Genomic DNA, 112,861 nt, shown 5'->3' with positions numbered 1-112,861 from the left:
TATGGAGCGCCTTCGGGGTCGCGCCGCAGCCTGTCCTTGGCGCGATGCCGCTTGGTATCCCAACGCCTTGCCGTGAGGTCGATGCCACCGATGAAGGCGACGGAGTCGTCGATGCAGACAAGCTTCTGATGGTGACAGCCGCGCAGCACACTCTGAAGATCGAAACGCAGATCGATCCGGGCATTCCTTGGGAAGTTTTTCCTCCGGAGCAGATCTATCGACTTGTCCGAATAGATCGGCCCAAGCGTCCAGACAAGGATGCGTATTTCTAGGTTGGGGTTTGCCGCGGCCAGAGCATGCAGCAGGTCGGCCAAGGTTTCATCGGACTTTTCCGGCTCCATCCGAATGTCGGGATGGAAATCCCATCCAACGATCCAGACGGTACGTCGTGCCAGCCGCAGCGCCCGCGAGATTTCGGTGAAATATTTGTTGCCGTTGATCAGAAAGGCTGCTTTTTCCGCATGTCCCTGGAGCCGCAATGCCGTACATCCCTCTTTTTCGCCGCTCGGATGTTGCGCTTTTGTTCGGGTGAGGTAGGTTTGATCGGACATGCTTTCGAAAGCGGTCATGTTTGCCTCGGGCGATTTGACTGAAAACAAACGCCTGAAATTTCGCGCGGTTCCGATCAGGACGCTGCAGCCGGGGCGGACGGGCATAGAAGATGTAGGAAAAGAAATGTCACGACGAGCAGGCAGTGCCGACCTTCCCCTTCACGGGGGACGCGTGCCGCATTGGCTTGGCGACCGAATGACGCGGCTGGGAACGCTGATCACAGAAGCGATCGTTCATCATTATGGCCGCGATGAATTCCTGCGCCGGCTCGCCCACCCTTTCTGGTTCCAGTCCTTCGGCGCGGTCATGGGCATGGATTGGCATTCCTCCGGCATTACGACAAGCGTTCTCGGTGCATTGAAGCGCGGGCTGAAGCCGCGCGCCGGCGAGCTCGGCCTGCATGTCTGCGGCGGACGCGGGGCGCATTCGCGCAGAACCCCGCAGGAGCTCGTCTCGATCGGCGAGCGCGTCGGTCTCGACGGCGAGGGGCTTGCGACGACGAGCCGCCTCATCGCCAAGGTCGACAGCGCCGCGCTTCAGGACGGCTTCGACCTTTATCTTCACGGCTTCATCGTCGCCGATGACGGCCATTGGGTGGTGGTGCAGCAGGGCATGAACGGTGACAGACGGCAGGCGCGGCGTTATCACTGGCTCTCCGAAGGGCTCGAAAGTTTCGTCGACTCGCCGCATGCAGCAATTGAAGGCAGAAGTCAGGGCGAAATCGTCAATCTCGCCGACAAACGCGCAGAGCGCTCGCGGCGCGGCCAGCTGGATCTGCTCGCGACCCTCGGCCCCGACAGAATCATCCGCGAGGCGGCCGCGCTGATGCGTGTGGAGGAGCCGGCGCCCGAACCCGCTGCACAGCCGATGCTGCCGCATCTCATCATGCCCGCTCATCACGACGTGCGCGAGAGCGATGTCCACATGCGCCGCCTGCATGGAAATCTGGCGGCAGCGGCCGACCGCGGGCCGGTGGATTTTCAGGAGTTGCTCCTCGTACCAGGCGTCGGCGCCCGCACGGTAAAGGCGCTGGCGATGGTGGCGGAAGTGGTACACGGCGCGCCCTGCCGTTTTTCCGACCCGGCGCGCTTCTCGATCGCCCATGGCGGCAAGGATCGCCATCCCTTCCCGGTACCGCTCAAGGTCTATGACGAAACGATCGGCGTGATGAAATCGGCGGTGCTGAAGGGCAGGCTCGGGCGTGAAGAGGAGCTGCAGGCGCTGAAGCGCCTGGACGAGCAATCGCGGCAGATGGAACGCTATGTCACGGGTCCCGATCTCAAAGAGATCATCGCCGGCGAATTCCGCCAATCCGCCGATTTCGGCGGCCGCAGCGTCTTCGGCTGGGAGCCTCCCGGGGGTGAGGATTAGGCGGTGACGGCGAATGTCTCAGCGATTTCGGGCGGCATCATGCCATCGATTCGGATTTTCAGGCCGATGCGCTGTTCAATCGCCCGGTGAAGGCACACCCTCACGGATCACTTTCGAAAAATCGTCGGCGGCGCCGGCACCTTTTGCCCGTGCGGCGATATGCGCCGCCGCTTTCAACTCCTCAAAAGGTAGCCTCATGTCGAGTGCTTTCCGGTCATAGGCGAATTCCGGAAGGTAACCGTTCACGATCAGCCGCCAATCGAACGGAAATGCAGCGCCGACGGCCCGCATCATTTTGGCGGCAGTCGTGGTGCAGTTGGTGGTGAGCGAGTTGTAGAAGCGCGGGTGTTCGGCGAGCGTGTTCGCATCGCTCACATATTGCAGGAGAAGGCGAGTGGCATTGGCCGGCGGAACGCCCATGCGAAAAAGCTGAACGTCCTCGCCGCGTATGTTGGATCGAACAAGAATGACGTCGCTTTCGGTGGCCGCGATGATGACGAGGGGATTGCTTTTGAAGAGGTCGCCGATCGGAGAGAATTTACCCCCAGCCGTCCTCCGCACTTCGATCGACCACGCCAGGTATTGGTCGTCGTCGAACCCGAAACTCAGGATCATGTGTGCCATCTCAGGCCCTGCCCAATATGACATGAACAGATCGAGGCTCCTGAGCGTGTTCAGGTCGTAGGTGCGCGACTCCCATTTCTCCACAAAACCGCCATCCGTTTTCCAGGTGAAATTTCTGACATTGGTCAGCGTGAGGATGTTGCCGTTGACCGTGCCTGTCACCTGCCTGGCGACGTCTCCCGCCCAGTCGGCCGTCACCGGCGGCTTGATTGAGTTCCACCACACGGCGATGCCTGCAAAGCATAGGACGAAAGGAAGGATAACCAAGGGGCGTGGCTTCCAGATTATGGAAACTGCCGCGGCTACACCGACCAATGCGAGGACTCCTGCTGCGACCTGTCGGATCGGCAGGGAAACAGGCAGACGATAGAATAGCGCGAGAGATGCCCATATGGTCGCCAGCAGAAACGCTATCGAGAAAACAGCCTTTGCAGCCCAGAACATTATCCGAACGAGCAGGGGCGCCTGCCGCCGTACGCGGCCTGCAGATCTTGACGCACTTTGGCTGTTGTTGAAACGCATGACGCCTTCCTAGCCCTGGTTGAAGGTCAATCGATGAATTCGATGTCCCGGGCATGTGACGAGGGCCGAGAAGGCGTATTTATCCGGAGACGCGGCTCTCGTGACGGGCAGAACAATCTGTCTTGAACCGAGGACGCTTGTCCAGTCCGTATCGGACAAAACAAAAGGGTGTTACGTGCTGAGGACAGTCGAATATATCCGGGCGATATGTCCGTGCCCGTCGGAACGGCGCCGGCAAGAGATGATCCTTCCCGGCAAGACGCCGATCCGGTTCGTCAGTGCCCGTCCGGGGGGATGGCTTCCGCCGGCACCGTCTCCTTCAGGTTCTTCCGGTGGAAGATGAACAGGCCGGCAAAGACGATGATTGCGGCGCCGACGACGATCTGCATATCGGGAATATCGTTGAAGAAGATGTAGCCCAGTACGATCGCCCAGAGCAGCAGCGTATATTGGAGCGGCGCCAGCAGTGATGCCGGGGCGAGCTTCAGCGAACGCGTGATCAGCAGATGCGCGCAGGTGGCGACGATGCCGAGCAGCAGCATGCCGGCCCAATCGATCGACGCCGCCGGCTGCCAGTTGCCGATGCTGAGCACGATGCCGGTGGCAAGGGCGGCGACCGTCTGCCATGTCACCAACGTCGTGTCGCTGGTCGAACGCAGGTAGCGGCTCATCACCAATGACAGCGCGAAGGAAAGACTGCCGGCAAGGCCGAAGAGCGACGGAAGCGACAGCATCGCCGTCGAAGGGCGCAGTGCGATAACGACGCCGGCGAAACCGACCAAAACGGCGAGCCAACGGCGCCAACCGATCTTTTCCCCGAGAAAGAAATGCGAGAGCGCCGCAATATAGATCGGCCCGGCCATATAGAAGGTCATGACATCGGCGAGCGGCAGATAGGCGACGGCCGCATAAAACAGCGCGACATCGCCGGTCGCCAGGACGACCCGCATGAACTGCAAGCCTTTCTGCTCGACGCGGAGGAGGGCCATCGGCCCTTGCCGCAGGATCATCGGCCCGAGGACGATGAATGCCCCGACCGAGCGGATCACCAGCACCTGGCCGACGGCAAAGCTCGCCACCAGCCATTTGCCCATCGCATCGTTTAGCGCAAACAGCAGATCGCCGAGCAGCATCAACACGACGCCCGTCGTGATCAGGTTTCCGGCATTGGCGACGGGCGCCTTCGTCTTCATTCCTCGAATCCTCGCAAAGACGGCCGCGAATGCGCGGCCAGGTGCGGATTCGACCCTAACGCCGCCGGTGTCAACCGTCAGTTTGAAACGCTTGCATTGAATTTCACATAAGTGGCAGGGTGAGCGACTGTGCGCTGGCGCATGCCCGACACGCGCTGTACTTTTTAGACTTTGCCACGTCCAGTCGAATTGAGCGGAAACCGCGGAGGTCGACCCCCTCAGTATCTCCAGCTTGTATAGTCGTCGGCAAGGCATCCGAACGGAGCGCGATCCTGGCCGAACCGCTTGCGCAATTGAATGCATCCCCATTTGTTCAATGGTGTCGGCATGAGATTGTTGATATCCATCCCCGGCGACTGGAAAGGTGTGCTGGCACTCGTCACATACCAAAGCCAGAAACCGATGAAGCCAGCCAGGATCAAAAGGAGGGTGCCGAAAAACAGCCGCAGCCGGCCCGCGACTGACATCGTTTTTCCGCGCTTCCCGATCAAGACCGGCACAGTCTGGCCACCGCCGTGCTGGGAGAATTGCGCAAGCGCAACCTTTCGCTCGTCATCCGTCAGCCCAATACGCTGCAGACGATCATCCAGAAGCACTGGCAGCGCTGTCCTGCCATGCCGGACCGCCAAGCCCACGGCTTTGCCGTTTGCCTCCCCCACAATTAAAGGCTCCTGACCTCCCTTCATCTGGGTGTAGGCTGATCGACCAGTCCGACCGTTGGCGATCTTGTCATTGTAGGTGACGGAAAGAATGTTGCGCTTGCGATGAAACGCAGCAATTTCCACCGGTATGGTATCCAAGAACGCCGGCTGGCGCAGATGCCGCTTGACCCTCCATATCCGCAGGGCCTGGAACAGTGTTCCAAGGCTCATGCTGCCAAGAAACAGGGCAAATACGGTGAGGGTTATGATCCGGTTCCAGAGCTTGTCCAGACCGAGGCTCATTGTCGCCAATTCCGGATGATCGGCCGAGATCACCACGCCGGTTTCATAGTCGCCGGTATGAAAATCGACGAACATCACTTCGACTTCCGTGTCGTATTTGCGGCCGTCGTAATTGTAGACGAGGCGCGCCTCACAGTCGGTAAAGAAGAGCTTGCGTGTCGTGCATCTCCCGCTTTGGACGTCACCATTCTCAAGGGCCAACGGATTTTGGCTGATCTGAAAATCCCTGATGACGCCGGGCGCTTGCCAGGTGACTATAAACACCGCCAGTGCCGCGATGACGGGAGTGGCCCAGAAGTAAGCCCGCGGCGTGGAGATCACATCAGGTGCAAGCGATAAAGGGCGGCTGGGAAGAACGAGGGCAGGCACGAGAATGACGCCTTTCGAATATTGGGGCTGAGAATACGCCCGATAAGAATTTTGATCGAAGCGGGTGACAGCTTCGCGGTAATGATCGCATTGATACATTGTGCGCGGGTCAAGTGTCACTCTGGTTGTCTCTCGAGGCCGGCACCTCTTCACAAAAAAACTGAGGGCACTATGGAGCTACGCGGGCGGTCACCATTAGGGACTGTGCACTGAGGCTGAAGTGGACTGCCAGCTTTTCTCTGGAAGAGGAGGAGAGCTAGACCCGACCATACATACGGCTCGCCCGCAGCAAGCGTTGCAAATAGGGATGTTCGACCGCGCCTTTCACAAGGCTTCAATATCGACCTGTTCGACGATCTCACCCGTTTCCATGATGGCGACGCGGCTCCACTGCGAAATCGGGATCGCGCTTCAGGATCGGCAGCCGGGCCGGCGGATACTCGATCTTCGGCAGGGAAGCTGGCAGCCCTTGCGTATAGGGGTGCGGGAATGATGTGGGAATTCAGCCCGCTGCCTTGACGTCCCGCTGGTCTGTTTGGATATTGCCTTCGGCCTCCCAGCCTCGAAGCAGCCGATGCAGTTCGTCGCGATCCTGCGCGTCGAGCCGCGTCAATCCCGGCACGCGCACCGGGCCAGCATCGAGGCCGGAATAGATGACGGCCTCTTTGACGACGGTGACGTTCGCGCCGTTGCGGAATTTGGTACGCATCCGCTCGAAGGGTTCAAGCTTGTTGACGATCGCTCTCGCCGCGGCGAAATCGCCTTTTTCAAGCGCTTCGTGGACGGCGAGCGAAAGCCTCGGGGCGACGTTGACGAGGCCTGAGGTGAAGCCGCGCGCGCCGGCTGCGGTGAATGTCGGCGCCCAGCTCTCCGCCAGGCCGCAGACGAACAGCGCGCCATTCGGATCGGCGGCGGGGATCGCCCGCGACAGCAGCATCAGATCAGTCGTGGCGAACTTGATGCCGGCAATATTGCCGTGGTTGGCGAGGCGGACGATCTCGGCGACGCTGAAACCCTCGGCCCTGACGTAAGCGACGAGCGGCAGGGCGGATGCATCGGCGAGATTGCAGAAATAATCGATCTGGGCCGATGGTGCCGCGAAAGGATCGACGGGCTGATGCGACATGACGGCCGATGCGCCGATCGCGGCGGCATCCCTGGCCATCCCGATCGCTTCTCGCAGTGAGCGGCCAACCGCCGCCGTCACCGGCGCCTGGCCGTCAACGCCCGCGACCGCCGCCTCGTGGACGATCCGGATTTCCTGCGGCGTCAGGGCATAGAATTCCCCGGTATTGCCGGCTGCGACGATGTTGTGAATGCCGGCCGCGGCTACCCGTTCATAAACCTTCGCGGTAATCCGGGGCTCGACTTCGCCCCCGGCGTCATAAGCCGTGACGGGAACGCCCGACACGCCCCTAAGCGCTTTGCGCATGATCGCGATGCTCATTTTGCTCCCCGTCGCTTTCCATCAGGATGATTGTTTGGCGAAGCGGAAAGGCGGCAGGCCCTCCGCATCCACGTCTAAGGCGATGACCGTGCCAGCCTCAAAACGTCCGGTGCGGTCTGTCGACAGGCTCGTGACGTAGAGGGTCCTGAAATCAGGCCCTCCGAAACACGGCATTGTCGGCGCTGCGACCGGCAGAATGTAGATTTCGACGATTTCGCCTTCGGGCGATATCCGGTTGAGACGGCCGGCAGAGACGCCGGCACTCCAATAGAACCCGTCGCGATCGGTGGTCGCCCCGTCGGGACGGCCTTGCTCTTCGGTGAAACTGCGCAGCTGCCGAGCCTCGCCGAGTTCGCCCGTCTCGGGATCGAAATCGAAGACTTGGAGGAAGCACTGCCGGCTGTCGGAGTGATACATCCGCCGGCCGTCCGGCGACCAGGCAAGGCCGTTGGAACTCGTCAGCCCCGTTGCCGCGGTCCGCGTGCTGCCATCGGGCCCGACACGGAAGAGCGCCGCGTCATTCACCTGCGGCTTGGCCTCGCTGATCGAGCCGACCCAGAAGTGGCCGTCCGGCCCGACCTTGCCGTCGTTGAGGCGGCCGATCATCTCGCGTCCGACCGGATCGCACAAAAATTGGAGATCACGGGACACGGGATCGAAGAGATGGACGCCGGTCCGGAGGCCGACAACGATCCGGCCGTCGCGGCAAAGTCCAAGACTACCGACCGCGGAAGGCATGTCGAAGCGCTCCACCTTGCCGTCTGCCGAGCACCGGACCACCGCCGGCGCGAGGATATCGACGAGCCAGAGCGCGCCGGTCTCCTCGTCCCACACGGGCGATTCACCGACCGTCAGCGGTTGCTGCAGGACCGAACGAGCCTTCGGCTCGATGAGCCGGGGCGCCGTCACGAGATTTTCTCCAGGTCTTTGACGAGGCCCTCGGCATCGCGCATGCGGATGTTGCCGTCGTGATTGAATTCGCAGAAACCGCCGCCCTGGAATGCAAGGGCGACCCGCCCCTCCGCTCGGTCCTCGATACGGGCGTGATCACGCGGCCGATCCTGCGGCTGGTAACCAAGCCGTGTCGCCAGATCATTGTCCCACCATTTCGTGTCGGTATCGGAAACGCCGTAAACAACCGTTGCGGCGATCTGCGGGTTGGTGAGGCCGATCAGCACCAGTTGCGCCAGGTCGCGGGCGCTGATCCAGATCGCGATCGAGCGCTCGCTGTTCGGGTAGGTGCTGGCGTTGCCGATACGGATGGAAAGGGAGCGGATGCCCGATGTGTCGTAATAGAGACCCGCCACCAGTTCGCCCCAGCATTTGGAAAGTCCGTAGGGGCTGTCCGGCCGCATGGGATCGAGCGGCGAGATGACTTGGCCGCGCGGGTAAAAACCCGTGGCATGGTTGCTCGAGGCGTATACCATCCTCTCGACCTTGTTGATCCGAGCTGCCTCGTAGAGATTGTACGTCCCGAGCACATTGGCCTGCAAAATGGCATTCATGTCGACACCGCTGGCGATGCCGGCAAGATGAACGGCCCCGTCTACACCGCGCAAAGCGGCCGTGGCCTCGTCGAGCTTCGACAGATCGGCACGGACGAAGCGCTCATTCTCGGCCAGTTCCTCGGGCTCATGAATGTCGATGAGGCTGAGATGCTCGAAATGCTGCCGGAGAAACGGGCGCAGCAGCGTCCCGACACGTCCAGCGGCGCCCGTCATCGCGATCCGTCTCATCGTCCTTCCTCCCATTGTCGCTCAAACCCCCTGGAACATGCGGGCGCGCGCATTCAGTATGTGTCTCTTCATCGCGTCGTGCGCTTCGGTTTCCCGCCGTGCGAAGATCGCCTCGACGATCACCGCATGCTCGTCCTGGACGCTGCGGATCTGCTCCGGGGTCCGTTTCAGGCTCAGGCTTCGCGTTACGGAATGGCCGATGGCGAAATGCGGCTTGAACCATTCGCGCACGGTGATGTGAAACTGATTGCCCGTCGCCATCGCAATCGCATCGTGCAGGGCCTGGTCTTCGTCGGCGCCGAGTTCGCCGTTCTTCAGACATTGCTCGATGGCAAGAAGCGCCTCGGTGATCCGCTCCTTGTCGGCCGGCTGCCAGTTTCGCGCGGCAAGCTCTGCAGCTTCGGCCTCGAGGCCGGCGCGGAATTCGAAGAACCGCTGGACATCGGCGAGCGAGCCGACCGGAACCATTTTCAGCATCGACGAATCCGGCCGTTGCCGGACATAGGAACCGGAGCCCTTGCGTGAAACGACGAGACCATCGGCCCTCAGGCGTTCGAGCGCTTCACGCACGACGGGTCTTGATGCGCCGAAATCGGCGGCTAGCCTTGTTTCCGACGGCAGCCGCTCGTTAACCGGAAAATGGCCGTCCGCGATCATCTCCACGATCTTCTCGTAGATGATATCGCTGAAGCGTGTTGCGCCCCGGTTCGAAACGGCATCGACTGCAAACGACATTATCGCTCTTTTCTCTCCCGCCAAGTGGCAAACTCACCCCCATCGGCTCTTCCGGCGAATAGAAGCCGGATATGCCTTCCTAGACCATGCGCCGGCATGGCGTCGCCCCGTCGCCGGCCGTGATAAAACCTGTTTACAGCATCTAACAGCTTGAGCTTCATCTGCCAGTCACGGTAGAAGTTCCAATGGCTTGGCGCCTGGTTCGATATTACATCGCTATATAATCTGTAATTATCTGTCAACTCTTGTAATCATTTGAGAACGTGTCTATGGTTTCGTCCTAGCGCCGAGGAGGGCGCAAAATGGCGGTCGGGAGCCCGCCGCACCAGCCGGGAATAGCCTGTACCGGCATAAAGGGGAGGAATCGATGCCCAATGAATTTCTGTCTCGCGGTGTCACCCGCCGCGCCGTTCTCGGCGGCATGGCTGGTGCTGCAGCATTGTCCATCGCCGGTCGCGCCTTCGCGGCTGGCGGCGAAGCGCCTGCGCTGGCTCAGCTGGTCAAAGACGGCAAACTGCCGCCTCTTACCGAGCGCCTGCCGAAGAAGCCGATGGTCGTCACGCCGTTCGAGAAGGTCGGCACCTATGGCGGCACGCTGCGCCGCGGCCTGCGCGGCTCATCCGACCACAACGGCATCCTGCGCATGGTCGGCAACCAGAGCCTCGTGCGCTGGAATCTGGAGTTCACCGCCGTGCAGCCGAACCTTGCCGAGCGCTGGGAGGTCAGCGACGACGCGACGCAATTCACCTTCCATCTGATCGAAGGTGTGCGCTGGTCCGACGGCCAACCGTTCACAGCCGACGACATCGTTTTTGCGATCGAAGACTGCGTCAAGAACACCGAACTTTACAGCGCGACACCGTCGCAGCTCTCCGTTGCCGGCAAGCCGGTTACTGTCGAGAAGATCGACGATTATACGGTGAAGTTCACCTTCGCGGCGCCGAACGCGCTTTATCTCGAAAATCTCGCCACGCCGCTCGGCCAGCATCCGACGCTCTTCCCGAAGCATTACTGCAGCCAGTTCTTGCCGAAGTACAATCCCAACATCGAGGCCGATGCGAAGAAGGCTGGCGTTACCAGCTGGACGGAGCTCTTCCGCAGCCGCTGCGGCGATATCGAGATCCCGACGCGCTGGGGCAATGTCGACAAGCCGACGCTCGATCCCTGGGTCGTCAAGGAGCCCTATGTCGGCGGCGCCACGCGCGTCGTCATGGCCCGGAACCCCTATTTCTGGCAGGTCGATACAGCAGGCAACCAGCTTCCCTACATCGACGAGATCAACTTCGGCATCTCGCAGGATGTCGAATCGCTGATGCTGAACGTCATCTCCGGAAAGATCGATATCCAGGAACGTCACATCAGCGTGCTGGCGAACAAGCCGACGCTGTCCCAGAACATGCAGAAGGGCGATTATCGACTGCTGACGCTCGTTCCTTCCGCCTCGCAGCAGTGCCAGATCTACTTCAACATCACCCATAAAGATCCTGCCCTGCGCAAGATGTTTGCCGACAAATCGTTCCGGCAGGCGCTCTCGATCGGCATCAATCGCCAGGAACTGATCGACATCGTCTATTTCGGCCAAAGCGAGCCTTATCAGGCGGGGCCGCGTCCCACCCATCCCTGGTATCACGAGAAATACGCTCGGCAATTCACCGAATACGACGTCGATAAAGCCGGCGCGATGCTAGATCAGGCTGGCTACAAAAAGGGACCTGACGGTTTCCGCCTTCGGCCCGACGGACAGAAGGTATTCTTCTCGGTCGACGTCATTCCGACGCTTTATCCCGATCTCGTCGATGCCCTGGAGCTGGTCAAGACGCATTGGTCGCAGATTGGCATCGATATGAAGGTCAATACGATCGAGCGGGCTCTCTATTATACCCGCGGCGACGACAATGCCCATGATGCGCAGGTGTGGCCGGGGCCGGGTGGTCTCGATCCGATGCTCGACCCGCGTGATTTCTTCGCCTTCCATCCGCAGGGGTCGCGTTACGCAATTCCGTGGACGCTCTGGTACACATCCAACGGTGCGCGTGGCGAGGAGCCGCCGGAAAGCCAAAAGAAGCGCATGAAGCTGTTCGACGAAGCGCGTTCGACGGCCGATCTCGACAAGCGCGGCGCGATCATGAAGCAGATCTTCGACATCGCGGCGGAGGAATTCGAGACTGTCGGACTTTGCCTCGCCGTCGGCGGCTTCGGCATCATCCGCAATAATCTGCGCAATGTTCCCGAGAAGCAGCCGGATAGCTGGTCCTGGCCCAATCCGGGACCTGCGATGCCGCAGCAGTTCACCTTCACGAGCTGATTTTGATCGAGCGCCGTACCGACGGTACGGCGCTTTCTTCGGTTCGCCTTCCGAGATGCCTTGCCAGCGATGAGAGCCGGTAAGGCCCGGAGGGCGGTACTCAATGCAAGAGGCGCCCATGCTGGTCTTTATCGCCAAACGTTTGTTGTGGATGATTCCATCGCTCTTTGCCGTCAGCTTCCTCGCATTCGTGCTGATCCAGCTGCCGCCGGGTGACTACGTCACGACCTACATTGCGACGTTGGCGGCCTCCAACGAAATCGTCGATCAGAACACCGCGGCACAATTGCGCGAACGCTTCGGACTCGATGACCCGATGCTCATCCAATATTTCAAGTGGATCTGGGGCATCCTCTCGCGCGGCGATTTCGGCATTTCCTTCGAATGGCAGCAGCCGGTGTCTGACCTGATCTGGGAGCGTATGGCGCTGACCCTGGTTCTCGCTCTTTCGACATTGATCGCCACCTGGGCAATCGCCCTGCCGATCGGCGTCTTTTCCGCCGTCCGCAAATATTCGATTGGGGACTATTTCTTCACCGCCTTCACCTTCTTCGGCCTGGCCGTTCCGTCCTTCCTGCTGGCGCTAGTGCTGATGTATATCGCGGCGGTCGAATTCGGCCAGGACGTCGGGGGATTGTTTTCGCCGCAATATGAGAATGCGCCCTGGAGTTTTGCAAAGATGGGCGATCTCTTCTCGCATCTCTGGCTTCCCGTCATCATTCTTGCCGTGTCCTCGACGGCGAGCCTCATCCGCGTGATGCGCGCCAACATGCTTGACGAACTGCCGAAGCCCTACGTGACGACGGCGCGGGCAAAGGGGCTCTCGGAGTTCCGACTGCTGATGAAATATCCTTTGATGATCGCCCTCAACCCGTTCATCTCGACGATTGCCTGGTTGCTGCCCAATCTCATCTCCGGGTCGGTTGTCGTCGCCATCGTTCTCAATTTGCCGACGGCGGCGCCCTTGCTGCTGCAGGCGCTGATGGCCCAGGACATGTATCTGGCGGGCGCCTTCGTTCTGCTGATCTGCGCGCTGACGCTGATAGGCTCTCTGATCAGCGACATCCTGCTTGCGCTGGTCGATCCCCGCATCCGGTTGGAATAGGAGCCCGATATGGCCGACATCGCCGTCACAAATATTCAGCCGGACCGCGCCGCCGTCGCATCGCAGTGGCAGCTGATCTGGTGGGCTTTTCGCCGCCACAAACTGGCCATGGTGGCGCTCGTCGTTATCGTGCTGATGTACATCGTTGCCCTGGTTCCGGGCTTCTTCGCCATCAACGATCCCAACTTGCAAAATGCGCGGGCGACCTTTCACCCGCCACAGAAAGTGCATCTGATCGATACCGAGAACGGGTTTTCCTTCGGCCTGCATTATTATCCGATGAAGCTGACCCGCGATCCGGAAACGCTCGCCGCCATCTTCAAGGAAGACACGACCAAGCGAATCGACATCCAGTTCTTCGGGCGCGGCTATGAATATTCCGTGTTCGGTCTGTTCAACACCAACATCCATCTGATCGCCTCGCCGGACAAGACCACGCCGCTGCTTCTCTTCGGTGCCGATCGTCTTGGGCGCGATGTCTTCAGCCGGACGGTGCAGGGGTCCCAGGTTTCGCTGTCGATCGGCCTCGTCGGCGTCTTCCTGTCGTTGATGCTCGGCATCGTGATCGGCGGTATCTCCGGATATTACGGTGGCCGCATCGATTTCTTCATGCAACGTGCGATCGATTTCGTGCTGTCGCTGCCGACGATACCGATCTGGCTTGCCATGGCTGCGGCGCTGCCGCAGGATTGGCCGGCGACGCTGCAATATATGATGATCACGATCATCCTGTCGCTGACCGGCTGGGCCCAGCTTGCCCGCGTCGTTCGTGGTCGTTTCCTGTCGTTGCGCACCGAGGAATTCGTCGCTGCCGCCAGACTGGATGGCGTTCGCGAAGGCCGCATCATCTTTCGCCACATGCTGCCGAGCTTTGCCAGCCACATTATCGCGTCGATTACCCTCGCAGTGCCGGCGATGATTCTGGCCGAAACCTCTCTTTCCTTCCTGGGGCTCGGGCTGCAGCCGCCGACCATTTCCTGGGGCGTGCTGCTGCGCGAGGCCCAGAACATTCGTTCGATCGCCACGGCGCCCTGGCTGTTCCTGCCGGGCTGCGCCGTCGTGGTCGCCGTCATGGCGCTCAATCTCCTCGGCGACGGTCTGCGCGACGCGGCCGACCCCTACAACAAATGAGGCCGGCATGATCGACATCGTTCCCATTGCCGGCAGACCGCTGCTCGAAGTGAAGAACCTCACCGTCGAGTTCCCGCTGCGCACCGGCGTCTTTCGCGCCGTCAACGACCTGTCCTTTACAATAGAGCCGGGCAAGACGCTCTGCGTGGTCGGTGAAAGCGGATCCGGAAAGTCGGTGACGGCGCGCTCGATCCTGCAGATCGTCGATGCGCCCGGTCGCATCGCCGGCGGCTCGATCACGCTGAACCATCCGAAGGGCGGCTCGATCAATCTGACCAGCCTCAATCCGCGCGGGCGCCAAATCCGCGCAATCCGCGGCCGCGATATCGCCATGATCTTCCAGGAGCCGATGTCGTCGCTGTCGCCCATCCATACTGTCGGCAACCAGATTATCGAGGCGCTTCGACTTCACACCAGGATGAGCAAGGCCGAAGCGCGAGCGGAAGCCATATCGCTGCTCAAACAGGTTGAAATTCCCGCGCCTGAGAAAGCGCTGGATCGATATGCCTTCCAATATTCCGGCGGCATGCGCCAGCGCGCGATGATAGCCATGGCGCTCGCTTGCAAGCCGCAGCTGCTGATCGCCGACGAGCCGACCACGGCCCTCGACGTGACGACGCAGGCCGAAATTCTCGACCTGATCGCCCGGCTGCAGAAGGCCAACGGCATGGCCGTTCTCTTCATCACGCATGATATGGGCGTCGTGGCGCAGATCGCCGACGATGTGCTTGTGATGCACAATGGCGTTGCCAAGGAATATGCACCGGTCGAGCAGATCTTTCACGCCCCGAAAGACGACTATACCCGCATGTTGATCGGCTCCGTGCTGAAGCTTGAGCAGAAGGCCGAGATTCGCCTGGCGCGGGCGCCGCTCGATCGGACGGCGGCGCCGATCCTGCAATTGCGTAATCTTTCGATGGATTTCGGCGAGGTAAAAGCACTCGACGACGTCTCCATTTCGCTGCTGCCGGGCGAAACCCTTGGCATTGTCGGGGAGAGCGGATCCGGTAAGACGACCATGGGTCGCTCGATTATGCGGCTGCTCGATCCAACCGCCGGGGAAATCCTCTATCGCCGGGCTGATGGCAGCATCATTGACCTTGCAACGGCAAAAGGCCAGATCCTTGCCGCCGCGCGCCGCGAGTTGCGCATGGTGTTCCAGGATCCCTTCGGCTCCCTCAATCCACGAATGACCGTCTCCCAGATCATCGGCGAACCGCTGCTGGTCAACGGCATCGCCAAGGGACGGGCGCTGGACGAGCGGGTCTGCCACCTGATGGAGCAGGTCGGCCTTGATCCGAGGGCGCGCGAGCGGTATCCGCACGCCTTCTCCGGCGGCCAGCGCCAGCGCATCGGCATTGCCCGCGCTATTACGCTCAACCCCCGCGTCATCGTCGCCGACGAGGCAACCTCGGCGCTCGACGTCTCCGTGCGCTCGCAGGTGCTCGATCTGCTGATGCGTCTGCAGGATCAGCTCGGGCTTGCCTATATCTTCATTAGTCATGACATCGGCGTCATCCGCTACATGTGCGACCGCGTCGGCGTCATGTACAAGGGCCAGCTCGTCGAAATCGGCGAAGCGGAAAAGGTTTGCCGCACGCCCGAGCACGCCTACACGCAAGCGCTCATATCAGCCATTCCGCGCCCCGATCCACGGGACCGCGATCATTCGCGGCGCTTCCGCTATGTCGCTCCAGACAGTCTGAGGAACGGGAGCTCGCAGCGATGAAGATCACCGGCATCAGAACTTTTCTCATGCATGTCGGTCGGCCGAGCGGCGGCAATGTCTCCGTGCCGGTGCCGGAGACCTCGGGTTCCTACAATCCAGAAACCTATAACGAGCAGGTCTACGTGCAGACACGCGTGGCGCGCTACTGCTATTTCAATCGCTAGAAGGACAGACTGATGAAGATCGACCGGATGCGGGTGTTCATGACCCGCGACAAGGACCGTCCCCGCGTAATCGTCGCACTCGACACGGACGACGGGTTGACGGGCTGGGGCGAATGCTACAACCACGGTCCTGATAAGGCGCTGCCGCCGCTGCTCGACTATCTCTATGGCTTTCTCTCCGGCCAGGATCCGACACGCGTCGATTATCTCGTCAACCTGCTGATCCAGCAAAGCCGCTTCCCGCCGGGCGCACTCGGCCTTGCCGCGATTTCCGCGCTCGACCATTGCCTGTGGGATCTGGCGGCCAAGGCCGCGAATGTTCCCGTATACAAACTGCTGGGTGGCGAGGTGCGCGACCGCATCAAGGTCTATGCCGGGGTCTATACCGCCCCCGACGCGCCCGCTGCTCGCGACGAGTTCGATCGCCTGAAAGAGGAATGGGGGTTCACGGCCTTCAAACTCAGCCCCTGGCGTATCGACATGCATTCCCATCGTTGGGGGAATGTCGTGAAAGCCTCGGCCGATTATTTCCGCTCACTTCGCGAGACGGTCAATGACGAATATGAGATCGCGTTCGACGCTCATGCCAAGATTTTCGAACCGATCGCCGCAAGGCAGCTCGGCAATGCACTGGCGCCCTATGATCCGCTGTTCTTCGAAGAGCCGCTGCGTCCAGAGAATATCGAGGCCTGGGGCGATTTGAAACAGGGCCTCAACTGCGTGCTGGCCACCGGCGAGTCGCTTTATAACAGGAACGAATTCCTGCGGCTGCTGCAGGTCAAGGGCGCCGACCTGATCCAGCCTGACATCTGCGTGGTCGGCGGCATCAGCGAAATGCGCCGCATCGCCACGCTTGCCGAAGCCTATTTCGTCGGTGTCGCTCCGCACAACCCGATGGGACCGCTGGCGACGGCGGTCAATGTTCATTTTTCGGCCGCGGCCCAGAACTTCCGCATCCTCGAATACCGGCTGCCAAAGGGCCAAGCCTATGTCTACGGCGGCCTCGATATCGAGAAGCGGCAGGGGGAAACCCGCTATGTAGTCGATCCCTATCTACCGAACAACGGCTATCTCGAGCTGCGCCCCGACCGGCCCGGCTGGGGCGTCGAGATGGACGAGAAGGCAATGGAGGAGGAAGGCTATATCCACTGGCAGCGGCGTGTGCCGAAGCGGCCGGATGGCTCTTACGCCTTCGCTTAGAGACGCCGCTCGAAAGAACCGGGACAGGCTGCTGCCGCATGGCAGCAGCCTTTTCCTTGGTTATCAGGCGAGACCGACCTTATGCCTGATGATGGTATTCTCCAACATCTCGCATGTTAGAGGACCCAGTCATCCCGATTTTGGACTTCGGCAGCTCTGTCTTCGCGGCAAATCGTTTCCAGCGCCAACGAGGCACGGCTGGAGTGTCTTTGTTTGTGCCGCAGGATTGCGAACTGGCGGGACGGCAAGGGAAAACGCGCCTTTACCAACAGACCTTGCGTCAAGAGCGGCGCGGCCACGGCTCCGGAAACGACCGTTGCGCAGAGGCCTTCTCTTGCTGCCGATATGACGGCTTCGTTCGATGGGAGCTCAAGCGCGACAGTCAGATCTCCGGAGCCAATGCCAAGATTGGAAATCGCCGCCTCGAAAGCCGACCGGGTTCCGGACCCCTTTTCCCGCATGACCCATTTTGTGCCCGAAACCAGCTCCGCCGGGGCGATTGGTTTGCCACGCGCCCAGGGATGGCGCGGACCGACAACGACAAGGAGTTCGTCCTTGGCAAGCGGCTGAACATTCAGTGCCGGCTCATCAACGCTGCCTTCGACGAAACCGACTTCCGCCAATCCATCGAGAACCGCTTTTGCCGCCGTGGTCGTATTGCCGATCACCAGCTTCAGGTCGATGCCCGGATAGCGGGTCTTGAAACGCATCAGCATCGCTGGAAGCCAATAGCTCGCGATCGTCTGACTGGCAAAAACAACGAGCTCACCCTTTTGCAGGCCGCCGAGATCGGACAAGACGAGCGCTGCGGCTCTTGCGCGCGCGAGTGTGGCTCTTGCCTCCCCCAGAAACACCCGCCCTTCATATGTCAGCTCTATGCGCCGTCCGACACGGTGAAAAAGCTGGACCCCATAGGATGCCTCGAGATTGCGGATGGCCGAACTGACGGCTGATGGCGTGAGGCCGATCGCCGAGGCGCCGTTGGTCAGGTGCTCGCGTTCGGCAACCGCTATGAAAATGGAGAGCTGTTCGAAGGTCATGACGCAATCGTTCGATTTCACCGAATGAACTATATTAAACTATTCAATGGAAGGCGACAATCGAGTATGGGACAGTGAAGCATTCCGCAAGGTCTTGCCCATGCTCGTTTCCGTCTCACGTTCCCCGTCGCTTCCTGCTGTCCTGCCGGGACTTTTCTTTTGCGCGGCAGTCGCGATCATTGCGCAGTTAGTCGAGCGGTTGCAGATGATGATGTTCGGCGCGCACTGGATCGAGAGCCTCGTGCTGGCCATTCTGACCGGCATTGCCGTGCGCTCCTCGATCCGTCTTCCGCAGACTTTCACTCCAGGCATTAACTTCGCCGCCAAGACGCTGCTCGAGATTGCCGTCGTGTTGCTGGGCGCCTCGCTCAGCACGGCTGCCATCCGGCAGGCCGGATTGCCGCTTGTCGGCGGAATTGCCGTCCTGGTTGCTCTGTCCCTGGCCGGCAGCTTTCTGCTCGCGCGGCTATTGGGGCTGTCGACCGGCCTGGCGACCTTGGTTGCCTGCGGCAACTCGATCTGCGGCAATTCAGCGATTGCCGCTGCAGCACCTGTCATCGGCGCGAAACCGGAGGATATCGCTGCCTCGATAGCCTTTACCGCGCTGCTCGGCGTTGGTGCGGTGCTGGCGCTGCCGCTTCTGCATCTGGTCCTGGGGCTCAGCGCCGTACAATATGGCGTCTTCGCAGGGCTGACAGCCTATGCCGTGCCGCAGGTGTTGGCAGCCACAGCCTCTGCCGGAGCCGTCAGCACCCAGGTAGGCACGCTCGTCAAGCTGATCCGCGTGATGATGCTCGGACCCGTCATTCTTGTGCTCGGCGCAGTTCATCGCCGCCGTCCCGGTGGCTCCGCAGTCAATCTCCGCCATCTTGTGCCATGGTTCATCCTCGGCTTTGCAGCCATGGCGGCGCTTCGCTCCTTCGACGCAATCCCGGCGCCGCTGCTGGCCGGGATGTCGGCTGTCTCCGCTGCCTTCACCGTCACCGCCATGGCCGCGCTAGGTCTCTCCGTCAATGTGAGATCCATCACCCGTGCCGGCGGCCGGGTCCTTGCAGCGGCGGCGCTGTCACTTCTGGCTCTGGCGGCTCTTGGGTTTTGCTTGATGGGGCTGCTTGACATCGGCTGATCGAGGCGATCTGCCTAAAATACCGGCAAAGATTCCGGTTGCCTTCCAAACGATCGGCCGTTAGCCTGTATATACAGGTCGGTTGGAAACAAAGATCGTCATGCGGGTCATCTCTTCACAGCAGGCTGCGGATCTCCTCGAAGACGGGATGACGGTCGCTGCTTCGGGTTTTGGAGGATTCTGCCACCCCGAGGCCATCACGGCTGCGGTGGAGGAGCGTTTCGTCGCCTCTGGAAAACCCCGCAATCTCACGCTCTTGTTTGCTGCCAGCACGGGCGATCGTCAGACGCGCGGCATGGGGCATTTTGGCTATGAAGGGCTCGTCGCCTGCGTGATCGCCGGGGGCTGGCGAGGAACGCCGCGCCTTGGCAGGCTGGCGATCGAGGAAAAGATCGAAGCGCATTGCTGGCCGCAAGGCGTTATCGCCCAGCTCTATCGAGCGATTGCCGCCGGTCAGCCTGGGGTGATCACCCATATCGGGCTCGGTTCTTTCATGGATCCGCTGCATGGCGGCGGCCGTATGAATGCGACGACGCCGCGCGCGCTTGTCGAGCGTGTGTCGTTGCGCGGCAAGGAATGGCTGCTCTATCCCTCGATGCCGCTCGACTGCGTGCTTTTGCGCGGTACGACGGCCGACGAAGACGGCAACATCACCCTCGAGGACGAAGCCTTTCCCCTCGACGTGCTTGCCATGGCACAAGCAGGCCGAAATTCCGGCGGTATCGTCATCGTGCAGGTCAAGCGGATTGCGGAGCGTGGCTCGCTGCCGCCGGGCGATGTTCGCATCCCGGCGGCGCTGGTCGATTATGTTGTCGTCTGCGAAAATCCGGCCCAGCACGGCGTCAGTTTCGCCGAGACGGACAATATCGCCTATACCGGGCGCGTCCGGATGGCGGCGAGCCGTCTGCAGCCGGCGCCGCTGTCGGCCGATAAGATTATTCAGCGCCGCGCCTTCCTGGAGCTGGCGCCGCTCCATCGCCCGACGATCAACCTCGGCATTGGCATTGCCGCCGGGATCGGCCGTATCGCCAGCGAAGAGGGATTTGACGATTATACGGTGACGATCGAATCCGGCGTCATCGGTGGCGTGCCGGCCGAGGAACTATCCTTCGGCGCTGCCGTCAATCCGACCGCGATCGTCCCGCAGGCTTCGCAGTTCGACTTTTACGACGGCGGCGGCCTCGATATCGCCTTTCTCGGCATGGCCGAGGTGGATAGGTACGGTGCGGTCAATGTCAGCCGCTTCAACAATTCCATCGTTGGGGTCGGTGGCTTCACCAACATCTCGCAGACGGCGAGGCGTGTTGTCTATCTCGGCGCGTTTTCGGCTGGCGGCGCGGAAATTGCGGTTGCCGACAGCAGGCTCGACATCATCCGGGACGGCAGAGTTTGCAAGATCGTCGACCATGTCGACCAGATCAGTTCGAGCCCGGCCTTTGCGCCGGAAGGGCAGACGCAGCTCGTCGTCACCGAGCGGGCGGTCTTTCGGGTGATCGACGGCTGCCTGACGCTGACGGAGTTTGCCCCCGGCATAGATCTCGCCGCCCACGTTCTCGACCGCCTGCCGAAGGGCGTCGCGGTGTCGGACCAGCTGAAACAGATGGATGCGCGCCTGTTTTCCACCCATGCAATGAAGGACTCTGCCCCATGAAAATCGATGGAGCCGTCATCATCGTCACGGGCTCGGCAACAGGCGTCGGGGCCGCATGCGTGAAGCAGTTCGCCGAGGGCGGTGCCCGGGTGGTGGTCAATTACAGCCGCAGCAAGAAAGAGGCCGATGAAACGGCCGATATCTGCCGCAGCCTGGGCGCGCAGGTCGAGATCGTCCAGGCCGATGTTGCCGACGATGCGGCCTGCCGCCGAATGGTTGCGACGGCCGTTAAACGGTGGGGGCGGCTCGACGCCCTGGTGAACAATGCCGCAACGACGGTCAAATCGGATCCTTTCGATCTCGAGACATTGTCGGCAGAGGATTTTCAGAGTGTTTTCGGCGTCAATGTCATCGGCGTCTATCAGATGTGCCGGGCGGCGGTGCCTGCGATGCGTGACAGCGGCGGCGGTGCGATCGTCAATGTCTCATCCAACGTTGCCTTTACCGGCGGCGGCAGTTCGCTTGCCTATACGGCCTCCAAGGGCGCGCTCAATGCGCTGACCCTGGCGCTGGCGCGCACCTGCGGTCCCGATATCCGGGTGAACGCGGTTTGCCCCGGCATCATCGATACGCGTTGGATGCGCGATACGCTCGGGCCGGATGCCTATGACGCCATTGCCAAGCGATTTTCGGAAACGGCGCCACTCGGCCGGGTCGCAACACCGGAAGACGTTGCCGGCGCGATTGTCTGGCTTGTTCAGGGGGCAGACTTCGTCACTGGCGAATTGCTTTCCGTCGACGGCGGCATCCGCCTGTCCGGTGGCATTCGCAAACCCGTGGCATCCAGCGGAGCCGCATCGTGACGCTGTCGGCCCAATCCATTCTCGATTTCCCGGTGCCGCAAGCGACGCATGTGGTCACCGCAAGGGATGCCATCCTCTACGCCCTGTCGGTCGGCTACGGCAGCAACCCGCTCGACGAAAACGCGTTGAACTACGTCTACGAACGCGATCTGGTCACTGCGCCGACGCTTGCCAATATCGTGGCGCATCCGGGCCCGTGGATGCAGCAGACGGGTGTCGACTGGGCGCGTCTGGTGCATTCCGAACATCGCCTGGCGATCCACCGGCCGGTCCCTCTCGATGTGCCGCTGATCTCCCGGTCGCGCGTCTTGTCAGTGGTCGATCGCGGCGTTGAGAAAGGCATGTTCGTCAGCTTCGAGCGCATGATCGTAACCGTGGACGGTGATGAGCCGATCGCGAGGATCGTGCAGACGAACGCCTGCCGCGGCGACGGTGGCTGCGGTTCGGCGGGATCGGCGCCTGAACCTCTGTCCAAAGTCCCGGACAGAGAGCCGGACGTCGAATTCAATGTCGACATCCCTGGTAACGCCGCGCTGCTTTATCGCCTGAACGGCGATCGCAATCCGCTGCATGTGGACCCACGGGCAGCGGGCAGCAGCGGCTTCGATCGGCCGATCCTGCATGGGCTATGCAGCTTCGGTTATGCGGGCTACGCCATCATCGCCGCGATCGATCCAGGGATGGCTACCGGTTTGAGTGCGATCGCGGCGCGGTTCAGCGCACCGATCTTTCCCGGAGAAACGATCACCCTGCAGATGTGGCGCAACGACGCTGAAATTCGCTTCCGGGGGATCGTTGCTTCCCGGGGCGTGACTATCCTCGACAATGGCATGGCGAGGCTGTCATGACGAAAGCGGTCAAGCCGGCCGCCAGCGAGGCGCGCCAATATATCAGGATCAAGGAGCAGATCCTGGCCGAGATCGCCGAGGGCAAGCTGCAGCCGGGAGACCGGGTATCTTCCGAAAGCGAACTGGTGGCGGCATTCGGCGTCAGCCGCATGACGGCGAACCGGGCGCTGCGGGAGTTGATGTTCGAGGGTGTCCTCAAGCGATCCGCCGGCATCGGAACCTTCGTGTCGCCAAAGCACCTTGACGTCGATCTGCTTCAAATCCGCAACATAGCCGACGAAATACTGGAGCGGGGTCACATGCACAAGGCGGCGGTTGTCCAGGCCGGTTTGATGAAGGCGGATGCCAACGTTGCCGACGCGCTCGAACTGACCCTCGGCGCTGAGGTGATGCATTCGCTGATCGTGCACCTGGAAAACGACCAGCCGATTCAGGTCGAGGAGCGCTACGTCAATCCGCTGGTCGCGCCAGACTATCTGTCGACCGATTTCAGCAGCATGACGCCGAATGAATATCTGACGAAGGTGGCGCCGATAACGGCGTTCGAACATATCGTCCAGGCCGTCAAGCCAGACACGACGATCCGCAAATATCTTGGCCTGAAGAATGATCACCCTTGCCTGCGCGTCTTTCGAAGGACCTGGTCGGGCGAGGCCGTCGTGACCTGTGCGCTGTTATACTATCCCGGCGCGCAATATCGGCTGGAAGCACGGTCCACCAAGGGTCCTTCGAAGCCCGTCGCCATTCTCGGAGAGAAGCAGTGAGCGCCACCCATTCTCCATCGATCACCTTCAGCGCGTCGCCGCCGACGATCGAGGACATCGCGGCAATTGCCCGTCGTCACGCCAGGATCGAAATCTCCGCCGAGGTCGAGGCCCGGATTATGGCGGCGCGCGCCGTCGTCGATCGCTATACGGAGAGGGATCTGCCGGTTTACGGCCTGACGACGGGACTGGGAGCGGGGGTCGATACACGACTTGCAACGGAAGATCTGGTGGCGTTTCAGATGCGTGTGCCGCAAGCCCGCGCGGTCGGCGTCGGAAAGCCGCTTGCCCAGGAATCCGTGCGGGCGATGATGGCCGTCAGGGCAGTCGGCATGGCGGCGGGCGGTTCCGGCATTTCGCTGAACGTGTTCCGTGGTCTGATCGCCGCCATCAATGCAGGTGTCCATCCTGTCGTCCCGTCATTGGGCTCGATCGGTGCTGCGGATTTGGCTCCGCTTGCCCATATGAGCCGGGCGCTTCTCGGCTTCGGCGAGATCGAGCTTGGCGGCGAAGTGCTGCCGGCCGGCATCGCCCTGGAAAGGGCCGGCCTGAAACCTCTCGAATTGGCGCCGAAGGACGGGCATGCGCTTGTCGTGGCCAACAGCCTCTCCATCGGCCTCGCCTGCTTGGCGCTTGAGGATATCGAGCGGCTTTTCGATTGGTCTCTGAAGGCGATTGCCGTTAATTTCGAAGCGTTCAGGGCCAATGTCAGCGTCTTCGACGACCGCGCTCTGGCTGCGAGACCGGCCTTCGGGCAGGGCCGCGTCGCCGCTCAGCTGATGGAGTTGCTTTCGGGAAGCTCCTTGCTCGCCGCCGATGCCGCAAGACGTCTCCAGGATCCATTGAGCTACCGCTGCACGCCGCAGGTCTGGGGTGCGTTGAGGCATGCGATCGATGAGGCAAGGCAGGCGACGGAGATAGATCTCGTCAGCTCCAGCGACAATCCTGTCGTCATCGCCTCAGAAGGCGTCATTCTTGCACACGGCAATTTCGACATGACCGCTTTTGTCCTCGCCTGGGAACGGCTGGGGCAGGCGATGGCGCATTGTGCGGCAGGCACCGCCTATCGGATCATGAAGATCATGTCGCCTGGCATGTCCGACCTCCCACGCTTCCTGACCCCGATGGGCCAGAGCCGGACCGGTTTTGCAACCGTGCAAAAGACCGTCTCGGCCATGGAAGCCGAAATCCGTCATCTCGCCATGCCGGTTTCGCTTTCGCCCTTTCCCGTTGCGGATGGCGTCGAAGATCAGGCGTCGATGGCGCCGAGCGTTTTGGCAAAGACGCAAGCGATCGTCGAACGCCTGCGTTATCTCGTAGCCATCGAACTGATTGCCTCGGCACAGGCCGTCGAGCTGCGCGGCGTCTCAGGCGAATTGGGCAAGGGATCGGCTGAGGCCTATGCATTCGTCCGCAGCCACGTCCCGGCGCTTGAAGAGGACCGTGCACAGGGGCCGGATTTTGCGACGATCGCCGTATTGATCGGGCTTGACCCGCCATAAGCCCGGTTCGCCACTGCCCCACCAAGAAGGGCAGGGCGCCGACCGGTCATGCCGACGGTTATTCTGGGGAATGCCGCCGGTTCGTTCATTGAAAAGTCAACAAGAGGGAATGATTATGAAAAATTGGACAAAGGGCATATTTGCAGCCGGCATCATGGCAGCCGCCATGTTCCAGTCTGCATCCGCAGAGACCATCAAGGTCGGCAGCAAGAATTTCACCGAGCAGTTCATCCTCGCTGAAATGTATTCAGCCGTTCTGGAAAACGCCGGCTTCACCGTCGAGCGCAAGATCAACCTCGGCGGCACGCTGATTGCGCATCAGGCATTGGTGGCCGGCGAGATCGATCTCTATCCGGAATATACCGGGACGGCGCTCGCGTCCGTCGTCAAGGGCGAGATGTCGACCGATGCCGACAAGGTCTACACCCAGGTCAAGGACTTCTACGCCAAGCAGTTCAACCTCACATGGCTGAAGCCGAGCGGCATCAACAACGGCTACGTCATCGTCGTCCGGCAGGAAACGGCGCAGGCCAACAATCTGAAGAGCCTGTCGGATCTCGCCAAGGTCTCCAAGACACTGGTCTTCGGCGGCGGTGCTGAATTTCCGGATCGCGCCGACGGCCTGCCCGGTCTGAAGCGCGTCTACGACGCCGAGTTCAAGGAGTTCAAGCAGTTCGCCAAGCTTGGTCTTCGTTACGACGCGCTGGAACAAAAGGACATCGACGTTGCCAACGGTGCAGCGACCGACTGGCAGATCGGCTCGAAGAACCTCGTGCCGCTGGCAGACGACAAAGGTCTGTTTCCGCCCTACTACGTGGCGCCCGTTGTCCGCCAGGACGTGCTCAAGGCCAACCCGAAGGTTGCCGAACTGCTGGAAGCGGTTGGCTCCCATCTCGACAATGAGAAAATGCGGGTCCTCAATGCCAAGGTCGAGACCGATCACGAGGAAGCCAAGGACGTGGCGGTCGACTTCTTGAAGGAAAACGGCCTGCTGCCGAAATGATTGTCATGCCCCCGCGGCCGGATATCCATCCGGCCGCGGTCTGGGGCGGCGATCCTTTCAAGGGTTTGTTCGAAAATCCGTCCGGTCGGCAGCGGGTAGGAATGTGGAGAAGCGGGAAATGCAGGAAATCTGGATCGATTATCTCAACGCACTCGATGCCAAGGCGCTGGGGCTGACCAATGACGAGATTCTCGATGCGGTGTCGAAGGCGCTGGATGCGCAGGGCAGGGGTGAAACCGTCATCGAGCCGCGGGTTCATCTTGTGCCGGAGAGCTCCGGCAAAGGCCATTTCAATGTGCTTCGCGGCTATGTGAAAGCGCTGAATTATGCCGGCGTCAAAGTCGTCGGCGACTTCGTCGACAACTACAAGGTGGACCTGCCTTCGGAGCTTGCGGTCCTCAACCTGTTCGACCCGAATACGGGTGTGCCGAAGGCCATCATCGACGCGACTGCCATCACCGACATGCGCACCGGCGCCGTCACCGCTCTTGGCGCGAAATATCTCGCTCGCGAGGACAGCAGGGTGCTCGGTCATATCGGTGCGCGCGGAACCTCTTACTGGAATGTCCGACTTCTCGACCATCTCTTCGACTTCGAGGAAATCCGCGTGCATTCGCGCCGCCCGGAAAGCCGCAATGCCTTCGCCAAGCGTCTTGAGGCCGATCTCGGCAAGAAGATCGTCGTTACCGACAATTGGGAGGATTGCCTCAAGGACGCCGACATCATGGTCGAGGCCAGCCGCCTGCCGGAACCGGCGCCGCTGTTCAAGACCGAATGGGTCAAGAAGGGAGCATTCGTTGTGCCCTATGGCACGATGAGCGCACTCGAATTCGATCTCACGGACATCATGGACAAGGTCGTCGTCGACGATTGGGGACAATGCGGCCCCGGCAAGCCTTTCGGGGCGCTTCGCCGTCACGTCGACGAGGGCAAGGTGACGGCCGAGAACCTGCACGCCGAAATCGGCCAGATCATTTGCGGCAGGAAGCCCGGCCGCGAGAGCGATGAGGAGACTATCCTGTTCTGGCACCGCGGCCTCAGCACCACCGATGTGGCGCTCGGCGCCGCCATGGTCGACAAGGCAAGAGAGATGAACATCGGCCAACGGCTGCGGTTCGCATAATTGCCATGGTGTTGTCCAAGCCGATCGCCTGTTCGAGAATGTATAATCTCAGTCCGCGCATTCGCGGCCTGTGGGATGCGCTGTTTGCGCAGGTCAGTCTGCAGTCCGGCATCGAACTCGAGATCATCGCTCACGCAGCACCGGCACCGTTGTCGGAGCTGTGGGCGAGGCCGGACATGGGAGCGGTCTTCATGTGCGGCTATCCGTTTTCGCACATGCCCGAGGCTGCGCGACCGACGGTGCTTGCCGCACCCGTCTCGAGCGAGGCATGGTCTTTGGACCAGCCGCTCTATGCCAGCCACATTCTCGTCGCCTCCACCGGGCCGGTAAACGCTGTGGAGGATCTCGCAGCGGCACGCTGGGGCTGGACTGTGCGCGATTCCCAATCGGGCTATCACGCAGCGCGTTCTTTCCTTGCCGACCGGTTTGCCGGGAAAATGAAGCAGAGCATGACGGTCGGACCGCTGCTCAACCCGTCGGGCATCGTCGCCGCCCTCAAGGACGGCAGGATCGATGCGGGTGCGATCGACGCTTACGCCTTCCAATTGTTGCGGATGCACGAACCCGATGCGATCGATGGTCTCCGTATTGTGGCGACGACCGATCCGCTTCCGGCGCCGCTGCTGGTTGCCGCGCAGACATTGCCGTCGGACATCGCCGCAGCGTTGCAGCAAAGCCTCGTGACATTGCATAAAACGGCTGAGGGAGCGGCGGTTCTGGTGCAGCACGGCCTCAGGCGGTTCTCAACGGTCGTTCCCTCGACCTACGATATTCTGCCGCAGAGAGCAGACGACGCCGATCGCAGATTGGGGATCTCATGGTAGACAGGCGAAAGAGCGCCCCGATGCGGAGGTCTCGACGATGAAATGGGTCCCTAAACATCTCGACCGGCTATTCGAAGCACTGTTGGAGCACCTCAATCTTGTTTTTTCCTCGGTCGGCATTGCCCTGGTGATCTCGCTGATCGTCGGGATATGGGCTGCAAGGCGGCCGCGGAGCTTTGCCGTGATCGTCATCTTCACTGGTATCCTGTTTGCGGTGCCGAGCCTGGCGCTGTTTGCGCTTCTCATTCCCATCATGGGCATCGGTGCGGCACCCGCCATAACCGGTCTTGCCGCCTATTCGCTGATGATCCTGATCCGCAATATCGGCATGGGATTTCAGGCTATTCCGCGTGACATATTGGAGGCCGCCGATGGCATGGGCTACGGCACGGCGCGGCGGATCTGGGAAGTCGAACTGCCGCTGGCAGTGCCCTATATCGTCGGCGGGCTCCGCATCGCCATGGTGACGGTCATCGGCATTGCGACTGTTGCCGCCTATATCAATGCCGGCGGGCTCGGCGTCATCATTTTCGAAGGCATCGACCAGCGCTTTCCTGAAAAGATCATCGCAGGCGGGCTGCTGACGTCGTTTCTGGCGCTCTTTGCCGACTACTGTTTTGCCTCCCTCGAAAAGCTGCTGCGAAGGCGCAGCGGAGGGAAGGTAGCATGATCGTTATCGATGCATTCAGCTGGATCTTCAACAATTCCGGCACTTTCTTCAATGCGTTCAATCGCCATCTGCTGATGTGCGTCCTATCGCTCGGCATCGCCTTCGTCATTGCGGTGCCGCTCGGATTTGTCGTCGCGCGGGCGCCGCGCGCCGCTTTTGCGGTGGTCAATATTGCCGGCGCCTTGCGCTCCATCCCCAGCCTTGCGATCCTGTCGGCGACGATGCCCTTTCTCGGCATCGGATTGCTGCCGTCGGTGATCGCCCTCATCGTCCTGGCCGTGCCGCCGCTATTGTTGAACACGATCATCGGCATCCGCGAGATCGACGCCTCGGTGATCGATGCGGCGGATGGAATGGGCATGAGCGCAGGGCAGATGCTGTGGGAGATCGAACTTCCCCTGGCCGTTCCCGCGATTCTGTCGGGCGTCAGGACGAGCGCCATCCAGGTCATCGGTGGGGCGGCGCTAGCCTCCTTCATCGGCGGCGGCGGACTTGGCGATTTCATCAATGCCGGCATTGCGATCATGAACATGCCGCGCCTTCTCGTCGGAGCGGTGCCGATAGCCCTGCTCGCAATCTTTGCGGAATTGGCCTTCGGCGCCCTGGAGCGCCTCTTCACTCAACGGCGCTGAGCGGCCGAAAGCGGATATCAGGATGATTCATCTCGATCATGTTACCAAGAAATACGACGGAGGTGGCCCGCATGCGGTCGACAATCTCGATCTGCTGATCGAGACCGGCACGACGGTTGCCCTGATTGGTCCTTCTGGCTGCGGCAAGACCACGACCATGCGGATGATCAATCAGTTGGAGACGCCGACAACGGGACGCGTGCTGGTCGACGGAAGAGATATAGCCCGGGTCGATCAGAAGGAGCTCCGCCGCAGCATCGGCTATGTCATCCAGCAGGTCGGTCTGTTTCCGCATATGTCGATCGCACGCAACGTGGCGACCGTCCCGCGGCTTCTCGGTTGGGAAAAGGCGCGCAGCGATCGCCGCGTCGACGAACTCCTGGATCTCGTCGGTCTTGATCCGGCCGTCATGCGGCAGCGCCTGCCGCACGAATTGTCGGGCGGGCAGCGTCAGCGCGTCGGTTTCGCGCGTGCGCTCGCAGCAGACCCCGCAATCATGCTGATGGACGAACCGTTCGGCGCGATCGACCCGATCACCCGCGTTAGGCTTCAGGACGAATTCCGCGACATTCTGAGGAAGGTGAAGAAGACCGTCGTCATCGTCACGCATGACCTCGACGAGGCCATCAAGATGGGCGATCGCATTGCGATCATGCGGGATGGCCGCCTTCTGCAATATGATAGCCCGCAGGAAATTCTTGCGCATCCCGTCAACGACTTCGTCGAGAACTTCCTTGGCCCTGACCGAGCCATAAAGAGGCTGAGCTTGATTGCCGTATCGACGATCATGACAGCGCCGGAACCGTCCAACGGCGATGCCGAGATCGCCGCTGACGCCACGGTTCACGATGCCTTGGCGCTCATCCTCTCCGGCGAGATGCCGGGTCTCCATGTCAGGTCAGCCGATGGGTCGCTTGCGGGATATCTGTCGCGAGCCACCTTGTTGCGCGCCAATCGGCTGTAGAACAATTCCGGCTAAGTCCGCAGCTGTTTTGCTCGACGTGAACAAGTCCACCTGCCTTGCCGAAGGCTTAATACGCCAATGCTACCCACGCGTGCTGAAAGGATTTGCCGATCGCCCGTTTCGGACTGTCGATGGGTTTAACACAATGGATTGTGTAAGGCCGGCAGGATTGACGCCAATTCCGCTCGTTCATTCTCTGCGTTGTCTGAAGCTTTCCCAGCGCACTGCTGTCACATGAGGGGACCTGCACCATTGTCTTTTCTAGGCATCTTTCGGCAGCACTGAGCGAACCCTTGCGACGAAGGCATGGAAGTCCCCCATGAACGTGCGCAGGAAATCGGCGGTGCTCTCGTTCGTGACCTCGCCGTCATCGGTAATCAGCCCCGGAGTGAATTGAATGTAGGCTTCCGGAGCATTCATCTGCGGAGAGTTGCAAAAACTAAGCACGCTGCGCAGATTCTGCTGGGCGACGGCTGTGCCTATCGCGCCCGGCGAGGTGCCGATCACCGCAGACGGCTTGCGTGTGAACGAGTTGGTGCCGTAGGGGCGGCTCGCCCAGTCGATTGCGTTTTTCAGCCCGCCGGGGATGGATCGATTGTATTCGGGCGTCACGAACAGCACGGCGTCGACGGCCGCGATCGCCGCCTTGAATGCCCTGCCGGCCGGAGGGTAATCGGCGTCGTAATCGTAACTGTAGAGTGGCAGGTCCTTGAAGGATATCTCTGACATTTCAAGTTCCGGCGGGGCGACGCGCACCAACGCCTTGGCGAGCTTGCGGTTGATCGAACCCTTGGCGAGGCTGCCGATAAGATAGCCTACTTTATGCGTGGTCATGGCGTTCTCCAGTATCCCGCATGATAAAGGACATATCATACGCGGAATTCTCGACGGGGTCTCTGTCCTTTGGGTTCAAGCAACTATTCGCCGATAAACGTGACCGTCTCGGCCAGTGGGGCGCGGCCCGTACGGGCGTAACTTACCGCAGGGTCTTCGTAGCCGATCGACATGCCGCAGAAGAGGATCAGCCCATCGGGCGGCGACAGTACCTCGGCGACCGTCTCGCGAACCTGCGACCATGCCATCTGCGGGCAACTGTGCAGTCCTTCGGCGCGAAGCAGCAACATGACGGTCTGCAGATACATGCCGACGTCGGCCCATTGAGGTAGGCCAAGATCGCGGTCGATGTAGCAAAACAGAGCGGCTGGCGCGCCGAAGCAGTTCCAGTTGGCGATTGCTGCCCGCTGGCGTGCCTCCCAGTCCTCGCGCGCAATGCCGAGCGCGCTGTAGCGTTCCTTGCCGAAGGCGGAGCGGCGCTCGCCGTAGGGGGGCTTCAGCACGGAGGGGTACATCTCATACTGCCGCTTGTCCCAGGCGTCGCCATGCGCCACGCGCTCGACGGCTGATGTCTTGAGTTCGGCCAGCGGCGCGCCGGTCATCACGTAGGTATTCCACGGCTGGATGTTCGATCCTGACGGGGACCATGCCGCGGCAGCCAGCACCCGCTCAAGTATTTCCATCGCCACAGGCTGGTCTTTAAATCCGCGCACCGACCGTCGGCTTGTGACTGCCTCATATACGTCCATGATCGCCTCCATGCGCCGGGCCGTTCGTTCCGTTCCCGATGTGGTTCATTATCTCCATTCGCAATGGAGGCGTAATCACACCGTGGTCTAGGAGGCGTATATCAAACGTACATCAGCGATCGATGCGGTCGAAGGGCATGTCAGCAGAATTGGAGACCAATCATGAGCGGCAAGATCAGCGTTCCGCCATTGGCGTCAGGTGCCGACGGCTCGGGCACGTTCTGCCGCCGTACGGCGATGCGATCCGAAGATGTCCGCGAGAGTATCGAGCATTGCCCTGACCCCGTCAGATTGAAGTGAATAGTAGATCGTCTGCGCAGCCCTTCGTGTTTGCACGAGTTCCTGGTCTCGAAGAATTGCCAGATGCTGAGACGTCGAAGATTGGCTCAATCCCACTTCGTCAGCCAGGACGGTTACGGACATTTCTCCTTCGCTCAACAGATGCAGAATGTGAAGCCGTTTGGAATTCCCGATGGCCGACAGGAAGATTGCTTCGGTGTCGAAGGCATTGGTTTTAGGGGAAGGCGCGACTGACGATTGATTGTGCAAGGCGAGATCTCCTTTGGGGAACCAAAGCCGGGTACGGTGTCATATCCCCGAACTTTAATTTAGAGATAACGCAAGCGTGCGGGGCCGAAACCCATTGCCAGCGCCGAATCGTCTTTTTTGGCGTGAATCGGATACGGCGTGCATCAAATGGACAGCCGGCGTTCTTGGCGCCTTGATTAAAAGCTAACGCGCCCCCGCCTGACGCATCTGCACCGGCAATGTTTCCCAGGCCCGGATCAGTTCGCCGATAGAGGCGGCCTCCATCTTGTGCATGACGTTGCTGCGATGCAGCTTGACCGTCACTTCGCTGATGCCAAGGTCGAAGGCGATCTGCTTGTTGAGGCGCCCGCGTGCCACTTCGTGCAGAACCTCCCGCTCGCGCTGCGTCAGCGTCTCCAACCGTTCGATATTGCGATTGGCGATCGCCGCTTCCGCTCGTCGTTCGCTGTCCATTGAAATGGCGGCGGTTACGGCATCAAGCAGCGTCTGATCCCGCGCCGGCTTGGTGAGGAAATCCACGGCGCCGGCTTTCATCGCCTGGACGGTCATCGGGATATCTCCATGGCCGGTCAGGAAGATGATCGGCTTGGCAATGCCGTTCTCGGCCAGATGGCTCTGCAGATGGAGACCGCTTACCCCCGGCATGCGCACATCGAGGATCAGGCAGCCGGGTCTGTTCAATATATCCGCGTCGAGCAGTTCGCGCGTCGAAGCAAAGCTGACCGGCTGAAAACCGGCCGACAGGATCAGCTCCGACAGCGCCTCGCGAATGGATGCGTCGTCGTCCACGATCATGACGAGCGGCTGATCCTCTTCACGTTCACGCTGCGCTGACAAAGGCGCCGATCTACGAACAAACGGCTGGTCAACCCTCATGTCACCCTCCATCTCTCGATTTGTGTAAGGCATTGGCGATCGCCGCGATCAGGGCCTGGGCATCGAATGGCTTGCGGAAGAATCCTCCGGCGCCTTGAGCGCGGCCCTGATCTGCGATCTCGTGGCGGCCCGTAATCAGGAAAACCGGCAGCTCCGGGCGTGACTTCCTGACGAGATCGCGGAGTTCGAAGCCGTCGATGCCGGGCATTCCGATATCGGTGATGAGCAGATCGAGGTCCGACAGCCCGTTGACGAGCAGCGAGCCTGCCGACGAGAAGCCGCGGGCGACATAGCCCGCCGATTCCAGAAGGTCGCTCATCGATTCAAGGAGTCTTGGATCGTCATCGACAATTGCCACGACATGTCTTGTCTTGTTCATGTTCAATTCCCTCCCACCCGGCGCGAGTGGGTTATCGGTATTTCCAGTTTCTCCGCGATGCGCACGAGGTCGGCGAGCGATGCCGCCGCCATCTTCTGCATCACGTTTCTTCTGTGGATCTGCAGCGTGACTTCGCTGATCCCCAGTTCTGCCGCCGCCTGCTTGTTGAGAAGGCCGCTGACGACGAGCGGCAACACCTCGCGTTCACGCGGTGTCAGGTCGAGATAGTGTTGCCTCAGCATGCCGAGTTCGGCGCGCTCGGTCCTCTTTTCCCGATCCTGGGCGAGCGCCGCCTGGATTGCCGTCATCAGGTGCTCGTCGCTGAACGGCTTCGTCAGGAAATCCACTGCGCCGCGCTTGATGGCGCGCACGGAGGAGGGGATATCGCCATGTCCGGTGATGAAAACGATCGGCGGATGATCGCCGTCGGCTATCTGCTTCTGCAGGTCGAGGCCGTTGATATCGGGAAGTTCGATATCGAGGATGAGGCAGGCGGGAACATCCGGCTTGTCCGCTTTCACATAGTTGCAGGCCGACTCGAAGGCGATGGCGCGTATGCCATGCGAGTCCAGCAGCTCGCCGAGCGCCTCGCGAATGCGCTCATCGTCATCGACGATGAAGACAATATGGTCGTCCGCCGTCATGACGCCACCTGTGTTTCAATGGGCAATGTGAAGATCAACGTTGCTCCGCGCGGATTGTTCTGCTCCGCCCACAACCGTCCACCATGCAGTTCGACAATCGAGCGGCAGATCGCCAGGCCCATGCCCATGCCGTCTTCCTTGGTCGTGAAGAACGGCTCGAACATTTTTTCGGGAAACTCAATCCCCTGGCCATGATCGCTGACTTCCGTCTGTACGGCATTGCCGATGTGACGCACGCGCACCTCGATCACCCTGTCGCCGGCAATGGCCTCCATTGCCTCCATGCCATTACGGATGAGATTGATCAGAACCTGTTGGATCTGGGTGCGATCGACGGAGATCGGCGGGAGGTTGCCGTCGATCTGCAAAACCATGCGGGCGTGACGGCGCGCCATCTCGTCAGCCATGAGGTTGCGCCCTTCGTTGACGATGTCTGGCATCGTCGTATGAACCCTCCTGTCTGCGGATTGTTTGAACAGGGCGCGGATGCGGCTGACGACATCCGCGGCCGAGTTGGCGTCCCGGATGATGCGCTCGATTGTCCTTTGGGCACGCTCCATGTTCGGCGGTTCGGCCATGAGCCATCGTTGGCAGGCGTGTGAGTTTGCGACGACGGCAGCGAGCGGCTGGTTCACCTCGTGGGCGATGGAGGCCGAAAGCTCGGCAAGGCTCGCGACCTGGCTCGCTCGCGCGAGACCCTCTCGCGCCTGACGCAGATCTTCCTCCGCCCGAACCTCGCCGTCGATATCAAGGCAGATGACATTCCATTGGACGATGGCGCCTTCGGCATTGCGCATCGGCGCAGCGCGCGTCTCGACCCAGCGATATTCGCCATCGAACCGCCGCAGGCGATGCCTGCGCGCATAGGGCTCACCGGTGCGCAATGAATGGGCGTAGTTCTCCTTGACCCCTGCCACGTCGTCGGGATGAACGCCGGCATCGAGCGTGCCGTCCAGCCGGCTTTTTCCCGTTCCATCAAGCGCTTCGAGCCTGTATCCGAGGAAGTCGCGCAGCTGAGGATTGCGATAGACCGGCTCCCCATCCGGCGCCGCGCAATCGATCATTGCCGGCAGCGTTTCAACGATCTGCCAAAGCGAACGCTCTCTCTCGCGCAACTCTTGCTCGATGCGCAATTGATCGTCGATGTCATGCGTCAGGCCATACCACTGAATGATCTGCCCGCTCTCGTCCCTGAGCGGCTCGGCGCTGCCTCTGACCCAGCGATAGACGCCGTCAGCGCGCCGCAGGCGATATTGCTTCGAGAAACGCTCGCCGGTGGCGAAGGAATGCTTCAGCGCCTCGGAAAGGCTCTCCGCATCGTCGGGATGGATGGCGGCTTCTATTATGGCGGACAGCCGGTTCATGCCGGGCTTTTCTGGGTTTGCAATGTCCGGGCCGAGAAAATTGATCAGCCGCTTATTGAAGAAAGTTGGCTCGCCATCCGCATTCAAGCGCCAGAGAAGGCTCGGGACGATGTCGACGAGCTGCGACAGCTCCCGTTCCCGCTCGCGCAGTGCCTGTTGCGCTCGCACCTCGTCATCGATATCGACCGCAGCGGCATACCATTGCACGATCGTTCCATTTTGATCCCGCAACGGCTCTGCGCGCCCCTCCATCCACCGATACGCACCGTCGGCGTGGCGCCGGCGGTACTTTATCGTATAGGGCTCGCCGGTCGCGAGCGCACGACCGAGCACCTCGCGCATGCGAGGTCCATCGTCGGGATGCACGGTTGCTCCGATGAGCACCGCCAAACGGCTGAGATCGGGTTTGTCCCAGGCTGCGACATCATCCATCCCGATGGATTGCAGGGTGCGCCTGCTGAAGAAGGTTGGCTCGCCATTCGGCGCCATGCGGGCAATGTGAACCGGAACCATATCGACGAGCTGTGACAGTTCGCGCTCGCGGTCACGTAGTGCCTCGAGCGCACGCACTTCTTCGTCGACATCGAGGGAAACGCCGTACCATTGCACGACCTTGCCGTCGTCGTCCCGCCGCGGCTCCACCCTGCATTCCGCCCAGCGATAGACGCCGTCCTTTTCAAGCCAGCGAAACCGCATCGCGGTGCCGCTGCCGCTTTCGAAGCATTTGCGCAGCGTGCGCTGAACGTCGCGCGCCTCATCGGGATGGATCAGTTGCTGCAGCAACTCGTCAATGCGGGGTTCGCCGTCGGCGTCGAAATCGGCGATGACGGCGCGGAAGTGATCCTGATAGCGTTTGTTGAAGTAGATTGATCCGCCCGCCGGCTCCACGCTCCAGATGCGGACAGGAACGGCGTCGAACATCTGCTGCAACTGCTGTTCGCTCCGGCGCAGCGTCTCTTCGGCATGGACTTGATCGTCGATATCGTGACAAAGCCCGTACCACTGAACGATGCTTCCCGCCTGATCGCGCATCGGCTCGGCGCGACTCGACATCCAGCGATAGACGCCGTCGGCGCGGCGCAGCCGATACCGCATGGCGAAATTCTCCCCCGTGACGAGGCAATGGCTGAGCGACTCTCTGAACGCCGCGGTGTCATCGGGATGAATGATGGCTTGAAGGACTGCTTCCAGCCGGCTCATATCCGGCTTGTCGGCATCGGCCACGTCAAGGCCGAGGAAATCAACCATGCGCTTGTTGAAGAAGGTCGGCTCGCCCGCGGGCGTCAGACGCCAGACGTGGCTCGGAACCATGTCCACCAGTTGCGATAGCTCGCGCTCCCGTTCGCGCAATGCGTCAACGCTTTGTCGCAACGAAAGCGACGCCAGTTGATGCTGGCGGGATATGGCCGCGACGATGAGCGCCGAAAGCGCCGAGATGGCCAGAAAAAGCTGCAGCATGATCTGCTTGTGTTTCTGAGACTCCGGATCGCCCGCGAATTGACCGGCGCCGGTTATCGTGAAGACCGCCGTAATCAGTGCCAGCAGCACGAGCGATATTGCCGCGCCCTTGAACTCGAAGCGGACCGCCGCCCACAGAAGAGGCGGCATGATGATATAGGCGAACGGAAGATAGCCGCTCAGGGAAAGCGCGGCGATGGCGAGGAAGATGAGGCCGAGAACGCAAGCCTCCATCCATTGCGTGGTCGACAGCTGCGGTCTGCCCCGCCAGCTGTGGAGCACGACGAGCGCCAGCGGCGCCACGATGAGAACGCCGGTCGCATCGCCGATCCACCAGAGAGGCCATGCCGTCACGAAGGATTGCGAGAGGATGCTAAACCACGCCAGCGTTGCGCTTCCAATGGTGGCGCTGACGATCGGAGCAATCCCGGCGCCGAGCGCGACGAAAGCGAGCACTTCCTGCAGGCTTTCCAGCCGCACCGGCCGCTGCAGTGCGCGGTTCACGAGCCAGGCGCCCGCCACCGCTTCCAGAGCGTTGCCGAGATAGATCAGGAAGGCGGCAAGCGGTGGACTGTGAAACCACAGGCCATTGCTGAACATCTCCGCCAGGCAGCCGCCCAGCACCCACCAGGGCCAGCTGTATCCGGAACTGAGAATAAGCGTCGCGATGAAAAGCCCGCTCGCCGGCCAGATGGAAATGCCGGTTCCAGGCACGATCGCCAGAGATTGGGCGAAGCCGCAGGCGAGCACATAGGCGAGAAAGAAAAGCCCCAGACGCGGGAATGGCGGGCGGTGCAACCAGACCCTCTCCATCAACCGCTCCGGCCGGACAGGTAAAGCCTGGGGATCGTCAGTGTTTCCTACAGCAGGTGTTTTCCATTTCGGGGCCGGCGCGCTCATATTGAAACCGTAATCTTGCCGCACCACAACCGCAACTCATGGAAATCCATGCATTGCGCGGGAATAAAGCCGATTTTTCGGACCCTGGCGTAGTCTTTGGTGTTTCCGATGAGGCATCCTAAACTTTGGGCTGGCTTCACTATGCCTTGCGTCTCGGACGTTCGACCTCAGGCATGATGGAATGCGCTCGGCGGTCAGGTCATTCTCCGTCGGTGCAAGCACGAGGATGACGCAAAGAGGAGGCCGACATGAAGATCGTGGTAGCGGGAGCAAGCGGCCTTATCGGAACGCAACTTGCGGCGGATCTGCGGCGCTCGGGCCACGACGTCACGGCCGCATCTCCGTCGCTCGGCATCGATACAGTGACTGGCAAGGGCCTGGAAGCGGCAATGACATGTGCCGACGTCGTTGTCGATGTGACCAATGCCGCCTCCTTCGGCGACAGTTCGGCGCTGGATTTTTTCAGGTCGTCGACGAAGAACCTGCTCGCGGCAGCGGCGGAAGCCCGCGTCCGGCACTATCTCGCGCTCTCCGTCGTCGGCACGCCGCGCCTCGTCGAAAGCGATTATTTCCGCGCGAAGGCGGTGCAGGAAAATCTCATTCGGGCTTCAACTCGCCCCCACACGATCCTCCGCTCGACCCAGTTCTACGAGTTCATCAACGGCGTGATCGACATCGGCGCCGAGGGCAACGTTGTTCGTTTGCCTCCGGCCTCCGCGAGGCCGGTCGCGGCTCGGGAAGTCGCGGCATTCCTGGCGGAACTGGCAACAGGAGATCCCTTGGGCAACATCATCGAGATCGGCGGCCCCGAACAGTTCGGCATCGATGACATCGCCCGGATCTATCTCGCCGCGAATGAAGACCAGCGACAGGTGATAACCGATCCTTCCACCTCGTATTTCGGGGTCGAACTGACGGGTGACGTGTTGCTGCCTCATGTCGGCGCGCGCGTGGCGACCCAGAAGCTCTCCGAGTGGCTCTACCAGTCGATGGCGGCTTAGCGGCGTTCTTGAATTTTGCTGAATGAAGTAATACCTGCTTCTTGGAGAGTATTACAGAAGGCGTTCGCTATGACCACCACCGTTACTGCGAAAGGGCAGGTGACCATTCCGAAGCCTGTACGGGACATGCTTGGCATCGTTCCTGGCAGCCAGGTCGATTTTCATCGTGCTGCCGACGGCAGTGTGGTCCTGATGCGTGCCGACAAGAAACGGCCGGCGAGCCGCTTCGACATGCTGCGCGGCCATGCCGGCAAGGGCCTCGATACCGACGCTATCATGGCTTTAACGCGCGGCGAAACGTGACCCTTGTTGATACCAATGTGCTCCTGGACCTCGTAACCGACGACCGGGAATGGTCGGACTGGTCTATTGCGCAGCTCGAAGCCGCGAGTATCGAGGGCCCCCTGCTCATTAACGATGTAGTCTATGCCGAACTTGCGGTTCGATACGATAGGATCGAGGCGCTGGAGGCCTTTGTTGAACAGGCCGCCCTCGAGATGACGCCGATGCCGAGATCCGCTTTGTGTCTCGCCGGCAAGGTTTTCACGCAATATCGCAAAGCAGGCGGTACGCGTACCGGCGTGCTTGCCGATTTCTTCATCGGCGCTCATGCCGCCGTGCAGCAGCTGCCGCTCCTGACGCGAGATGGCGGCCGCTATCGCAGCTATTTCCCCTCCTTGAAATTGAAAGCGCCCGGTTCGTGAGGCGAAGACCTGCGTGACGGCAGATTTCAACAAATCTCCTGCAGCGGCGGCTCAAGCTTTTGCGACGGCTCCAACACTGTCGGCCGGTTTGGTCTTCGCACCAAAGGTGAATCCTGTTCTATTGAATAACTAGGGAGTGATGCCGACCGAGACGGGGATCATGCTCCAGCCGTGCAGTGCCCCGCCGGCTCGGACTCAAGTCTATCGCGGCCCATGCGCCCCATCGAAGATATGCCGCGCCTTGGCCCTCGGCGCAGCGACGGAATGACGGTTGACCAGCGAACATTCAAGCTTCGTAATTGGATAGCGCTTGCCGGGCATGGTCTGCAGGTTGAGATGTTCAATCGCCCACTGACCCATGGCGAGGTGCGGAAGGACCGAAGTGGTCAACGCCGGTACCAGATGTCTCGAAATTTCTTCGTCGTCGTACCCGACCACCGACATGTCCTGGGGAATGCGAAGCCCGGCATCTTTGAGCGCTTCATAGCATCCCACTGCAGTGCGGTCGTTCTGGCAGAAAATCGCGGTCGGGGGTTCCTGCAAAGCAAGCAATTGCATCGTAGCGGCGTAGCCGGCACCGGCCGACCAGTCGCCTTCAACGACCAATTCTGGATCGAAGGGTATATCGGCGGTCGCTAGTGCACGGCGGTATCCCGTCAGCCGGTCTTGTGCAGCCTGCATCCAGATTTCACCGGTGATCGTCCCTATGCGATGGTGGCCGTGCGTGATCAGATGCCGGGTGGAGCTCTGGCCTCCGGCGATTTCACTTGGCACTACGGCTGGAAAGGCATGATCCGCCGTGTAGCAGTTCAACAATACCGTCGGGATGTTGAGTTCACAGACATAAGAGGGGAGTTGGATCTCTCTGGTATAGATTGTCATGTATATGAGTGCGGATATGCCCCCGTTCGTCAGGGCCCTGATTGCTTTTGGCTCCATGACGGGATCACCCAGCGTTTGGGTAACCAGCAGCACGTTGCCCGTATTCCACGATGCTTGCCGGGCGCCCTCGATCGCGACGATCGCTTCCGGGCTGGTAGCGAGCTGATCCACGGCGAAACCGATCACGTTGTCCAGGCCCGAATAAGAGGCCTTCATGGTATAGCTTGTCCCCATGTAGCCGAGGGCGCGCGCCGCCTCCAATACGCGGTCGCGAGTCTGCTGTGAGATGCGGGTGCCGGGCGTGTCGTTGAGCACGAAGGAAACAGCAGCCTGTGAGCAGCCGGCCGCCGCGGCAATGTCCATCATGGTCACGCGGGCGGGCTTATCCATTTCAGGATTCTTTTGGGTCTTAGGCTTTCGCATTCGGGGGAACGATCTCCGGATCTTGGAAGAAGTTACGTTTTAGGTAATTAATATTAGCACTTATCCGAAAGTGCTGGCAATCGCGCGAGCACCTGCAACGCTTGGCATTCCTCACTTTGTAATTTCATTCTCGCTATCCCGCGATGAAATGTTTTGATGCGCATTGATAATACTATTTACTAATTAAGATTCTTGTATACCGTCAGAGAGCGATCGGACCATATGCCACTCGTCGCTTTTGCGGCGGCCCTAGGAGGGGGCGCGCATTCGGCCGGCCGCAATTCGCAAACGGGCCGATGCGACTGCGGCCCCTCGGGAGGTATATTATGAAACAGCTGAAACGGAATGCAGCCTTGTTCCTTGCCGGGCTGATGCTGAGCGCGGTGCCGATTGCAGTATCCGATGCCGCCGACAAACCGACTCTTGCTTTCGTCGTCAACGGAGCGTCTGACTTCTGGAAAGCCGCGGAAGCGGGCGTGAAGAAGGCCCAGGCCGAATTGCCAGATTACCAACTGGAGCTGAAGTACCCTGAGCAGGCATCGGTAGCCATCCAGCAGCGCCTGATGGAAGACCTGGTCAGTGCTGGCGTCAAGGGGATCATGGTTTCCGCAGTCGATCCCAAGACTCAGACCGAGGGCTTGAACAAGATCGGCTCACAAACAGCTCTCTTTACGACCGACAGCGACGCGCCGCAGACCAACCGCGTCGCTTATATCGGCTCATCCAATATCGACGCAGGTCTGCAGGCAGCCGAAATCGCGAAGAAGGCGATGCCGGACGGCGGCAAGTGCATCGGATTTGTCGGGCTCCTCGGCGCCGATAACGCCAAGGAACGTATCCAGGGCATGAAGGATGGGCTTAAGGGTACCAAGATCGAGCTGACAGATGTGCGCGGCGACGATATCGACCAGACACGCGCAAAAAAGAATGTCGAAGATGCGCTGGTGGCCAGCCCGGACGTGACCTGCATGGTCGGCTTCTACTCTTATAACACGCCACGCATCTATGAGGCGCTGCGCGACGCCGGAAAGCTTGGTCAGATCACTGTCGTCGGCTTTGACGACGATCCGATCACGCTCGGCGGCGTCAAAGAAGGCACGGTCGCGGCAACCGTCGTGCAGCAGCCATTCGAATGGGCTTATCAGGGGATGAAGCTGATGGCCGCCTACCTCAAGGGCGACAAATCAGGTATTCCTAGCAACGGCTTGATCATCATTCCGACAGTGATCATCGGCAAGGATGACGTCGATAAATATGCCGCTAACCTGAAGGCCATGGCTGGAAAGTAATTCTCTCTCGCGGCGGGAGTACTCCCCGCCGCGAGAGACGTTTCATGCCGCAGCACCCGCAGTCATGGACAGGCAATGAATCATAGCTCAGACATCCCGTCACCGAACGCGTCTGCAACGCCGTTCCTTTCGCTTTCCGGCGTTGGCAAGACTTTTCCAGGTGTCGTAGCGCTTGACGGGTTGTCGCTCGACATCGTGCCGGGAGAGGTCATCGGCTTGGTCGGCGAGAACGGGGCCGGAAAATCGACGCTGATGAATATTCTCGGCGGCGTGATCGCTCCGGATCGGGGCACGATCCTGCTCGATGGCGCAGAGCTTCGCCACCTCACCGTGGAGACGAGCATCGCATCCGGCATCGCTTTTGTGCATCAAGAACTCAACCTTTTTGACAATCTCGACGTCGCCGCCAATATCTTCCTGGGCCGTGAGCCGTTGAAAGCGGGACCTTTCAAGTTTGTCGATCGCGCTCGGCTTCGCGAGATGGTGACCCCGCTCTTGAAGCGTGTAGGGGCACATTTTTCCGCCGATACACCCGTTGCGGCGCTTTCCCTTGCCGAACAGCAGATGGTGGAAATCGCCAAGGCACTGTCGATCAAGGCCAGGCTTGTCATCTTCGACGAACCCACGTCCAGCCTGCCCCTGGCCGAAACCGAGCGGCTCCTGAACATCATCAAATCGCTGAAAGCGGATGGTATCAGTGTGATCTTCATCTCGCACCGTCTCCACGAGGTTGAGCGTGTAGCAGACCGGGTGGTCGTATTGCGCGATGGCACGCTCGTCGGTACGCTCGCCAAGAAGGACATTGGCCATGATCAGATGGTCAAGCTGATGATCGGCCGGTTGCTCGCGGCCCGGACGGCAAAACCGCAGCGTTCGCCAGGCCCGGTCGCATTGAAGGTAAATGGTGTGCGCACCGAGGCCTATCCCAGCCGCCCCGTTGACCTGGAAATCAGGTACGGAGAAATCCTGGGGCTTGCAGGTCTCGTCGGGTCTGGCCGCACCGAGCTTGCAAGGGTCCTCTTCGGCATCGACCGGAGTTACGGCGGAGCCATTCTGCAGGACGGACGCCAAATTGCGATCGGTTCTGCTCGGGACGCTGTCGCCCGCGGCATCTTTCTGGTGCCGGAGGATCGCAAGCGCAACGGCATTCTTCTTGATCTTCCGATCGCCCAGAACATCACTCTTGCCGATCTTCCCAGGATTTCTAGCCGCTTCATGGTCTCCGCTGAACGGGAGATCGAGGCCGCTGAAAAGCAGCGTGTTCGTCTCGGTATCAAAGCGCCCTCCGTTTCGACGCGAACCGGCACTCTGTCCGGCGGCAACCAGCAGAAGGTTGTTCTAGCCAAGTGGTTGTCGATGAGCCCGAGGGTAATGATCTTCGATGAGCCGACACGGGGCATCGATATCGGCGCGAAAAACGAAATCTACGGCCTGATGCGAGCGCTTGCCGATGCCGGTGTCGCGATCCTGATGATCTCCAGCGACATGGAAGAGGTGATTGGCGTTTCTGACCGCATCGCGGTCATGCACGAGGGCCAGATTGCCGGCATTCTCGAAGAGGACGAATTCAGCCAGGAAAGCGTCCTTTTGCTTGCTGTCGGCAAAAGCGTAAAATAGCGGCTGCGGCCATTATGAATGAACGGGTATCGGAGATGGGTCTCGAATGATCAAGAAAGATCTTGGACTTCTGCTTTTGATCGTCGTTGTCGGCGTCGTCGTCGCCATCATCAACCCGCGATTCTTGCTGCCGATCAACCTTGCGAACACCGCCAACCTGATCGGCCTGTTCGGCATCCTGTCGATGGGCCAGGCCTTTGTCATCATTACGGGCGGTATCGAGCTTTCGGTGGGCTCGCTCGTAGCGCTTCTTGGCGTACTGTTCGTCGATTTCATTGCGGTACAAGATATGCCCTGGACTCTGGCACTGCCGCTCATTCTCCTGCTCGGCGCAGTCGTAGGCGCGGTCCACGGTTGGCTCATCACCCGGCTCAACTTGCAGCCCTTCGTCGTCACCCTATGCGGCCTCCTGATCTATCGCGGGGCAGCACGCTTCTATACGGCCGACGGAACGGCGGGATTTGCATTCGGCCAGAATTTCCCGGAGCTTGAGTTTCTGACCGCCGGGCGGCTCTATGGCATTCCGAGCACCTTCATTGCTATGGTCGTCATTGCCGTGGCCATGTGGCTGGTGCTTCATCGCTCTGTCTTCGGACGTTATCTTTACGCGATTGGAAAAAACGAAGAGGCTGCTCGCTATTCAGGTATCCGGACTGACCGTTTGGTTATGACGGCCTATGTCATCTGCGGACTGCTTACGGCGCTTTCGGCAATCTATTTCGCCATGTATACGCGCTCGATCTCGCCGGCGAGCCATGGCCAGTTCTACGAGCTATACGCGATTGCCGCCGCCGTGCTCGGCGGCTTTTCACTCCGCGGCGGTGAGGGATCGATCGTCGGGGTCGTGCTGGGCACAGTCCTACTGCAGGAGTTGCAAAACCTTGTGAACCTGCTCGGCATTCCCTCGTCGCTGAACTTCGCCGTCATGGGTGGCGTGATCCTCATCGGCGTCCTGATCGACCAACAATGGCATTCGATCCGCGCGAAGCGACGCCTCGTCTCCGCCGCACGGCAGACTGAATCCCGTCTTCCAAACGAAGGAACCTTGCCGGTGGTTGCTAACCGGGACTAAGAAGCAGCCAGGCGGCCTGTCGGCTGCCCATCAAGGACATAGTGCCATGACCATCGGCATGTCACCGAAAGGTCGCAATGGCTAACACTATCCGGACGAAACCGATCGCGCATCGCCGCGTGAATTGCAGGTTGCCGTACGACGGCAAGCCGGAAGCCCAAGCATTCTCGAACCGGACAAGGCTTTGACGGGTCGTGGTGATCAACGGCAACAAAACCGGAGGATGATCGGCAACGGTCGCCTTGAGCCTGTCTGTTCCGCCGGCCGTTCCGCGAAAACGCAATGAATTTCACATGCATACCGAGAATGGAGGCCTTGCCCTTCGGCATCGCGGCGGTGCCAATCGCCGCCGTCCAATCCGTCAAACCTCCGGTTTTTGGACACCGTTTTGCTGGCTCTGATGCGTGTTTTGGTTAAGCATTTGTAATTCAGCCACGAATCGCGGCATATAGTAACTGCGCAACTGAGGCGCTTTCGTTCAAAATTGCGCAGTTATTTGGGAAAACCAATATGCAGCCGAGGCTTGCTCTCCAAGACGATCAAGAACATCTCCCGTCACTTCTGGCAACAGATGCGCAGGAGTTGTCCTATCAACTTCAACAGCATCAGGCGAAAATCTTTCCCCCTTTGTCGCAAAAGACGATCAGGACATTTTCTCCGGCGGAGGCTGCGGCCTTCATCGGCATCGGCGAAGGTTATCTCCGGCAGGTGGCCGCTGATGGCCACGGTCCGGATCCGCTGGCAAACGGTCGACGGCTCTATAGCGCAACCGACATGGACCGGATCCGCCGGGTCCTCGACGAGCGAAATGGAACGCCGAAATATGTGCCGGCCCGCAGGCCGGGCGAAAAGCTCCAGATCGTCTCCGTGATGAATTTCAAGGGCGGCTCGGGCAAGACCACGACCGCGGCCCACTTCGCGCAATTCATGGCGCTCCGGGGCTACCGCGTCCTTGCCGTTGACCTCGACCCGCAGGCGTCCCTGTCTGCTTTGTTCGGCCATCAGCCGGAATTCGACGTCGGTGAGGGCGAAACGATCTACGGCGCGATCCGCTATGACGATCCGCGCCCGATCGCCGACATCGTGCGCGCCACCTATACGCCGAACCTGCATCTCATTCCCGGCAATCTCGAATTGATGGAATTCGAGCACGAGACACCGAAGGCCATGACGTCGGGTAGGGCCGAGACGATGTTCTTTGCCCGCATCGGCGAGGTGCTGACCGATATCGAGAGCCTTTACGACATCGTCGTCGTCGACTGCCCGCCGCAGCTCGGTTTCCTGACAATGTCGGCGCTCTGCGCCGCGACCTCGGTGCTGATCACGGTTCATCCGCAAATGCTCGACGTCATGTCGATGTCGCAGTTCCTGACGATGACCAGTGAACTCATGTCTGTCGTCGAGAAGGCGGGCGGGCGCACCAGCTATGACTGGATGCGCTATCTTGTGACGCGGTTTGAACCGAATGACGGGCCGCAAAGCCAGATGACCGGCTTCATGCGGGCGATCTTCGGCAATCGCATGCTCCACAACGCCATGGTGAAATCGACGGCCGTTTCCGATGCCGGCGTCACCAAGCAGACACTCTACGAAGTCGAGCGCTCGCAATTCACACGCGGAACCTATGATCGGGCGCTGGAGTCGCTGAACCTCGTGAATGGTGAGATCGAAGCGCATATTCGCTCCACCTGGGGAAGGAGATAGGATGGCGCGCAAGAACCTGATCGAATTTTCCGCACCGAGCCCGGCAAGGGCGGAAGCGGTCGCGCCGCGCGAAAATCGTCCGATTGCCGGCTTCGTGCCGCAGGAGCGCAGTGGCGGGCCGGTCGGCGGCATTACCAAGACACTCGGCAACATCACCGAGAAGATGGAGCGCGCCAGCGAGCTGGAGCGGCAGCTTGCCGCGGGCCAGATGATCGTCGAGCTAGATCCCGGCCTGATCGACGCGTCTTTCGTCAGCGATCGCCTGGCGATCGATGCTGGCGAACTCGCCGAGCTGGTCGAACAGATCCGCGAGCATGGGCAGCAGGTCCCGATCCTCGTGCGTCCGCATCCGGAAGCCAAAGGCCGCTATCAGGTCGCCTATGGCCATCGCCGCCTGGCAGCCACGAGAGAGATCGGCATCAGAGTCCGCGCGGTCGTCCGTGACCTGACCGACGGCCAGCTGGTCGTCAGCCAAGGCCAGGAAAACAGCGCCCGCACCAATCTCTCCTATATCGAGCGCGCGCTCTTCGCGTCGCGGCTGGAAGAACGCGGCTTTGCCCGCGACGTCATCATGGCGGCGCTGAGCGTCGACAAGGCGGCGCTGTCGAGGATGCTGATCGTAATACGGCAGGTGCCGTTGGCGCTCATCAACGCCATAGGTGCTGCGCCTGATATTGGCCGGCGGCGATGGCTGGAACTCGGCGAGCAGCTCGAAAATGCCGATGTCGAGAAGATCATCGCGGAGTTGTCCGCGGACGACGCGCGGAAGATGACGAGCGACGAGCGGTTTCACCGGGCATTCGTTCTGGCAAATAAAAAGGCCGCGGCACCGAAGCCGGCAGTCGTCAAATCCGAGGTCAGCGGCGTGCCGGTGACCGTTAAAAAAACAGCATCCGGCGCCACCTTTGTCTTCGACGGCAAGACTGCGCCCGGTTTCGACCAATTTGTCCAGGAACGGCTACAGGGCCTGTTCCAGGAGTTTAAAAAGCACAGAGGAGCGTAGCGCGCAAAAGAAAAAGGCCCCCAACGACGCCGTCGTGGAAGCCCTTCTCAGATCTTAAGCACATCGAGAATCGCATTTCCACGAATCACAGTCAAGCGTCTTAGGCACCAAAGTGGTGGACTGTTTTCTTTTGCCTGAACGAAGGTGAAGGCAAATGGAGAGTGGATATGTGACGACGCCCTTTGGGCGGCGGCCGATGTCGCTTGGCATGCTGGCAAGCCAGCAACTGGCCGAGAGCATCGAGCCCGGGATAAGACGTAGCAAGTGGAAACTGTTCAGGGCGATTTGCGAGGCGCGGCCGGCGCTTGGTGTGACCGATCGGGCGCTGACGGTGCTCGATGCGCTGCTCACCTTCTATCCCGATGACGAGATTTCCGAGGAGAAGGGCCTGATCGTCTTTCCCTCGAATGCGCAGCTTTCGCTTCGCGCCCGGGGTATGACGCCGGCGACGCTGCGGCGGCACCTTGCCGTGCTGGTCGAGGCTGGCCTGATCCTGCGCAAGGACAGCCCGAACGGAAAGCGCTATGCGCGTCGCGACAGGGAAGGGGAGATCGGTGAGGCGTTCGGCTTCAGCGTCGCGCCACTGCTGGCGCGCGCGGTCGAAATCGAAAACCTGGCCGCCGAGGTGGTTGCCGATCGAGAACTCATCCGGGCGACCAGGGAGCGCCTCACCGTGTGCCGGCGGGATATCTCGAAGCTGATCGCAGCAGCGATCGAGGAAGGTGTGCCTGGCGACTGGGAGCAGATGTCGCTGATGTTTAGCGGTCTCGTAGGCAGGATTCCACGCGTCGCGGGGGCCGAGGAATTGGCTTTACTGCTCAACGAGATGGGGCTGCTGCGCGACCAAGCCGTCAACTTGCTGGAAAGACATATAAAATTACAAAAATTAGACGCCAATGAGTCTCAAACTGAGCGCCACAAACAGAATTCAAACCCCAGCTCCAATTTTGAACTTGAACCAAGCTTCGACACGAAGCAGGGCGCGAAGCCGGCGACCGATAACGACCCGGTCGCCGGACCGCAGGACGAGCGAAGATTGAAACATCCGGCATCGGCCGGCGCAATAAGCGGCAGGAAATCCGGCGCGACTGAACCAGCGGCGGGACATACGCTGAAATCCTTCCCGCTTGGTCTGGTTCTTCAGGCCTGCCCGCAAATTCTCGACTATGGGCCGGGCGGAACGATCGGCAATTGGCGCGACCTGATGTCGGCTGCCGTCGTCGTCCGCTCGATGCTCGGCGTCAGCCCTTCGGCCTATGAGGAAGCCTGCGCCGGCATGGGGCCGGAAAACGCCGCGACGGTGATCGCCTGCATTCTGGAAAGGGGCGGACACATCAATTCGCCCGGCGGTTATCTCCGCGATCTCACCCGCAGGACCGAGAGAGGCGAATTTGCGATCGGCCCGATGCTGATGGCGCTGGTGCGGGCAAATGGTGGAGTGCGGCGCGATGCCGGCTGATGGACTTCGGCTGCAGCACAGTCGTGCATCGAGTGATTGCTCGGTCAGCGCGGCGGCGTGGTACTTTCCCGCAGGATCAATTCGACGGGCCACAATTCATGGATCTCGTCTGCGGGGCGGCCAGCGATGAGCTGTAGTGTCAGCTCTGCGCAGCGTGTGCCCGCGGCACGCATGGAAGATCGTGTGGTCGAAAGCGACGGGACCATATTCTCGGCCGTCAGATAGGGGAAGACGTCGTCATGGGCGATGACGGAAACATCCTGTCCGACCGTCATCCCAAGCGAACGGACGGCACGGTAGACACCAAGAGCTGTCATGGTGGAACCGGCAACGATGGCGGTCGGGGCATTGGCGCTCTCCAGAAAAGAACGGGCGTGGCGAAAGCCGCTCTCGTCGGAAAATTTATCGCAGACCATCAGGCTGGGATCTGCGGTGAGCCCACGCTCCTGATGGGCTATCCGAAAACCCTGTTCGCGATGGATTGAATAGGTCTTGCCACGCAGGCCATTGATCATGCCGATGCGCCGGTGCCCGAGATCGAGCAGGTGTTCGGTCACTCTGCGCACGGCATTTTCATTGTCGATATCGAGCCAGGCATGAACGTGCTCGGTCTCCGAGCGGCCGTGGACCAGAAAAGGCACGCCGAGGCTGTTCAGCATCTCGATCCGTGGGTCCCTGGGACGGGGCGAATGAATAATCACGGCGTCTACCCGGCGGCTTTCGACCAGGCGCCGGTAGGCCTGTATCTCGTCGTCGTCATTATGCGCGGTAATAGGTGTGATGAGAATATCCGTATCGGTCGTTTCCAGGCGCTGCGCCATCCCCGACACGAATTCGGAAAAATGAATTTCTCCTGAACGCCCCATCATGACGCCGATCGCTCCGGCTCTTCCAGTCTTCAGGCGCACGGCATTGACATCGGGGCGATAGCCTAGCCGCATTGCTTCGCTCGCAACCCGGGCGCGCGTGGCTTCGCTCACCTCCGGATAGCCGCTGAGTGCGCGGCTGACCGTGGTCGGAGAAAGCCCAAGCTGCTTTGCAAATTCACGAAGTTTCATCGATGTCTTCTTTGTCCGGGAAATCAATGGACGATGCGTTGATGATGCGCAACGGGCAAGTGCTGATTCAGTTCAAATTGAAAACGGTTTCAATTATGTCACGTTGAAATGTCGGCTGCGGATGCCGAATGTACGCCCTTATCCGCGCAGCATGGCTATTATTATCATACAAATACAACCTCCAGAAGCTGGTTTTGGTGTCTTGACGTCATCAAAGCCTTCTGCGATGTTCCGTTTGCCAAATCGATTTCAATTTCTGGGAGGAGATTATGAAAAACTTTGCTCTGGCCTTATCCGCGATTGGACTTGCTCTCGCGGCCGGCCCCATCCACGCCGCAGAAATTTCGTTTGCCGCGAACACCACCGGGAAAAACGTCGAATTCCTGAACAAGCAGCTCGCGATTTTTGAGAAGGAGACCGGCAATCAGGTGAAGCTCGTCACCATGCCATCGTCGAGCAGCGAACAGTTCTCGCAATATCGCTTGTGGCTTGCCGCGGGGAACAAGGACATCGACGTCTATCAGACCGATGTCATCTGGGCGCCGCAGCTTGCCGAGCAGTTCATTGATCTGAAGGAGGCCACCAAAGATGTGGCTGGCCAGTTCTTCCCGTCGATCATCGCTTCGCAGACCGTCAATGGCCGGCTGGTGGCGCTGCCGTTGTTTACCGATGCTCCGGCGCTGTTTTACCGAAAGGACCTGCTCGAGAAATATGACAAGCTGCCGCCGAAGACCTGGGACGAGATGGCCGCAACCGCCAAGGAGATCCAGGATAAAGAACGGCAGGCCGGCCAGAAGGATCTTTGGGGCTACGTCTTCCAGGGCAATTCCTATGAGGGGCTGACCTGTAACGCTCTGGAATGGGTGAAGTCGTCGGGGGGCGGCCAGATCGTCGAGCCGGACGGGACGATCTCGATCAATAATGAGAAGGCGGCATCGGCGCTCGAACGCGCCAAGGGTTGGATCGGCACGATTTCGCCGCCCGGCGTGCTCGCCTATCAGGAAGAGGAATCGCGTGGTGTCTGGCAGACCGGTAACGCTGTCTTCATGCGCAACTGGCCATATGCCTATTCCCTCGGCAACGGCGCCGACAGCGCCGTGAAGGGCAAGTTCGACGTGATGACGCTGCCGGTTGCGGCCGCCGGCGACAAGCCATCCTCGACACTCGGCGGCTGGAACCTGGCGGTGTCGAGATATTCGGAAAAGCAGGAAGCAGCCATCGCGCTCGTGAAATTCCTGGCGTCGAAGGACGTGCAAAAGGCTCGCGCCATCGAGCTGTCCAATCTGCCGACACTGACCGATCTTTATGACGACAAGGATATTGCCGCCGCGCAGCCCTTCATGCCCAACTGGAAACCCATCTTCCAGGATGCGGTGCCGCGTCCTTCGGCGACAGCCAAGGTGAAATACAACGAAGTGTCCTCGAAGTTCTGGACGGCAGTGCGGCGGCCGAGAGGGCGTCGGTCCAGTCTCCGGAGGGCTAAACGGGAAAGGCGTTTCATGACTGAAATCGTAGTTCCACAAGCAATTGAACCCAAGGTTTCCAAGCTCAGAGCCTCTACCGAGCTGCGATCCGAGCGCGTCCGGTCCGCCTGGATTTTTCTGGCGCCGACGCTGTTGATCCTGGCAGTTGTCGCGGGCTGGCCGCTGTTCAGAACCATCTATTTCAGCTTTACGAATGCGTCGCTCAACAACCTTGGCAATGCTGAGTTTGTCGGCTTTGCCAATTATTTGTCGTGGGTGACGCTGAAGAGCGGAAAGATCATCTATCGCGGCCTGTTGGCCGATCCGATCTGGTGGACTGCCGTCTGGAACACTGCCAAATTCACCCTGCTTTCGGTCGCGATCGAGACCATACTCGGATTGATCGTCGCGCTGGTGCTGAACGCGCAGTTCGTCGGGCGTGGAATCGTTCGCGCCGCAATCCTCATTCCCTGGGCGATCCCGACCATCGTTTCGGCCAAGATGTGGGCCTGGATGCTCAATGATCAGTTCGGCATTCTCAATGATATTTTGCTCGGCTTCGGCCTGATCAGCGAGAAGATCGCCTGGACCGCAAATCCGGAAACGGCGATGATCGCCGTGCTGATCGTCGACGTCTGGAAGACGACGCCCTTCATGGCGCTTCTGATCCTTGCCGGACTGCAGATGGTGCCGGGAGATATTTATGAAGCGGCCAAGATCGATGGCGTCAACCCGATCAAGGTTTTCTGGCGTCTGACGCTGCCGCTGATCCGGCCTGCCATCATGGTTGCCATGATCTTCCGGATGCTGGATGCAATGCGCATCTTCGACCTGATCTATGTTCTGACGCCCAACAATGCGCAGACGAAGACCATGTCGGTCATGGCGCGCGAGAACCTGTTCGACTTCGACAAGTTCGCCTATGGCGCCACCGCCTCGACGGTGCTTTTCCTCATCATCGCCTCTGTCACCGTCCTCTATATCTGGTTCGGCCGCGTTAAGCTCGGCGGGGAGGAACGCTGATGCTGCTTTCGATCACCAAGAACATGCTTTTCTACCTGCTCGTTACGATCATCGTCATCATTGCGGTTTTCCCGTTCTACTATGCGATCCTCACCAGCCTGAAGACCGGCACGGCCCTTTTCCAAGTCGATTATTGGCCGACCTCGATCTCCTTCAGCAACTATGCTTCCGTCATGGGGCAGGGCAGTTTCGTTCGCAGCCTTGCGAATTCCGCGATGATTGCCTGCGTCGTGGTTTCAGCATCGCTGCTGCTCTCGATCACCGCTTCGTTCGCTTTGGCCAGGGTTCACTTCCGCGGACGGGCACTCTTGATGCTGACCATCCTGTCGGTGTCGATGTTTCCTCAGATTGCCGTGCTTGCGGGCCTCTTCGAACTGATCCGCTGGATCGGCATCTTCAACACGCCCTTCGCGCTGATCTTTTCCTACGTGATTTTCACGCTGCCATTCACTGTCTGGGTGCTGACGACCTTCATGCGGGAATTGCCGATCGAGATCGAGGAGGCGGCGATCGTCGACGGCGCCTCGCCATGGGTCATCGTCACTCAGGTCTTCATGCCGCTGATGTGGCCGGCGCTGGTGACAACAGGGCTGCTCGCTTTCATCGCCGCCTGGAACGAGTTTCTTTTCGCGCTGACGTTCACATCGTCCGATACGCAACGGACGGTGCCGGTCGCCATCGCCCTGCTTTCGGGCAACAGCGCGTTCGAAATTCCCTGGGGCAACATCATGGCGGCTTCGGTGATCGTCACCGTGCCGGTTGTCGTGCTTGTTTTGATATTCCAGCGCCGGATCATTTCGGGGCTGACTGCCGGCGGCGTCAAGGGTTGAGGGAGAAGGACATGGCAGAGATCCGACTGGAGAACATCCGCAAGAGCTTTGGCGCTTTCGAGGTGATCAAGGGCGTGACGATGGAGATCCGCAGAGGCGAGTTCATGGTGTTCGTGGGGCCGTCCGGATGTGGCAAGTCTACGCTGCTCAGGCTTATCTCCGGGCTCGAGGACATCACCTCGGGAACCCTCGCCTTCGACAATGAGACGGTAAATCGGCACGCGCCGTCGAAGAGAGGGATCGCCATGGTCTTCCAGTCCTACGCGCTCTACCCGCATATGACGGTCTTCGACAACATGGCGTTCGGCATGAAGCTTTCCGGGGGCAACAGAGACGAATGCCGCCGGCGCGTCGAGCAGGCGGCCGGCATGCTGCAGCTCTCATCCTATCTGGACCGCTTGCCGCGACAGCTTTCCGGCGGGCAGCGTCAGCGTGTCGCAATCGGCCGGGCGATCGTGCGCGATCCCAAGGTCTTTCTCTTCGACGAGCCGCTGTCCAATCTCGACGCGGCGCTTCGCGTCGCGACGAGGCTTGAGATCGCCAAGCTTCATCGCAGCATGCACGGTACGACGATGATCTATGTGACGCATGATCAGGTCGAGGCCATGACGCTGGCGGATCGAATCTGCGTGCTGAGGGACGGCGTCGTCGAGCAGATCGGCACGCCGCTGGAACTTTACGAAAGCCCGAACTCGGTCTTCGTCGCCGGCTTCATCGGTTCGCCGAAAATGAATTTCCTGTCGGGCGGGCTGGCACAGCCCTATGACAGCCATACGATCGGCGTGCGCGCAGAGCATGTTCGCATCTCGCCCGAGTCTCCGGTTTGGAGAGGCACGGTCATCCATTCCGAAATCCTCGGCTCCGATAGCTTTGTCTATCTGGATATTGGGGCGGATGAGCCGCTTGTCGTGCGGGAGGCCGGCGTCGCCCGTCATGAGCCGGGCCATACGCTTGGCCTCGCGCCACTTGACGGTCACATCCACCGTTTCGACCGGTCGGGCCGGGCGCTCGAACGTGAATCCATGCGGGCAGCCTGATCTTCCAGGCATCGATGTCTTTCCCGAAGCTCGATCCGCGTCAACTACAAGGAGAAAACGACGTGACCATACGCACCGTTGTGTGGGGTGAAAACATTCACGAGAATACCAATGCGATCGTCCGGGGCATCTATCCGGAAGGCATGCATATGACGATCGCCAATGCACTGAATACCGATCCCACCATCTCCGCCACCACGGCGACGCTGCAGGAGCCGGAGCACGGGCTGAGCGAAGCCCGGCTTGCCGAAACCGATGTCTTGACCTGGTGGGGCCACAAGGATCACGGCGCGGTGTCAGACGTCGTCGTCGAGCGCGTCGCCAAACGCGTCTGGGAAGGCATGGGCCTTCTCGTGCTGCATTCCGGCCATTTCTCGAAGATCTTCAAGCGGCTGATGGGAACACCCTGCGCGCTGAAATGGCGCGAGGCGGGTGAGCGCGAGCGGCTGTGGACGATCAACCCGCGCCATCCGATCGCCGCCGGCATCGGCGAGCATTTCGAACTGGAGAACGAGGAAATGTATGGCGAGCAGTTTTCGGTGCCGGAGCCGCTCGAAACCGTGTTCATCTCCTGGTTCCAGGGCGGCGAAGTGTTCCGCTCGGGCCTGACCTGGCGCCGCGGCGCCGGCAACATCTTCTATTTCCGCCCGGGCCATGAGACCTATCCGACCTATCACGACGCCACCGTCCAGAAGGTGCTGATCAACGGCGTCAAGTGGGCCTACAACCCTGAAGGCGCGTTGACTGGCATTACCGACGCTCCAAATGTGCCGGTGGAAAAGGCATTGGAGCCGATCGTCGAACGCGGCCCGAAACTGCACCAGGCCGGCGAAGCCGGTTATCGCTGAATTCGATAGAGGACCATGAGGACAAAAATGCGCTTGATCATTCTCGGAACCGGAGGATGGGCAAATACCCATGCCATGAATTTTTCGGAAATCGCCGGCGTCAAAATTGTTGCTGCCGTCGATACAGACGAGGTCCGGCTGCGGGCCTTCGCGCTCAGGCATGGCATCCCGCTTACTTTCACATCGCTCGATGACGCCCTTGCCTGGGGGGAGTTCGACGCCGTGACCAATGTCACGCCGGATCGAGCGCATTATTCCACGACGATGAAGATACTCGGCGCCGGCAAGCATGTGCTCTGCGAGAAGCCCCTGGCGGTCAACTACCGCGAGGCCAAGGAGATGGCCGACGCCGCGGCGGCGTCCGGAAAGGTCACGATGGTAAACCTTACCTATCGTAATGTGGCGCCGCTGCAGGCGGCGCGAAAGATGGTGCTGGATGGCCGTCTCGGCGCGATCCGCCACTTCGAAGCGTCCTATCTCCAAAGTTGGTTGGTGTCCAAGGCTTGGGGCGACTGGACCAAAGAGTCGCAGTGGCTTTGGCGGCTGTCGACAAAGCACGGCTCCAACGGTGTGCTGGGCGATGTTGGTATCCACATTCTCGACTTCGCGGTTTTTGCCGCCGGCAGCGACGTCAAGGCGGCGGCATCGCATCTCAAGGTTTTCGACAAGAGCCCCGGGAACCGGATCGGCGAATACGAGCTCGATGCGAATGACAGTTTCCTGATGATGGCCGAGCTCGAAAACGGCGCGGCCGGCGTCATCCATGCAACGCGCTGGGCGACCGGCCATCTGAACGAATTGCGCCTGCGCCTGCATGGAGACAAGGGGGCCCTGGAGGTGGTGCATACGCCTGAAGGTTCGACCCTCAGGGCCTGCGAAGGCGCCGATGCCGACAAGGCGATCTGGCGCAAGATCGAGGTCGAACCGGTCATCACCAATTTCCAGCGATTTGCAAACGCCGTGGAAAAAGGGAAGCCGGATGAGCCGGGTTTCGGCCATGCCGCCAAGCTGCAATTTGTTCTTGATCACGCAGTCAAGACGGCCGGCGCCCTGACTGAGCTTTAGACAGGTTCCTCGGAGGGGCCGAGCATCGTCAGATGCGCTGGTTCAGCTCGTCTTCGCTGATGCCGAAATGCTCGAGGATGATGCCGACGTTCCGGCGGTGAGATTTGAAATAGACGTCGAAGAGATCGCCGACCAGCGGAACCGTGCCGCAGGCGGCGTCGACGCCGAGATTGACCGCCATGCGGGCGAGCTTATGGGCAGGAAGGCCGAGACGCCTTGCTTCATCGATGATGAAGAGACCGATGAGGGATCCGGCAACGTCGCCGACGGCTGGGATGAGGCCGAGAACCGAGTCTGCGCCGATCCGTACGCCGAAAGGCAATCTTACTGCGGTGTCCATGAGCCGAGCGATCGCGGCAGCGCGTCGAATTCTTTCGCGTGCGAGCGCCGTGAGGCGTTCCCTGTGGACAGAGGCTGGCATCAAAACCCTTGCGGCATTGGGATCGCAGCGCGCGATCCTGATCCAACGAAGGTGCGGCGTCGCGATCGAGATGTTCCATTGCCGTGAAACGCCGAAAGTCTTAATAGGTTCGCCGGCCGCGTGAGGATTTACGCCTGAGCCGCGTCAGGCGGCTCTCTGCGATCTTGACCCGCCGGCCGGTGCATTGATCTGAAAACGGCCGACCACGCCCTCCAGCGTCTGCGTCTGCCCGCCGAGCGCACGGCAGGCTGAGACCGTTTCCGCGGCCATCGCGGCATTGCGCTGCGTGACCTCATCGAGCGCATTGACGGAGGCATTGATTTCCCCGATCGCCACCGCCTGCTCGGAGGAAACCGAAACGATGCGGGCGATCAGGCCGGCGACCTGCTCGACCTGGCCTTCGATTTCCATTAGCGCCTTGCCGGTGCGGTTGACGAGCTCTACGCCGGTGGAAACCTGAGACGATGACGTGGAAATCAGAGATCTGATCTCCTTGGCGGCATTGGCCGAACGGAGGGCGAGCTCACGTACTTCCTGCGCTACAACGGCGAAGCCTTTGCCCGCTTCGCCTGCTCGGGCAGCTTCCACACCGGCGTTGAGCGCCAGAAGGTTGGTCTGGAAGGCGATCTCGTCGATGACGTTGACGATATCGCCGATCTGGGCGGACGAACCCTCGATCTTCTGCATGGCGGCGATCGCATCGCGAACGATGGCTGCCGAATGTTCGGCGCTGCTGCGCGTCTCGGCCATCATACCGGTCGCCTTGCCGGCATGGTGGGAGGCGTCATTGGTTTTAGCGTTCATCTCCTTGAGCGCGGCGGTGGCCTCTTCTAGCATAGCCGCCTGCTGCTCCGTGCGCGATGCGAGGCTGTCTGCGGCATTGGTGATGCCGGTCGAGGAACTGCCCACCTGCCGGGAGGTCTGGGCGACCTCCGCCATTGAGGCGGAAAGAGCATCCAGGCTGTCGTTGAACTTGGCGCGCAAGCTCTCATAGGCGGCGGCAAAGGTTGTCGTGATACGGCAATCAAGATTGCCGTGCGACAGCTGGTCCAGGCCATATGTCAACTCGTTGATAACCGTTTCGCGTGTCCGCTCCTCGGCCGCCTTTTCGGCCATCTGGCTGCGCTCGCGCTCGAATTCGGCATCGCGAAGCGCCGTTTCCCGCTTCTGCGCGTCCTGCCGTTCCAGCGCATTATGGCGGAACACCGCGACCGCCTTGGACATGGCGCCGATCTCGTCGGAACGGTTCGCATAGGGAACTTCGGTCGAAAAATCGCCTTCGGCAAGATTGCCCATATAGGCCTTCATGCCATCGAGCGGCACGATTGCCCGGCGGCGCAGAAGATAGAGTCCCGCCAGCAGCAGAGCGAAGGAGCCGAAGCCTGCAGCTCCCGCATAGATCGTCCAGGTCACGATTTCCGAAGCTGCGTTCTTTTCCTCGCCCTTCAGGAAAGCGTCGGAATTCGCGACGAGCTTCTCCACAGCATCCTGGTGAGTATGGAAGGCGACGCGCAACTGCTCGATCGCGCCGTGCGCCTTGTCTTCGTCCTTTGCTTTCAGCGCCGGAATGATCTCGCGGTTCATCACGTCCCAGAATGCATCGCCCTTGGTCAGCACATCGTTTTCGAGCTCGTCCTTCAAAGCCTGCGGCAGCCGGGTGGACTTCCAATAGGCGCGGCGGTCGTCGTAAGCGGCCTTCAGATTGGCGATCTTCGCCAGATTGGTCTCGGTGAGTTCGGGAAATTTGCTCGCCTCGAAGGAGAGCATGTAGGATTCGACCACGAAGAGCGGCGGCGGCAATATGTCGGCGATGAGATCCTTGCCGTAGACCACCTGCTCGTAAACCGGCCCGTTGACTTTCAGCCTTTCAAGCGCCGATTGCTGCAATCCAATCGACATGAAAAGACCGGCTGAAACGGCGATGCCAAACGCCACCAGGCTGCGCGCAATGGTAAATGCCAAGACTCTCTCCAAATAACTTTGCAGCTCTCTTCTTCAATTCGCCGGATTTATACGGAGCATTATTTCTCAAGAACCCTGACATATGGTTAATTCTTTAGAATGTGTGAGGCTCCAAAGATCTTCCCAGACTGCCCAAAATTGGGGTGGTTCATGAAACGTGAGCTATTTCAGGTATCAAGCCATCAATTGCCATCTTGATGGCTTATGGAGAGCGCACTATATCTGTCGTAAAGGAAATTAAGATGGCCGGACCCCAGCTTTCCGTACGAAGTGCAAGGGCACGTGACCTTGCTCATCGACTCGCCCGCCGCGAAAACCGCTCGATAGCCGATATCGTCGAGCGGGCGCTCGAATCCTATGAAATACGCGAGGCCGGCCGTGAGCCGGCATCGTCTTTCTACAGCAGGCTGTCGCAACAAAGTGGGACGGATATTGACCTTGAGGCCGTCCTGAAGGAAGACCGGCGGGCGCATAAAGGCATCGAGCTTTGATTTTTCTCGATACCAACGTCGTTTCGGAGACGTTGAGAAAATCGCCTGATGAAGCGGTAATCGCATGGCTGGTTCGTCATGATGCTGAACTGGCACTGCCCACGGTGACGATTGCCGAGATCGCTTTCGGTATCCAGAAGATCCGGCCCGACCAACGAGCCGAACGCCTCGAACAGGGACTTTCCGACTGGCGGCGCCGCTTCGCGGACCGGATTTTTGGCCTGACCGAAGAAGCCGCTCTTGCCTATGGCGAGATCATGGGGACCGCAGCTCATCAGGGGCGCGGCATGTCAGCGCCGGACGGCATGATCGCAGCTATTGCGAGGGTTAATGGCGGTCGGCTCGCGACGCGAAACCCGAGCGATTTCGTGACCGCCAACCTTGAATTGATTTCCCCGTGGGAGTTTTGATCTGAGAAGCACCGCAGCCACGAACCTGAAGCCAAGCCGACCAGTTTTGTAAATTGCCGAGAGACGATTGCGATCGTCGCAATACTTCATTGACAACGGCGCCACTCAAGCCAATCGCATCAGCATGTCGTTGAGGTTGCCGATCTCTCGCAGCAGTTCGATCAGCCTGTCCGTGTCGTCCTGGCTGAGCCGGCCGCTGCCGCCGCTTTTATCCCTGATGTCGGAGCCGGCCTGGAACACTTTCGAATTGGCGGTGTAGCTGCGCTGCCTCGATCATGTCATCGGGATGTTCCGACGGCTGGGCGGACATCGTCTCGGCGAGTGCATCGACCGACAGCGAGCCTGCGCCTTCGCTGTCGAACAGCGTTCCGGCCTGATCCTCGCTGACATCGGACGGCCGGGCCGAGACGAACTCGGCCTTGCTCACATAGCCGTCGCCGTCGGTATGCAGGTCAGCAACATCCATGCCTGTGCCGCCGTCCCCTTCGCCGGTGGAGCCGGACTGGTCCCCATCAGTTTGTCGGCGCTGCTCGACGTGTCTTCGTCGAGCTGCCCTCTTGCGGTTGATCTTTTCGCAAACCATACTAGAGGATAGGATGTCCTGGGATGCGGATGTCGAGCTCTTGTTATAGGGATAAGAAGAGACTGACGTGGCGGCAGAAATGGTCGTCATAAGCGCTCCATCACTAGAGGGTGGGGATGCAGCGCATTGCAGAACTTGTTAGTTCTCTAAACCGAAATTGCTAAATGCAACAACCGAAAAAACCATCCCTCAGAAATAACAGGCTGCTTTTCACGATCGTCGGCATGCGCGTCGGCAAAGCGGTCTGATCGTCATGGATATCGTCGACGAGCCCGCAGATGAGCCGCGCAAAAGAGGCCGGCCTAAAGTCTCCACCGATGAAGACAAGCGCACGCATATCGTCGAGGCCGCCCGCAGCGTTTTCGTAAAATACGGCTATGCCGGAAGCACGACCGCAGTCGTTGCCTCGGAGGCGGGTGTTTCCAAGCAGACGCTCTACAAGCTGTTTCAGAGCAAGGAAGAGCTGTTTGCGGCCGTCGTCGGCGCGCACCGGCGGCTGATGCTCGACCTGCCGCGGCCTGCTGAAGATATTCCGATCGCGGAAAGTCTCGAGCGGATCTTCATGATCGACATGGACGAGGATAAAGATGCGGAACGCGCCGGTTTCCTGCAGCTCGTCTTTCGCGAAGCCGCGCAGTTTCCCGAGCTTATCGACATTCTCCAGCGCGAAGGCATACTCGCCAGCCGGCAGCATCTCGCCGACTGGTTGAACGATCGCCGGGCGGAGGGCAGGCTGTCGCTGGATGATCCGGAGAGCGGCGCCCGCATGTTGATGGATATGATCTTTGGCGGCATGGGCCCGCCGGAAGGCCGCATGCAAGCCTGGCCCGACCGGGCCCTGATGCTTGCCCATCTTCACCGCTGCATTGCGATCTTCGCCGCCGGCGTCGGCGCCGCTTGAACTGGTGGTGGAGATTCCTCCATTTCGAGCTTCCGATCCGGACAAGGTCGACGATCTGATCAAGCGCTCTACCGCCATGTACGACATGGCCAACGGCACAGGCACCACGTCGACGGCACTTTCCATCTTGACCGGCTCGGCGACGATCAGCGCCGATACGCTGCTTGCGATGGCACAATTGAAAAGCGGCTGAGAAAGTCGCCTCTCCGTTAACACCCCTTCAAAAGAGACCGCGTGGTTAATCCCAGCAAGGCGCTGCACGCCGGCCTGGCGTGCGATGACGCTGATTGCGGTGCCTGAAAGGCTTCCGCGTCCTATATCCTGCCGCCTGGTGCTGTTGGGCGCCGCTGGTGAGGGTTACCGAAAAACCAACTGCAAAATGCTGCGCTGCCGAAAAAATCGCCAAGCACTCTGCTGCGCGTTTTTTCGGCATGCCCCATTGACAATTCACCGCCGATAGCACTTGATATCCAAATCCAATAAAATAGACAGATGTCCGGTATATTGGATCATCGAAACATCTACAAGGGGAACGCCATGATCATTTCCTTTCGCGCTGGCCTGATCTCGCTGGCCGTCGCCGCCCTGGTGTCGACGCCTGTGCTCGCCGAGGGCAGCAAGCTCGACGAAGTGCTGGCCCGCGGCCATCTCGTGCTCGGCACTGGCAGCACCAATGCGCCCTGGCACTTCAAGAGCGCGGACGACAAGCTTCAGGGCTTTGATGTCGACATGGGCCACATCGTCGCCAAGGCCCTGTTCGGCGATCCGGATAAGATTGAGTATGTCAACCAGTCTTCGGATGCCCGCATTCCGAACATCACCACCGATAAGGTCGACATCACCTGCCAGTTCATGACTGTTACGGGCGAACGCGCCCAGCAGGTTGCCTTCACCATTCCCTATTATCGTGAGGGCGTCGGCCTGATGCTCAAGGCGGACGGAAAATATGCCGATTATGCCGCCCTGAAGGCTGCCGGCTCGTCGGTCACCATCTCGGTTCTCCAGAACGTCTATGCCGAGGCTATGGTGCACGCGGCATTGCCGGAAGCGACCGTCGACCAATACGAATCTGTCGACCTGATCTATCAGGCGCTGGAGTCCGGGCGCGCCGATGCCGCCGCCACGGACCAGTCGTCGCTCGCCTGGTACATGACGCAGAACCCGGGACGCTACAAGGATGCTGGTTACGGCTGGAACCCACAGACCTATGCCTGCGCCGTCAAGCGCGGTGATCAGGACTGGCTGAACTTCGTCAACACCGCTCTTCACGAAGCAATGACCGGTGTCGAATTCGACTTCTATGCTAAATCCTTCAAGACCTGGTTCGGCAAGGATCTGGCGCCGCCGCAGATCGGCTTCCCCGTCGAGTTCAAGTGACCGCGATGCGGTGTGGGAGTTCGCTCCCGCTCCGCTGGAACAGAAAGATCTTGGTCCAGGTCGGGCCAAGATCCGAATCCGCTTCTGAATCGAATGGTTGGATTACAACGCCGTCCGGGCCGCTCGCAGGTTCGGCGGCATGCTCCGGTCTGAAAGGACCCGCATGGGTTACACGCTGAATTTCGCTGCCGTCTGGCGCAATTTCGACTTTCTCTTAAGCGGACTTGCCCTCAGCCTCGGCCTTGCCGTGATCTCGATCCTGATCGGGGCCGCAATCGGTCTTGTCGTGGCTTTCGCGCGGACGTCGAGGAGCCGCTTCGCGCTCGTGCCGGCGCGCATCTATGTCACTATCATTCGCAACCTGCCGATTCTCGTCCTGGTGCTTTTCGCCTTTTTCGCGCTGCCGCAGATGGGCTTGCGCCTCGACAAGATGAAAAGCTTCGTGCTGGTTCTCTCGCTCTATTCCGGCGCCTATCTGGCCGAGGTGTTCCGCGCCGGACTGCTGTCGATCCCAAGAGGACTGACGGAAGCCGGCCTCGCAATCGGCCTGACGGCAATGCAGATCCGAAGCTCGATCATCGCACCGCTGATGTTGCGCAACGTGCTGCCATCGCTCTCCTCGACCATCATCTCGCTCTTCAAGGACACCTCGCTCGCCGCCGCCATTGCCGTGCCCGAGCTGACCTTTGCCGCCCGCAAGATCAATGTCGAGAGCTTCCGGGTCATCGAAACATGGCTGGTTACATCAGCCCTCTATGTCGCCACCTGTTTCCTCATCGCAGCCTTGATGCGCCTCGTCGAGCGCCGTCTGGCCCTGCCGAGATAATTCCGATGTCTCACACCTTTCTCGAACAACTCTGGATCGCCCGTTACGTCATCATGAACGGCATCGCCATGACCGTGTCGATCTCGCTGCTGGCCATTCTCGCCGGCTCCGTTCTCGGGGTCTTTGTCGGACTGGCGCTGGTTTACGGCGGCATTGTCTTACGTCTCCTCGTGCGAGCCTATACGGATATCGTCCGCGGCACGCCGGTGCTCGTGCTCGTACTGGCAAGCTATTACGTCTCCGCTGCGGTCGGTCTTGATCTCGGACCGTTCTCCGCCGGCGTCCTCGCCCTTGCCGTCTTCTGCTCTTCCCATGTCGGCGAAATCGTGCGCGGAGCGCTTCAGGCGATCCCGAAGGGGCAGACCGAAGCCGCTAAGGCGATCGGTCTGACCTTTACCCAGACCTTCACCTCGGTGCTGTGGCCGCAGGCCATGCGCCAATGTCTGCCAGCCTGGGTGAATACGGCGGCCGAGATGGTGAAAGCCTCGACTCTGCTCTCCGTCATCGGCGTCGCCGAGCTTCTCCTGCGCACGCAGGAGATCATTTCCCGCAATTTCATGAGCCTGCAGTTCTATTTTCTGGCCGGCGGTCTCTATTTCATCGTCAACTACGGCATCGAGCACTTCGGCAAATATGTCGAGCGCAAGACCGCCCTGCCGTCCTGAGGAGCCTACCGATGGCCAAGACCATTCTCGACATCAAGGGTCTGCGTAAGACTTACGGTATCCACGAAGTTCTCAAGGGGGTCGATTGCGCCGTGCAGGAAGGCGAAGTCATCTCCATTATCGGCTCATCCGGCTCAGGCAAGACCACCTTGCTGCGCTGCGTCAACATGCTCGAGGAATTCCAGGGCGGCACGATCAGCCTCGACGGCGAGGAAATCGGCTATCACGTCGACGGCGCGTCGCGGCGGCGCAAGAGCGAGAAGGAGATTGCGCGCCAGCGCGCCCTGACCGGCATGGCTTTTCAGCAGTTCAATCTCTTCCCGCATATGAGCGCGGCCGAAAACGTCATGCTCGGCCTCGTCAAGGTGAAGAAGATGACGAAGCCGGACGCCCGCATCATCGCTGAAAAATGGCTGGACCGGGTCGGCCTCGCCGCCCGCGCCAACCATTATCCCGGTCAGCTCTCCGGCGGACAGCAGCAGCGTGTCGCAATTGCCCGCGCCATCGCCATGTCGCCGCGGCTGATGCTGTTCGACGAGGTGACCTCCGCGCTCGACCCGGAACTGGTGGGCGAAGTGCTGCAGGTGATCAAGGGACTTGCCGCCGACGGCATGACCATGCTGCTCGTCACCCATGAGATGCGTTTCGCCTACGAGGTTTCGTCCCGCGTGATCTTCATGAACCAGGGCGTCATCTGCGAGGAGGGCGATCCGAAGGAAATGTTCGTGCGCCCGAAAACCGAAAGGTTGGCGGAATTTCTCAAAACCTCGAGCTTCCATTAAAAAGACGCCAATGGCGATAGCCGGGGGAGGGCGGGCGCGCTCGCCCAAATTACGTTCAGTCTGCATCCCCGACAGGCATAATCTGCGCGAGAAACCCGCGACAGCTCGAAAGGCATGAGCGCGGTATCTTGGCACGCGCTTTGCTTGCTATCTTGTATGCAAGAGAGCCAGACATCCGAGACCACGCAGAAATCCATTGAGGCAACGATCGTCTCCGGGATCCTTTCGGCCAAGATCCGGCCGGGCACGCGTCTTGGCGAGAACCAGCTGGCACTACTCTTCGGCGTGTCCCGAACCCGCGTCCGTGAAGCCATGATGCGTCTGGAGACGCGCGGCATCGTGCATGTCAGCCCCCGGCGCGGCTGGTTCGTCGTCGAACCTTCGGCCGAGGATGCGATCGCCGTCTATGAGGCGCGGCGTGTCGTCGAGGCTGGATTGCTGCGCAGCATGGGCGTGCTTTCAGAGGCGGGACGAAAGGCTCTCGACGCCCACCTGAATGAGGAGAGGAATGCCATGGCGGCGGGCGACCGCCAGCGGCTGACTTATCTGATGGGCGATTTCCATATCCGCATCGCGGAACTGAGCGGCAACACGATCATCGTCGACATCCTGCGCGACCTGACCGCGAGGACCATCCTCATTTCGATGCTCTACCAGTCCGAATTTCATGCGGTGCAGTCCCACGAAGGGCACTGCCGCATATTCGAGGCAATGCAGGCGGGCGATTTCGTCAGAGCTGCGGAGCTCTCGGTCGAACATCTTGATGAAGTGGAAATGGGCCTCGACCTGACGGCGCGCCCAGATCCGCTTTCGGATCTGCGCAGTTCCCTGTCGCTTCCGCTAAAGGCCGCATCCTCCATCGCCCGGCAATCGGGCCCCAAAACCACAACTTCAAAGGAGCAATGAACACATGCTGACAAGACGGATCTTCTTCGCAATCGCGGCTCTCGCCGCGTCCTTCAGCTTCACCTCGCCGTCTCACGCCGATGCTCTCGCCGACATCACGGCGCGCGGTACGCTGCGCGTCGCAGTCCCGCAGGATTTCCCACCTTTCGGCAGCGTCGGCACCGATATGGCGCCGATGGGCTACGATATCGACATGGCCAACCTTATTGCCGAAAAGCTGGGCGTCAAAGCCGAGCTCGTTCCGGTTACGAGCGCCAACCGCGTCCCCTATCTGCAGACGAACAAGGTCGATCTTGTGATATCGAGCCTCGGCAAGAATCCGGAGCGCGAAAAGGTGATCGATTTCTCGGTCGCCTACGCGCCCTTCTTCAACGGCGTCTTCGGGCCGGCCGATCTTTCGGTCGCCAAGGCGGAGGATCTCGCGGGCAAGAGCATCGGCGTCACGCGCGGCGCCGTGGAGGATCTCGAGCTGACGAAGATCGCGCCGGCCGACGCAACGATCAAGCGTTACGAGGACAATAACGGCACCATCTCGGCCTTCCTCTCCGGCCAGGTCGACATCATTGCCACCGGCAATGTCGTGGCGGCTGCCATCCTCGCCAAAAATCCTCCCAAGCGCCCCGAGCTGAAGTTCCTCATCAAGAACTCGCCCTGCTACATCGGTCTCAACAAGGAACAGTCCGCGCTTCTGGAGAAGGTGAACGGCATCGTCGCCGCCGCCAAAGCCGATGGCAGCTTGAATGCCATTTCGCAAAAGTGGCTCGGCGCCGATCTGCCGTCCGATCTTTAAGGAAATCCGGGTCTCGCCCATGTCATCCCGCCTCCGCGGGATGACATGCGCTCCGTCACCGCAAGAGGGGACATTGCTTGAGTTACCATTTCGAATTCGGCTGGCTGCTTGAATATTACCCCCAGATCATTAAGGGCATACTGATCACCCTGGAGCTTATCGCGATTGGCGGTGTGCTCGGCATTTCGCTCGGCATCGTCTGCGCCTGGGTGCGGGCGCTCGGCCCGGTCTGGCTGAAGCCGGTCGTCGCGGCCTATGTCGAACTGATCCGCAACACCCCATTCCTGATCCAGCTTTTCTTCATCTTTTTCGGTCTGCCATCGCTCGGCCTCCAGCTCTCCGAATTGACGGCCGCTAATCTCGCAATGGTCGTCAACCTCGGCGCCTATAGCTGCGAGATCATTCGCGCGGGCATCCAAGCAACGCCGAAAGGCCAGTTCGAGGCGGGCGAGAGCCTCGCCATGACGCGCTTCGAGACCTTCCGCCATGTCGTGCTCGTGCCGTCGCTGCAGCGCATCTGGCCGGCACTATCGTCGCAAGTGGTCATCGTCATGCTCGGCTCAGCGGTCGTATCGCAGATCGCCGCCGAGGATCTGACTTTCGCCGCGAATTTCATCCAATCGCGAACCTTCCGAGCCTTCGAGGCTTACATCGTCTCGACATCAATCTATCTCGCGCTGGCAATCCTGCTCCGGCAGGTACTGGGCCTGGTTGGCTGGTTCATCTTCCCGAGGAGAGCAGTGCGATGATCACCTTCACGCTTTGGGACATCCTGCGCAACCTGCTGCTCGCCACTCGCTGGACCATTCTTCTATCGCTCGTCTCGTTCTTCGGCGGCAGCGTGGTCGGCCTCGGCCTGCTATTCCTGCGCATCAGCAGGCGCAAGGCCGGTCGGGCATTTGCGAAATATTATATCGAGCTCTTCCAGGGTACGCCGCTGCTGATGCAACTCTTCATCGCCTTTTTCGGTCTCGGGCTCTTCGGAATAGACGTCCCGGCCTGGCTGGCGGCAGGACTGGCGCTGATCCTATGGAGCGCCGCCTTTCTCACCGAGATCTGGCGAGGCTGCGTCGAAGCGGTTGCGAAGGGGCAATGGGAAGCCTCCGCCAGCCTCGGCATGGGGCGTCTGCAGCAGATGCGCTACGTCATCCTTCCGCAGGCGCTGAGGATCGCCATACCGCCGACCGTCGGTTTCTCCGTTCAGATCATCAAGGGCACGGCGCTGACCTCGATCATCGGTTTCGTCGAATTGTCGAAGGCCGGCACCGTGGTCACCAACGCCACCTTCGAGCCCTTCACCGTCTATGGGCTCGTCGCGCTCATCTATTTCGCCCTTTGCTGGCCCTTGTCGAAAAGCAGCCAGATCCTGGAGAGGAAGCTCAATGTCGCTCATCGAAATCACTGACGTCCGCAAGAGCTACGGATCCAACGAGGTGCTGAAAGGCATTAACCTGAATGTCGAACCTGGCGAGGTCATTGCCATTATCGGCAAGAGCGGTTCGGGCAAATCGACCCTGCTTCGCTGCATCAATGGTCTTGAGACCATTACCAGCGGTTCCATCTCAGTGGCCGGCGCACAGCTCATCGATGACGAAGTCCATTTAAAGGCGCTGCGCCTGAAGGTCGGCATGATCTTTCAGCAATTCAATCTCTTCCCGCATCTGACTGCCGGCGGCAACGTCGTGCTGTCGCAGGCGGTGGTCAAAAAGACACCCAAGGCCGAAGCCGAGGCCACCGCCCGCAAGATGCTGGAGCGTGTGGGGCTGGGTCACAGGTTCGACGCCTATCCTGACGAGCTCTCGGGCGGACAACAGCAGCGCGTCGCCATCGCCCGCGCGCTCGCCATGCAGCCGACCGCCCTTCTTTGCGATGAGATCACCTCGGCGCTCGATCCGGAACTGGTCGCCGAAGTTCTGGCCGTCGTGCGCGAACTTGCCGCCGAGGGAATGACGCTGCTGATGGTCACGCACGAGATGCGGTTCGCCTGCGACGTCTGCAGTCGCGTCGTCTTTATGCATCAGGGCCGAGTCCATGAAGCAGGCCGGCCGGAGGACGTCTTCGCCAATCCGCAGACTGCTGAGTTAAAGCAGTTCCTCGGAGTCAGCTAAGTTTACGCAGTGGGATTTCGCCACATGCCGGCGCATGAATGGCCTGATCGAGTGTCGCAGGAACAGTCCGGTGGCCCAGCCTGAGACCAGCTAGGCCGAGCTGGTCGCTGTGAACAAGCTCGATCGGGCAGAGGGAGTGCCCGGATCTGAGATCCGGACGTTCCTGGGACAGCGTGGTGACTTTCCGCGTGCGGCCTCCGTCTTCAGGAATAAATCCGCCGACAGGGCCGCGGCTCCGGATATTATCGGTCCTTGTTACCGGGGGGCGGGGGGAGCAAGACGGGCTCGGCCGAGTGCTTTGGTGCCATCAGCTGTGCAAGGATGTCGTCGGCCGATTCACTTGAACCGCCAATGCCGGCCTCGCGCAAGCTGACGATCGAGATCGCTGCCGTTTTCCAGCGCGGCCAGTTCCGCGCCGGCCTCAATGCGCCCGGCCGTCATTTCCTGGCGCTTTTTGATGCGTTCGAGACTTTGGACGGCGCTGCCGAGACGGGTATTGATGCCCGACTGGTTATGGGCAATCGCCGACTGAGCGCGAGAACGTCACGATTTTTCGAGATGGGCGGGAAGCGTTTTCCGCACCGGGCGATTACGGCGACGAAGGTTTTGTCATACAGGCTTATACCCCGCTTTTCGAAAGCGATAACGGCTTTGCTGTGCTCGGCAGTTGGGTTGCCGGTGATCGCGCCTGCGGTCTTGCCGTTCGCGAAGACCGCTCGCGCATAACGGCCAATCTATCCCGTTTCGTGCCGTTATAATGGAATAGCATTTTACTCCCGCTTAGCGTGTAACAATCAAATACGCCGAGCTAATCCGATGCTCCTAAATCCTGCAGCCACGCTGGAATATCCTGCTGGACGTGCAGAACCCGCCACACGTCGACGTGGTCGGCTCGTTCAAGATAGAAGATCATATAAGGAAAACCCTTCAGCGTCGTACAGCGCAGATTGGGCAGACCGAGTTCATATGAGTAGCGCAGTGAACCCGATGCAGGATGCTCTGCGATCAAAGTATAGGTCGATTCCAGTGCATCGATGAAGCCTACCGCTATCTGCGCTCCTGTCATGCGAGCGTAATAGTCCACGGCATTCTCGACATCCCCGCGAGCCGACTGGCGGGGGACGACCGGTTTTGCGGTCACTTGGAGCTTTTTTTCGTTGCGCGCTCGCGCAAGCTATCGAAATAGCTGGCATCGATGGGCTCGGTGGTCTCGGACGACGCACCCTCTAGCAGAAGATTGCGCAACTGCTGCCGATCCCTGTCGCGACGGATGAGTTCGCGCACATACTCACTGCTCGTGCCATATCCTCGACCGGCGACCTGCTGGTCGACGAAGTGCTTCAAATTGTCCGGCAGCGAGATATTCATAGTGCTCATGGGACCAGGATAGCGAGCATGGCAAAATTTGACAAGGCTTGGCCTTCGTACAGCGGAGGCGCATCTCGCGGTCGGCGAGGACACGACGTCCGGCCTCACCTAATGAACTCGACATCGCTCGCTTCCAAACGCGGACGTTCCAATCCCGTAGAGCATCGCACGCCTCGGCCCGCGTGGGTGCGCCGATGCGTCCGCCGAATACCTGGCATTTGAGAGCCGCGGCGATGGATGACAATCGCATCGTCTCTTCGATCGGCATGCCTTCTGCGATTGCCAGCACGAAAGCGCCTTGGAAGATGTCGCCTGTCGCAAGCGTGTCGGTCGCTCTCACCTTCGGAGCGGCAAGGTGACGGATGTCGCCGCTTGGGTCGTCGAACCACAGGGAGCCATTTTCGCCAGCCGTAACGCTGATGAAGGAATGTTCGAATTTCCGCTTCAGCAGACAACGATCTCGACGAGATCCGCCGTTCCTTGCCAGATCACCCGAGCCCGAGTTCACAGGAGAATTGCCACTTGGCCAGCTACTCCAGAGGCGGACGGGTGATATCCGCTATCGAAGGCAAAGCCGGACCGCTTTCCGCCTGAGCCATCGCTTTCACCAATGCGATGATCGTTTCACGAATATCGGGATTGGCAATCTTCAGAAAGGCGCGGTTAAGCACCAACCCCTCTTTCGTTCGCAGGAATTCTGCGACGGGGTCGGCATTGTCCGGCAGCGTCAACCCCTGAAGGCTCAATGGCTGCGACTCGTTCTGCTCGAAGAAGAAGCTCGGAGAGGTGTGAAGCACTTCGGCGATTCGCTGCAAACGGCTCGCACCAATGCGGTTGATGCCCTTCTCGTATTTCTGAACCTGCTGAAAAGTCACGCCGATCTGGTCGGCGAGCCGCTCCTGGCTCATTCCAAGCAGCTGCCGGCGTGTTCTGATGCGCGCGCCGACGTAACTGTCTATGGCATTCGGTGTCTTGACATTCATCGCGTGTTTTCAGCCTCGATCGGATTTCAATCGGCGCAGCTGTAGTACCCCTGTAAGCAGTTTTCCACGGTTGTTTTCATATAGTATAGCATGCATGCGATGATCTCGGCTGACTGTGATATGAAAACCCGCGTCCAACACACGGCCAGCGACGCAAGAGCCGGTCGGGCATAGGCAAATCAAACAAAAGCCGTACCGATCCTGGCCAAACCGGGCTGGTGATCGTTGCCCGGCCTGCGGTAAATATCTTTCAGCGACCGTCGCTCGACAGTCTTGCCAGCCCCGATCGCCCAATCCATCGAAAACGACGCGGCACTGATCGTGCCTGTGCAGGAGGGATATTGATGGCAACCGTTGCCGAGCGCGCGCCCTGTTTCGAAAAGACGACGATGTCCATTCTGATGGCCGTCAGCTTCTGCCACATGCTGAACGACATCATGCAGTCACTGCTCGCCTCGCTCTATCCATTGTTCAAGGCGAATTACGATCTCGATTTTGTCCAGATCGGCCTCCTGACCATGACGTTCCAGGTCACGGCGTCTCTGCTGCAGCCGGCGGTCGGCATCGTCACCGATCGCTGGCCGATGCCCTATTCGCTGCCGGTCGGCATGGCGAGTACCTTTTGCGGCCTCATCCTGCTCGGCAATGCCGGCAATTTCGCGCTGCTGCTGGTCGCGGCAAGCCTGATCGGTTTTGGCTCGGCGGTCTTCCATCCGGAATCCTCGCGTGTTGCCCGTCTTGCCTCCGGCGGCCGCCACGGTTTCGCGCAGTCCTTTTTCCAGGTCGGCGGCAATGCCGGCCAGGCGATCGGCCCGCTGCTCGCCGCCTTCATCGTGCTGCCGCTCGGGCAACACAGCGTCTCCTGGTTTGCCGCCATCGCCATGATCGGCATGGTCGTGCTGAGCTGGGTGGGCAGCTGGTATATGAGCCACAGGCGTCAAAACGCCAGCAAACCGGCTGTCAGCCGAACTCTGCCGCTGCCGCAGAACCGGGTCATCTGGGCGCTGCTGATCCTCGTGCTGCTGACGGCGACGAAGAATGTCTACATGGCGAGCGTGTCGAGCTACTTCACCTTCTATGTCATCGACAGGTTCGAACTCAGCGTGCAGCAGGCGCAGCTGATGCTTTTCCTGTTTCTCGGCTCGGTCGCCGTCGGCACGTTCCTCGGCGGACCGATCGGCGATCGTTTCGGCGCCCGTTTCGTCATCTGGTTTTCGATCCTCGGCGTCATTCCCTTCGCGTTGCTGCTGCCCTATGCCGATCTTTTCTGGACAGGCGTGCTCAGCATCGTCATCGGCCTGGTGTTCGCGTCGGCCTTTTCAGCGATCGTCGTCTTCGCGCAGGAACTGGTGCCCGGCCGCGTCGGGCTGATTGCCGGAGTCTTCTTCGGCTTTGCATTCGGGGCAGGGGGGCTAGGGGCTGCGCTGCTCGGCGATTTTGCCGACACTCACGGCATTGCCTTCGTCTACCGCATCTGCTCCTACCTGCCGCTGCTCGGCCTGCTGACCGTCTTCCTGCCGCGCATTCCGAAACACACGCGGGCCTGAGGCCATCCTCGACGTCGCGATTGGCATATCGAGCTCCGGAAGTGGCTCGTCCTTTGGCCGCCGTGGATGGAAGGCGACCGGAGGCGCGTTTTCCTTCTTTAGAATCTGCTCACAAGCCGCAATTAATCCATAAATTTGATGGAAAATTTATGCTGCCAGTATTGATGGCACGGCAAGAGTTTTTCCGACCCTTCCTGGACATCAGACATTCTTGCTTCGCCCGCGATCCAGCCTTTTGACATGATCAGCCGGCTCGGGGCGCTCGGCCTCACCAGTCAGACGGGATATAAAATGACCAAGAACAAAAATCTTCACGGCCTCAATTTTTCGCGCCGCGCGGCTCTTGCGGCCGCCGCTGTTTCCGCAGCTGCCCTTTTAATCTTTGCCGCACCGGCACCTTCCTTTGCCGACGACAAGTCGATCAAGGTCGGAATCATGGCCGGCGAGGATGAGGATGTATGGCGGGTGGTGACCAGCGAAGCCGCCAAAAAGGGCCTCAAGATCGAGACCGTCATCTTCAACGACTACACTCAGCCGAACGAAGCGCTGGAGCGCGGCGAGATCGACGCCAATGCCTTCCAGCACAAGCCCTATCTAGACAACCAGGTTCAGCAGCACGGCTATCACATCGTCCCCGTCGGCTACACTGGCGTCTGGCCGATCGGCCTTTATAGCAAGAAACACAAGGCCGTCGCCGAGATCCCCGAAGGCGCCGTCATCGGCGTGCCGAACGATCCCTCGAACGAAGGTCGGGCGCTGCGGGTTCTCCAGAATGAAGGCCTGATCAAGCTGAAGGACGGCACCGGCATTCTCGCAACTGTCGCCGACGTCACCGACAATTCGAAGAAAATCGAGATCAAGGAACTCGATGCCGGCATCGTCGGCCGTTCGATCGACGATCTCGACGCCGGCGTCGTCAACACCGACTGGGCGCTGAAGAGCGGACTTTCTCCGGCCGAGCGTATCGCGCAGGAGCCGATCGCCGACAACCCCTACCGCAACTTCATCGCCGTCAAGGAAGAGAACAAGGATGCGGACTGGGTCAAAACGCTGGTATCTTCCTACCAGAACGACACCGTCAAAGCCGAGTTCGACAAGGTATACAAGGGGACAGGTCTCAGCGCCTATTGATCCGAAACTGGGCCGCGGTTAAGGCCGGCCGAAAGGCGGCCCGGGCGTTCCTGCCGGGGCCGCCTTCAATATTTGCAGGGATAAGTACATGAACTCCGTTGTTTCAAGGGCGGCGATCGAGCCGCGGCCGCAGGCGGCAGCCGAAGAGGTGGTGAGGCTTATCGACGTGAAGCGTCGGTTCGGGACCACGCCGGCACTTGACGGTATTTCACTGAGCGTGATGAGGGGCGAGATCCTCGGCATTATCGGCCGTAGCGGCGCCGGCAAGTCGACGCTGATCCGCTGCCTGAACGGGCTGGAACGCGCCGACAGCGGCGAAATCCGCATCGACGGCCGCGATATAACCGGGCTTCAAGAGCAGGAACTGCAGCCGCTGCGCCGCCGCATCGGCATGATCTTTCAGCACTTCAACCTGCTTTCGGCCAAAACGGTGGAGGACAACGTTGCCCTGCCGCTGAAGATCGAGGGTATTGCCAAGGCCGAGCGCCTGAAGCGCGCCCATGAACTTCTCGAGCTCGTCGGTCTTGCCGACAAGGCGCAAGCCTATCCCGCCTCGCTCTCCGGTGGGCAGAAACAACGCGTCGGCATCGCCCGGGCGCTGGCGGCGCGCCCGGCGCTACTTCTCTCGGACGAGGCGACATCGGCCCTCGACCCTGAGACAACACGATCGATCCTGACCCTGCTCAAGGATATCAATCGTAAGCTCGGACTGACCATTCTCCTGATCACGCATGAGATGGAAGTGGTGCGCGGCATTGCCGATCGCGTTGCGGTCATCGATGCCGGACGGATCGTCGAGGAGGGCCAGGTCTGGTCGGTCTTCGCCAATCCGCAAACTGACATCACCAGGAGCTTGCTTGGCGGCATCCGCCCGCAACTTCCCGATCACATTCTCGGCCGGCTGTCGACGACGACGGGCAGTGAAGTGATCCTCAGTGTCGATCTTGCCGGGCCGCAAGCGCAGGGGGCGCTGTTTGCCGAACTCTCCGCGGCTCTGCCGCATTCCTTCCGCCTCGTCCATGGCGGCATCGACCATATCCAGAACCAGCCGGTGGCGCGGTTCTTCATCGCCGTTCCCGCGCGCGACCCAGCGCTTGCCGGAAAGGTCGAACAATTCCTGACGGCCCGGTCCGCCCGGGTGGAGGTGCTTGGCTATGACACCGATCATGCTTGAACTGCTTCTTCGCTCGCTTTGGGAGACGGTCCTGATGACAGTCGCCTCGGGGGTGATTTCGCTCGTCGCAGGTCTGCCGCTCGGCCTTGCCCTCGTCGTCACGGCGCGCGGCGGCATCGCCGAAAATCTCTGGATCAACCGCGTGCTCGGTGCCGCCATCAACGGCTTCCGCTCGGTGCCATTCATCATCCTGCTGGTGGCGCTGATCCCGCTGACGCGGCTGATCGTCGGTACCGCGCTCGGCACCGGGGCGGCCATCGTGCCGCTCGCCATCGCCGCGACACCCTACTATGCGCGCATCGCAGAGGTGTCGTTGCGAGAGGTCGACCGCGGGCTGATCGATGCCGTGCGCGCCATGGGCGGCAATCGCTGGACCATCATTCGCGAGGTGCTGGTGCCTGAAGCGCTGCCGGGCATCGTCGCCGGCTTCACCGTCACCCTGGTGACGCTGATCGGCGCCTCGGCCATGGCGGGCGCGATCGGCGCCGGCGGCCTCGGCGACCTTGCCATTCGCTATGGCTATCAGCGCTTCGAAACCAATGTCATGATCGCAGTGGTCGCTGTCCTCGTCATACTCGTCTGCGGCATCCAGTGGCTCGGCGACCGACTAATCGCCAAGCTCGACCACAGATAGGTCATAGTCGGAGGCTTGCGGCGGGTGAATGGCGTGCTGTGTTAATTGTCCTAAGGCTGTATCGCGTGATCCACCTGTGAAGTGATAAGGTGGCGATGAAGCAGCCGGAGGAACGCATGACGAAGAAGACGCTGTCGGATTGGGCGGAGCTTGCGCAGAAGGAGCTGCGCGCCTCACCCGAAACCCTGACCTGGCACACGCCGGAAGGCATCGCTGTCAAGCCGCTCTATACCGCTGAGGACCTCGAAGGCGCCGCGCATCTCGGCTCGCTGCCCGGTTTTGCGCCCTTTACCCGCGGACCGCGCGCGACGATGTATGCCGGCCGGCCATGGACCATTCGCCAATATGCCGGCTTCTCCACAGCAGAGGAATCGAACGCCTTTTATCGCCGCAATCTCGCTGCCGGCCAGAAGGGCCTGTCGGTCGCCTTCGATCTTGCCACCCATCGCGGTTATGACAGCGACCACCCTCGCGTCGAGGGCGATGTCGGCAAGGCGGGCGTCGCGATCGACAGCGTAGAGGACATGAAAATCCTGTTCGACGGCATTCCGCTTGGTGACATGTCGGTCTCAATGACCATGAACGGCGCCGTTATTCCGATCCTCGCTTCCTTCATCGTCGCCGGCGAAGAGCAGGGCGTGCCGAGGGCCGAGCTGTCGGGAACCATTCAGAACGACATCCTCAAGGAGTTCATGGTCCGCAACACCTATATCTATCCGCCAGAACCTTCGATGCGGATCGTTGCCGACATAATCGACTATACGGCAAGGGAGATGCCGAAATTCAACTCGATCTCGATCTCCGGCTATCACATGCAGGAGGCCGGCGCGACGCTGGTCCAGGAGCTTGCCTTCACGCTGGCCGACGGCCGCGAATATGTCAGGGCGGCAATTGCCAAGGGTCTCAACGTCGATGATTTCGCCGGAAGACTCTCCTTCTTCTTTGCGATCGGCATGAACTTCTTCATGGAGGCGGCGAAGCTGCGCGCCGCCCGGCTGCTCTGGACCCGCATCATGGAGGAGTTCCGGCCGAAGAAGGCATCCTCGCTGATGCTTCGCACCCATTGCCAGACCTCCGGCGTTTCATTGCAGGAGCAGGATCCCTACAACAACATCATCCGCACTGCCTTCGAGGCGATGTCGGCCGTGCTCGGCGGCACGCAGTCGCTGCACACCAACTCCTTCGACGAGGCGATTGCGCTGCCGACGGAATTCTCCGCCCGCATCGCCCGCAACACCCAGCTAATCCTCCAGCATGAAACCGGAGTGACCAAGGTGGTCGATCCGCTGGCGGGCTCCTATTATGTCGAGAGCCTGACGAAGGAACTCGCCGACAAGGCCTGGGCTCTAATCGAGGAGGTGGAAGCGCTTGGCGGCATGACGAAGGCTGTCAACGACGGTTTGCCGAAGCGGCTGATCGAGGAAGCGGCGGCGCGCCGCCAGGCCGCCGTCGACAAGGGCGAGGAGGTCATCGTCGGGGTTAACCGCTACAGGCTCGACAACGAACAGCCGATCGACATTTTGGAGATCGACAACAGCAAAGTGCGCAACGCGCAGATCCGCCGCATCGAGGAGACGAAGCGGCGGCGCGATAGCAGTGCCGTGCGCGAAACGCTGGCCGCTCTGGCAGAAACCGCACGCAGCGGCAAGGGCAATCTGCTGGCGGCCGCCATCGAGGCGGCGCGGGCCCGCGCCACTGTCGGCGAGATATCGGATGCGATGCGCGCTGCCTTTGGTGATCATGCCGCGACACCTGATGTCATCAGGGGAGTCTATGGCGAAGCCTATGACAATGAGCCGGAACTTGCCGTCCTGAGGGAGCGTATGGCAGGGGTGACGGAAGCGATGGGGTACCGGCCGAAAATCATGGTCGCCAAGCTTGGTCAGGACGGGCACGACCGGGGCGCTAAAGTGATCGCCTCGGCCTTCGGCGACATCGGCTTCGACGTGCTCGCCGGTCCGCTGTTTCAGACGCCTGACGAGGCTGTCGAGTTGGCGCTTGATCGAAAGGTCAATGTCGTCGGCGTCTCGTCGCTCGCCGCGGGCCACAGGACGCTGCTGCCGCAGTTGGTCGAGAGGCTCAGGGAAAAGGGTGGCGACGATGTCATCGTCGTCTGCGGCGGCGTCATCCCACGACAGGACTATGAATTCCTTCATGAACACGGCGTTGCGGCCGTGTTCGGCCCGGGCACGAACGTTCTGGAAGCGGCAAACTCCGTTCTCGACCTGCTAGAGGGCAAACGGCGAAACCAGTAGTTCATAAAATCTGCGCAGCCGGAGGCAAACCGCTGCGCACTTTGCTTAGAGCAACCCGCGCGTCGCAAGGTTGCGCATCAGCGCCGATATGCCGAAGGTCCACGGCGGGCATTCGGTGGAGAGGCGCACGGTATTGACGAGCGTGCCGAGCCCGGCCGAGGAAATCTCGACGACATCGCCGATCTTGTGCGTGAAGCCTTGCTTCGGCGCATCACGGTCCTGCGTTGGCGCAAACAGCGTTCCGAGAAAGAGCATGAAACCATCGGGGTATTGATGATGAGGGCCAAGCGTCTGTTTGACGAGATCGGTCGGGTCGCGGCTGATCTGTGACATCGAGCTTTTCCCATGCATCACGAAGCCGTCCTGACCCGTTACCTTCAGATCGAGTTCGGCCTTGCGCACGTCATCCAGTCCATACCCGTCATCAAACAGACGGACGAAAGGTCCGATCGAGCAGGAGGCGTTGTTGTCCTTGGCCTTGCCGAGCAGGAGCGCCGAGCGCCCTTCGACATCGCGAAGGTTGACGTCATTGCCGAGCGTCGCACCCTTGATTTCACCGCGGCTGTTGACCGCGAGCACGATTTCCGGCTCCGGATTGTTCCATGTCGAGATCGGATGCAGGCCGACATCGGCACCCCAGCCGACCGAAGAGAGCACCGGCGCCTTGGTGAAGACCTCGGCATCGGGGCCGATGCCGACCTCAAGATATTGCGACCACATGCCCTCGTCGATCAGCGCTTGCTTGACCTTGGCGGCCTCGGGCGAGCCGGCCTTGAGGTTGGTGAGACTGCCGCCGATCAGCGCGCTGACGCGCTCACGGATCGAGGCGGCACGATCGGGATTGCCGGCCGCCTTCTCCTCGATGACGCGTTCGATCATCGACTGGGCAAAGGTGACGCCGCAGGCCTTGACCGCCTGCAGGTCGGCGGGCGCTAAGAGGTAGGGTCGTCCGGCATCCGGCTTTCCGGTGCTGTTGGCGGCAATCTCCTCCAGAGGACCGATCTCCTTGCCACTTGCGGCTCGGACGAAGCCCGCGGCATTCTGGCTCTCGACCAGGGCGCTCAGCGTCGGCGCCTCGTGCGAGGTGATGTCGATGAGCATTCCGTCACGAAGCGTCACGATGCTCGGGCCGGCAACTTCGGGATTCCAGACGCGCCCGACAAAAATTCCGCCGGAAGCGGCAGCATCGAGAAGGGGATGAGACATGGTGATCCTCCGTTACAGGCAGCGCGAGCGCTCTTGAAAGAATTCCGAGATTGTTGCCGCCCTCCAGCCCGGCGGCCGGCGAAATCGATCACATTCGGCCGAGCGGAGCAAGATAGGCGGGGGAAAAAGACTTTTGCCCGATCGGATTGAAAAGCGGATCTGCTGCCTGCATCAAGTCGAATGAAGGTCACAAATAACTATTTAGATACATAATAAGCTTTATTTTTCAGATGGTTGAATACGAACACTGGCGATTTCACCCCCCAGCTTGCCTTGACAGGAGCCTGCTTTCGTTATCTGTTTTGGCCGATATGGAGGATGCCGGCACCAGCCGGCCGCACGAAAATCCCGGGAGGATATTACAGCGATGTTGAGATTTGCCGTCGTCGGAATCGACCATGGGCATACGTTCGATCACGTGAAGGGACTGCTCGCCGCAGGCGGCGAGTTCGTTGGCTATTGCCCGCAGACCTCCGTGCCGGCATTGCGGGAAGCCTTCGAGAAGACCTATCCCGATGCGCCGCAGATCGACCGGGAGAAACTGTTCGACGATCCCTCGATTGATGTCATCTGCATTTCCGCCATTCCGCGTGACCGGGCCGGACTCGCCATCCGCGCGATGAAAGCGGGCAAGGACGTGATGACCGACAAGCCGGGTGTGACGACCTTTGCCCAGCTCGAGGAGGTTAAGCGCACCGTTGCCGAGACCGGCAAGATCTTCTCCATCTGCTTTTCCGAGCGCCATTGTGTGCGCTCCGCCGTCAAGGCCGGCAAGCTGGTTAAGGAAGGTGCGATCGGCAAGGTCATTCAGACGCTCGGCGTCGGTCCGCACCGGCTGCAGCTGCCGACCCGACCCGATTGGTTCTTCGATCCGGAATATTTCGGCGGCATCATCGTCGACATCGCCTCGCACCAGGTCGATCAGTTCCTGTTCTATACCGGCTCGACCTCGGGCGAAGTCATCGCCAGCTCGATCGGTAATTTCGGCATGCCCGACAAACCCGCCTTCCAGGATTTCGGGGAGGTGCTGCTGCGCTCCGACAAGGCGGCCGGCTATATCAGAGTCGACTGGTTCACCCCGGAGGCGCTGCCGACCTGGGGCGACGGCCGTCTCACCATCCTCGGTACGGAGGGTTATATCGAGCTGCGCAAATATATCGATATCGCCGGCCGGCCGGGCAAGGATCACCTCTTCCTCGTCAACGGCAAAGAGATGACCCATATCGATTGCGGCAGCGAGAAGCTCGATTATTTCGACGCGTTCACCGCCGATGTCGCAAACCGCACGCAAACGGCGATGACGCAGGATCACGTTTTCGAAGTCTGCCGGCTTTCGCTCGAAGCCCAGACGAAAGCCGCGCGTATCGGCGCTCGCTGAGGAGGATATCATGGCCAGAAAATTACGCGTCGGCGTTATCGGCGCGGGTATTGCCGCGCGGCACCTGACGGGCTTCGGCTGGAACAAAGATCTTTTCGAGGTTCCCGTCCTTTGCTCGCTGGACGAGGATCGCGGCCGGGCGCTGTGCGACGAATTCGCCATTGCGGAATATACGCAGGATGCGGATTCGCTGTTTGCCCGGAACGATCTCGACATCATCGACATTTCGACGCCACCGAGCTCGCATTTCGAACTCTGCCGCAAGGGAATCGAATCCGGCAAGCATGTGATTTGCGAGAAGCCGCTCTTCGGCTCGATTGCCGAAGTCGATGAGATGGGCCGCATCCTCGCCCGCTTCCCGGGCAGGAAGCTGATGCCGATCTTTCAGTATCGCTACGGCTCCGGCCTGCAGAAGCTGAAACTGCTGATCGAGCAGGGCCTTGCCGGCAAGCCGTTCCTGACGACGATCGAGACCCATTGGTGGCGCGGGCCGGATTATTACGCCGTGCCGTGGCGCGGCAAATGGGCGAGCGAACTCGGCGGCGGCCTTCTCGGCCACGCGATCCATGCCCATGACATGCTGAATTATGTGCACGGTCCCTGCGCCGAAGTATTTTCCTATGGGGCGACGCTGGTCAATCCGATCGAGGTCGAGGATACGGCCGCCCTCTCGGTGAGAATGCAGAATGGCTCGCTGGCGACGCTGTCGATGACGCTCGGCTCGCGCAAGGAAATCTCACGGCTGCGTTTCTGCTTCAGCGATCTCGTCGCCGAGAGCATCCTCGAACCCTATACGATGGGCCGCGATCCCTGGGTCTTTACCGCCGGAACCGAAGAGCACCAGGCGCGGGTCGATGCGGCGCTCGCCGCCTATGTGCCGGGCGAGGATGGTTATACCCGCCAGTTCGAGCTTTTCCACAGGGCGATCGTCGAGGACACGGAACCGCCGGTGACGTTGCAGGATGCCCGCAATTCGCTGGAGCTGGTGACGGCCGCTTATTTCTCCCAGCGCACCGGCCGGCCGACGCCGATGCCGATTGCCGCCGATCATCCGCTCTATCGCTCCTGGCTCCCGGAAGAACAGCGCGGGGCTGGCGGCCTCTGAACAATTCCGACCTCGAAGGTCAAACGGTGGATGCCCGGCGGCGCTTGGCATCTACTCTGAAACGCTTCTTGATCCGATCGACCGGCGTTCCGTCCAAAAGCGGAACCTGGATAAGCCGGTCATAGGGCTGGAAGCCCATCTTTGTGTAATAGGCAAGACCGCCGACATTGTCGGCACGAATGGTCGCATTGATGAATTCAAGCCCGAGTTCCTCGGCTGCTGCCAGAGTCGCCGGAAAAAGGGCACTGCCGACCCCGGAAATTTTGGGGTTCATGCGGGCAAATGTTGCGATATCGGCATAACCTTTCGGCGGATCGCCATAGAGGCTCAACGACTGGAAGCCGGCAAGCGACCGATCATGCTCCGCGACATGACAGAGAAGGGAAAACTCGCCATCGATGAACCAATCCGCGAATTCCGCAGCCGTCAACGGCGTCTCGAGCGCGGTTGTTCCGCCGGCCAGAATGATTACGTTCAGGAGACTGCACAGCTCCTCCGCGTCGGCGGATACCGCCCTTCGAATATGCATATGGTTCTGACCCCGTTTTGACTCTGACCGTAGCGGCGACGTCCACAGAGCACAACCGACTGCCTCATCTGCTGCCGTCAACGCCCTTCGATCCTCCTTGAAATCCCTAGACCTTTTGCAATCCGAACCGAGAGAAGCACCCATGCTGAAATCCTTCGAACATGTCGGCATGACGGTCAGTGACATGGACCGCTCCGTCGATTTTTACTGCAGTCTGCTCGGCCTGCGCCTGCATCTGCGCAAGAGGATGGCCGATGGCGCCGAGATCGCCTTTCTCGGTGCCGGCGGCGGCATGCTGGAAATTTTCGCGCCGGCAGAAGGCGCGGCGAGGGCGGTCGACGTGCCGGACGGTGCGGCCGGCCTGCGCCACCTGACCTTCCTGTTCGAAAATGTCGAGGGGACCTTCGCTCGTCTGGAAAAGGCCGGCGTCGAGATCAAGGAGCGGCCGCGTCTGGCAATCAACACCGAGGTTCTGCACAAAGTCGCCTTCGTTCGTGATCCCGATGGCATCCAGATAGAGTTCGCCGAGAGGTAGCTCAGCGTTTGGAGCCGCCGATGACGGTCACCGAGGCGAAACATGCGTTAGTTGCGGAAGGCGCCGGCGGGCATCGTCGTCACCAGGCGGATGTCGCGACGGAAATCGGATGGCGACATGCCGGCGATGTGGCGGAAGGATTTGTTGAAGGCGCTGATCGAGCCGAAACCGCTGTCCATCGCCACCTGCAGAACATTGGCGCCTTCGCTCATCAGCATTGCCTGGGCGCGAGAGAGCCTGAGCAGCGTCACATATTTACTGAGCGTCATGCCTGTCGATCGCTTGAAAAGATTCATGGCATATTTCGGATGCAGATCCGCGGCGCGAGCGATATCGACCGAATCGATGTCCTGGAGGAAATTGGCGGCGATGAAATCGCACATGCGCGCGACGCTTCGCGAGGAGTTGGGATGCAGCTGATCGCCGTCCAGGCTGGCGGTCGTCTTCGATGTCGTCATCGAATAGGGTTCGAATGCGATACGCTCGATGCGCAGCAGCAATTCGTCCACGGCATGCTGGGCCTTGGCGGAATCACCGGAATTGGCATAGCGAAACCAGCGAGCGAAGTTTTCGTTATCAGCAGCGTCCGTTGCCGAGGTCAGCAACGTCTCACCTTTCATAAGACGACTGGAAATGCTGATCGGCAGGCGCAGCCGGAAGAAATAGACAAGCGGCAGGTGAGCACCGGCATAGAGCGAATCATCTGACGATTCGTCCATCTGATGCGGCTGCCCACCCCAAAACAGGCACATATCACCGGCGTTCAGCCGAAACGCGTGATCGTTCATGCGGTAATGCACACTTCCGCGCATGACATAGTTGATCTCGACCTGCGCGTGCCAGTGCGGCATGGCCATGACAGGCGGGTGCGCGTGAAACATCTGCAGTGCCGTCGGCGAACCCTCGATGCTGCTAGCGCCGGGCTGATAGATTGCGCGCGTGCCGACCTTACTTTCCGCCAAATCCATATTCCCTTTTTAGGAGACAGCCGCTCCCTTGCGGATAGTCTAACCGCGTTCGTGAAAGATCGGCAATTGAAAAGGGAGGATTTTCAATGCGCTTCAAACTTCTCGCTGCGACCGCAGCTGTCGCACTGCTTGCTTCCGGCTCGGCCTTCGCTGAGTCGGCCAATCTCACAATCTGGAGCTGGAATGTCGCCGCATCGGCGTTGAAATCCACGCTTCCCGGCTTCAACAAACAATTTCCCGATATCAAGGTCACCGTCGAAGATCTTGGAAACAGCCAGGTTTTCGACAAGACGCTCGCAGCCTGCGCTGCCGGCGGCGACGGCTTGCCCGACATTGTCAGCATCGAAAATTTCGAGGCTGAAATCTTCTGGAGCCGTTTTCCGGATTGCTTCGCCAATCTGAAGGAGCTCGGCTACACGGCCGATATCCAGGCGAAGTTCCCCGACTTCAAGCGCACCGAACTTGAGGTCGGCGATGTCGCCTATGCCATGCCGTGGGATTCCGGTCCCGTCGCCGTCTTCTACCGCCGCGACATGTACGAAAAGGCCGGCGTCGATCCGAGCACGATCAGCACCTGGGACGATTTCATCGCCGCCGGCAAGAAGATTTCTGCCGCCAATCCCGGCGTCGTCATGGCACAGGCCGATTTCAACGGCGACAGCGAATGGTTCCGCATGATCGCCAATGAACAGGGCTGCGGTTATTTCTCGACCGACGGCCAGAACATCACCATCAACCAGCCGGCCTGCGTCGCCGCGCTGCAGAAGGTGAAGGAGATGAAGGATGCAGGCACGCTGACCGCAGCCAACTGGGACGAGAAGATTCAGGCCAACACCGCCGGCAAGGCCGCAAGCCAGCTCTATGGCGGCTGGTATGAAGGCACGGTGCGCTCGACCTCACCCGATCTCAAGGGCAAGTGGGGGGTCTACAGAATGCCGAGCCTGACGGCCGACGGCCCGCATGCCGCCAATCTCGGCGGCTCGTCGCTCGCCATTTCAGCGACCTCCGCCAACAAGGAAGCCGCCTGGAAATTCGTCAATTACGCCCTCGGCACGAACGAGGGTCAGGTCACTATGCTGAAGGAATTCGGTCTGGTGCCGTCGCTGCTGTCTGCCGAGAAGGATCCTTTCGTCAACGAGCCGCAGCCCTATTGGGGCGGCCAGAAGGTCTGGGCCGACATTCTTGCGACCCTGCCGAAGATCGTGCCGAGCCGCGGCACCGCCTTCCAAAGTGATGCCGAAGGCATCTTCAAGGCAACGCAGGCGAAATTCTTCGCCGGCGGCTATCCCGATGCGAAGGCGGCTCTCGACGATGCCGCCAAGCAGATCGCTTCCGCAACCGGACTTCCGATCGCGCAATGAATGACGATGCCGGGCGCTTCCACGCCCGGCATTTCACCCGCCTGCAGCGCGGCCCGTCATTCATTCGTTCGTGAGGAGGAGGCTCGATGCCGTTCAGAACCCGGAGCGCCTATGCGTTCCTCGCCCCCTATCTGCTTGTTTTCGCCACCTTCTGGGTCTGGCCGATCATCGACTCGTTCCTGATTTCCTTTCAGAACACGCGCATCAATCCGTGGAAATACAGTTTCCAGGCCAATTGGGGCCGGCTCTTCTACGACCCTGCCTTCTATAACGCTCTCTACAACACGCTGATCATCCTGGTGATCCAGGTGCCTGTGATGATCGCGCTGGCGACCGTCATGGCCGTGCTGCTCAATTCGCCGCTTCTGAAAGCGCGCCCGCTTTTCCGTTTCGCCTTCTTTGCCCCCGTCGTCGTCGGCGAGGTCGCCTACGCAGCCGTGTTCCGGCTGATGTTCAGCCTTGATTTCGGCATCATCAACAAGATGATTTCAGCGGTCGGCTTCAGCCCGATCTCCTGGTTCGACAACGCCAATGCCGCGATGGCGGTGATCATCCTCGCCGTCACATGGCGCTGGGCCGGCTATAACGCCATCATCATCCTGGCCGGCCTGCAGGCCATCCCCGACGATGTCTACGAGGCCGCGACGCTCGACCGGGTGAGCAAGACACAGCAATTCTTCCACATCACCCTGCCGCTCTTGAAGCCGATCATCCTCTTCTGCGTCGTGCTCTCGGTGATCGGCACGATGCAGCTCTTTACCGAACCCTTCCTCATCACCAATCGTGGTGGTCCGGGCGGCGGCACCGAGACACTCGGCCTCTTCCTCTACCGCCAGGGTTTCACCTCGCTGAACTTCGGTTATGCCTCGGCGATCGCCTATACGATGGCAGCTCTCGCCGTGGTGATCTCCTTTTTCAATCTCTGGATCGGGAGGGACCCGAAATGAGATCCAAGTCGCAATCCCTTCTCGTCCGTCAGATCGCGCTGCACGCCGCACTGGCGCCGCTGGCGCTGATCTGGCTGTTTCCGCTGTGGATGATGTTCGTCTTCTCGACAATGCCCGACAACGGCATCTTCAATCCCGAGATCGTGCTGTGGCCTTCGACCAATTTCGTCGAGAATTTCAAGAACCTGCAGGCAGATACCGATTTCATCGGCGCGATGGTAATCTCTATCGGCGTGGCGCTTATCTATACCGTGCTCTCGGTGATGCTGACCTCGATGGCCGGCTGGGCGCTGGCGCGTTACCGTTTTGTCGGCCGGTCCGTTGTCATCGCCATCATCCTCGGCACGATCACGCTGCCCTTCTCCGTGGTGGTCATACCGCAATTCATCATGGTGGCGCGCGAGTTCAAGCTGGCGAACACCTGGGTGGCACTGATCGTGCCGCCGCTTTTCAATTCGCTCGGCGTCTTGTTCATGCGACAGTCCTTCTCGATGATGCCGGGCGAGCTCTTCGATGCGGCCCGCGTCGAGGGCGTCAAGGAATGGCAGATATTCCTGCGCATCGCCCTTCCGCTGGCGCGCCCGACCATGGCGGCATTGGCGATCATTCTCTTCCTGCATTCGTGGAACAATTACCTCTGGCCGCTGCTCATCAATTCCAGACCGGGGATGATGACGGCGCCGGTGGCATTGGGAACGCTGATCGGCCTCACCAAAGTGTCCTGGGGTGGCATCATGGCCGGCGCGGTGCTGCTGACTGCGCCGATCCTCGTCGTCTTCGTGGCGCTCCAGCGCCATTTCATCGCCGGCATCGCGGCCGGCGCAATCAAGTAATCGGGCAAGTAATCGGGGAAGCCGGATGGCAGAGCTTTCACTTACCAACATCGTCAAACGCTTCGGCGGCTTTGAGATCATCCATGGCGCCAATCTGGAGGTGAAGGACGGCGAATTCGTCGTCTTCGTCGGCCCTTCCGGCTGCGGCAAGTCCACGCTGCTGAGGATGATCGCCGGCCTCGAGGATATTACATCGGGCGAGCTTCGGATCGGAGGCAAGGTCGTCAACGACGTCGAGCCGGCAGATCGCGGCATCGCCATGGTCTTCCAGTCCTATGCGCTCTATCCGCATCTGACGGTCGAGGAGAACTTGAGTTTCGGCTTGCGCATGAACGGCAACCCGAAGGCCGATACCGAGCGGCGCGTGAGCCATGTCGCCGATATCCTGCAGATCACCGAACTGATGAAACGGCGGCCGAAGCAGCTTTCCGGCGGCCAACGCCAGCGCGTTGCCATCGGCCGTGCCATCGTTCGAGAGCCCGAAGTCTTCCTGTTCGACGAACCGCTATCGAACCTCGATGCCGAGCTGCGCGTGCAGATGCGCGTCGAGATCTCAAGGCTGCACAAACAGCTCGGCACGACGATGATCTATGTCACCCACGACCAGACCGAGGCAATGACGCTTGCCGACCGCATCGTCGTGCTGCGCGCCGGCAATATCGAGCAGATCGGCGCACCGCTCGACCTCTATGACGACCCGGCCAACCAGTTCGTCGCTGGCTTCGTCGGCTCGCCGAAGATGAATTTCCTGAAAGCCGCGGTCGTCGAGGCGCGGCCGGGCCGGGCGGTTATCGCGCTGGAGAGCAATCCGGAGACGCGCCTGCCGCTGTGCATCGCCGATCCCATCGAAACCGGCGCGAAAGTGACCCTCGGCATCCGGCCCGAACATTTCGTCGATGGGAGTGCTGGCGATACCGATCTTACCGTTGCCATCGATGTCGCCGAACACCTCGGCAATACCAGCTACATCTATGCCGCCGTCGGCGACGAACAACTGATCATCGAGCGGCCTGAATCGCGCACATCAGGCAATCGAGAGACGCTGACCGTCGGCCTTCCCGCCAACCGCACATTCCTTTTCGACGGCGCCGGCAAACGGCTCCGCTGAACCAATCCCAAGGCAGAAAGACGAAAGAGGATTTCCATGACTTCCGATCAACCGATCCGCTGGGGCATCATCGGCCCCGGCACCATCGCTCGCACCTTTGCCGATGGCGTTGCCCATTCGCGCACCGGCAAACTGGTCGCAATTGCCACCCGCAATCCTTCCAAGCCAGGACTTGCCGAAAACTTCCCAGGCGCCCGCATCGTCGATGGTTACGAGGCGCTGCTTTCCGACCCCGAGGTCGATGCCGTCTATATTTCCGTGCCCCATACCGGCCATGCCGAATGGGCGATCAAGGCGGCGCGCGCCGGCAAGCACATCCTTGTGGAAAAGCCGATCGCGCTTTCGGCCTATGATGCCGAAGCCGTTTACTACGAAGCCAAGAAAGCCGGGGTCTTTGCGGGCGAAGCTTTCATGTACCGGGTGCATCCGCAGACGGAAAAGCTGGTTCAGCTCATCAAGAGCGGCGTCATCGGCACAATCCGCATCATCCGCTCGAGTTTTGGCTTCAACATGGGCAGCTATAAGCCGGAGCATCGGCTTTTCGCCAATGATACTGCCGGCGGCGGCATTCTCGACGTCGGCGGTTATCCTGTTTCTATGGCACGATTGATCGCCGGCGCCGCGGAGGGCAAGGCCTTCCTCGAACCGGAAAAGGTGTCGGGCGTCGCCCATCTTGGAGAGAGCGGCGTCGACGAATGGGCGTCGGCCGTGCTCAAGTTCCCGAACGAGATCATCGCCGAAGTCTCCTGCTCGATCATGGCGCAGCAGGACAATGTGCTGCGCATCATCGGCTCCGAGGGCCGGATCGAGGTCGCTGACTTCTGGTTCGCCTCCGGCCACAAGGGCGGCGTCGGCAAGATTGAAGTCTTCAAGGGCGGCAGCCGAGAAACGATCGAAGTCCGGGAAGAGCGCTGGCTCTATTCCTTCGAGGCGGATGCCGCGGGCGATGCGATCCGGGCCGGCAGGACCGAGTTCAGCACTCCCGGCATGAGCTGGACCGATTCGATCGCAAACCTGCGCGTGCTCGACCAGTGGCGGGCCTCGGTCGGTCTCGAATATGGCGTCGAGAAGGCCATCAAACGCACGTCCAATATATCAGGCGGCGCGGTCACGCGCGGCAACAGCATTCCGCAGCGACAGATTCCAGGCATCTCGAAGCCCGCTTCGGTCGTGACCCTCGGCTTCGAGTTCTTCCCGAACTTCGCCGCCGCCTCGCTGACGCTCGATGCTTTCTACGAGGCGGGCGGCAACGCCTTCGACACGGCCTTTGTCTATGGCGGCGGCAAAACGGAGGCAATCTTCGGCGACTGGCACACCAGCCGCAAGGTGCCGCGCGAGGAGATCGTGCTGATCGGCAAGGGCGCGCACTCGCCGCTCTGCTACCCGGACATGATCGCAAAGCAGCTCGACCAGTCGCTCGCCCGGCTGAAGACCGACTATGTCGACATCTATTTCATGCATCGCGACAACACCGATATACCCGTCGGCGAGTTCGTGGATGCCATGGATGCCGAGGTCAAACGCGGCCGTATCCGCGGCATCTTCGGCGGTTCGAACTGGACGCGGGCGCGTTTCGACGAGGCGATCGCCTACGCCGACAAGACCGGCAAGGCGGCGCCGGCAGCGCTTTCCAACAATTTCTCGCTCGCCGAGATGCTCGATCCGATCTGGGCCGGCTGCGTCGCCGCCTCCGACGACGATTGGAAGACGTGGCTGAACGAGAAGCAGATTCCGAATTTCGCCTGGTCCAGCCAGGGCCGCGGCTTCTTTACCGACCGCGCCGGCCGCGACAAGAAGGATGATGAGGAGATCGTTCGCGTCTGGTATTCCGAGCGCAATTTCGGACGCCGCGACCGCGCCATCGAGCTTGCTGGCAAGCTCGGCCGCAGCCCGATCCATATCGCGCTCGCCTATGTCATCGCCCAGCCTTTCCCCGTCATTCCATTGATCGGGCCGCGCACGATTGCCGAATTGGAGGACAGCCTCTCGGCTCTCGACATCAAGCTGACGCCCGATCAGGTGAAGTGGCTGGAAGGCTGATGAACGAGGGGAGGGGCGCGGCTTCGGACCGCGCCCCTTTCCATGTCTACTTCTGCGCCTCTGACGCCTTCTTTCTGGCGGCATCGTCCATCAGCTCGTACCACATGGCGTTGAGGACGGCGAAGGCGGCTGCCAACGGCAGGCCGAGGATCCATGCGAAATACCACATCGTTTCGTCTCCCTCAGTAAGCGTGACTGTTCTTGTCGGTGACGGACTTCTCGTCGACCTTGCCCCACAAAACCTTGTAGACCCAGGCGGTGTAGGCAAAGATGATCGGCAGGAAAATTACCGACACCACGAGCATGATGAACAGCGTCATATGGCTGGAGGATGCATCCCAGACCGTCAGGCTCGATCGCGGATCGAGCGAGGAGGGCAGGATGAACGGGAACATCGAGAGACCGACCGTCGAAATGATGCCAAAGATCGCGACTTTGCTGAAGAGCAGCGTCATCACCTCGCGCCTTGCCCGCATGGCGATGAAGGCCAATGCCGCGCCGGCAAAGCCTAGGACGGGCGCAATGATCATCCACGAATGGGCGTCGTAATTGCCAAGCCACGCTCCTTTCTCGCTCGCCACGGTCTTCAGCAGCGGGTTGGACGGCCCAATCGGGCTGATATCGCTGGTGATGCGATAGCCGCCGACGCCGATCCACAGGAAAAGACCGCCGAGGGCAAAGAGCACGATGGCGGAAAGGGCGGCGATGCTGCCATAATTCCTGGCCCGTTCCGCAACCGGTCCGCTCGCCTTCAAGACCAGCCAGGCCGCACCATGCATCGTCAGCATGGCGACGGAGAGCAGGCCGCAAAGCAATGCATAGGGGTTGAGCAAGGCGAAGAACGAGCCTTCGTAGAAGATGCGCATATCATCAGCAAACCGAAAAGGCACGCCTTGCAGCACGTTGCCGACGGCAACGCCGAAGATCAGCGCCGGCACGAAGCCGCCGATGAAGAGCGCCCAGTCCCAGCCGTTGCGCCAGCGCGAACTGTCCCGCTTTGACCGATACTTGAAACCCACCGGACGAAGAACGAGCGCTAGGAGGATCGCAAACATCGCGAGATAAAAGCCCGAGAAGGAGACTGCATAAAGCGGCGGCCATGCGGCGAAGATGGCGCCGCCACCGAGGATCAGCCAGACCTGGTTGCCTTCCCAGGTGGCGCCGATCGTGTTGATCGCCACGCGCCGTTCCGTATCGGTCCTGGCGACGAAAGGCAGCAGCGTGCCGACGCCAAGGTCGAAGCCACCTGTCGTCGCAAAGGCGATCAGCAGCACGCCGAGCAGCAGCCACCAGATGACGCGCAGGGTTTCATAATCGATGAGTTCGTGAAGGATCATGGCAGGTCACTCCGCGGCCGGGACGAGGGTTTCGGAAATCAGGACGGCTTCCGGCTCGTCGTCCGGCTCCGGTCCCTGGCGGATCGCCTTGATCATCAGCCTCATCTCGATGACGATCAGCACCGTGTAAAGCGCGGCAAAACCGATGATCGTCAAAAGCACGGTGCCTGCGCCGAGGCTGGAGACGGCCGCCGCCGTCGGCAGCACGCCTTCGATCACCCAGGGCTGGCGGCCAAATTCGGCGACCACCCAGCCAAGCTCGATGGCGACCCAGGGGAGGGGAATCGCTAGAACGCCAATCCTCAGAAGCAGCGGATACTTGTCGAGGTGGCGCCGCGCCGACAGCCAGAAAAAGGTTGATGTCAGCAGGATGAAGAAGATGCCGAGGCCGACCATGATGCGGAAGGACCAGAAGAGCGTCGGCACGTGCGGGATGGTATCGCGCGCCGCCTGAGCGATTTGCGCGTCGGTCGCCTGACGCGGATCGTCGACGTAGCGCTTCAGAAGAAGCGCGTAACCGAGATCATGGCCGAGATCCTCGAAAGAGCTGCGCACTTCCTGGGCCACCTGATCCTGGGCGGGTGCGGCGCGGATCTGCATCAGCGCATCGTAAGCCTTGATGCCGTCGCGGATGCGGGTTTCGGCCTGCTGTTCGAGCTTGTCGATACCGGGAATCTCTGTTGTCAGCGACCGCGTGCCGATCAGGCCCATGACCCAGGGGATATGCACGGCGAAATGTGTTTCACGCGCATCCTGGTCGGGGAAACCGAAGGCGGTGAAGGCGGCCGGAGCCGGCTCGGTCTTCCACATGCCTTCGATGGCGGCAAGCTTCATCTTCTGGTTCTCGGTCGCGAGATAACCGCTCTCGTCGCCAAGCACGACGACTGACAGCGCCGAGGCGAGGCCGAAGGATGCCGCCACCGTCATCGAGCGCTTGGCCAGTTCGATGTGCCGGCCCTTGATCACATACCAGGCCGAGACGCCGAGCACGAAGATCGAAGCGCAGACGTAACCCGCCGACACCGTATGGACGAATTTCGCCTGGGCGACCGGGTTGAAGACGACGTCGAAGAAGCTTGTGATCTCCATGCGCATCGTCTGCGGATTGAGCGCCGATCCCACCGGGTTCTGCATCCAGCCGTTGGCGATGAGGATCCAGAGTGCGGAGAAATTCGAGCCGAGCGCCACCGCCCATGTGGCGACGAGGTGGCCGACCTTCGACAGCTTGTCCCAGCCGAAGAAGAACAGTCCGACGAAGGTCGCCTCGAGGAAGAAGGCCATCAGGCCCTCGATCGCGAGCGGCGCGCCGAAGATGTCGCCGACATAGTAACTGTAATAGCTCCAGTTCATGCCGAACTGGAATTCCATGACGATACCGGTGGCCACGCCGAGCACGAAATTGATGCCGAACAGCGTGCCCCAGAATTTCGTCATCTGCCGCCAGATCTGGCGGCCGGTCATGACATAGACGGTTTCCATGATTGCCAGCAGCACGGACAGGCCGAGCGTCAGCGGCACGAACAGGAAGTGGTAAAGCGCCGTCAGCGCGAATTGGAAGCGCGATAGCGCGACGATGTCTAATTCCATTGTCTTTCTCCCACGGTCCCACGGGGTACGGAGCGTTCCTCAGCGCCGGCTGGCGCCTGAGGGCATGCGGGTCTGGCTCAATCCGGCCGAAGCCGGTCGAGCGCCTTTTCGAACGCCGCCTCTCCGCGGCGCGAAATCTCTGAAATGCGGCCGCCTTCGATGACCGCGACGCAGTCTGCAATCGCGGCCTCGCGGCGGATATGGGTCGCGATGACAAGCGAGCGGCCCGCTGCCATCGCCGACAGGCGCTGGAGCACATCGCGGGCGGTGGCGCCGTCGAGGCCTTCGGTCGGCTCGTCTAGCAGCCAGAGCGGCGTATCGCGCAGGAAAAGTCGGGCAAGCGCCAGCCGGCGCGATTGGCCGCCGGAAAGGCCGAGGCCGCCTTCGCCGAGCCGCGTCTCAAGCCCTTGCGGCATGGCATCGACATCGGCCAGCAGGCCGGCGGCGGCAAGCGCATCGTGCAGATGGGCCTTGCTCGCATCCGGATCGGCAAGAAGCAGATTGCCGCGCAGACTATCCTCGAAGAGTTCCGTCCGTTGCGTCAGCAGGGTCGCCGTCACTGCGGCGACGCTTCCCGACCTCGCCGGCAATTCGCCGGAAAGCAGAGCCAGCAGGCTTGATTTGCCCGCGCCGCTCGCGCCGATGACTGCCAGCCGTTCGCCCTGCCGTAGCGCGAGCTTGATGCTCTCAAGAGCAGGCACCGCGGAATTTTCATGGAAGGCGGACGCGCCAGCAAGTGCAAAGGCATATCCGGGCATCGGTAGCGCCAATGGCTCCGTTGCCGCCGCGGCGGCAAGCCTTGGCGAGATGCGTCTCGCTGCCAGCAGCGTCCGGCCGAGTTCCAGGGCGCCGCGACGCAGCGCCGCGAAGGGTTCGACGGCCGCCAAGGCGACGAGCAGGCCGAGGGCCGCGACAGGCGCGGTGATCGCCTTCGTCTCTCCAAGCGCCGCCACGGCAAGCAACGAAGCCGTCAGCAGCAAGGCCGAGACGAGGCCGAAGCCGAAGATCAGACCGGTTTCGACGCGATTCAGCCCGTCATCGGCATGAGCGGCATAGCTGTCGGCAGCAGCAATCGCGCTCCTCTGGGCCTCAAGCCGGCCGGCCATCAGCAGGTCGGTCTGGCCGGCGACGAGATCGATCATCCGCGAGCGCAGTGCCTCGATGCCATGGGCGCGCCGGCGGGCATGCTTGCGCGCCGCGCGGCCGCCGATCCATGGCAGGCCGAGGCCGGCGCCGGCGAGAAAGAGGCCGAAGGATAGGCCGAACAAGGGATGCATCAGCCCCAGCACCACGATCGCAGCCAGTGCTGCGCCGATTGCGACGGCGGCCGGCACGAGAATGCGGAGATAAAGGGAATCGAGCGCATCGATATCGGCCGTCAGCCGGAAGAGCAACCGCGCGGGGCGGCGCAAGAGAGCCCGGGCGGCACCCGGTTCGGCAAAGCCGCGAAACAGCCTCTCGCGGATCGCGGCGAGCACACCGAGCGTCGCCTCATGGGTGGCAAGTCTTTCACCGTAGCGAGCCGCTGTCCTGATGATGGCGAGCAGGCGAATGGCGGCAGCCGGCGCAAAGACGTCGAAGGTCATGGCAGCCGCGGCCGAAAGGCCGGCAAGCGAGGTGGCTGTGATGAACCAACCGGACAGGCCCAGCAGTGCAATGCCCGCCGTCACCGTCGCTGCCGAAAGCGCAGCACCGAGCAGCAGCGCGCGCCGGCGCTCGGCAAAGAACAGAATGAGGATCGGTCTGATGTCTGCAACAAGGAAACTCATTCGGCCGCCTCCCTCATGACGAAAGCGGCGTCGACGCGGACAGTTCGCTGCATGCGAGCGGCAAGCTGCGGATCGTGTGTCGCAACGACGAGGGTACGGCCCCGTGCGAGCGCAAGCAGGCTCTCTGCCACATCAGCCGCGGTGGCGGCGTCGAGATGGGCGGTCGGCTCGTCGGCCAGAATGATCTTCAGATGCGGATTGCAGGCCGCGCGCGCGATCGCAAGCCGCAGCGCCTCGCCGCCGGAAAGCCCGATCCCGCCTTCTCCGAGCGGCCGGCTGCCATAGGCCTCGGCCACCTTTCCGAGGCTGGCGGCATCGAGCGCGTCCGCCACATTGCCGCGTGAGATGCCGGGCCTTCCGAGCGCAATGTTGGCCGCGACGGTGCCGGCAAAGATATGCGGCTTCTGGCCGATCCATGCCATCGCACCCCTTAGGCTGGCGGCAGTTTCATCCCGAAGCTCGATGCCGCCGATGACTATGCTGCCGCCACATGGCGCCAGCCCTGATATCAGCGAAAGAAGCGTCGACTTGCCGCAACCGCTGGCGCCGAGCAGCGCCAGATGTTCACCGGCAGCGATTTTTAGGTTGAAGCCGTCGAGGACAAGCGGCTCGTCGGCGCCGTAACGGAAGGCAAGATTTTCGAGGTAGATGTCAGGAGCCTCGCCGCCAGCGGTTAACACTGCCTCAGCCGCCCCGGGGATCGGCAAAGCATCGGCAGCAAGCGCATCCAGGGCTTTCAGCGCCGCTTCACCGGCCGCCCGGTCATGCCAGACGGCCGAGAGTTCGCGCAGCGGCTCGAAGAAGGCGGGCGCGAGCAGCAGGATGAACAAGCCTTCTTGCAGATCGAGCCCGCCTGACCAGGTTCCGAAGCGGATTTCGCCGAGCAGGCTGAAGCCGACATAGACGGCTATCATCGCTACGCCGAGTGCTGCGAAAAGCTCGAGCACAGCCGAGGACAGAAAGGCGATTTTCAGCACGGACATGGTGCGCGCGCGCAGCAATTCCGCCTCGTGACGCAGCCGCCCGGCCGTTGCATCGACTGCGTCGAGCGCGCGGATCGTCGTCAGTCCGCGCAGCCGATCGAGCAGGAAGCCGTTGAGACCGCCGGTTGCGACAAGCTGTCTTTCGCTTGCCGCTTGGGCGCGCCAACCGATCAGCGCCATGAAGATGGGGATCAGCGGCGCGGCAAGCAGCAGGACCAGAGCGGCGACCCAGGAGACCGGCATGATAAAGACAAGGATGACGAACGGCACAAGGCTCGCCTTGATGCGTGCCGGCTGGAAGCGCGCGAGATAGGGCACGATGAGTTCGGCCTGTTCGCCGATGACGCTTGCGGCTTTGCCTGATGCCGGCCGGCCGCGGTCGGTCGGCGACGATTGGGAAAGGGCAGCGACAGCGAGTTGGCGCTTGCGAGTGAGTTCCGTGCGTGCGGCGCGGAAGGCCAGACGGCCTCCAGCCGCCTCCAGACAGCTTCTTATCAATCCAAGGGCGAGGATGCCGAAGGCCAGCCAAAGCACGTCGTGCAGCCCGCCGCCATCGGCAATACGATCGACCGACACGGCCAGCAATCCCGCCTGCGGGATCCAGAAGGCGGCGGCCAGCGCCTGCAGCATCGCCGCATTGCGCAACTGGCCTTTTCCCGCGTCGGCGTGCGGCGATAGCGGCTCGCAATTGCGCGGCCGGATTTCCACTTCGTTTGTCGCGTCGAAGAAAGCAGTGCCCATGGCGCTAACTCTTGTTCGCAGGATTCGGCCGGCGGGCTCGGCCGAGCGAGACGACCCGGTCCTTGGCCTCCAGAAGCTTTGTCACTTTCGCGCCAAGCGAGAGTAACGTTGCGAGCCTTTCCGTTTCAAGTTGTTTCACATCTTCATACCAATGGGTCAGTTGTTCGATCAGCGTGTGCATCTCGCCCATGCGCTCCTGGGCATAGCGCTCGGCTTCGCTGGCAGGGCGCTGCATCAGGATCTCGCGCAGAACCGACAGCGTCGGATCGACTTCCCGCTTCTTTCGCTCCTCGGCGAGCGTCCGCAATATCTGCCAGACATCATCCGGCGTGGTGAAGAAATCGCGGCGGTCATCCGGCTTGTGCTTGAGCAGGACGAGGTTCCAGGCCTGCAATTCACGCAGGCTCATCGATACGTTGGACCGCGAGATGCCGAGAGAATCGGCGATCTCTTCCGCGCAAAGCGGTGCAGGGGAGACGAAGAGCAGGGCGTAGATCTGGCCGACTGTGCGGTTGATCCCCCAGCGCGAGCCCATTTCGCCGAAATGGAGAACAAAGGACTGGACAAGAGGCGGAAGATTCATGGTCGTTTCCGTGGCGTCTGTGATTTCAGAAATTTCTGAAACTACTATACAGACTTTCGGACCCGGCCGACAATCTGCAAGACGGCCCTGCGTCAATTTGGATGCCCGTCGGTTCGTTGATCGTGCACCATATATAGCCTGCCCCGGCGCCGATGGATTTGACTTAAATCAAGTCTGTAGCAATTTGCGAGGCGACGAAAAAACGCCCGGCAAGGTGTTACCGGGCGTTTGGTGACTGCGATATCAGGTGCGGCCGCCCCTGCGGGGCCGGCTGGGATGCGTCAGGCTCAGATCAAGCCGGACAGGAGGCTGACGCCGGCGAGGGCAGCAATGCTGCCGGCCGTGCGCGTCACCAACACGCCTTGACGTTTGCCGGCGTGCCCGACGGCGTAGCCAAGCGCGAGGCCAGCGGCGTGCAACAGTGCCGTGGCGACCATGAAACCAGCGGCATAGGCGCCGCCAGCAGCATTTTCCGGCATTTCAGCGCCGTGCGCATGACCGTGGAAAATGGCGAAAATGCCGATGATACCGGCCGCTGCGGCGAGCGGCGCCTTGACATTGAACGCCACAACGGCGCCAAGCACGACGACTGAAAGCGCGATACCAGTTTCAACAAAGGGAACATTGATACCTGAGACGCCAAGGAGACCGCCGAGTGCCATCACCAGAACGAAGGTCGTCGGCACAAGCCATACGGCGCGGCCGCCGAGCTGAAAGGCGAAAATGCCGACCATCACCATGGCGAGAATATGATCGAGGCCGGATATCGGATGGGCAAAGCCATGGCTGAAACCCGCCGCTTCGCCGATCGCGGGATGGGCGGAGGCGACGGCAGGAAGCGCGATGGCGGCCAAAGCCAGCAAGCTGCTCTTGAATGCTGATTTCATTGCTCGATCCCCTCTTAAGTTCTCCGGTATGCGGCGGCGGCCAGCACGAGCACGGTTCAAAGACGTGCGCGCAGGCTAGTTCAAGGAATTTACGTCGTCAACGAAAACTCTAAGAAATAGCAAGGCGATTCAATTGCTTATCTGATAGGCAAATGCCGCTTTCGACAGCGATCGCCGCTTCCACGCGATGTAGCGAAGCATCACGAACTGGAAAGCGTTTCGCACAGAAGCTATCAATCGAAGAGCCGAGGCGGCGCCTACCGCCGCGATGGAGGAGATGTCCATGACGAATGCCGAACGACCGCTGGCGATCAGCGCGCCCGAGCCGCGCACGCTCGACCTGATCTTCAGCGACAAGGCGCGCACCGAACTGCATGCGAAATACGAGATCGTCGAAGCCGATCCGGAGAATATCGCCGGTCTCGGCGACGAAATCCTCGGCCGGGCCCGCTACATCATCGGTCAGCCGCCGCTTTCGGCCGAAACGCTCGCCAGAATGCCGGCTCTGCGCTCGATCCTCAACGTCGAAAGCAATCTTCTGAACAACATGCCCTATGACCTGCTCTTCGAGCGCGGTATCCATGTCGTGACGACAGGCCAGGTCTTTGCCGAGCCGGTCGCCGAAATCGGGCTCGGCTTTGCGCTCGCACTGGCGCGCGGGATCATCGATGCGGACGTCGCCTTTCGCGAAGGCAGCGAGCTTTGGGGCGGGGAGGGCAATGCAGGTGCGCGGCTGATCGCCGGTTCCGAGATCGGCATCGTCGGCTTCGGCGATCTCGGCAAGGCGCTGCGCCGGGTCCTTTCCGGCTTCAGAGCGCGCATCAGGGTGTTCGATCCCTGGCTGCCACGCTCGATCCTCGAGGAAAACGGCGTCGAACCTGCGAGCCTTGAAGATGTGCTGACGAAGAGCGATTTCGTCTTCGTCGTCGCGGCCGTCACCAGTGAAAACAAGGGTTTTCTTGGCGCTGACGCCTTTGCAAGCATGCGCAGGAGCGCCGCCTTCATCCTGCTCAGCCGCGCCGACGTCGTCGATTTCGATGCGCTGATGGCGGCCGTGGCGTCCGGCCATATCCTTGCGGCGAGCGACGTCTACCCCGAGGAGCCACTGCCGTCTGATCATCCGGTACGCAGCCTGAAAGGCTTCATCCGCTCGGCGCACCGGGCCGGAGCGCTCGACAGCGCCTTCAAGAAGATGGGCGACATGGTACTGGAAGACATGGACCTGATGGATCGCGGTCTGCCGCCGATGCGCTGCAAGCGGGCCGAACGCGAGACCGTCTCCCGCATACGCTCCAAGCCGGTGGCAGTGAATTAGAAATGCCGCCCAAGCTGGTTGTCAGCTTGGTGGCATCCATAGCGGCTGGTTTTTTAGGCGGCGCGCTGGCCGGTGCCCTGAATCGCAGCGAGCTTCCAATCCGCGCCCGGCTTGCGCACGAAGGTCCAGATTTCGATGCTTTCACTCGGACGGCGGTCGTCGCCGGAAACGACACGACCGCTGTCGCGTTCGACCATGGCATCGATGGAGGAATAACGCATGGCAAGCGTCGCATATTCCTGGCCGTTCTCGCGCCAGGCCTCGGCAATATCGCCCTGCAGCAGCCTGACGTCGGAGACACGATTGCGCACGCCGTTGGTGGCGTTTTCTCCCAGTTCCTCGGCCAGGTAGGACATGGCCTCGGGCGTCGTTAGCCGGCGCAACGTGCTGTAGTCTTCGGCGCCGTAAGCGGTCTGCACCTTAGTCAGCAACTCCTCGAACTGGTCGAGATCCGACTGGGTCAGCCCGATCTCGTCGCTCGGGTGATCGCGGCGCGACTGCCCGCCGTAACCGGCGCCCGAGCCGATCGCCGGAATCTGGAACGACGAATTGTTCGTGGGCGCCATGTTGAAGGACTGGCCGGCGGACCGGCTCTGGCCGCCGATGCCGTAAGAGGGCTGGCGGCGGTTGGCGAAATAGCGCATGGCGAACATGATGGCGCCGCCGATCAAGGCAATCTGCAGCAGCATGCCGAGGAAGCCGAAGCCGCCGCCGAAACCATGGCCGAGCAGCATGCCGAGAAGGCCGCCGGCGATCAGGCCGCCGATCATCGACCGGCCGAAGCCATTGAAGAAACCCGGGCGCTGCTGGGCGTAGCCGGGCTGCTGCGTGCCATAGGGGGCGGTCGTTTGCGGGCGCGGCGTCATCGAGCGTTCAATGGGGGCAGCCGGGGCAGGCGCCGTGCGGGTAACCGGAGGCGCGCTGAAAGTACGGGTGCCACGGCTTCCGAACCCGCCGAAGCCGCCGGCGCGGCGCGCATCGGCATCGCTGATCGTGGCAAAAACGGTAGCGCTCGTCAGTACGGCAATGGCCGCCATCTTGGCAAAACGCGAAACGGTACTCGGCATTCCTGGTCTCCTGTCATGCACAATCACGGCATGTCGGGATAGAATATAGGTCGTCTTTCTTCTGTTTGAAGTTATTCGGCCGCTTTATTGGCAGACGTCGACCCAGCTGGCGCCGGTCAGCTCGGCCAGCCTTCCTGTGGCGATGCGCACGGCCGAATTGGTCGAGCCGGCCGCCGGCACCACTTCATCGAAGCGTTTCAGCGAAATATCGCAATAAATAGGCAGCGGTGAGGGCAGGCCGAACGGGCAGACACCGCCGACGGGATGGCTGGTGACCGCCATGACCTCTTCGGCATCGAGCATGCGCCCCTTGGCCCCGAAAGTGTCCTTGAACTTGCGATTATCCAGCCGCGCCGTACCGCCGGCAACGACCAGCATCATCTGCTCGCCGACGCGCAGGCAGATCGTCTTGGCGATCTGGGCGGGCTCAACGCCATGGGCTTCGGCGGCAAGCGCCACCGTCGAGGAGCTCTCGGCGGTTTCGATGATTTCGATGTCGGGTGCGTGGGTGCCGAAGAAGGCGCGGACGGATTCAAGGCTCATGGGTGGGATGCTAGACCAGGAAAGGCGCAATTTGAAGCATAAAAGATGCTCGCCGAACACCGCCGCTTGCAAGTGCCGCGGACATCGTCATAATAATTTTGCACACGTGCTCAATTTTGTCATTCGGCCGTTACAACAAGCCCATAGAGCGGGACTCGTCACGTTTTCGCGGGCTTTCGAAGCGGTCGTCAACACCAGTGATGACCCGTCAAAGAGGCCTCACACTGCTCTTCTGGGGAGATGAAGAAGATGACCATTTTGCCGACGTTGAAATCCCTTACTATCGCGGCTGCCATCCTGGCCTCGACCTCCATATTCGCACTTGCCAAGGACGTCACCATCAGCGTCTGGGCCGGCGGCACCGGCCCGAACGACGTCTATCGTCTCGATGCCATCGAGATCGCGGCTCAGCAGTTGCAGCGCGAAGCCGCCCTCAAGGGCGAAGATCTGAAAATCACCGTCGAGAAGAAGCCCTATAGCGCCTGGGAAGACTTCAAACAGGCCTTGACCCTTGCCGCAGAAGCAAAGACCGCCCCGAACATCGTCGTCAGCGGCCATGAGGACATCGCGCCTTGGTCGCAATCCGGCCTGATCGTTCCGATCGAGGATTATGTCGACCTCGATTCCTGGCCGCTCAACGGCATCTACGAAAATCTTCTGAAGATCGCCTCCTACAACGGCACCGTCTACGGCATCCCGCAGGATGCCGAATCCCGACCGATGTTCTTCTGGAAGCCTTACATGAAGGCGATCGGCTACAGCGACGCCGATCTCGACGCCCTGCCTCAGAACGTGCAGGACGGCAAGTATACGATGAAGAACCTGCTCGAAGACGCCAAGAAGATGCAGGACAAAGGCCTCGTCCAGCCCGGCTACGGCTTTTATCCGCGCACCAGCAACGGTCCGGATTACTGGCAGTTCTACACCAGCTTCGGCGGCACGATGGAAGAAGGTGGCAAGCTCGTTTTCGACAAGGCCGCGATGACCCGCACTTATCAGTTTTTTGCCGACGCCGTTAAAGCAGGCGTCACCAAGAAGAACCATATCGGCATGCCGGGCGATCAGTGGTGGAAGGAAGTCGCCACCGGCAAGGCCGGCATCTGGGACGGCGGCACCTGGCACTATGCCCGTCTCGTCAACCAGGAAGGCCTCAAGGATTTCTTCGGAAACGTGATCTTCACGCTGATACCGGCTGGCGAAGGTGGCAAGGCCAATACGCTGACGCATCCGCTCGTCTATCTCCTGACCGCAGGTCACAGCCAGGATGATACGGAGATTGCTGCCCAGCTGGTCAAAATCGCCTCTGAGCCCCGCACCAATGCGTTGCATGCGGTCAAATCGGCCCATCTCGGCATTTCCGAGGCGGAGTCCCAGGTCGATTTCTATTCCGCCGACCGCTGGACCCGCGAAGCCACCGAACGCCTGCTGCCGCATGCCAACGCGATGCCGAACAATTCCGATTTCGGCACCTATTGGAACATCATGTGGAAGAACCTCGAAGCTTCCTGGACCGGCGCCAAGGCAGTCGACGCCGCAGTCGGCGACGCCGAAAGCGAGCTGAAAAGCACGCTCGGCGACAAGATCGTCATCCGCTAAGATCGAAGCGTCCCTCCGGGCGGCGGCGACCCGCCGCCCGATCGATCCCTTCGAGGAGGCTTCCATGAAATCGTCCAGAACGCTCGGCCTGGTGATGATCGCGCCTGCGGCGATTATGATCGTGCTTTTCTTCCTGATGCCGGTCGTTCTGACGGCAGTCTTTTCTATGACGAACATGACCACGGCGACCGGCATTTCAGGAGGTGTCTATCAGATCGCACCCAATTCGTTGATCACGCTGAAATCGGTAATGCCGGAGATCGCGGCCGAGTTGGCCGAGCCGCGCTACACGATCGACGAAGCCGGCCTCAAGGCCGTGGAGAGCCTCGGCCTTGCGCCTGCGATCGCGGCGGAGTTGCGCGCCAAGCACGCCGGCGAGGTCTTTGCGACGCGGCGCGAGGCCGAACGTATGATCAAGGATCTTGCCGAACGACCTTCGACGCGGGAGGTCAAACAGATCTCCGAACAGTTCAACCGCTCCGTCCTCAATACGCGCTTCGGCAGCAAGGAACAGCTGTTTTCGTCGCTGGACGGACTGGGGTTCAAGCTGACGCCGGAGCAGAAGGAAACCGTCGCCAAGACCACCTATACCGGCTGGACCTGGACGACCGACAATTTCTCACGCATGACCAGATCGCCCGACATGGCGCGTGTGCTTTTCAATACCGTGCTCTATGTCGCGCTGGTATTGATGCTCTTCAACGTCGGTTATGCTCTGCTGCTTGCCATCTGGACGCATTACATGCCTGCGACGCCGGCCTCGATCTTTCGCGGCATCTGGCTCCTGCCGCGCATCACGCCCGTCGTCATCTACGTCATGTTGTGGAAGTGGCTCGCCTGGGACAGCGGCTTCATCTCCATCCTGATGGGCAAATTCGGCTACCCCCCGAAGAACTATCTGCTCGATACCGCCTATAATGCCTGGTCTTTCGTCGTGCTGATCAACGGCTTCATCGGCGCCTCGATGGGCATGCTGGTGTTCTCGTCGGCGATGAAGGCCATCCCGAAGAGCCAGTTCTATGCGAGCGAGGTCGACGGCGCCTCACGCTGGCAGCAGATCCGCTACATCATCCTGCCCCAGATGCGCTGGCCGATCCTCTTCGTCACCTGCTATCAGACGCTGTCGCTGCTCGCCTCCTTCAATGAAATCCTGCTCGCCACCAATGGCGGGCCGGGCAACGCGACCGAGGTCTGGGCCCTCTCCGCCTATCACACCGCGCTCAGAAATTATGCCGGCAATCTCGAATACGGGCTGGGAGCCGCCATGGCGCTGGTGCTCGTCGTCATCGGCGTGATGCTGTCGCTCCTCTATCTGCGCGTCTTCAACTACCGCACGCTTGTCGCCAAGCCCTTGATCGAGGATTGACCATGGCCGAACGATCCCAACCCTCGGCAAATTACAGCAGCTGGCCCGTCATGGCGGCGCTTACCATCGTCAGCCTGCCGCTGCTATTGATGTATGTCTATCTCTTCCTCGACACCGTAACAATAAAGCAGCAGGACGCGTTGCTGCCGTCGGGCCTGACGCTCGATCACTGGCGTTTCCTGTGGCAGACGACGCCGGGTAAAGCCAACATCTGGCAGGTGACCGTGAATACGCTGCTCTTTGCAGCCAGCACCACCAGCGTCGTGCTCATCGTCTCTTCGATGGCCGGTTACGTGCTCTCGCGCCTGAACGTGCCGGCGCGTGGCTTCTTCCTTGCCGGCGTCATGGTGCTGCATGCCTTCCCGTCCGTGACGCTGATCATCGCCATCTTCATCGTGCTGCAGATGATAGGCCTCTATAACTCGCTGATCGGCGTCATCCTGGTGAAGGCGGCGATCGACCTGCCGCTCGGCATCTGGCTGATGAAAGGCTTCTACGACACCGTACCCTGGGAAATCGAAATGGCCGGCGTCGTCGACGGCGCATCGCGTTTCAGGGTTTGGCGCAGCCTGGTGCTGCCGCAGGTCAAGCCCGGCATCATGGCGCTGGGCCTGTTCTCCTTCCTGTCCGGCTGGGGCGAGTTCATCCTGCCGCAGGTGCTGGCGCCGGGCAACCAGGTGCAGGTGCTGTCGGTCTATCTCGCTGGCTTCCTTGCCGACGACAACAATTACGATTTCAACATGTTCAAGGCGGTCGGCCTCTTCTACCTCATTCCGGTGCTGATCGCTTACGCGCTCTTCAATAAATACCTCATGAACATCTACGGCGGCGGGAGCAAAGGCTGATGCGCATCCTCCTCGACAATTTCTCGAAGAGCTTCGGCTCCACCAAGGTCATCGAGAACATGCAGCTCGAGGTCGCCGGCGGCGAGATGCTGGCGCTGCTTGGCCCGTCCGGCTGCGGCAAGTCGACGACGCTTTTTGCAGTCTGCGGCATCCACCGGCCGACCGGCGGACGCATCCTTTTCGGCGATCGGGATGTCACGGACCTGCCGAGCCAAGCCCGCAATGTCGGTGTCGTCTTCCAGTCTTATGCGCTCTACCCGCACATGACGGTTGCCGAGAACATTGGATTTCCTCTGAAGGTCAAGGGCGCGCCTGCCGCCGAGATCCGCAAAGAGGTCGATCGTATCGCAGCCCTGGTTCACATCGGCAATCTGATGAGCCGCAGGCCGGCCGAGCTTTCCGGCGGCCAGCAGCAGCGTGTGGCGCTGGCCCGGGCGCTGATCCGCAAGCCAGACGTGCTGCTGCTCGACGAACCCCTCGCCAATCTCGATGCCAAGCTGCGCCTCGAAATGCGTTCGGAGATCCGCCGCCTGCAGCGCGAGACCGGCATCACCGCCATCCTTGTCACCCATGACCAGGTGGAGGCGATGAGCATGTGCGACCGCATCGCCATCATGAAAGAGGGCGAGATCGTCCAGATCGCCACGCCGGCCGAGATGTACAACGATCCGAGGACCGCCTTCGTCGCCGGCTTTCTCGGCAATCCGCCGATCACCTTCCTGCGCGGCGTCATGGAAAACGGCGCTTTCGCAATTCCGGAAAGTGAGATCCGGGTGCCGTTGCCCGACGCGATCGGCGCCGCCGAAGGCAGCAAGCTGATGCTTGGCGTCCGGCCGGAGCATTTTACGCCGGCCGGCGACATCACCGTGACCGGCAAGATCACCTTCGCCGAAACGCAAGGGCGAGAGAATCTTTACGACGTGCGTCTTGCCAGCGGGCCGCTGCTACGCTCGATCCAGCCGGCGCGCAACGATATTCACGTCGGCGACGATGTCGCCTGGGGGATCGACAGCCGCGGCGTGTTCGTCTTCGACGAGAACGGAACGAGGCTCTGATGACCCGCGATTTTTCAGCCTTCTTCCAACGTTACGGCTGGCCGACGGCCAAGGGCCGGCTTCCCTTCTGCATCGGCCATCGCGGCGCCAGCGGCCATGAACGCGAAAACACGCTCGCCGCGTTCCGCCGCGCAGCCGAACTCGGCGCGGAGATGTGGGAGCTCGACACGCAGCTGACCGGCGACGGCGTGGTGGTCGTCTCGCATGACGACCATCTGGACCGGGTCTACGGCATCGACCGGCGCATCTCGGAAATGACGGCGGCGGAGCTTGCCGACCTTGACGGCGTCGACGTGCCGAGCTTTTCAGAGGTCGCCGCTCTCGCTCGAGAGACGGGGACCGGCCTCTATGTCGAGCTCAAGGCGCCGGGGACCGGCATCCGATGCTGGCAGCACCTTGTCGAAATGAACCAGCGCTTTGCCTCCCTTGGCTCCTTCGATACCGCTCAGGTGCGCGAACTCAGGGACGCTGCCTGCGATTTTCCGCTCTCGGTGCTGATCCGCGTCGGCCACGATCCGCATGCTCTCGGTGATGAGGCCGGCGCAGATATCCTCCATCTCTGCTGGGAAAGGGCAGGGGAGCGTCCGCAGGATCTGGTGACCGAGTCGCTGCTGCATCGTGCCTTCGAGGTGGGCCGCGAGATCGTGCTCTGGCACGAAGAGCGGCGGACCATTCTCGATGACCTCATGAAACTCCCGGTTCTCGGCATCTGCACCGATCTGCCCGATCTGATGCGGCCGCCGACGACGAAGGAGAAAGCACTTGGCTGACAAGGTCAAGGGACCGCGCAAGGTAACCTCCTTCGACGTGGCGCGGGTGGCCGGCGTCTCGCGCGCCGCCGTGTCGCGCGCCTTCACGCCGGATGCCAGCGTTTCGCCGAAAACGCGCGAGAAGGTCTATCAGGCCGCCAAGGAACTCGGCTATCGAGTGAATTATCTTGCGCGAAGCCTCACCAACAAGCGTTCCGATCTCGTCGGTCTCGTCGCCGCGGGTTTCGACAACCCGTTCCGCACGCTGCAGATCGAGCATCTGTCTCGGGCGCTGCTCGCCCGTAACTTCCGCCCGATCCTGCTGCCAACCTCACAGGAGGCGGATACTTCAACGGTCATTGGCCAGTTGCTGCATTACGCCGTGTCAGGCGTCATCGTCACATCGGACGCACCGCCGACCGAAATCTGCGAACAATGCGCGGCCGAAGGCGTGCCGATCGTGCTGATCAACAAGGGCAACGACATTCCTTTCGTCGACCGCATCATCTCCGACGACAGCATGGCGGGTCATCTGGCGGCCAGCCATCTGATCGATAGCGGCGTGCGTAAGCCCGCCGTGATGGCCGCCCCGGCCAGATCCTATACGGCGCGACGTCGCAGCGAAGCCTTCATCGCCCGCTGCAAGCAGCTTGGCGTCGGGGCGCAGTTCCTGCAGGTCAAAATCAACGACTATCGGAGCGGTTATGACGCGGCGACCGGCCTCGCCGCATCCGGCATCGACGGGCTATTCTGCGCCAACGACTATATGGCCTGCGGCGTGATCGACCGCGTCATGCAGGGCAGGAGCCGCGACGAGACGCTGCCGCTCCGCATTATCGGCCATGACGACATCCCCCAGGCCGCGTGGACCGCCTACGATCTGACGACCATCCGCCAGCCATGCGACATCCAGGCAGAACAAACCGTCGACCTGCTGATCAGCCGGATGGCCGAACCGGAGCTGACGGCGCGTGTCGAGTCCACGCCGGTGACATTGATAAGAAGAAGGACCGCCTGATGAATGCCGCATTCGACGCCGCTGCCATCCGTGCACGGGCTGAGGCCGCCATTGCTGTTGCGCTCGAGGTTGGACGGGAGACAGCCAGGTTTCGGCGCGAGTCGGATCCCGGCACTCTCGCCGTTCAAAGCAAGGGATTGCAGGACTTCGTCACCATCGCCGACGGGAGAGCGGAGCAGGCGATCCGCCAGGGGCTCATCTCGCGCTTCCCCGACGATACCTTCATGGGAGAAGAGAGCGGCGGGCAATCGGAAGGAGCCGGCACCTGGGTCGTCGATCCGATCGACGGCACGACCAACTATATCAGGGGCTTTAGTTATTGGGGCGTTTCGATCGCCTTTGTCGTCGGCGACAAGGTCGAGATCGGCGTCGTTTACGACGCTGCTGAGGATAAAGTCTTTCACGCTGTTCGCGGCGGCGGCGCCTTCAAGGATGGGCTGCCGATCCATGCGGCGACGACTGCCGATCCCGCCAGTGCGCTCATCATTCTCGGGCATTCGCGCAAAACGAGCTTCGACGAGTATCTCGCGCTTTCCAGGCGACTACATGAGCGCGGCATGGATTATCGGCGCATGGGCGCAGCCGCCATCGACCTTGTGCGCGTCGCCGAGGGCGCCGCTGACCTCTGTTACGAACGTCACCTCAATGCCTGGGATATGCTCGCCGGTGCGCTGATCGCCGAAGAGGCCGGCGCCACGGTTGTGATGCCGCCGGTCGGCAGCCTACTTGCCGATGGCGGCCCTGTCGTCGCCCATGCGCCGGGGCTCGCAGGTGAATTTGCCTTCATCCTTGAGAGCGCGGGACTGACGCTCGCCAGTTAGCCGGGGATGCGACGGCGCCATGCGCGTTCGGTCGCCGGCGCTTCGTCGGTGGTGATCTGGTCCGGCTTCAGGGCCATCAGCGCCGAAAAGTTCCGCCATTCCGCATCGCTGAATCCAGCCTCCGGATCCTTCAAGGTGAAGGTCCATGCATCGACGCGTTTGCCTTCGTCCCGGCAGAGTCCGATCAGGTCGAAGCCATCCTCGGCGGCATCAAGGATCAGCTGCCAGTGGAGATAGACGGTATCAGGTTCGGTCGGACCGCGAAGGTCGGCGCGCAGTTCCATTTCGGCCGCCCTCCAGCCGCTGGCCTGACAGATATCGTGAAGTTTCTCGGTCGGATCGATGCCGCGCATGAGATGCGGAAGCTTTTCCTTGACCGCCACAATGAGGTCGAGACTGCCACCGCTGACGATCACCGAGGCGGTGATGTCACGGAAATGCACCGCAAGATGCTCGATGCCGCGGGTGCCGACAGCTTCGTAATCGTCCTTCATGTCGAATTGCAGCAATGCGGCCGGATGCGTTGACTGCATCATGTCGGCAAGATCCTCGCTAAGGATCAGCGGCCGGGCGCCGTCCTTCATCCTGACATCGCGGAGGTCGGCAACGTTCTTGGCAGCGATTGGTCCGCGGCCCGTCGTTTCACCTTCGAGCTCCCTGTCGTGCAGCACGGCGAAGCCGCCGTCGGCACGCACGCGCAGATCGAGTTCCATCGAGGCGCCTGCCGCAAAACCTTCCGCCATCACTTCGGCGGAGAACAGGGGATCGGCAACGCGCTTGCGCAGCCGGTGCCATTTCAGACGGGTGTGATGCCCCTCGTGCGAAATCTCCAGGCCCTGCGAATCCGCCAATGTCGTCATCTGCATCCAGTCTCCGCGATGCCACTCTCCTGCCTTGCGAGCACGCGATTATCAAGAGCCAAATATTCAGCGGCCGAATGCTGCCACATCGCCTCTGAAGCGGCGGCGGCACCCGCGGACGACCCGCTTACCTGAGCGCTGTGGGGGTCGGCGTCGCATGGCTCGGTGACGGCCTCAATAAAATTCGAATGATCGGGGTTCGCGAGACATTTTTTCAGCAGCTATTATTTGTTCAACCGTTGGCGGCCACGCGCGCCGGTTCGCTAAACAGATTGCGGTAGGCCGCCCCCGGATGCGGCGCGACAAGCCGTGGGCCTGCTCCTCCAAGCTTTTCCCGCAGCGTTCCTTTGGCATATTCGGTCTTGTAGACGCCGCGCTTCTGCAATTCCGGCACCAGCAGGTCGACGGCATCCTCGAAACTCTCGGGCGTCACGGCATAGGCGAGGTTGAATCCGTCGACATCGGTATCCTCGATCCATTCCTGCATCAGATCAGCGACTGTCTGCGGCGAGCCGACGAAAACTGGACCGAAGCCGCCGACGCCGACCCAATCGGCCATTTCGCGCACCGTCCATTCCTTTGTGGGATCAATCGTGGTGAAGGTCTCGACGGCCGATTGCACCGCATTGGTATGACGATGCCGCAGCACCTCATCGGGTGCGAACTGACCGAAATCGATGCCCGTCCAGCCGGAGATCAGCGTCAATGCGCCCTCGAAGGAGGCGTATTTGCGGTATTCGTTGAACTTGCGCTGCGCCTCGGCATCCGTCTCGCCGAGCACCACAGTCTGCAGGTTGAAGGCAAGGATTTCGCGTGGGTTGCGGCCGACGCGCTCGGCTGCCTCGCGGACATTGGCGACATAGCGTTTCAACACGGCCTTTGACGGCGAGGCGACGAAGATGCATTCGGCGTGGGCGCCGGCGAAATCCTTGCCGCGGCTGGAGGCGCCGGCCTGGTAGAGTACCGGCGTGCGCTGCGGCGAGGGTTCGCTCAAATGGATGCCGGGCACGTTGAAATGCTTGCCGGAATGGTTGATCGGATGGACCTTGTCCGGATGGGTGAAGATACCGCTTTCCCGGTCGCGAACGACGGCACCGTCCTCCCAGCTGCCCTCCCACAGCTTGTAGCAGACCTCGAGATATTCCTCGGCGAGATCGTAACGATCGTCATGCTTCGTCTGCGCGGGCTGGCCGATATTCAGCGCGCCGCTGTTGAGATAGGAGGTGACGATGTTCCAGCCGACACGCCCCTTCGTCAGGTGGTCAAGCGTCGAGATGCGCCGGGCGAAAGTGTAGGGATGCTCGAAGGAGAGTGAGGCGGTCAGGCCGAAGCCGAGATGCTCTGTCTCGTGAGACATCGTCGGGATGAGCTGCAGCGGATCGTTGACCGGCACCTGCGCGGAATGGCGCAGTGCCGCATCGACATTGCCGTTCAGCACATCGTAGACGCCGAGCACGTCGGCGATGAACAGCCCGTCGAACTTGCCGCGCTCTAGCGTCTTTGCCAGATGCACCCAATAGTCGAGATCCTTGTAGGTCCAGGACTTGTCGCGCGGATGGCGCCAGAGCCCCGGCGACTGATGTCCGACGCAATTCATATCGAAGGCGTTCAGCCTGATTTGGCGGGTCATGTCTTTTCTTCCTTGAAATTAAGGATTGCTACGGCCGAGGCCGTAGGTCAGGGCCAAGGCCCCGACGAGCACGGCGCCCTTGACGAAATCCTGGGTGTAGTAGGGGGCGTTCAGCATGGTGAGACCGTTCAAGAGCACGCCGACGAAGACGGCGCCGGCGATGGTGCCGAGCACGTTCGGACGCCTGAGATTGAGGACGGCGAAACCGATCAGTGCGGCAGCGACCGAATCCATCAGCAGCGAGCCGCCGGAAGAGACGTCCCCGCGCCCGACACGGGCGGCGATGACGATGCCGCCGAGCGATGCCAGCGTGCCCGACAGGACATAGGCAAGGGTCTTCAGCTTGACGGTCGAGGCTCCCGCAAGCCGGGTGGCGACCTCATTGCCGCCGGTCGCAAACAGCAGCCGGCCTATGCGGGTGCGCTCGGTGAGGATGAAAAGGAGAACAGCGACGGCGGCCATCAGCACCACGGAAACGGGCAGGGTGCCGAGGATGCTGTAGCGGCCGATCAGCAGGAAGGCCGGGTCGTAGGCCCCGGTTGCCTTCGAGCCGTCGGGCAAGGTGAGACCCGCAGAAATCGACCGGCCTGCCGTCGGGATCAGCTGCAGGCCGGAGAGCAGGAACATCATCGCCAGTGTCGCCAGCAGGTCCGGCACCTTCAGGCGGACGATGAGGAAGGCGTTGACGAGACCGACCAAGGCGCCGAAGGCGAGGACCAGCGGCACCGTCGCATAAGCGTCGAAGCCCCACACGATCATCGCGTAACTCGCCGCCATGACGCTCGATGCGGCGACTGCGCCGATCGACAGATCGAAGCCGCCGACGGCGAGCGTGACGGTGACGCCGGCGCCAAGAATGGCGACCACGGAAACCGCCTGCAGAATGCTCATCAGATTGGTGATATTGATGAAGGCGGGCTCGGCGATGGTGAAGCCGACGACGAGGAGCGCAAGCAGGATGAAGACCGCGCCCGCACGCAGAAACGCGCCGAGGGCGGCCAGTGGATTGCGGTCGGCCCGCGGCACGGCGCCTGCCTGCGGCACGGTTTCTTCGTCGATCGTCGTCATACGGATATTCCCTGGATTTCAGGATGAGGGGCGGCATCGTCGGCCGCAGGTCTCAACACGTGGCGGTCGATGACGAGAATGCGGTCGGCCACCTCATAGGCCTCCTCCGGATCGGAGGTCGCAATCAGCGTCGCCCGGTCGGTGCGGGCGCGGATGGCCCGGATAATGTCGCGGCGGGCGCCGACATCGACGCCCTGGAAGGGTTCGTCGAGCAGCAGCAGCCGGCTTGGCTCCGCCTCCCATCGGGCGATCACCGCCTTCTGCTGGTTGCCGCCGGAGAGCGACCAGATCGATGCGAGCGGCCCGGCGGCCTTGATGCCCAGACGGGTGATCGCCTGTTCGGCCTGGCGGCGTTCACGCCCGCCGACAAGGAAACCGCTGGGATACCATTTTCCAAGATGCGGCAGGCTGATCGTCGCCGATAGTGAATGGCCAGGCCACGCCGGGGGCATGAGCGAAGAGCGATGCCGGTCTTCGGCCGCCATGGCGACACCCGCCGCGATTGCTTCGGCCGCACTCTTCGGCCGGTACGGCCGGCCGTCGAGAAACATCGCGCCACGCTGAAGCGCCGTCACGCCGAAGATCGCCCGGAGCAACCTGCTCTTGCCGGCGCCGAGCACGCCGGTGACCGCCACCACCTCGCCCTCATGCAGCGACAGGTCGAAGGTCGCGCCTTCCGGCAGCAGGCTGATATCGCGCATTTCGAAAATCGCCGGGCCGATCGCGGGCCGCGCATCAGGCCGCGCCGCTTCCAGCTTGCGGCCGATCATTGTCTCGATGGCACTCGAAAAATCGATCGGCCGCGAGAAGGTTCCGACGACCCGGCCGCCGCGCATGACGAGCGCACGGTCGGCGATCGCTTCGAGATCGGCTGTACGATGCGAGATATAGAGGATCGCTAGGCCCCGCTTGCGCAGCCTCAGCAAAATATCGAACAGCCGTCGGCTTTCCTCGCCGGAAAGGCTTGCCGTCGGCTCGTCGAGAATCAGGAGATCGGCGCGATTGGCAAGTGCGCGGGCGATTGCCACGAGTTGCCGGTCAGCGCTGGTAAGTTCCCCAAAATCACGGTCGAGCGGCAGGCTGAAGCCGGCGGCATCGAGCATCGCCTGTGCGGCGCGGCGGATGCCGGCGCGTGACACGAAGAAGGGTGTGCTGCAATCGGCGAAACGATTAAGCAGCAGCGCATCGGCAACGGTCAGTCCCGCCGCGCCGACAATATCTGTCGATTGGTGTACGGTGACGACACCGGCTTTCGCCGCTTCGGCCGGGCTGCGCGGCGCGAAACGGTGGCCCTCGAGATGGATCGTGCCGCCATCAGCCGCGAGCACCCCGGAAAGGATCTTTACCAGTGTCGATTTGCCGGCGCCGTTTGCACCCATCAGCGCCACGATCTCGCCGCGCTCTATAGA

At 60.9% G+C, this 112,861-nt stretch carries 106 protein-coding genes and 6 pseudogenes (1 of these 112 cut by a window edge); 69 read left to right on the top strand and 43 right to left on the bottom strand.

The features are described from left to right. Window positions 1-569, bottom strand: partial view of a phospholipase D-like domain-containing protein gene (locus tag PH551_RS19585; protein WP_285194491.1) — the beginning only. It extends 934 nt beyond the left edge of the window; the window shows 569 of its 1,503 coding nt (coding positions 1-569); the start codon lies at window positions 567-569; the stop codon falls past the left edge of the window. Between the two features lie 106 nt (window positions 570-675). Between PH551_RS19585 and PH551_RS19580 the strand changes: the two genes are divergently transcribed. Then, window positions 676-1,923, top strand: a complete 1,248-nt coding sequence (locus PH551_RS19580) for a DUF763 domain-containing protein (protein WP_097600576.1) — start codon at window positions 676-678, stop codon at window positions 1,921-1,923. 75 nt (window positions 1,924-1,998) lie between these two features. Here the strand turns inward: PH551_RS19580 and PH551_RS19575 are convergent, their stop codons facing one another. From PH551_RS19575 to PH551_RS19540, 8 genes and pseudogenes are all read right to left on the bottom strand, one after another. Next, a complete protein-coding gene (locus tag PH551_RS19575) occupies window positions 1,999-2,991 on the bottom strand; it encodes an Lnb N-terminal periplasmic domain-containing protein (RefSeq protein WP_285194648.1) in 993 nt (330 codons plus the stop codon). A 353-nt stretch (window positions 2,992-3,344) separates the two neighbouring features. Further along, complete coding sequence (locus tag PH551_RS19570) at window positions 3,345-4,262, bottom strand: DMT family transporter (RefSeq protein ID WP_285194489.1); 918 nt, start codon at window positions 4,260-4,262, stop codon at window positions 3,345-3,347. Window positions 4,263-4,480: 218 nt separating this feature from the next. Continuing rightward, complete coding sequence (locus PH551_RS19565) at window positions 4,481-5,575, bottom strand: hypothetical protein (protein ID WP_285194647.1); 1,095 nt, start codon at window positions 5,573-5,575, stop codon at window positions 4,481-4,483. Between the two features lie 256 nt (window positions 5,576-5,831). Continuing rightward, window positions 5,832-5,962: pseudogene (locus tag PH551_RS19560) on the bottom strand (ABC transporter ATP-binding protein); the annotation flags it as partial. A gap of 115 nt (window positions 5,963-6,077) precedes the next feature. Further along, window positions 6,078-7,022: a dihydrodipicolinate synthase family protein gene (locus PH551_RS19555; RefSeq protein WP_285194488.1), complete on the bottom strand. Its 945-nt coding sequence runs from the start codon at window positions 7,020-7,022 to the stop codon at window positions 6,078-6,080. Between the two features lie 21 nt (window positions 7,023-7,043). Beyond that, window positions 7,044-7,931, bottom strand: coding sequence for an SMP-30/gluconolactonase/LRE family protein (locus PH551_RS19550; RefSeq protein WP_285194487.1), 888 nt, complete (start codon window positions 7,929-7,931; stop codon window positions 7,044-7,046). Next, window positions 7,928-8,758: an NAD-dependent epimerase/dehydratase family protein gene (locus PH551_RS19545; protein WP_285194485.1), complete on the bottom strand. Its 831-nt coding sequence runs from the start codon at window positions 8,756-8,758 to the stop codon at window positions 7,928-7,930. The genes PH551_RS19550 and PH551_RS19545 overlap by 4 nt, the downstream gene beginning before the upstream one ends. A 21-nt stretch (window positions 8,759-8,779) precedes the next feature. Continuing rightward, window positions 8,780-9,493 (bottom strand): FadR/GntR family transcriptional regulator, encoded by a 714-nt coding sequence (locus tag PH551_RS19540; protein WP_183698343.1) that lies wholly within the window; start codon window positions 9,491-9,493, stop codon window positions 8,780-8,782. A gap of 367 nt (window positions 9,494-9,860) precedes the next feature. Between PH551_RS19540 and PH551_RS19535 the strand changes: the two genes are divergently transcribed. From PH551_RS19535 to PH551_RS19510, 6 genes are all read left to right on the top strand, one after another. After that, window positions 9,861-11,798: an ABC transporter substrate-binding protein gene (locus tag PH551_RS19535; protein WP_085781655.1), complete on the top strand. Its 1,938-nt coding sequence runs from the start codon at window positions 9,861-9,863 to the stop codon at window positions 11,796-11,798. A 118-nt stretch (window positions 11,799-11,916) separates the two neighbouring features. Then, window positions 11,917-12,903 (top strand): ABC transporter permease, encoded by a 987-nt coding sequence (locus PH551_RS19530; RefSeq protein WP_285194484.1) that lies wholly within the window; start codon window positions 11,917-11,919, stop codon window positions 12,901-12,903. A 9-nt stretch (window positions 12,904-12,912) separates the two neighbouring features. Then, window positions 12,913-14,034, top strand: a complete 1,122-nt coding sequence (locus PH551_RS19525) for an ABC transporter permease (RefSeq protein WP_285194483.1) — start codon at window positions 12,913-12,915, stop codon at window positions 14,032-14,034. A 7-nt stretch (window positions 14,035-14,041) separates the two neighbouring features. After that, complete coding sequence (locus PH551_RS19520; protein ID WP_285194482.1) at window positions 14,042-15,763, top strand: ABC transporter ATP-binding protein; 1,722 nt, start codon at window positions 14,042-14,044, stop codon at window positions 15,761-15,763. Beyond that, window positions 15,760-15,927, top strand: coding sequence for a hypothetical protein (locus tag PH551_RS19515; RefSeq protein WP_483315435.1), 168 nt, complete (start codon window positions 15,760-15,762; stop codon window positions 15,925-15,927). The genes PH551_RS19520 and PH551_RS19515 overlap by 4 nt, the downstream gene beginning before the upstream one ends. Before the next feature lie 12 nt (window positions 15,928-15,939). After that, window positions 15,940-17,127, top strand: coding sequence for a galactarate dehydratase (locus PH551_RS19510; protein ID WP_285194481.1), 1,188 nt, complete (start codon window positions 15,940-15,942; stop codon window positions 17,125-17,127). A 116-nt stretch (window positions 17,128-17,243) separates the two neighbouring features. Here PH551_RS19510 and PH551_RS19505 read toward each other — a convergent pair whose 3' ends face one another. Next, on the bottom strand, window positions 17,244-18,167 hold the full coding sequence (locus tag PH551_RS19505; protein WP_285194480.1) for a LysR family transcriptional regulator: 924 nt from the start codon (window positions 18,165-18,167) through the stop codon (window positions 17,244-17,246). A gap of 100 nt (window positions 18,168-18,267) precedes the next feature. Between PH551_RS19505 and PH551_RS19500 the strand changes: the two genes are divergently transcribed. From PH551_RS19500 to PH551_RS19445, 12 genes are all read left to right on the top strand, one after another. Beyond that, a complete protein-coding gene (locus tag PH551_RS19500) occupies window positions 18,268-19,293 on the top strand; it encodes a YeiH family protein (protein ID WP_285194479.1) in 1,026 nt (341 codons plus the stop codon). A 100-nt stretch (window positions 19,294-19,393) separates the two neighbouring features. After that, window positions 19,394-20,944, top strand: coding sequence for an acyl CoA:acetate/3-ketoacid CoA transferase (locus PH551_RS19495; protein ID WP_285194478.1), 1,551 nt, complete (start codon window positions 19,394-19,396; stop codon window positions 20,942-20,944). After that, window positions 20,941-21,747 (top strand): SDR family NAD(P)-dependent oxidoreductase, encoded by an 807-nt coding sequence (locus PH551_RS19490; RefSeq protein WP_285194477.1) that lies wholly within the window; start codon window positions 20,941-20,943, stop codon window positions 21,745-21,747. Before PH551_RS19495 ends, PH551_RS19490 begins: the two co-directional genes overlap by 4 nt. Continuing rightward, the gene (locus PH551_RS19485) at window positions 21,744-22,595 is read left to right on the top strand and encodes a MaoC family dehydratase (protein ID WP_285194476.1); all 852 of its coding nucleotides are present in this window, start codon (window positions 21,744-21,746) and stop codon (window positions 22,593-22,595) included. The genes PH551_RS19490 and PH551_RS19485 overlap by 4 nt, the downstream gene beginning before the upstream one ends. Further along, window positions 22,592-23,359 (top strand): histidine utilization transcriptional repressor HutC, encoded by a 768-nt coding sequence (gene hutC / locus PH551_RS19480; RefSeq protein ID WP_285194474.1) that lies wholly within the window; start codon window positions 22,592-22,594, stop codon window positions 23,357-23,359. The genes PH551_RS19485 and hutC overlap by 4 nt, the downstream gene beginning before the upstream one ends. Continuing rightward, entirely contained in the window at window positions 23,356-24,861 is a 1,506-nt protein-coding gene (locus PH551_RS19475) for an HAL/PAL/TAL family ammonia-lyase (RefSeq protein WP_285194472.1), read from the top strand. Before hutC ends, PH551_RS19475 begins: the two co-directional genes overlap by 4 nt. A 70-nt stretch (window positions 24,862-24,931) precedes the next feature. Further along, window positions 24,932-25,864 (top strand): glycine betaine ABC transporter substrate-binding protein, encoded by a 933-nt coding sequence (locus PH551_RS19470; RefSeq protein ID WP_285194471.1) that lies wholly within the window; start codon window positions 24,932-24,934, stop codon window positions 25,862-25,864. Between the two features lie 118 nt (window positions 25,865-25,982). Next, on the top strand, window positions 25,983-26,987 hold the full coding sequence (locus tag PH551_RS19465; RefSeq protein ID WP_285194470.1) for an ornithine cyclodeaminase family protein: 1,005 nt from the start codon (window positions 25,983-25,985) through the stop codon (window positions 26,985-26,987). 5 nt (window positions 26,988-26,992) lie between these two features. Then, the gene (locus PH551_RS19460) at window positions 26,993-27,811 is read left to right on the top strand and encodes a phosphate/phosphite/phosphonate ABC transporter substrate-binding protein (RefSeq protein WP_285194467.1); all 819 of its coding nucleotides are present in this window, start codon (window positions 26,993-26,995) and stop codon (window positions 27,809-27,811) included. Window positions 27,812-27,848: 37 nt separating this feature from the next. After that, window positions 27,849-28,481 (top strand): ABC transporter permease, encoded by a 633-nt coding sequence (locus tag PH551_RS19455; RefSeq protein ID WP_285194466.1) that lies wholly within the window; start codon window positions 27,849-27,851, stop codon window positions 28,479-28,481. Further along, complete coding sequence (locus PH551_RS19450) at window positions 28,478-29,113, top strand: ABC transporter permease (protein ID WP_285194465.1); 636 nt, start codon at window positions 28,478-28,480, stop codon at window positions 29,111-29,113. Before PH551_RS19455 ends, PH551_RS19450 begins: the two co-directional genes overlap by 4 nt. Window positions 29,114-29,135: 22 nt before the next feature. Next, the gene (locus PH551_RS19445; RefSeq protein ID WP_285194464.1) at window positions 29,136-30,077 is read left to right on the top strand and encodes an ABC transporter ATP-binding protein; all 942 of its coding nucleotides are present in this window, start codon (window positions 29,136-29,138) and stop codon (window positions 30,075-30,077) included. Window positions 30,078-30,338: 261 nt separating this feature from the next. On the opposite strand, the gene PH551_RS19440 is transcribed toward PH551_RS19445, so the two are convergent. From PH551_RS19440 to PH551_RS19410, 7 genes are all read right to left on the bottom strand, one after another. Continuing rightward, entirely contained in the window at window positions 30,339-30,911 is a 573-nt protein-coding gene (locus tag PH551_RS19440; protein WP_285194463.1) for an NADPH-dependent FMN reductase, read from the bottom strand. An 83-nt stretch (window positions 30,912-30,994) separates the two neighbouring features. Next, window positions 30,995-31,660: a nitroreductase gene (locus PH551_RS19435; RefSeq protein ID WP_085782051.1), complete on the bottom strand. Its 666-nt coding sequence runs from the start codon at window positions 31,658-31,660 to the stop codon at window positions 30,995-30,997. Window positions 31,661-31,855: 195 nt separating this feature from the next. Further along, on the bottom strand, window positions 31,856-32,209 hold the full coding sequence (locus tag PH551_RS19430) for an ArsR/SmtB family transcription factor (protein ID WP_285194462.1): 354 nt from the start codon (window positions 32,207-32,209) through the stop codon (window positions 31,856-31,858). A gap of 183 nt (window positions 32,210-32,392) precedes the next feature. Continuing rightward, entirely contained in the window at window positions 32,393-33,085 is a 693-nt protein-coding gene (locus PH551_RS19425) for a response regulator transcription factor (protein ID WP_285194461.1), read from the bottom strand. Between the two features lies 1 nt (window position 33,086). Then, the gene (locus PH551_RS19420; RefSeq protein ID WP_064812570.1) at window positions 33,087-33,464 is read right to left on the bottom strand and encodes a response regulator; all 378 of its coding nucleotides are present in this window, start codon (window positions 33,462-33,464) and stop codon (window positions 33,087-33,089) included. Between the two features lie 2 nt (window positions 33,465-33,466). After that, window positions 33,467-34,108, bottom strand: a complete 642-nt coding sequence (locus tag PH551_RS19415; RefSeq protein WP_285194459.1) for a response regulator transcription factor — start codon at window positions 34,106-34,108, stop codon at window positions 33,467-33,469. After that, window positions 34,105-37,743, bottom strand: a complete 3,639-nt coding sequence (locus PH551_RS19410) for a PAS domain-containing protein (protein WP_285194458.1) — start codon at window positions 37,741-37,743, stop codon at window positions 34,105-34,107. Before PH551_RS19410 ends, PH551_RS19415 begins: the two co-directional genes overlap by 4 nt. 335 nt (window positions 37,744-38,078) lie before the next feature. Between PH551_RS19410 and PH551_RS19405 the strand changes: the two genes are divergently transcribed. The 3 genes from PH551_RS19405 (at window position 38,079) to PH551_RS19395 (ending at window position 39,535) form a co-directional block, all read left to right on the top strand. Next, window positions 38,079-38,831: an SDR family oxidoreductase gene (locus PH551_RS19405; RefSeq protein WP_285194457.1), complete on the top strand. Its 753-nt coding sequence runs from the start codon at window positions 38,079-38,081 to the stop codon at window positions 38,829-38,831. A 69-nt stretch (window positions 38,832-38,900) separates the two neighbouring features. Then, window positions 38,901-39,134 (top strand): AbrB/MazE/SpoVT family DNA-binding domain-containing protein, encoded by a 234-nt coding sequence (locus tag PH551_RS19400; protein WP_285194456.1) that lies wholly within the window; start codon window positions 38,901-38,903, stop codon window positions 39,132-39,134. Next, on the top strand, window positions 39,131-39,535 hold the full coding sequence (locus PH551_RS19395) for a type II toxin-antitoxin system VapC family toxin (RefSeq protein ID WP_285194455.1): 405 nt from the start codon (window positions 39,131-39,133) through the stop codon (window positions 39,533-39,535). The genes PH551_RS19400 and PH551_RS19395 overlap by 4 nt, the downstream gene beginning before the upstream one ends. A 201-nt stretch (window positions 39,536-39,736) precedes the next feature. Here the strand turns inward: PH551_RS19395 and PH551_RS19390 are convergent, their stop codons facing one another. Then, window positions 39,737-40,840 (bottom strand): LacI family DNA-binding transcriptional regulator, encoded by a 1,104-nt coding sequence (locus PH551_RS19390; RefSeq protein ID WP_285194453.1) that lies wholly within the window; start codon window positions 40,838-40,840, stop codon window positions 39,737-39,739. Between the two features lie 326 nt (window positions 40,841-41,166). On the opposite strand from PH551_RS19390, the gene PH551_RS19385 reads away from it, so the two are divergent. The 6 genes from PH551_RS19385 (at window position 41,167) to repC (ending at window position 48,984) form a co-directional block, all read left to right on the top strand. Beyond that, entirely contained in the window at window positions 41,167-42,129 is a 963-nt protein-coding gene (locus PH551_RS19385; RefSeq protein WP_285194452.1) for a sugar-binding protein, read from the top strand. 75 nt (window positions 42,130-42,204) lie between these two features. Then, entirely contained in the window at window positions 42,205-43,746 is a 1,542-nt protein-coding gene (locus PH551_RS19380) for a sugar ABC transporter ATP-binding protein (protein ID WP_285194451.1), read from the top strand. A 46-nt stretch (window positions 43,747-43,792) separates the two neighbouring features. Beyond that, window positions 43,793-44,818 carry an ABC transporter permease gene (locus PH551_RS19375; protein WP_285194450.1) on the top strand — a complete coding sequence of 342 codons (1,026 nt, stop codon included), beginning with the start codon at window positions 43,793-43,795 and terminating at the stop codon, window positions 44,816-44,818. Between the two features lie 510 nt (window positions 44,819-45,328). Further along, window positions 45,329-46,522, top strand: coding sequence for a plasmid partitioning protein RepA (gene repA, locus PH551_RS19370; RefSeq protein ID WP_097600607.1), 1,194 nt, complete (start codon window positions 45,329-45,331; stop codon window positions 46,520-46,522). Window position 46,523: 1 nt separating this feature from the next. Next, on the top strand, window positions 46,524-47,525 hold the full coding sequence (repB, locus tag PH551_RS19365) for a plasmid partitioning protein RepB (protein WP_285194449.1): 1,002 nt from the start codon (window positions 46,524-46,526) through the stop codon (window positions 47,523-47,525). Window positions 47,526-47,679: 154 nt separating this feature from the next. Further along, window positions 47,680-48,984: a plasmid replication protein RepC gene (gene repC / locus PH551_RS19360; RefSeq protein WP_285194448.1), complete on the top strand. Its 1,305-nt coding sequence runs from the start codon at window positions 47,680-47,682 to the stop codon at window positions 48,982-48,984. 44 nt (window positions 48,985-49,028) lie between these two features. On the opposite strand, the gene PH551_RS19355 is transcribed toward repC, so the two are convergent. Continuing rightward, window positions 49,029-50,042, bottom strand: coding sequence for a substrate-binding domain-containing protein (locus PH551_RS19355; protein ID WP_285194447.1), 1,014 nt, complete (start codon window positions 50,040-50,042; stop codon window positions 49,029-49,031). A 269-nt stretch (window positions 50,043-50,311) separates the two neighbouring features. On the opposite strand from PH551_RS19355, the pseudogene PH551_RS19350 reads away from it, so the two are divergent. The 6 genes and pseudogenes from PH551_RS19350 to PH551_RS19325 form a co-directional block, all read left to right on the top strand. Next, window positions 50,312-51,484, top strand: a pseudogene (locus PH551_RS19350) (ABC transporter substrate-binding protein); the annotation flags it as partial. A 57-nt stretch (window positions 51,485-51,541) separates the two neighbouring features. Beyond that, on the top strand, window positions 51,542-52,528 hold the full coding sequence (locus tag PH551_RS19345) for a carbohydrate ABC transporter permease (protein WP_285194646.1): 987 nt from the start codon (window positions 51,542-51,544) through the stop codon (window positions 52,526-52,528). Beyond that, a complete protein-coding gene (locus PH551_RS19340; RefSeq protein WP_285194446.1) occupies window positions 52,528-53,358 on the top strand; it encodes a carbohydrate ABC transporter permease in 831 nt (276 codons plus the stop codon). The genes PH551_RS19345 and PH551_RS19340 overlap by 1 nt, the downstream gene beginning before the upstream one ends. Before the next feature lie 11 nt (window positions 53,359-53,369). Further along, a complete protein-coding gene (locus tag PH551_RS19335; protein ID WP_285194445.1) occupies window positions 53,370-54,395 on the top strand; it encodes an ABC transporter ATP-binding protein in 1,026 nt (341 codons plus the stop codon). A 62-nt stretch (window positions 54,396-54,457) separates the two neighbouring features. Beyond that, window positions 54,458-55,243, top strand: a complete 786-nt coding sequence (locus PH551_RS19330) for a ThuA domain-containing protein (protein WP_285194444.1) — start codon at window positions 54,458-54,460, stop codon at window positions 55,241-55,243. Window positions 55,244-55,270: 27 nt separating this feature from the next. After that, window positions 55,271-56,308: a Gfo/Idh/MocA family protein gene (locus PH551_RS19325; protein ID WP_085781620.1), complete on the top strand. Its 1,038-nt coding sequence runs from the start codon at window positions 55,271-55,273 to the stop codon at window positions 56,306-56,308. Window positions 56,309-56,336: 28 nt separating this feature from the next. On the opposite strand, the gene PH551_RS19320 is transcribed toward PH551_RS19325, so the two are convergent. After that, the gene (locus PH551_RS19320; RefSeq protein ID WP_285194443.1) at window positions 56,337-56,729 is read right to left on the bottom strand and encodes a DUF4112 domain-containing protein; all 393 of its coding nucleotides are present in this window, start codon (window positions 56,727-56,729) and stop codon (window positions 56,337-56,339) included. 144 nt (window positions 56,730-56,873) lie between these two features. Next, window positions 56,874-58,691, bottom strand: a complete 1,818-nt coding sequence (locus tag PH551_RS19315) for a methyl-accepting chemotaxis protein (protein WP_285194442.1) — start codon at window positions 58,689-58,691, stop codon at window positions 56,874-56,876. A 242-nt stretch (window positions 58,692-58,933) separates the two neighbouring features. Here PH551_RS19315 and PH551_RS19310 point away from each other — a divergent pair, with 242 nt between their 5' ends. Together PH551_RS19310 and PH551_RS19305 are read left to right on the top strand one after the other, a co-directional pair. Then, window positions 58,934-59,182, top strand: a complete 249-nt coding sequence (locus PH551_RS19310; RefSeq protein ID WP_285194441.1) for a type II toxin-antitoxin system VapB family antitoxin — start codon at window positions 58,934-58,936, stop codon at window positions 59,180-59,182. Beyond that, entirely contained in the window at window positions 59,179-59,592 is a 414-nt protein-coding gene (locus PH551_RS19305) for a type II toxin-antitoxin system VapC family toxin (RefSeq protein WP_285194440.1), read from the top strand. Before PH551_RS19310 ends, PH551_RS19305 begins: the two co-directional genes overlap by 4 nt. Window positions 59,593-59,872: 280 nt before the next feature. Here the strand turns inward: PH551_RS19305 and PH551_RS32925 are convergent. After that, window positions 59,873-60,265, bottom strand: a pseudogene (locus PH551_RS32925) (EF-hand domain-containing protein); the annotation flags it as partial. A gap of 163 nt (window positions 60,266-60,428) precedes the next feature. Here PH551_RS32925 and PH551_RS19295 point away from each other — a divergent pair. The 11 genes from PH551_RS19295 to PH551_RS19245 all read left to right on the top strand — a co-directional run bounded on the left by PH551_RS19295 (window position 60,429) and on the right by PH551_RS19245 (window position 68,530). Beyond that, window positions 60,429-61,076 (top strand): TetR/AcrR family transcriptional regulator, encoded by a 648-nt coding sequence (locus PH551_RS19295; protein WP_285194438.1) that lies wholly within the window; start codon window positions 60,429-60,431, stop codon window positions 61,074-61,076. A 7-nt stretch (window positions 61,077-61,083) separates the two neighbouring features. Further along, window positions 61,084-61,269: a hypothetical protein gene (locus PH551_RS19290; RefSeq protein ID WP_285194661.1), complete on the top strand. Its 186-nt coding sequence runs from the start codon at window positions 61,084-61,086 to the stop codon at window positions 61,267-61,269. A 344-nt stretch (window positions 61,270-61,613) separates the two neighbouring features. Next, window positions 61,614-62,453, top strand: a complete 840-nt coding sequence (locus tag PH551_RS19285) for a transporter substrate-binding protein (RefSeq protein ID WP_285194436.1) — start codon at window positions 61,614-61,616, stop codon at window positions 62,451-62,453. 163 nt (window positions 62,454-62,616) lie between these two features. Beyond that, entirely contained in the window at window positions 62,617-63,279 is a 663-nt protein-coding gene (locus tag PH551_RS19280; protein ID WP_285194645.1) for an amino acid ABC transporter permease, read from the top strand. A 5-nt stretch (window positions 63,280-63,284) separates the two neighbouring features. After that, the gene (locus PH551_RS19275; RefSeq protein WP_285194435.1) at window positions 63,285-63,944 is read left to right on the top strand and encodes an amino acid ABC transporter permease; all 660 of its coding nucleotides are present in this window, start codon (window positions 63,285-63,287) and stop codon (window positions 63,942-63,944) included. A gap of 11 nt (window positions 63,945-63,955) precedes the next feature. Continuing rightward, window positions 63,956-64,726 (top strand): amino acid ABC transporter ATP-binding protein, encoded by a 771-nt coding sequence (locus PH551_RS19270; RefSeq protein WP_285194434.1) that lies wholly within the window; start codon window positions 63,956-63,958, stop codon window positions 64,724-64,726. 156 nt (window positions 64,727-64,882) lie between these two features. Continuing rightward, window positions 64,883-65,632: a GntR family transcriptional regulator gene (locus PH551_RS19265; RefSeq protein ID WP_285194433.1), complete on the top strand. Its 750-nt coding sequence runs from the start codon at window positions 64,883-64,885 to the stop codon at window positions 65,630-65,632. Between the two features lie 4 nt (window positions 65,633-65,636). Beyond that, window positions 65,637-66,422: a transporter substrate-binding domain-containing protein gene (locus tag PH551_RS19260; protein WP_285194432.1), complete on the top strand. Its 786-nt coding sequence runs from the start codon at window positions 65,637-65,639 to the stop codon at window positions 66,420-66,422. A gap of 77 nt (window positions 66,423-66,499) precedes the next feature. Beyond that, the gene (locus tag PH551_RS19255; protein WP_085781600.1) at window positions 66,500-67,171 is read left to right on the top strand and encodes an amino acid ABC transporter permease; all 672 of its coding nucleotides are present in this window, start codon (window positions 66,500-66,502) and stop codon (window positions 67,169-67,171) included. After that, window positions 67,168-67,827, top strand: a complete 660-nt coding sequence (locus PH551_RS19250; RefSeq protein ID WP_285194431.1) for an amino acid ABC transporter permease — start codon at window positions 67,168-67,170, stop codon at window positions 67,825-67,827. Before PH551_RS19255 ends, PH551_RS19250 begins: the two co-directional genes overlap by 4 nt. Next, window positions 67,805-68,530 carry an amino acid ABC transporter ATP-binding protein gene (locus tag PH551_RS19245; RefSeq protein ID WP_285194430.1) on the top strand — a complete coding sequence of 242 codons (726 nt, stop codon included), beginning with the start codon at window positions 67,805-67,807 and terminating at the stop codon, window positions 68,528-68,530. The genes PH551_RS19250 and PH551_RS19245 overlap by 23 nt, the downstream gene beginning before the upstream one ends. A gap of 242 nt (window positions 68,531-68,772) precedes the next feature. On the opposite strand, the pseudogene PH551_RS19240 reads toward PH551_RS19245, so the two are convergent. Further along, window positions 68,773-69,067 (bottom strand): annotated as a pseudogene (locus tag PH551_RS19240) (PspA/IM30 family protein); the annotation flags it as partial. Between PH551_RS19240 and PH551_RS19235 the strand changes: the two are divergent. Continuing rightward, window positions 69,061-69,288 (top strand): annotated as a pseudogene (locus PH551_RS19235) (glutathionylspermidine synthase family protein); the annotation flags it as partial. The pseudogenes PH551_RS19240 and PH551_RS19235 overlap by 7 nt on opposite strands. 50 nt (window positions 69,289-69,338) lie before the next feature. Here PH551_RS19235 and PH551_RS19230 read toward each other — a convergent pair. The 4 genes and pseudogenes from PH551_RS19230 to PH551_RS19215 all read right to left on the bottom strand — a co-directional run bounded on the left by PH551_RS19230 (window position 69,339) and on the right by PH551_RS19215 (window position 70,881). Further along, window positions 69,339-69,671: a type II toxin-antitoxin system RelE/ParE family toxin gene (locus PH551_RS19230; protein ID WP_285194429.1), complete on the bottom strand. Its 333-nt coding sequence runs from the start codon at window positions 69,669-69,671 to the stop codon at window positions 69,339-69,341. After that, entirely contained in the window at window positions 69,668-69,907 is a 240-nt protein-coding gene (locus tag PH551_RS19225) for a type II toxin-antitoxin system ParD family antitoxin (RefSeq protein WP_285194428.1), read from the bottom strand. The genes PH551_RS19230 and PH551_RS19225 overlap by 4 nt, the downstream gene beginning before the upstream one ends. Window positions 69,908-70,034: 127 nt before the next feature. After that, window positions 70,035-70,378: pseudogene (locus PH551_RS19220) on the bottom strand (PfkB family carbohydrate kinase); the annotation flags it as partial. 50 nt (window positions 70,379-70,428) lie between these two features. Further along, window positions 70,429-70,881, bottom strand: coding sequence for a helix-turn-helix domain-containing protein (locus PH551_RS19215; RefSeq protein WP_097599584.1), 453 nt, complete (start codon window positions 70,879-70,881; stop codon window positions 70,429-70,431). Between the two features lie 344 nt (window positions 70,882-71,225). Between PH551_RS19215 and PH551_RS19210 the strand changes: the two genes are divergently transcribed. The 5 genes from PH551_RS19210 to scpA all read left to right on the top strand — a co-directional run bounded on the left by PH551_RS19210 (window position 71,226) and on the right by scpA (window position 77,622). Then, window positions 71,226-72,428 (top strand): MFS transporter, encoded by a 1,203-nt coding sequence (locus PH551_RS19210; RefSeq protein WP_285194425.1) that lies wholly within the window; start codon window positions 71,226-71,228, stop codon window positions 72,426-72,428. Between the two features lie 291 nt (window positions 72,429-72,719). After that, a complete protein-coding gene (locus PH551_RS19205; protein ID WP_285194424.1) occupies window positions 72,720-73,559 on the top strand; it encodes a MetQ/NlpA family lipoprotein in 840 nt (279 codons plus the stop codon). An 88-nt stretch (window positions 73,560-73,647) separates the two neighbouring features. Next, window positions 73,648-74,733 (top strand): methionine ABC transporter ATP-binding protein, encoded by a 1,086-nt coding sequence (locus PH551_RS19200; protein WP_285194422.1) that lies wholly within the window; start codon window positions 73,648-73,650, stop codon window positions 74,731-74,733. Then, complete coding sequence (locus PH551_RS19195; RefSeq protein ID WP_085781585.1) at window positions 74,714-75,367, top strand: methionine ABC transporter permease; 654 nt, start codon at window positions 74,714-74,716, stop codon at window positions 75,365-75,367. Before PH551_RS19200 ends, PH551_RS19195 begins: the two co-directional genes overlap by 20 nt. 116 nt (window positions 75,368-75,483) lie before the next feature. Next, a complete protein-coding gene (scpA, locus tag PH551_RS19190; RefSeq protein WP_285194421.1) occupies window positions 75,484-77,622 on the top strand; it encodes a methylmalonyl-CoA mutase in 2,139 nt (712 codons plus the stop codon). Between the two features lie 45 nt (window positions 77,623-77,667). On the opposite strand, the gene PH551_RS19185 is transcribed toward scpA, so the two are convergent. Then, on the bottom strand, window positions 77,668-78,828 hold the full coding sequence (locus PH551_RS19185; protein ID WP_085781584.1) for a fumarylacetoacetate hydrolase family protein: 1,161 nt from the start codon (window positions 78,826-78,828) through the stop codon (window positions 77,668-77,670). Between the two features lie 367 nt (window positions 78,829-79,195). Between PH551_RS19185 and PH551_RS19180 the strand changes: the two genes are divergently transcribed. Both PH551_RS19180 and PH551_RS19175 read left to right on the top strand, forming a co-directional pair. Then, window positions 79,196-80,206 (top strand): Gfo/Idh/MocA family protein, encoded by a 1,011-nt coding sequence (locus PH551_RS19180; RefSeq protein WP_285194420.1) that lies wholly within the window; start codon window positions 79,196-79,198, stop codon window positions 80,204-80,206. A gap of 10 nt (window positions 80,207-80,216) precedes the next feature. Further along, a complete protein-coding gene (locus tag PH551_RS19175) occupies window positions 80,217-81,311 on the top strand; it encodes a Gfo/Idh/MocA family protein (protein ID WP_285194419.1) in 1,095 nt (364 codons plus the stop codon). Window positions 81,312-81,330: 19 nt separating this feature from the next. On the opposite strand, the gene PH551_RS19170 is transcribed toward PH551_RS19175, so the two are convergent. Then, window positions 81,331-81,840: a GNAT family N-acetyltransferase gene (locus PH551_RS19170; RefSeq protein ID WP_285194418.1), complete on the bottom strand. Its 510-nt coding sequence runs from the start codon at window positions 81,838-81,840 to the stop codon at window positions 81,331-81,333. Between the two features lie 142 nt (window positions 81,841-81,982). Between PH551_RS19170 and PH551_RS19165 the strand changes: the two genes are divergently transcribed. Then, window positions 81,983-82,375 carry a VOC family protein gene (locus PH551_RS19165; protein WP_285194416.1) on the top strand — a complete coding sequence of 131 codons (393 nt, stop codon included), beginning with the start codon at window positions 81,983-81,985 and terminating at the stop codon, window positions 82,373-82,375. 47 nt (window positions 82,376-82,422) lie between these two features. Here the strand turns inward: PH551_RS19165 and PH551_RS19160 are convergent, their stop codons facing one another. Further along, the gene (locus PH551_RS19160; RefSeq protein WP_183698295.1) at window positions 82,423-83,343 is read right to left on the bottom strand and encodes a helix-turn-helix domain-containing protein; all 921 of its coding nucleotides are present in this window, start codon (window positions 83,341-83,343) and stop codon (window positions 82,423-82,425) included. Window positions 83,344-83,429: 86 nt separating this feature from the next. Here PH551_RS19160 and PH551_RS19155 point away from each other — a divergent pair, with 86 nt between their 5' ends. The 5 genes from PH551_RS19155 to PH551_RS19135 all read left to right on the top strand — a co-directional run bounded on the left by PH551_RS19155 (window position 83,430) and on the right by PH551_RS19135 (window position 89,632). After that, window positions 83,430-84,704, top strand: coding sequence for an extracellular solute-binding protein (locus PH551_RS19155; RefSeq protein WP_097599593.1), 1,275 nt, complete (start codon window positions 83,430-83,432; stop codon window positions 84,702-84,704). Window positions 84,705-84,790: 86 nt separating this feature from the next. Then, window positions 84,791-85,651, top strand: a complete 861-nt coding sequence (locus PH551_RS19150; protein WP_085781577.1) for a carbohydrate ABC transporter permease — start codon at window positions 84,791-84,793, stop codon at window positions 85,649-85,651. Beyond that, the gene (locus PH551_RS19145; RefSeq protein WP_085781576.1) at window positions 85,648-86,484 is read left to right on the top strand and encodes a carbohydrate ABC transporter permease; all 837 of its coding nucleotides are present in this window, start codon (window positions 85,648-85,650) and stop codon (window positions 86,482-86,484) included. Before PH551_RS19150 ends, PH551_RS19145 begins: the two co-directional genes overlap by 4 nt. Before the next feature lie 25 nt (window positions 86,485-86,509). Beyond that, complete coding sequence (locus PH551_RS19140) at window positions 86,510-87,592, top strand: ABC transporter ATP-binding protein (protein ID WP_285194414.1); 1,083 nt, start codon at window positions 86,510-86,512, stop codon at window positions 87,590-87,592. Between the two features lie 36 nt (window positions 87,593-87,628). Further along, complete coding sequence (locus PH551_RS19135) at window positions 87,629-89,632, top strand: aldo/keto reductase (RefSeq protein WP_285194413.1); 2,004 nt, start codon at window positions 87,629-87,631, stop codon at window positions 89,630-89,632. A gap of 46 nt (window positions 89,633-89,678) precedes the next feature. Here the strand turns inward: PH551_RS19135 and cydX are convergent, their stop codons facing one another. From cydX to PH551_RS19100, 7 genes are all read right to left on the bottom strand, one after another. Next, window positions 89,679-89,801, bottom strand: a complete 123-nt coding sequence (cydX, locus tag PH551_RS19130) for a cytochrome bd-I oxidase subunit CydX (protein WP_085781573.1) — start codon at window positions 89,799-89,801, stop codon at window positions 89,679-89,681. 13 nt (window positions 89,802-89,814) lie between these two features. Beyond that, on the bottom strand, window positions 89,815-90,969 hold the full coding sequence (gene cydB / locus PH551_RS19125) for a cytochrome d ubiquinol oxidase subunit II (RefSeq protein ID WP_285194412.1): 1,155 nt from the start codon (window positions 90,967-90,969) through the stop codon (window positions 89,815-89,817). A gap of 6 nt (window positions 90,970-90,975) precedes the next feature. Continuing rightward, a complete protein-coding gene (locus tag PH551_RS19120) occupies window positions 90,976-92,556 on the bottom strand; it encodes a cytochrome ubiquinol oxidase subunit I (protein WP_285194410.1) in 1,581 nt (526 codons plus the stop codon). Window positions 92,557-92,633: 77 nt separating this feature from the next. Continuing rightward, window positions 92,634-94,325 carry an amino acid ABC transporter ATP-binding/permease protein gene (locus PH551_RS19115; protein ID WP_285194408.1) on the bottom strand — a complete coding sequence of 564 codons (1,692 nt, stop codon included), beginning with the start codon at window positions 94,323-94,325 and terminating at the stop codon, window positions 92,634-92,636. After that, entirely contained in the window at window positions 94,322-96,049 is a 1,728-nt protein-coding gene (gene cydD, locus PH551_RS19110) for a thiol reductant ABC exporter subunit CydD (RefSeq protein ID WP_285194406.1), read from the bottom strand. Before cydD ends, PH551_RS19115 begins: the two co-directional genes overlap by 4 nt. 4 nt (window positions 96,050-96,053) lie before the next feature. Continuing rightward, entirely contained in the window at window positions 96,054-96,632 is a 579-nt protein-coding gene (locus PH551_RS19105) for a GbsR/MarR family transcriptional regulator (protein WP_085781568.1), read from the bottom strand. A 287-nt stretch (window positions 96,633-96,919) separates the two neighbouring features. Continuing rightward, window positions 96,920-97,519 carry a HupE/UreJ family protein gene (locus tag PH551_RS19100; protein ID WP_285194404.1) on the bottom strand — a complete coding sequence of 200 codons (600 nt, stop codon included), beginning with the start codon at window positions 97,517-97,519 and terminating at the stop codon, window positions 96,920-96,922. A 283-nt stretch (window positions 97,520-97,802) separates the two neighbouring features. Between PH551_RS19100 and PH551_RS19095 the strand changes: the two genes are divergently transcribed. Beyond that, on the top strand, window positions 97,803-98,834 hold the full coding sequence (locus tag PH551_RS19095; protein ID WP_285194402.1) for a hydroxyacid dehydrogenase: 1,032 nt from the start codon (window positions 97,803-97,805) through the stop codon (window positions 98,832-98,834). A 53-nt stretch (window positions 98,835-98,887) separates the two neighbouring features. On the opposite strand, the gene PH551_RS19090 is transcribed toward PH551_RS19095, so the two are convergent. Together PH551_RS19090 and PH551_RS19085 are read right to left on the bottom strand one after the other, a co-directional pair. Next, window positions 98,888-99,901, bottom strand: coding sequence for a Tim44 domain-containing protein (locus tag PH551_RS19090; RefSeq protein ID WP_085781565.1), 1,014 nt, complete (start codon window positions 99,899-99,901; stop codon window positions 98,888-98,890). A gap of 84 nt (window positions 99,902-99,985) precedes the next feature. Next, window positions 99,986-100,444: a YbaK/EbsC family protein gene (locus tag PH551_RS19085; protein WP_085781564.1), complete on the bottom strand. Its 459-nt coding sequence runs from the start codon at window positions 100,442-100,444 to the stop codon at window positions 99,986-99,988. Between the two features lie 249 nt (window positions 100,445-100,693). On the opposite strand from PH551_RS19085, the gene PH551_RS19080 reads away from it, so the two are divergent. From PH551_RS19080 to PH551_RS19050, 7 genes are all read left to right on the top strand, one after another. Beyond that, the gene (locus tag PH551_RS19080) at window positions 100,694-102,040 is read left to right on the top strand and encodes an extracellular solute-binding protein (RefSeq protein WP_285194400.1); all 1,347 of its coding nucleotides are present in this window, start codon (window positions 100,694-100,696) and stop codon (window positions 102,038-102,040) included. A gap of 64 nt (window positions 102,041-102,104) precedes the next feature. Beyond that, window positions 102,105-103,406, top strand: coding sequence for a carbohydrate ABC transporter permease (locus tag PH551_RS19075; protein WP_285194398.1), 1,302 nt, complete (start codon window positions 102,105-102,107; stop codon window positions 103,404-103,406). A gap of 2 nt (window positions 103,407-103,408) precedes the next feature. Next, window positions 103,409-104,251 carry a carbohydrate ABC transporter permease gene (locus PH551_RS19070; RefSeq protein ID WP_085781561.1) on the top strand — a complete coding sequence of 281 codons (843 nt, stop codon included), beginning with the start codon at window positions 103,409-103,411 and terminating at the stop codon, window positions 104,249-104,251. Continuing rightward, window positions 104,251-105,306 (top strand): ABC transporter ATP-binding protein, encoded by a 1,056-nt coding sequence (locus PH551_RS19065; protein ID WP_285194396.1) that lies wholly within the window; start codon window positions 104,251-104,253, stop codon window positions 105,304-105,306. Before PH551_RS19070 ends, PH551_RS19065 begins: the two co-directional genes overlap by 1 nt. After that, the gene (locus PH551_RS19060; protein ID WP_285194394.1) at window positions 105,306-106,076 is read left to right on the top strand and encodes a glycerophosphodiester phosphodiesterase; all 771 of its coding nucleotides are present in this window, start codon (window positions 105,306-105,308) and stop codon (window positions 106,074-106,076) included. Before PH551_RS19065 ends, PH551_RS19060 begins: the two co-directional genes overlap by 1 nt. Beyond that, the gene (locus tag PH551_RS19055) at window positions 106,069-107,073 is read left to right on the top strand and encodes a LacI family DNA-binding transcriptional regulator (protein WP_285194392.1); all 1,005 of its coding nucleotides are present in this window, start codon (window positions 106,069-106,071) and stop codon (window positions 107,071-107,073) included. The genes PH551_RS19060 and PH551_RS19055 overlap by 8 nt, the downstream gene beginning before the upstream one ends. Continuing rightward, entirely contained in the window at window positions 107,073-107,894 is an 822-nt protein-coding gene (locus tag PH551_RS19050) for an inositol monophosphatase family protein (RefSeq protein WP_285194390.1), read from the top strand. The genes PH551_RS19055 and PH551_RS19050 overlap by 1 nt, the downstream gene beginning before the upstream one ends. On the opposite strand, the gene PH551_RS19045 is transcribed toward PH551_RS19050, so the two are convergent. From PH551_RS19045 to PH551_RS19030, 4 genes are all read right to left on the bottom strand, one after another. After that, window positions 107,891-108,760, bottom strand: coding sequence for a glycerophosphodiester phosphodiesterase (locus PH551_RS19045; RefSeq protein WP_285194388.1), 870 nt, complete (start codon window positions 108,758-108,760; stop codon window positions 107,891-107,893). The genes PH551_RS19050 and PH551_RS19045 overlap by 4 nt on opposite strands. A 226-nt stretch (window positions 108,761-108,986) precedes the next feature. Beyond that, the gene (locus PH551_RS19040; protein ID WP_285194385.1) at window positions 108,987-110,384 is read right to left on the bottom strand and encodes an LLM class flavin-dependent oxidoreductase; all 1,398 of its coding nucleotides are present in this window, start codon (window positions 110,382-110,384) and stop codon (window positions 108,987-108,989) included. Between the two features lie 18 nt (window positions 110,385-110,402). Next, complete coding sequence (locus tag PH551_RS19035; RefSeq protein WP_285194383.1) at window positions 110,403-111,452, bottom strand: ABC transporter permease; 1,050 nt, start codon at window positions 111,450-111,452, stop codon at window positions 110,403-110,405. Then, the coding region (locus PH551_RS19030) for a sugar ABC transporter ATP-binding protein (protein WP_285194380.1) at window positions 111,449-112,861 on the bottom strand (1,413 nt) is incomplete at its 5' end. The genes PH551_RS19030 and PH551_RS19035, both read right to left, overlap by 4 nt.

Origin of the sequence: Rhizobium atlanticum (genome assembly GCF_030182485.1) — a bacterium.
In the GTDB taxonomy this organism is placed as follows: Bacteria; Pseudomonadota; Alphaproteobacteria; order Rhizobiales; family Rhizobiaceae; genus Rhizobium.
The sequence above is the reverse complement of the archived record's forward strand: the minus strand, read 5'-3'. Positions and strand labels throughout refer to the sequence as shown.

What these genes read in the sequence shown, in the direction of transcription:
- PH551_RS19580 (WP_097600576.1), top strand. Translation starts at nt 676, where the DNA reads ATGTCACGACGAGCAGGCAGTGCCGACCTTCCCCTTCACGGGGGACGC.
- PH551_RS19575 (WP_285194648.1), bottom strand. Translation starts at nt 2,991, where the DNA reads ATGTTCTGGGCTGCAAAGGCTGTTTTCTCGATAGCGTTTCTGCTGGCG.
- PH551_RS19570 (WP_285194489.1), bottom strand. Translation starts at nt 4,262, where the DNA reads ATGAAGACGAAGGCGCCCGTCGCCAATGCCGGAAACCTGATCACGACG.
- PH551_RS19555 (WP_285194488.1), bottom strand. Translation starts at nt 7,022, where the DNA reads ATGAGCATCGCGATCATGCGCAAAGCGCTTAGGGGCGTGTCGGGCGTT.
- PH551_RS19545 (WP_285194485.1), bottom strand. Translation starts at nt 8,758, where the DNA reads ATGAGACGGATCGCGATGACGGGCGCCGCTGGACGTGTCGGGACGCTG.
- PH551_RS19540 (WP_183698343.1), bottom strand. Translation starts at nt 9,493, where the DNA reads ATGTCGTTTGCAGTCGATGCCGTTTCGAACCGGGGCGCAACACGCTTC.
- PH551_RS19535 (WP_085781655.1), top strand. Translation starts at nt 9,861, where the DNA reads ATGCCCAATGAATTTCTGTCTCGCGGTGTCACCCGCCGCGCCGTTCTC.
- PH551_RS19530 (WP_285194484.1), top strand. Translation starts at nt 11,917, where the DNA reads ATGCTGGTCTTTATCGCCAAACGTTTGTTGTGGATGATTCCATCGCTC.
- PH551_RS19525 (WP_285194483.1), top strand. Translation starts at nt 12,913, where the DNA reads ATGGCCGACATCGCCGTCACAAATATTCAGCCGGACCGCGCCGCCGTC.
- PH551_RS19520 (WP_285194482.1), top strand. Translation starts at nt 14,042, where the DNA reads ATGATCGACATCGTTCCCATTGCCGGCAGACCGCTGCTCGAAGTGAAG.
- PH551_RS19515 (WP_483315435.1), top strand. Translation starts at nt 15,760, where the DNA reads ATGAAGATCACCGGCATCAGAACTTTTCTCATGCATGTCGGTCGGCCG.
- PH551_RS19510 (WP_285194481.1), top strand. Translation starts at nt 15,940, where the DNA reads ATGAAGATCGACCGGATGCGGGTGTTCATGACCCGCGACAAGGACCGT.
- PH551_RS19505 (WP_285194480.1), bottom strand. Translation starts at nt 18,167, where the DNA reads ATGACCTTCGAACAGCTCTCCATTTTCATAGCGGTTGCCGAACGCGAG.
- PH551_RS19500 (WP_285194479.1), top strand. Translation starts at nt 18,268, where the DNA reads ATGCTCGTTTCCGTCTCACGTTCCCCGTCGCTTCCTGCTGTCCTGCCG.
- PH551_RS19495 (WP_285194478.1), top strand. Translation starts at nt 19,394, where the DNA reads ATGCGGGTCATCTCTTCACAGCAGGCTGCGGATCTCCTCGAAGACGGG.
- PH551_RS19490 (WP_285194477.1), top strand. Translation starts at nt 20,941, where the DNA reads ATGAAAATCGATGGAGCCGTCATCATCGTCACGGGCTCGGCAACAGGC.
- hutC (WP_285194474.1), top strand. Translation starts at nt 22,592, where the DNA reads ATGACGAAAGCGGTCAAGCCGGCCGCCAGCGAGGCGCGCCAATATATC.
- PH551_RS19470 (WP_285194471.1), top strand. Translation starts at nt 24,932, where the DNA reads ATGCCGCCGGTTCGTTCATTGAAAAGTCAACAAGAGGGAATGATTATG.
- PH551_RS19465 (WP_285194470.1), top strand. Translation starts at nt 25,983, where the DNA reads ATGCAGGAAATCTGGATCGATTATCTCAACGCACTCGATGCCAAGGCG.
- PH551_RS19460 (WP_285194467.1), top strand. Translation starts at nt 26,993, where the DNA reads ATGGTGTTGTCCAAGCCGATCGCCTGTTCGAGAATGTATAATCTCAGT.
- PH551_RS19455 (WP_285194466.1), top strand. Translation starts at nt 27,849, where the DNA reads ATGAAATGGGTCCCTAAACATCTCGACCGGCTATTCGAAGCACTGTTG.
- PH551_RS19450 (WP_285194465.1), top strand. Translation starts at nt 28,478, where the DNA reads ATGATCGTTATCGATGCATTCAGCTGGATCTTCAACAATTCCGGCACT.
- PH551_RS19445 (WP_285194464.1), top strand. Translation starts at nt 29,136, where the DNA reads ATGATTCATCTCGATCATGTTACCAAGAAATACGACGGAGGTGGCCCG.
- PH551_RS19440 (WP_285194463.1), bottom strand. Translation starts at nt 30,911, where the DNA reads ATGACCACGCATAAAGTAGGCTATCTTATCGGCAGCCTCGCCAAGGGT.
- PH551_RS19435 (WP_085782051.1), bottom strand. Translation starts at nt 31,660, where the DNA reads ATGGACGTATATGAGGCAGTCACAAGCCGACGGTCGGTGCGCGGATTT.
- PH551_RS19425 (WP_285194461.1), bottom strand. Translation starts at nt 33,085, where the DNA reads ATGAGGGTTGACCAGCCGTTTGTTCGTAGATCGGCGCCTTTGTCAGCG.
- PH551_RS19420 (WP_064812570.1), bottom strand. Translation starts at nt 33,464, where the DNA reads ATGAACAAGACAAGACATGTCGTGGCAATTGTCGATGACGATCCAAGA.
- PH551_RS19415 (WP_285194459.1), bottom strand. Translation starts at nt 34,108, where the DNA reads ATGACGGCGGACGACCATATTGTCTTCATCGTCGATGACGATGAGCGC.
- PH551_RS19410 (WP_285194458.1), bottom strand. Translation starts at nt 37,743, where the DNA reads ATGGAGAGGGTCTGGTTGCACCGCCCGCCATTCCCGCGTCTGGGGCTT.
- PH551_RS19405 (WP_285194457.1), top strand. Translation starts at nt 38,079, where the DNA reads ATGAAGATCGTGGTAGCGGGAGCAAGCGGCCTTATCGGAACGCAACTT.
- PH551_RS19400 (WP_285194456.1), top strand. Translation starts at nt 38,901, where the DNA reads ATGACCACCACCGTTACTGCGAAAGGGCAGGTGACCATTCCGAAGCCT.
- PH551_RS19390 (WP_285194453.1), bottom strand. Translation starts at nt 40,840, where the DNA reads ATGCGAAAGCCTAAGACCCAAAAGAATCCTGAAATGGATAAGCCCGCC.
- PH551_RS19385 (WP_285194452.1), top strand. Translation starts at nt 41,167, where the DNA reads ATGAAACAGCTGAAACGGAATGCAGCCTTGTTCCTTGCCGGGCTGATG.
- PH551_RS19380 (WP_285194451.1), top strand. Translation starts at nt 42,205, where the DNA reads ATGAATCATAGCTCAGACATCCCGTCACCGAACGCGTCTGCAACGCCG.
- PH551_RS19375 (WP_285194450.1), top strand. Translation starts at nt 43,793, where the DNA reads ATGATCAAGAAAGATCTTGGACTTCTGCTTTTGATCGTCGTTGTCGGC.
- repA (WP_097600607.1), top strand. Translation starts at nt 45,329, where the DNA reads ATGCAGCCGAGGCTTGCTCTCCAAGACGATCAAGAACATCTCCCGTCA.
- repB (WP_285194449.1), top strand. Translation starts at nt 46,524, where the DNA reads ATGGCGCGCAAGAACCTGATCGAATTTTCCGCACCGAGCCCGGCAAGG.
- repC (WP_285194448.1), top strand. Translation starts at nt 47,680, where the DNA reads ATGGAGAGTGGATATGTGACGACGCCCTTTGGGCGGCGGCCGATGTCG.
- PH551_RS19355 (WP_285194447.1), bottom strand. Translation starts at nt 50,042, where the DNA reads ATGAAACTTCGTGAATTTGCAAAGCAGCTTGGGCTTTCTCCGACCACG.
- PH551_RS19345 (WP_285194646.1), top strand. Translation starts at nt 51,542, where the DNA reads ATGACTGAAATCGTAGTTCCACAAGCAATTGAACCCAAGGTTTCCAAG.
- PH551_RS19340 (WP_285194446.1), top strand. Translation starts at nt 52,528, where the DNA reads ATGCTGCTTTCGATCACCAAGAACATGCTTTTCTACCTGCTCGTTACG.
- PH551_RS19335 (WP_285194445.1), top strand. Translation starts at nt 53,370, where the DNA reads ATGGCAGAGATCCGACTGGAGAACATCCGCAAGAGCTTTGGCGCTTTC.
- PH551_RS19325 (WP_085781620.1), top strand. Translation starts at nt 55,271, where the DNA reads ATGCGCTTGATCATTCTCGGAACCGGAGGATGGGCAAATACCCATGCC.
- PH551_RS19320 (WP_285194443.1), bottom strand. Translation starts at nt 56,729, where the DNA reads ATGCCAGCCTCTGTCCACAGGGAACGCCTCACGGCGCTCGCACGCGAA.
- PH551_RS19310 (WP_285194441.1), top strand. Translation starts at nt 58,934, where the DNA reads ATGGCCGGACCCCAGCTTTCCGTACGAAGTGCAAGGGCACGTGACCTT.
- PH551_RS19295 (WP_285194438.1), top strand. Translation starts at nt 60,429, where the DNA reads ATGGATATCGTCGACGAGCCCGCAGATGAGCCGCGCAAAAGAGGCCGG.
- PH551_RS19285 (WP_285194436.1), top strand. Translation starts at nt 61,614, where the DNA reads ATGATCATTTCCTTTCGCGCTGGCCTGATCTCGCTGGCCGTCGCCGCC.
- PH551_RS19280 (WP_285194645.1), top strand. Translation starts at nt 62,617, where the DNA reads ATGGGTTACACGCTGAATTTCGCTGCCGTCTGGCGCAATTTCGACTTT.
- PH551_RS19275 (WP_285194435.1), top strand. Translation starts at nt 63,285, where the DNA reads ATGTCTCACACCTTTCTCGAACAACTCTGGATCGCCCGTTACGTCATC.
- PH551_RS19270 (WP_285194434.1), top strand. Translation starts at nt 63,956, where the DNA reads ATGGCCAAGACCATTCTCGACATCAAGGGTCTGCGTAAGACTTACGGT.
- PH551_RS19265 (WP_285194433.1), top strand. Translation starts at nt 64,883, where the DNA reads ATGCAAGAGAGCCAGACATCCGAGACCACGCAGAAATCCATTGAGGCA.
- PH551_RS19260 (WP_285194432.1), top strand. Translation starts at nt 65,637, where the DNA reads ATGCTGACAAGACGGATCTTCTTCGCAATCGCGGCTCTCGCCGCGTCC.
- PH551_RS19250 (WP_285194431.1), top strand. Translation starts at nt 67,168, where the DNA reads ATGATCACCTTCACGCTTTGGGACATCCTGCGCAACCTGCTGCTCGCC.
- PH551_RS19245 (WP_285194430.1), top strand. Translation starts at nt 67,805, where the DNA reads ATGTCGCTCATCGAAATCACTGACGTCCGCAAGAGCTACGGATCCAAC.
- PH551_RS19225 (WP_285194428.1), bottom strand. Translation starts at nt 69,907, where the DNA reads ATGAGCACTATGAATATCTCGCTGCCGGACAATTTGAAGCACTTCGTC.
- PH551_RS19215 (WP_097599584.1), bottom strand. Translation starts at nt 70,881, where the DNA reads ATGAATGTCAAGACACCGAATGCCATAGACAGTTACGTCGGCGCGCGC.
- PH551_RS19210 (WP_285194425.1), top strand. Translation starts at nt 71,226, where the DNA reads ATGGCAACCGTTGCCGAGCGCGCGCCCTGTTTCGAAAAGACGACGATG.
- PH551_RS19205 (WP_285194424.1), top strand. Translation starts at nt 72,720, where the DNA reads ATGACCAAGAACAAAAATCTTCACGGCCTCAATTTTTCGCGCCGCGCG.
- PH551_RS19200 (WP_285194422.1), top strand. Translation starts at nt 73,648, where the DNA reads ATGAACTCCGTTGTTTCAAGGGCGGCGATCGAGCCGCGGCCGCAGGCG.
- PH551_RS19195 (WP_085781585.1), top strand. Translation starts at nt 74,714, where the DNA reads ATGACACCGATCATGCTTGAACTGCTTCTTCGCTCGCTTTGGGAGACG.
- scpA (WP_285194421.1), top strand. Translation starts at nt 75,484, where the DNA reads ATGACGAAGAAGACGCTGTCGGATTGGGCGGAGCTTGCGCAGAAGGAG.
- PH551_RS19185 (WP_085781584.1), bottom strand. Translation starts at nt 78,828, where the DNA reads ATGTCTCATCCCCTTCTCGATGCTGCCGCTTCCGGCGGAATTTTTGTC.
- PH551_RS19180 (WP_285194420.1), top strand. Translation starts at nt 79,196, where the DNA reads ATGTTGAGATTTGCCGTCGTCGGAATCGACCATGGGCATACGTTCGAT.
- PH551_RS19175 (WP_285194419.1), top strand. Translation starts at nt 80,217, where the DNA reads ATGGCCAGAAAATTACGCGTCGGCGTTATCGGCGCGGGTATTGCCGCG.
- PH551_RS19170 (WP_285194418.1), bottom strand. Translation starts at nt 81,840, where the DNA reads ATGCATATTCGAAGGGCGGTATCCGCCGACGCGGAGGAGCTGTGCAGT.
- PH551_RS19165 (WP_285194416.1), top strand. Translation starts at nt 81,983, where the DNA reads ATGCTGAAATCCTTCGAACATGTCGGCATGACGGTCAGTGACATGGAC.
- PH551_RS19160 (WP_183698295.1), bottom strand. Translation starts at nt 83,343, where the DNA reads ATGGATTTGGCGGAAAGTAAGGTCGGCACGCGCGCAATCTATCAGCCC.
- PH551_RS19155 (WP_097599593.1), top strand. Translation starts at nt 83,430, where the DNA reads ATGCGCTTCAAACTTCTCGCTGCGACCGCAGCTGTCGCACTGCTTGCT.
- PH551_RS19150 (WP_085781577.1), top strand. Translation starts at nt 84,791, where the DNA reads ATGCCGTTCAGAACCCGGAGCGCCTATGCGTTCCTCGCCCCCTATCTG.
- PH551_RS19145 (WP_085781576.1), top strand. Translation starts at nt 85,648, where the DNA reads ATGAGATCCAAGTCGCAATCCCTTCTCGTCCGTCAGATCGCGCTGCAC.
- PH551_RS19140 (WP_285194414.1), top strand. Translation starts at nt 86,510, where the DNA reads ATGGCAGAGCTTTCACTTACCAACATCGTCAAACGCTTCGGCGGCTTT.
- PH551_RS19135 (WP_285194413.1), top strand. Translation starts at nt 87,629, where the DNA reads ATGACTTCCGATCAACCGATCCGCTGGGGCATCATCGGCCCCGGCACC.
- cydX (WP_085781573.1), bottom strand. Translation starts at nt 89,801, where the DNA reads ATGTGGTATTTCGCATGGATCCTCGGCCTGCCGTTGGCAGCCGCCTTC.
- cydB (WP_285194412.1), bottom strand. Translation starts at nt 90,969, where the DNA reads ATGATCCTTCACGAACTCATCGATTATGAAACCCTGCGCGTCATCTGG.
- PH551_RS19120 (WP_285194410.1), bottom strand. Translation starts at nt 92,556, where the DNA reads ATGGAATTAGACATCGTCGCGCTATCGCGCTTCCAATTCGCGCTGACG.
- PH551_RS19115 (WP_285194408.1), bottom strand. Translation starts at nt 94,325, where the DNA reads ATGAGTTTCCTTGTTGCAGACATCAGACCGATCCTCATTCTGTTCTTT.
- cydD (WP_285194406.1), bottom strand. Translation starts at nt 96,049, where the DNA reads ATGGGCACTGCTTTCTTCGACGCGACAAACGAAGTGGAAATCCGGCCG.
- PH551_RS19105 (WP_085781568.1), bottom strand. Translation starts at nt 96,632, where the DNA reads ATGAATCTTCCGCCTCTTGTCCAGTCCTTTGTTCTCCATTTCGGCGAA.
- PH551_RS19100 (WP_285194404.1), bottom strand. Translation starts at nt 97,519, where the DNA reads ATGAAATCAGCATTCAAGAGCAGCTTGCTGGCTTTGGCCGCCATCGCG.
- PH551_RS19095 (WP_285194402.1), top strand. Translation starts at nt 97,803, where the DNA reads ATGACGAATGCCGAACGACCGCTGGCGATCAGCGCGCCCGAGCCGCGC.
- PH551_RS19090 (WP_085781565.1), bottom strand. Translation starts at nt 99,901, where the DNA reads ATGCCGAGTACCGTTTCGCGTTTTGCCAAGATGGCGGCCATTGCCGTA.
- PH551_RS19085 (WP_085781564.1), bottom strand. Translation starts at nt 100,444, where the DNA reads ATGAGCCTTGAATCCGTCCGCGCCTTCTTCGGCACCCACGCACCCGAC.
- PH551_RS19080 (WP_285194400.1), top strand. Translation starts at nt 100,694, where the DNA reads ATGACCATTTTGCCGACGTTGAAATCCCTTACTATCGCGGCTGCCATC.
- PH551_RS19075 (WP_285194398.1), top strand. Translation starts at nt 102,105, where the DNA reads ATGAAATCGTCCAGAACGCTCGGCCTGGTGATGATCGCGCCTGCGGCG.
- PH551_RS19070 (WP_085781561.1), top strand. Translation starts at nt 103,409, where the DNA reads ATGGCCGAACGATCCCAACCCTCGGCAAATTACAGCAGCTGGCCCGTC.
- PH551_RS19065 (WP_285194396.1), top strand. Translation starts at nt 104,251, where the DNA reads ATGCGCATCCTCCTCGACAATTTCTCGAAGAGCTTCGGCTCCACCAAG.
- PH551_RS19060 (WP_285194394.1), top strand. Translation starts at nt 105,306, where the DNA reads ATGACCCGCGATTTTTCAGCCTTCTTCCAACGTTACGGCTGGCCGACG.
- PH551_RS19050 (WP_285194390.1), top strand. Translation starts at nt 107,073, where the DNA reads ATGAATGCCGCATTCGACGCCGCTGCCATCCGTGCACGGGCTGAGGCC.
- PH551_RS19045 (WP_285194388.1), bottom strand. Translation starts at nt 108,760, where the DNA reads ATGCAGATGACGACATTGGCGGATTCGCAGGGCCTGGAGATTTCGCAC.
- PH551_RS19040 (WP_285194385.1), bottom strand. Translation starts at nt 110,384, where the DNA reads ATGACCCGCCAAATCAGGCTGAACGCCTTCGATATGAATTGCGTCGGA.
- PH551_RS19035 (WP_285194383.1), bottom strand. Translation starts at nt 111,452, where the DNA reads ATGACGACGATCGACGAAGAAACCGTGCCGCAGGCAGGCGCCGTGCCG.